Origin of the sequence: Bifidobacterium boum, assembly GCF_000741535.1 — a bacterium.
Taxonomy (GTDB): domain Bacteria; phylum Actinomycetota; class Actinomycetes; order Actinomycetales; family Bifidobacteriaceae; genus Bifidobacterium; species Bifidobacterium boum.
This window is the reverse complement of record NZ_JGYQ01000016.1, coordinates 1-115,343: the sequence shown is the minus strand read 5'-3', so window position 1 is coordinate 115,343 and position 115,343 is coordinate 1. Positions and strand designations below refer to the sequence as shown.

The 115,343-nt window shown below is 60.0% G+C and carries 89 protein-coding genes and 1 tRNA gene (1 of these 90 running past the window's edge); 61 read left to right on the top strand and 29 right to left on the bottom strand.

The features are described from left to right. Nucleotides 1-1,450: the 3' portion of an ABC transporter permease gene (locus BBOU_RS06355; protein ID WP_026502229.1), read on the top strand. The gene continues 20 nt to the left of window position 1, outside the view; only the last 1,450 of its 1,470 coding nucleotides appear in the window; its start codon lies off the left edge, out of view; its stop codon occupies nucleotides 1,448-1,450. Between the two features lie 54 nt (nucleotides 1,451-1,504). Here the strand turns inward: BBOU_RS06355 and BBOU_RS06350 are convergent, their stop codons facing one another. Continuing rightward, nucleotides 1,505-3,418 carry a 1-deoxy-D-xylulose-5-phosphate synthase gene (locus BBOU_RS06350; protein WP_026502228.1) on the bottom strand — a complete coding sequence of 638 codons (1,914 nt, stop codon included), beginning with the start codon at nucleotides 3,416-3,418 and terminating at the stop codon, nucleotides 1,505-1,507. 183 nt (nucleotides 3,419-3,601) lie between these two features. Here BBOU_RS06350 and purE point away from each other — a divergent pair, with 183 nt between their 5' ends. The 4 genes from purE to BBOU_RS06330 all read left to right on the top strand — a co-directional run bounded on the left by purE (nucleotide 3,602) and on the right by BBOU_RS06330 (nucleotide 7,008). Beyond that, entirely contained in the window at nucleotides 3,602-4,099 is a 498-nt protein-coding gene (gene purE / locus BBOU_RS06345; protein ID WP_026502227.1) for a 5-(carboxyamino)imidazole ribonucleotide mutase, read from the top strand. Next, on the top strand, nucleotides 4,083-5,252 hold the full coding sequence (purK, locus tag BBOU_RS06340; RefSeq protein ID WP_026502226.1) for a 5-(carboxyamino)imidazole ribonucleotide synthase: 1,170 nt from the start codon (nucleotides 4,083-4,085) through the stop codon (nucleotides 5,250-5,252). Before purE ends, purK begins: the two co-directional genes overlap by 17 nt. Before the next feature lie 188 nt (nucleotides 5,253-5,440). Further along, complete coding sequence (locus BBOU_RS06335) at nucleotides 5,441-5,878, top strand: Fur family transcriptional regulator (protein ID WP_026502225.1); 438 nt, start codon at nucleotides 5,441-5,443, stop codon at nucleotides 5,876-5,878. 215 nt (nucleotides 5,879-6,093) lie between these two features. Continuing rightward, on the top strand, nucleotides 6,094-7,008 hold the full coding sequence (locus BBOU_RS06330; RefSeq protein WP_033490313.1) for a metal ABC transporter solute-binding protein, Zn/Mn family: 915 nt from the start codon (nucleotides 6,094-6,096) through the stop codon (nucleotides 7,006-7,008). Between the two features lie 94 nt (nucleotides 7,009-7,102). On the opposite strand, the gene BBOU_RS06325 is transcribed toward BBOU_RS06330, so the two are convergent. Together BBOU_RS06325 and BBOU_RS06320 are read right to left on the bottom strand one after the other, a co-directional pair. Next, nucleotides 7,103-9,742 carry a DUF2156 domain-containing protein gene (locus BBOU_RS06325; protein ID WP_081815429.1) on the bottom strand — a complete coding sequence of 880 codons (2,640 nt, stop codon included), beginning with the start codon at nucleotides 9,740-9,742 and terminating at the stop codon, nucleotides 7,103-7,105. An 89-nt stretch (nucleotides 9,743-9,831) separates the two neighbouring features. Further along, nucleotides 9,832-11,214 carry an alpha/beta hydrolase-fold protein gene (locus tag BBOU_RS06320; protein ID WP_026502223.1) on the bottom strand — a complete coding sequence of 461 codons (1,383 nt, stop codon included), beginning with the start codon at nucleotides 11,212-11,214 and terminating at the stop codon, nucleotides 9,832-9,834. A gap of 387 nt (nucleotides 11,215-11,601) precedes the next feature. On the opposite strand from BBOU_RS06320, the gene BBOU_RS06315 reads away from it, so the two are divergent. Beyond that, complete coding sequence (locus tag BBOU_RS06315) at nucleotides 11,602-13,689, top strand: LTA synthase family protein (protein ID WP_051616604.1); 2,088 nt, start codon at nucleotides 11,602-11,604, stop codon at nucleotides 13,687-13,689. Nucleotides 13,690-13,777: 88 nt separating this feature from the next. Here the strand turns inward: BBOU_RS06315 and purD are convergent, their stop codons facing one another. The 3 genes from purD to purF form a co-directional block, all read right to left on the bottom strand. Next, nucleotides 13,778-15,052 carry a phosphoribosylamine--glycine ligase gene (gene purD / locus BBOU_RS06310; RefSeq protein WP_026502221.1) on the bottom strand — a complete coding sequence of 425 codons (1,275 nt, stop codon included), beginning with the start codon at nucleotides 15,050-15,052 and terminating at the stop codon, nucleotides 13,778-13,780. Between the two features lie 33 nt (nucleotides 15,053-15,085). After that, entirely contained in the window at nucleotides 15,086-16,120 is a 1,035-nt protein-coding gene (gene purM / locus BBOU_RS06305) for a phosphoribosylformylglycinamidine cyclo-ligase (protein WP_026502220.1), read from the bottom strand. Between the two features lie 140 nt (nucleotides 16,121-16,260). Beyond that, on the bottom strand, nucleotides 16,261-17,790 hold the full coding sequence (gene purF / locus BBOU_RS06300) for an amidophosphoribosyltransferase (protein WP_026502219.1): 1,530 nt from the start codon (nucleotides 17,788-17,790) through the stop codon (nucleotides 16,261-16,263). A 605-nt stretch (nucleotides 17,791-18,395) separates the two neighbouring features. On the opposite strand from purF, the gene galE reads away from it, so the two are divergent. Continuing rightward, entirely contained in the window at nucleotides 18,396-19,397 is a 1,002-nt protein-coding gene (gene galE / locus BBOU_RS06295; protein WP_026502218.1) for a UDP-glucose 4-epimerase GalE, read from the top strand. A gap of 183 nt (nucleotides 19,398-19,580) precedes the next feature. Here the strand turns inward: galE and BBOU_RS08910 are convergent, their stop codons facing one another. Continuing rightward, entirely contained in the window at nucleotides 19,581-20,078 is a 498-nt protein-coding gene (locus BBOU_RS08910; protein WP_051616577.1) for a GlsB/YeaQ/YmgE family stress response membrane protein, read from the bottom strand. 202 nt (nucleotides 20,079-20,280) lie between these two features. Here BBOU_RS08910 and BBOU_RS06285 point away from each other — a divergent pair, with 202 nt between their 5' ends. Together BBOU_RS06285 and BBOU_RS06280 are read left to right on the top strand one after the other, a co-directional pair. Beyond that, nucleotides 20,281-20,769 (top strand): hypothetical protein, encoded by a 489-nt coding sequence (locus BBOU_RS06285; protein WP_152595620.1) that lies wholly within the window; start codon nucleotides 20,281-20,283, stop codon nucleotides 20,767-20,769. 180 nt (nucleotides 20,770-20,949) lie between these two features. Then, nucleotides 20,950-22,026 (top strand): hypothetical protein, encoded by a 1,077-nt coding sequence (locus BBOU_RS06280; protein ID WP_152595619.1) that lies wholly within the window; start codon nucleotides 20,950-20,952, stop codon nucleotides 22,024-22,026. Between the two features lie 136 nt (nucleotides 22,027-22,162). On the opposite strand, the gene BBOU_RS06275 is transcribed toward BBOU_RS06280, so the two are convergent. Both BBOU_RS06275 and purC read right to left on the bottom strand, forming a co-directional pair. Beyond that, a complete protein-coding gene (locus BBOU_RS06275) occupies nucleotides 22,163-25,897 on the bottom strand; it encodes a phosphoribosylformylglycinamidine synthase (RefSeq protein WP_026502214.1) in 3,735 nt (1,244 codons plus the stop codon). Nucleotides 25,898-26,020: 123 nt separating this feature from the next. Next, complete coding sequence (gene purC, locus BBOU_RS06270; protein WP_026502213.1) at nucleotides 26,021-26,773, bottom strand: phosphoribosylaminoimidazolesuccinocarboxamide synthase; 753 nt, start codon at nucleotides 26,771-26,773, stop codon at nucleotides 26,021-26,023. Between the two features lie 185 nt (nucleotides 26,774-26,958). On the opposite strand from purC, the gene purT reads away from it, so the two are divergent. The 3 genes from purT (at nucleotide 26,959) to BBOU_RS06255 (ending at nucleotide 31,201) form a co-directional block, all read left to right on the top strand. Beyond that, nucleotides 26,959-28,287, top strand: a complete 1,329-nt coding sequence (purT, locus tag BBOU_RS06265) for a formate-dependent phosphoribosylglycinamide formyltransferase (protein ID WP_026502212.1) — start codon at nucleotides 26,959-26,961, stop codon at nucleotides 28,285-28,287. A 48-nt stretch (nucleotides 28,288-28,335) separates the two neighbouring features. Continuing rightward, on the top strand, nucleotides 28,336-29,532 hold the full coding sequence (locus tag BBOU_RS06260; RefSeq protein WP_033490312.1) for a glycosyltransferase: 1,197 nt from the start codon (nucleotides 28,336-28,338) through the stop codon (nucleotides 29,530-29,532). A 325-nt stretch (nucleotides 29,533-29,857) separates the two neighbouring features. After that, nucleotides 29,858-31,201, top strand: coding sequence for an NAD-dependent succinate-semialdehyde dehydrogenase (locus BBOU_RS06255; protein WP_026502211.1), 1,344 nt, complete (start codon nucleotides 29,858-29,860; stop codon nucleotides 31,199-31,201). Nucleotides 31,202-31,664: 463 nt separating this feature from the next. On the opposite strand, the gene BBOU_RS06250 is transcribed toward BBOU_RS06255, so the two are convergent. After that, nucleotides 31,665-32,201 carry an Lrp/AsnC family transcriptional regulator gene (locus BBOU_RS06250; RefSeq protein WP_238552107.1) on the bottom strand — a complete coding sequence of 179 codons (537 nt, stop codon included), beginning with the start codon at nucleotides 32,199-32,201 and terminating at the stop codon, nucleotides 31,665-31,667. Between the two features lie 250 nt (nucleotides 32,202-32,451). Here BBOU_RS06250 and BBOU_RS06245 point away from each other — a divergent pair, with 250 nt between their 5' ends. The 17 genes from BBOU_RS06245 (at nucleotide 32,452) to gmk (ending at nucleotide 54,091) form a co-directional block, all read left to right on the top strand. Continuing rightward, nucleotides 32,452-33,636: an ABC transporter ATP-binding protein gene (locus BBOU_RS06245; RefSeq protein WP_026502210.1), complete on the top strand. Its 1,185-nt coding sequence runs from the start codon at nucleotides 32,452-32,454 to the stop codon at nucleotides 33,634-33,636. Then, a complete protein-coding gene (locus tag BBOU_RS06240) occupies nucleotides 33,633-34,634 on the top strand; it encodes an ABC transporter permease (RefSeq protein WP_051616576.1) in 1,002 nt (333 codons plus the stop codon). Before BBOU_RS06245 ends, BBOU_RS06240 begins: the two co-directional genes overlap by 4 nt. 19 nt (nucleotides 34,635-34,653) lie before the next feature. Beyond that, nucleotides 34,654-35,640, top strand: a complete 987-nt coding sequence (locus BBOU_RS06235; protein ID WP_238552105.1) for an ABC transporter permease — start codon at nucleotides 34,654-34,656, stop codon at nucleotides 35,638-35,640. Nucleotides 35,641-35,692: 52 nt separating this feature from the next. Beyond that, on the top strand, nucleotides 35,693-36,874 hold the full coding sequence (locus tag BBOU_RS06230; RefSeq protein WP_051616574.1) for an ABC transporter substrate-binding protein: 1,182 nt from the start codon (nucleotides 35,693-35,695) through the stop codon (nucleotides 36,872-36,874). Nucleotides 36,875-37,172: 298 nt separating this feature from the next. Further along, entirely contained in the window at nucleotides 37,173-38,549 is a 1,377-nt protein-coding gene (locus BBOU_RS06225; protein ID WP_026502208.1) for an aspartate aminotransferase family protein, read from the top strand. 293 nt (nucleotides 38,550-38,842) lie between these two features. Next, nucleotides 38,843-38,918 (top strand) — tRNA-His (locus BBOU_RS06220). Between the two features lie 1,758 nt (nucleotides 38,919-40,676). Beyond that, nucleotides 40,677-41,048, top strand: coding sequence for a 30S ribosomal protein S12 (gene rpsL / locus BBOU_RS06215; protein ID WP_004269067.1), 372 nt, complete (start codon nucleotides 40,677-40,679; stop codon nucleotides 41,046-41,048). A gap of 5 nt (nucleotides 41,049-41,053) precedes the next feature. Further along, the gene (gene rpsG / locus BBOU_RS06210; protein WP_015450699.1) at nucleotides 41,054-41,524 is read left to right on the top strand and encodes a 30S ribosomal protein S7; all 471 of its coding nucleotides are present in this window, start codon (nucleotides 41,054-41,056) and stop codon (nucleotides 41,522-41,524) included. Between the two features lie 33 nt (nucleotides 41,525-41,557). Continuing rightward, nucleotides 41,558-43,687 carry an elongation factor G gene (gene fusA / locus BBOU_RS06205; RefSeq protein WP_026502207.1) on the top strand — a complete coding sequence of 710 codons (2,130 nt, stop codon included), beginning with the start codon at nucleotides 41,558-41,560 and terminating at the stop codon, nucleotides 43,685-43,687. A gap of 171 nt (nucleotides 43,688-43,858) precedes the next feature. Beyond that, nucleotides 43,859-45,058, top strand: coding sequence for an elongation factor Tu (tuf, locus tag BBOU_RS06200; protein ID WP_015450696.1), 1,200 nt, complete (start codon nucleotides 43,859-43,861; stop codon nucleotides 45,056-45,058). A 339-nt stretch (nucleotides 45,059-45,397) separates the two neighbouring features. Then, nucleotides 45,398-46,405 carry an alpha-hydroxy acid oxidase gene (locus tag BBOU_RS06195; RefSeq protein ID WP_238552103.1) on the top strand — a complete coding sequence of 336 codons (1,008 nt, stop codon included), beginning with the start codon at nucleotides 45,398-45,400 and terminating at the stop codon, nucleotides 46,403-46,405. A gap of 172 nt (nucleotides 46,406-46,577) precedes the next feature. Next, on the top strand, nucleotides 46,578-47,141 hold the full coding sequence (gene efp, locus BBOU_RS06190; protein WP_015450694.1) for an elongation factor P: 564 nt from the start codon (nucleotides 46,578-46,580) through the stop codon (nucleotides 47,139-47,141). Between the two features lie 20 nt (nucleotides 47,142-47,161). Continuing rightward, a complete protein-coding gene (gene nusB, locus BBOU_RS06185) occupies nucleotides 47,162-47,776 on the top strand; it encodes a transcription antitermination factor NusB (RefSeq protein ID WP_026502206.1) in 615 nt (204 codons plus the stop codon). A gap of 78 nt (nucleotides 47,777-47,854) precedes the next feature. Beyond that, complete coding sequence (gene carA, locus BBOU_RS06180) at nucleotides 47,855-49,075, top strand: glutamine-hydrolyzing carbamoyl-phosphate synthase small subunit (protein WP_026502205.1); 1,221 nt, start codon at nucleotides 47,855-47,857, stop codon at nucleotides 49,073-49,075. After that, nucleotides 49,068-52,454, top strand: a complete 3,387-nt coding sequence (gene carB, locus BBOU_RS06175) for a carbamoyl-phosphate synthase large subunit (RefSeq protein WP_026502204.1) — start codon at nucleotides 49,068-49,070, stop codon at nucleotides 52,452-52,454. The genes carA and carB overlap by 8 nt, the downstream gene beginning before the upstream one ends. Continuing rightward, a complete protein-coding gene (gene pyrF, locus BBOU_RS09450) occupies nucleotides 52,451-53,374 on the top strand; it encodes an orotidine-5'-phosphate decarboxylase (protein ID WP_026502203.1) in 924 nt (307 codons plus the stop codon). The genes carB and pyrF overlap by 4 nt, the downstream gene beginning before the upstream one ends. A gap of 96 nt (nucleotides 53,375-53,470) precedes the next feature. After that, complete coding sequence (gene gmk, locus BBOU_RS09445; protein WP_026502202.1) at nucleotides 53,471-54,091, top strand: guanylate kinase; 621 nt, start codon at nucleotides 53,471-53,473, stop codon at nucleotides 54,089-54,091. A gap of 308 nt (nucleotides 54,092-54,399) precedes the next feature. Here the strand turns inward: gmk and ilvD are convergent, their stop codons facing one another. Further along, nucleotides 54,400-56,262 carry a dihydroxy-acid dehydratase gene (ilvD, locus tag BBOU_RS06160; protein ID WP_015450688.1) on the bottom strand — a complete coding sequence of 621 codons (1,863 nt, stop codon included), beginning with the start codon at nucleotides 56,260-56,262 and terminating at the stop codon, nucleotides 54,400-54,402. A 235-nt stretch (nucleotides 56,263-56,497) separates the two neighbouring features. On the opposite strand from ilvD, the gene rpoZ reads away from it, so the two are divergent. From rpoZ to BBOU_RS06140, 4 genes are all read left to right on the top strand, one after another. Then, nucleotides 56,498-56,782, top strand: coding sequence for a DNA-directed RNA polymerase subunit omega (gene rpoZ, locus BBOU_RS06155; protein ID WP_015450687.1), 285 nt, complete (start codon nucleotides 56,498-56,500; stop codon nucleotides 56,780-56,782). A 175-nt stretch (nucleotides 56,783-56,957) separates the two neighbouring features. Continuing rightward, nucleotides 56,958-58,169 (top strand): methionine adenosyltransferase, encoded by a 1,212-nt coding sequence (gene metK, locus BBOU_RS06150; protein ID WP_026502200.1) that lies wholly within the window; start codon nucleotides 56,958-56,960, stop codon nucleotides 58,167-58,169. Between the two features lie 183 nt (nucleotides 58,170-58,352). Then, the gene (locus BBOU_RS06145; RefSeq protein WP_026502199.1) at nucleotides 58,353-59,639 is read left to right on the top strand and encodes a class I SAM-dependent methyltransferase; all 1,287 of its coding nucleotides are present in this window, start codon (nucleotides 58,353-58,355) and stop codon (nucleotides 59,637-59,639) included. 133 nt (nucleotides 59,640-59,772) lie between these two features. Further along, nucleotides 59,773-62,007 carry a primosomal protein N' gene (locus BBOU_RS06140; protein WP_026502198.1) on the top strand — a complete coding sequence of 745 codons (2,235 nt, stop codon included), beginning with the start codon at nucleotides 59,773-59,775 and terminating at the stop codon, nucleotides 62,005-62,007. A 45-nt stretch (nucleotides 62,008-62,052) separates the two neighbouring features. Here the strand turns inward: BBOU_RS06140 and BBOU_RS06135 are convergent, their stop codons facing one another. Then, nucleotides 62,053-62,352 carry a DUF1805 domain-containing protein gene (locus BBOU_RS06135; protein ID WP_051616572.1) on the bottom strand — a complete coding sequence of 100 codons (300 nt, stop codon included), beginning with the start codon at nucleotides 62,350-62,352 and terminating at the stop codon, nucleotides 62,053-62,055. A gap of 193 nt (nucleotides 62,353-62,545) precedes the next feature. Between BBOU_RS06135 and BBOU_RS06130 the strand changes: the two genes are divergently transcribed. Next, nucleotides 62,546-63,253 (top strand): HAD family hydrolase, encoded by a 708-nt coding sequence (locus tag BBOU_RS06130; RefSeq protein ID WP_026502197.1) that lies wholly within the window; start codon nucleotides 62,546-62,548, stop codon nucleotides 63,251-63,253. 113 nt (nucleotides 63,254-63,366) lie between these two features. Continuing rightward, complete coding sequence (fmt, locus tag BBOU_RS06125; protein ID WP_026502196.1) at nucleotides 63,367-64,335, top strand: methionyl-tRNA formyltransferase; 969 nt, start codon at nucleotides 63,367-63,369, stop codon at nucleotides 64,333-64,335. A 76-nt stretch (nucleotides 64,336-64,411) separates the two neighbouring features. Here fmt and serB read toward each other — a convergent pair whose 3' ends face one another. Continuing rightward, nucleotides 64,412-65,095: a phosphoserine phosphatase SerB gene (gene serB / locus BBOU_RS06120; RefSeq protein WP_081815426.1), complete on the bottom strand. Its 684-nt coding sequence runs from the start codon at nucleotides 65,093-65,095 to the stop codon at nucleotides 64,412-64,414. A 37-nt stretch (nucleotides 65,096-65,132) separates the two neighbouring features. Here serB and BBOU_RS06115 point away from each other — a divergent pair, with 37 nt between their 5' ends. From BBOU_RS06115 to BBOU_RS06090, 6 genes are all read left to right on the top strand, one after another. Beyond that, entirely contained in the window at nucleotides 65,133-65,858 is a 726-nt protein-coding gene (locus BBOU_RS06115) for a DedA family protein (protein WP_026502194.1), read from the top strand. 18 nt (nucleotides 65,859-65,876) lie between these two features. Continuing rightward, nucleotides 65,877-67,532, top strand: coding sequence for a proteasome ATPase (arc, locus tag BBOU_RS06110; RefSeq protein ID WP_420885356.1), 1,656 nt, complete (start codon nucleotides 65,877-65,879; stop codon nucleotides 67,530-67,532). Nucleotides 67,533-67,572: 40 nt separating this feature from the next. Beyond that, entirely contained in the window at nucleotides 67,573-69,180 is a 1,608-nt protein-coding gene (dop, locus tag BBOU_RS06105; RefSeq protein ID WP_026502193.1) for a depupylase/deamidase Dop, read from the top strand. A gap of 113 nt (nucleotides 69,181-69,293) precedes the next feature. Beyond that, nucleotides 69,294-70,130 carry an inositol monophosphatase family protein gene (locus BBOU_RS06100; protein ID WP_026502192.1) on the top strand — a complete coding sequence of 279 codons (837 nt, stop codon included), beginning with the start codon at nucleotides 69,294-69,296 and terminating at the stop codon, nucleotides 70,128-70,130. Between the two features lie 92 nt (nucleotides 70,131-70,222). Continuing rightward, complete coding sequence (locus tag BBOU_RS06095; RefSeq protein WP_026502191.1) at nucleotides 70,223-70,414, top strand: ubiquitin-like protein Pup; 192 nt, start codon at nucleotides 70,223-70,225, stop codon at nucleotides 70,412-70,414. Then, entirely contained in the window at nucleotides 70,414-71,943 is a 1,530-nt protein-coding gene (locus BBOU_RS06090; protein ID WP_026502190.1) for a proteasome accessory factor PafA2 family protein, read from the top strand. Before BBOU_RS06095 ends, BBOU_RS06090 begins: the two co-directional genes overlap by 1 nt. Before the next feature lie 91 nt (nucleotides 71,944-72,034). On the opposite strand, the gene BBOU_RS06085 is transcribed toward BBOU_RS06090, so the two are convergent. From BBOU_RS06085 to BBOU_RS06030, 12 genes are all read right to left on the bottom strand, one after another. Beyond that, on the bottom strand, nucleotides 72,035-72,316 hold the full coding sequence (locus BBOU_RS06085; RefSeq protein ID WP_015450672.1) for an HU family DNA-binding protein: 282 nt from the start codon (nucleotides 72,314-72,316) through the stop codon (nucleotides 72,035-72,037). A 129-nt stretch (nucleotides 72,317-72,445) separates the two neighbouring features. Then, a complete protein-coding gene (locus tag BBOU_RS06080; protein ID WP_338071803.1) occupies nucleotides 72,446-74,938 on the bottom strand; it encodes a lysylphosphatidylglycerol synthase transmembrane domain-containing protein in 2,493 nt (830 codons plus the stop codon). A 169-nt stretch (nucleotides 74,939-75,107) separates the two neighbouring features. Further along, the gene (gene purB, locus BBOU_RS06075) at nucleotides 75,108-76,553 is read right to left on the bottom strand and encodes an adenylosuccinate lyase (RefSeq protein WP_026502188.1); all 1,446 of its coding nucleotides are present in this window, start codon (nucleotides 76,551-76,553) and stop codon (nucleotides 75,108-75,110) included. Nucleotides 76,554-76,616: 63 nt separating this feature from the next. Further along, nucleotides 76,617-78,149, bottom strand: a complete 1,533-nt coding sequence (locus BBOU_RS09245) for an alpha/beta fold hydrolase (RefSeq protein WP_026502187.1) — start codon at nucleotides 78,147-78,149, stop codon at nucleotides 76,617-76,619. Then, nucleotides 78,149-78,424: a hypothetical protein gene (locus tag BBOU_RS09295; RefSeq protein WP_161788243.1), complete on the bottom strand. Its 276-nt coding sequence runs from the start codon at nucleotides 78,422-78,424 to the stop codon at nucleotides 78,149-78,151. The genes BBOU_RS09245 and BBOU_RS09295 overlap by 1 nt, the downstream gene beginning before the upstream one ends. Nucleotides 78,425-78,508: 84 nt before the next feature. Next, nucleotides 78,509-79,105: a DUF6466 family protein gene (locus tag BBOU_RS06060; RefSeq protein WP_051616571.1), complete on the bottom strand. Its 597-nt coding sequence runs from the start codon at nucleotides 79,103-79,105 to the stop codon at nucleotides 78,509-78,511. Further along, the gene (locus tag BBOU_RS06055; RefSeq protein ID WP_033490311.1) at nucleotides 79,102-80,112 is read right to left on the bottom strand and encodes a vWA domain-containing protein; all 1,011 of its coding nucleotides are present in this window, start codon (nucleotides 80,110-80,112) and stop codon (nucleotides 79,102-79,104) included. The genes BBOU_RS06060 and BBOU_RS06055 overlap by 4 nt, the downstream gene beginning before the upstream one ends. Then, nucleotides 80,109-81,197, bottom strand: coding sequence for a VWA domain-containing protein (locus tag BBOU_RS06050; RefSeq protein WP_026502184.1), 1,089 nt, complete (start codon nucleotides 81,195-81,197; stop codon nucleotides 80,109-80,111). Before BBOU_RS06050 ends, BBOU_RS06055 begins: the two co-directional genes overlap by 4 nt. Next, a complete protein-coding gene (locus tag BBOU_RS06045; RefSeq protein WP_051616570.1) occupies nucleotides 81,194-81,757 on the bottom strand; it encodes a hypothetical protein in 564 nt (187 codons plus the stop codon). The genes BBOU_RS06050 and BBOU_RS06045 overlap by 4 nt, the downstream gene beginning before the upstream one ends. Next, the gene (locus BBOU_RS06040; RefSeq protein WP_152595626.1) at nucleotides 81,754-82,698 is read right to left on the bottom strand and encodes a DUF58 domain-containing protein; all 945 of its coding nucleotides are present in this window, start codon (nucleotides 82,696-82,698) and stop codon (nucleotides 81,754-81,756) included. Before BBOU_RS06040 ends, BBOU_RS06045 begins: the two co-directional genes overlap by 4 nt. 11 nt (nucleotides 82,699-82,709) lie before the next feature. Beyond that, nucleotides 82,710-83,783 carry an AAA family ATPase gene (locus tag BBOU_RS06035; RefSeq protein WP_026502181.1) on the bottom strand — a complete coding sequence of 358 codons (1,074 nt, stop codon included), beginning with the start codon at nucleotides 83,781-83,783 and terminating at the stop codon, nucleotides 82,710-82,712. Nucleotides 83,784-83,891: 108 nt separating this feature from the next. Further along, nucleotides 83,892-84,662 carry a uracil-DNA glycosylase gene (locus tag BBOU_RS06030; protein WP_026502180.1) on the bottom strand — a complete coding sequence of 257 codons (771 nt, stop codon included), beginning with the start codon at nucleotides 84,660-84,662 and terminating at the stop codon, nucleotides 83,892-83,894. Between the two features lie 147 nt (nucleotides 84,663-84,809). On the opposite strand from BBOU_RS06030, the gene BBOU_RS06025 reads away from it, so the two are divergent. From BBOU_RS06025 to groL, 3 genes are all read left to right on the top strand, one after another. After that, entirely contained in the window at nucleotides 84,810-85,496 is a 687-nt protein-coding gene (locus BBOU_RS06025) for a LytR C-terminal domain-containing protein (protein WP_026502179.1), read from the top strand. A gap of 102 nt (nucleotides 85,497-85,598) precedes the next feature. Then, nucleotides 85,599-85,802, top strand: a complete 204-nt coding sequence (locus BBOU_RS06020; RefSeq protein ID WP_026502178.1) for a cold-shock protein — start codon at nucleotides 85,599-85,601, stop codon at nucleotides 85,800-85,802. 552 nt (nucleotides 85,803-86,354) lie between these two features. Continuing rightward, on the top strand, nucleotides 86,355-87,980 hold the full coding sequence (gene groL / locus BBOU_RS06015) for a chaperonin GroEL (RefSeq protein WP_026502177.1): 1,626 nt from the start codon (nucleotides 86,355-86,357) through the stop codon (nucleotides 87,978-87,980). A gap of 147 nt (nucleotides 87,981-88,127) precedes the next feature. Here the strand turns inward: groL and BBOU_RS06010 are convergent, their stop codons facing one another. Then, entirely contained in the window at nucleotides 88,128-88,421 is a 294-nt protein-coding gene (locus BBOU_RS06010; protein WP_026502176.1) for a WXG100 family type VII secretion target, read from the bottom strand. A gap of 212 nt (nucleotides 88,422-88,633) precedes the next feature. On the opposite strand from BBOU_RS06010, the gene BBOU_RS08905 reads away from it, so the two are divergent. The 5 genes from BBOU_RS08905 (at nucleotide 88,634) to BBOU_RS05985 (ending at nucleotide 94,108) form a co-directional block, all read left to right on the top strand. Then, the gene (locus BBOU_RS08905) at nucleotides 88,634-89,587 is read left to right on the top strand and encodes a TPM domain-containing protein (protein ID WP_051616569.1); all 954 of its coding nucleotides are present in this window, start codon (nucleotides 88,634-88,636) and stop codon (nucleotides 89,585-89,587) included. Next, nucleotides 89,571-90,320: a response regulator transcription factor gene (locus tag BBOU_RS06000; protein ID WP_026502175.1), complete on the top strand. Its 750-nt coding sequence runs from the start codon at nucleotides 89,571-89,573 to the stop codon at nucleotides 90,318-90,320. The genes BBOU_RS08905 and BBOU_RS06000 overlap by 17 nt, the downstream gene beginning before the upstream one ends. Continuing rightward, the gene (locus BBOU_RS05995) at nucleotides 90,320-92,284 is read left to right on the top strand and encodes a sensor histidine kinase (RefSeq protein WP_051616568.1); all 1,965 of its coding nucleotides are present in this window, start codon (nucleotides 90,320-90,322) and stop codon (nucleotides 92,282-92,284) included. Before BBOU_RS06000 ends, BBOU_RS05995 begins: the two co-directional genes overlap by 1 nt. A gap of 102 nt (nucleotides 92,285-92,386) precedes the next feature. Beyond that, on the top strand, nucleotides 92,387-92,776 hold the full coding sequence (locus BBOU_RS05990) for a cold-shock protein (RefSeq protein WP_026502174.1): 390 nt from the start codon (nucleotides 92,387-92,389) through the stop codon (nucleotides 92,774-92,776). A 3-nt stretch (nucleotides 92,777-92,779) separates the two neighbouring features. After that, nucleotides 92,780-94,108, top strand: coding sequence for a DUF3027 domain-containing protein (locus tag BBOU_RS05985; protein WP_051616567.1), 1,329 nt, complete (start codon nucleotides 92,780-92,782; stop codon nucleotides 94,106-94,108). Between the two features lie 94 nt (nucleotides 94,109-94,202). Here BBOU_RS05985 and BBOU_RS05980 read toward each other — a convergent pair whose 3' ends face one another. Further along, nucleotides 94,203-95,183 (bottom strand): universal stress protein, encoded by a 981-nt coding sequence (locus tag BBOU_RS05980; RefSeq protein WP_051616566.1) that lies wholly within the window; start codon nucleotides 95,181-95,183, stop codon nucleotides 94,203-94,205. A 138-nt stretch (nucleotides 95,184-95,321) separates the two neighbouring features. Between BBOU_RS05980 and BBOU_RS05975 the strand changes: the two genes are divergently transcribed. Further along, nucleotides 95,322-97,910, top strand: a complete 2,589-nt coding sequence (locus BBOU_RS05975; RefSeq protein ID WP_026502172.1) for an ATP-dependent Clp protease ATP-binding subunit — start codon at nucleotides 95,322-95,324, stop codon at nucleotides 97,908-97,910. 166 nt (nucleotides 97,911-98,076) lie between these two features. Here the strand turns inward: BBOU_RS05975 and BBOU_RS05970 are convergent, their stop codons facing one another. Further along, entirely contained in the window at nucleotides 98,077-99,528 is a 1,452-nt protein-coding gene (locus BBOU_RS05970; RefSeq protein ID WP_026502171.1) for a DUF349 domain-containing protein, read from the bottom strand. Between the two features lie 93 nt (nucleotides 99,529-99,621). On the opposite strand from BBOU_RS05970, the gene hisS reads away from it, so the two are divergent. The 10 genes from hisS to BBOU_RS05920 all read left to right on the top strand — a co-directional run bounded on the left by hisS (nucleotide 99,622) and on the right by BBOU_RS05920 (nucleotide 113,249). Then, nucleotides 99,622-101,013, top strand: coding sequence for a histidine--tRNA ligase (gene hisS / locus BBOU_RS05965; RefSeq protein ID WP_033490310.1), 1,392 nt, complete (start codon nucleotides 99,622-99,624; stop codon nucleotides 101,011-101,013). 69 nt (nucleotides 101,014-101,082) lie between these two features. After that, nucleotides 101,083-102,882: an aspartate--tRNA ligase gene (gene aspS, locus BBOU_RS05960; protein WP_026502169.1), complete on the top strand. Its 1,800-nt coding sequence runs from the start codon at nucleotides 101,083-101,085 to the stop codon at nucleotides 102,880-102,882. Between the two features lie 242 nt (nucleotides 102,883-103,124). Further along, nucleotides 103,125-103,919 (top strand): amino acid ABC transporter ATP-binding protein, encoded by a 795-nt coding sequence (locus BBOU_RS05955; protein ID WP_026502168.1) that lies wholly within the window; start codon nucleotides 103,125-103,127, stop codon nucleotides 103,917-103,919. Between the two features lie 81 nt (nucleotides 103,920-104,000). Beyond that, nucleotides 104,001-104,849, top strand: coding sequence for a glutamate ABC transporter substrate-binding protein (locus tag BBOU_RS05950; protein ID WP_026502167.1), 849 nt, complete (start codon nucleotides 104,001-104,003; stop codon nucleotides 104,847-104,849). Then, nucleotides 104,846-105,523, top strand: a complete 678-nt coding sequence (locus BBOU_RS05945) for an amino acid ABC transporter permease (protein ID WP_026502166.1) — start codon at nucleotides 104,846-104,848, stop codon at nucleotides 105,521-105,523. The genes BBOU_RS05950 and BBOU_RS05945 overlap by 4 nt, the downstream gene beginning before the upstream one ends. A 5-nt stretch (nucleotides 105,524-105,528) precedes the next feature. Then, complete coding sequence (locus tag BBOU_RS05940) at nucleotides 105,529-106,701, top strand: amino acid ABC transporter permease (protein WP_026502165.1); 1,173 nt, start codon at nucleotides 105,529-105,531, stop codon at nucleotides 106,699-106,701. 279 nt (nucleotides 106,702-106,980) lie between these two features. Beyond that, the gene (locus tag BBOU_RS05935) at nucleotides 106,981-107,409 is read left to right on the top strand and encodes a YbaK/EbsC family protein (protein ID WP_238552098.1); all 429 of its coding nucleotides are present in this window, start codon (nucleotides 106,981-106,983) and stop codon (nucleotides 107,407-107,409) included. Nucleotides 107,410-107,608: 199 nt separating this feature from the next. After that, nucleotides 107,609-108,643 (top strand): PPK2 family polyphosphate kinase, encoded by a 1,035-nt coding sequence (locus tag BBOU_RS05930; RefSeq protein WP_026502164.1) that lies wholly within the window; start codon nucleotides 107,609-107,611, stop codon nucleotides 108,641-108,643. Between the two features lie 442 nt (nucleotides 108,644-109,085). Further along, nucleotides 109,086-111,686: a DEAD/DEAH box helicase gene (locus BBOU_RS05925; RefSeq protein ID WP_033490309.1), complete on the top strand. Its 2,601-nt coding sequence runs from the start codon at nucleotides 109,086-109,088 to the stop codon at nucleotides 111,684-111,686. Nucleotides 111,687-111,737: 51 nt separating this feature from the next. Then, nucleotides 111,738-113,249, top strand: a complete 1,512-nt coding sequence (locus tag BBOU_RS05920) for a replication-associated recombination protein A (protein ID WP_026502163.1) — start codon at nucleotides 111,738-111,740, stop codon at nucleotides 113,247-113,249. 49 nt (nucleotides 113,250-113,298) lie between these two features. Here BBOU_RS05920 and BBOU_RS05915 read toward each other — a convergent pair whose 3' ends face one another. After that, nucleotides 113,299-113,604 (bottom strand): YhbY family RNA-binding protein, encoded by a 306-nt coding sequence (locus BBOU_RS05915; protein WP_026502162.1) that lies wholly within the window; start codon nucleotides 113,602-113,604, stop codon nucleotides 113,299-113,301. A gap of 282 nt (nucleotides 113,605-113,886) precedes the next feature. Here BBOU_RS05915 and BBOU_RS05910 point away from each other — a divergent pair, with 282 nt between their 5' ends. Then, nucleotides 113,887-115,023: a 4-hydroxybutyrate dehydrogenase gene (locus BBOU_RS05910; protein ID WP_026502161.1), complete on the top strand. Its 1,137-nt coding sequence runs from the start codon at nucleotides 113,887-113,889 to the stop codon at nucleotides 115,021-115,023. Nucleotides 115,024-115,343 lie beyond the last annotated feature (320 nt).

Genomic DNA, 115,343 nt, shown 5'->3' with positions numbered 1-115,343 from the left:
GCACCTGTGCCGGCAGAACCTGTTCCGCCGCAAATCACGCACCATACTTACCGTGCTCGGCGTGGTGGTGGGCTGCTGCTCCATCGTCACCATGGTTTCGCTCGGCAGCGGCATTGACGAGCAGAACAAGCAGATGCTCGCCTCGATGGGCGATCTGACCATCATCACCGTCACCGGCGCGAACAATACTGGCGGCATGGGTATGGCTGACGGTTCGGGCACGGCGACCGCGCGCATCGACGACAAGGCGGTCAAGGATTTCCGCTCGCTGCAGTACGTCGCCGGGGCGACCGGACACGTCACCTACTTAGATGCGATTCTTACCGCCGGTCCCGCGAATCGGTATGTCGATCAGAACGGTGTAATCGAGGCCATTGATATGACCCAGTTCGACGCCATGGATTACCAGTTGGATTCCGGGCGCAAACCGAATCGTCAGGGCGATGTACTCGCCGGGCAGTACACGGCATACGATTTCATCGACAGTCTGCGCCCGGAAAGCGACAATTTCCGCATGCGCCCGTCCTATCTTGCGGATTCTTGCACCCCCGAGCAGCGTGCCGAAGGCTGCGAAGACAAGTCGGACGCACAGGACCCGTTCTTCAACATCCTGACGACCAAGATCACTGTCGGCGCCGCGCAGACCGATGATTCCGGGAATGTGGCATCATCGTCTACCCCTACCGCCTCGAACGGACAGACGGCGGAGGGCTCAGGTTCCGGAACACAAATCCAGGTTTCCGGACTGCTCAAGGAAGACAACGGCAAGGGACAAGCCACATCGTCCGGTCTGCTTATGGACATAGCCGCGTTGAAGGACCTTGTCGCGAAAATCCATCCGGATGCGGCGGCGGGCACGCTGGCCTATGATTCGGCGCTCGTGCGCGTGCAGGACATCGACCATGTCGCCGATGTCGAATCCCAAATCAGGACGATGGGATTCACGACCTCCTCGAGCCGGGACATGCTGGACTCACTTAAAGAGCAAACCCGCTCGATTCAGCTGATTCTCGGCGGTATCGGTGCGGTCGCGCTGCTGGTCGCCGCCATCGGCATCGCCAACACCATGGTCATGTCAGTCACCGAACGGGTGCGGGAAATCGGTATCATGAAAGCGCTCGGCTGCACGGTCCATGACATCCGCGCGATGTTCCTCGTGGAAGCCGGCGCAATCGGCGTTATCGGCGGCGTTATCGGCTGTTTGGTGAGTGCGTTGATTTCGCTGGCGATCAATCTCATCCGTTATGGGGGCGTTAGCGCGGAACACCTGCAATGGGCGATCCTGGGCAACGGGACCGGCGATGAGGCGGCGCGGATCTCGGTGATCCCATGGTGGCTGTACGTGTTTGCCATCGCCTTCGCCACGCTGATTAGCCTGATTTCCGGGTTCGGACCGGCGAACAAGGCGGTGCGTGTGCCCGCTCTCGACGCCATCAAATCGAATCAGTAGACCGGCACAATCCGGGTTGTCATGGCAATCCGAAAGACACTACTCGCAAAGATGCTACCGCAACGCGGAGCGGATGGCTTGCTCGACCTGCGGTGCGGTCAGGCCGTACCGCTTGTACAGGTCCTGCGCGGGCACGCGGTCGGTGAATTCCTTAGCGGCCCCGAAGTTCAGCACCCGCATGTGCTTGTCGCCGTCCGCCGGCTGCAGGCCATCCTGATTCGCGTAATACACGGTCACCTGCTCGCCCCAGCCGCCGGACAGCTGTGCATCCTCAAGTGTGACGACCAGAGAATGACGCTTACGCAACGCCTCAAGGCACGCGGTGTCAAGGCTGGTGCACTGCTGCGGGTCGATGACGGTCGCGTCGATTGCCGACACCCCGCCATCGCCGGATTCTGCCAAATCCGCTGCGATACGTTCGGCGAGCGGATACATGTTGCCCAAACCGAGGATCGCGACATCCGTGCCCTGCCGGGTCACCCGATACCGGGCGAACGGCGTGTCGGCGTTTCCGGCATCGCCCTTCGCGTGCGTTTCGGCTGCGGTACCCCCGCGATACCGCGGATACGCGCCGCCATGAGTTGCCGCCGCGCGTTCAGCCGCAAGAATCGGCTCGCCCGGCACGCGGATCGCGACCGCCCCATGGTCGTGCGATGTCGTCGACCAGTCGAGCATGGCAAGGAACGCGTCCCCGCTCGTCGGCGTCAGATATGTCAGATTGGGGATATTCGCGAACATTGGGATATCGAAGGCTCCGGAATGCGTGTTATCGGCGCCGGAAATGCCCGCCCCGAACACGAGGAGCGTCACCGGCGTCCCGTTGAGCGACAGTTCCTGCTGCAACTGGTCGAAGGTACGCTGGAAGAAGGTCGCGCTGGTTGCGAGCACCGGTGTGCCGCCGGCTTTCGCGATACCCGAGGCGAACGCCACCGCATGCTCCTCGGTGATGCCGGTATCCACGTAATGGACGCCCGCCCGCTCACGGAACTCACGCGTGATGCCGTTCGACCCCGGGGTGGCGGGGGAGATGACCACAAGTCCCGGCTCGCTGGCGAACCGCGGTTCCAGCCGTGCCATCGCCAACTGCCCGTAATGCTTGCGCGCGCCAAGAGGATTGCCTTGGGCTGCGAGCGGGTCCTGCCAGTGATTGGCCTCACAGCGGCCTTCCTTGACGCCGGCGGCAGCGTCCTCGGCGTCAAGCCCCAGCCCTTTGGCGGTATGGATATGGATGACGATCGGGTGGTCGATATCCTTGACCTGGCTGAACGCCTCTACGAGCGCGGCCACATCGTTGCCGTCCTCGACATACCGGTAATCAAGGCCGAACGCGTTGAAAATATTGGGCTGCGAGGTGCCGCCAGATGCGCGCAGCCGGGCGAGCTGCCCGTACATGCCGCCGAAATCCTCGGCAATGGACATCTCGTTGTCGTTGACGACGATGATCATATTCGTGCCCTGCTCGGCCGCGTTGTTGAGCCCCTCGAACGCGATGGCGCTGCTCAGCGACCCGTCTCCGATGACGGCGATCACATTGCGCGTGCCGCTTGTGCCGTCAAGCCCGCCCATGAGGTCGCGGGTTTTCGCGAGCCCGCACGCCAGCGAAATCGAAGTTCCGGTGTGACCGAGCACGAACATGTCATGCTCGCTTTCCTCGGGGTTCGTGAACCCGGTCACCGTGCCGAACAGCCGTTCGTCCATATAGGCCGGCGCACGCCCGGTGAGCATCTTGTGCACGTAGCTTTGGTGGGAGACGTCGAAGACGATTTTGTCAAGCGGCGAATCGAACACGCGGTGCAAGGCCACGGTCGCCTCGACCATGCCGAGGTTCGAGCCGATATGCCCGCCGTGCAGCTTGCCGTAGCGCACCAGCGTCGTGCGGATCTCCTGGCACAGGGCCGGCAGATTCTTGGAATCAAGCGCTTTGACATCGGCGGGGCTCGAAATATGCTCCAGAAAACCGCCGACCATACGCTTGCTCCTTCCGTTTGTCCCAACTGTGAGATTGTAGACCACGCGGAGCGTGATGGTACAAGGCAGTGAAAATACCCTCAGTTTCTTCGTAAATGGTGTATGCCTCACACCGCTGTGCCTTTTCGAAGCCGTTGCGTAAAGTGGTGGGTTGCGTCCACTCTGTCCGATCTGGAGGTAGGAATGGCTGAAGAAACGCCGCAAGTTGCTGTGATTATGGGTTCGGCGAGCGATTGGGAGACCATGAAGCACGCCTGCGAGATGCTTGACCAGTTCAAGGTGCCGTACATGAAGCAGGTGATTTCCGCCCACCGTACGCCTGAACTCATGGCGGATTTCGCGCATTCCGCGCGTGACAAGGGCATCAAGGTCATCATCGCCGGCGCCGGCGGGGCCGCCCATCTGCCTGGCATGGTCGCCGCGCAAACCACGCTGCCGGTCATCGGCGTGCCGGTGCGCTCGCATGCGCTGTCCGGCTGGGATTCCCTGCTGTCCATCGTGCAGATGCCTGGCGGCATCCCTGTCGCTACGACGGCGGTCGGCAATTCCGGTGCCACGAACGCCGGCCTGCTTGCGGTGAGCATTCTGAGCATCACCGACGGGCGTCTGGCCGACGAACTCAAGGCGTATCGTGAGAGTCTCAAGGAGAAGGTGGCACAGTCCAATGCCGAGCTTGTCTGAGGAAACCAACGGGCGTATCGCTTATCTCGAGCCGGGTTCGACAATCGGCATCGTCGGTGGCGGCCAGCTGGGCCGCATGATGGCCCTGTCCGCACGCCAAATGGGCTTCCGTATCGGCGTGCTCGACCCGACGCCGAACTGCCCGACCGCCCAGGTGGCGGACTTCCAGGTGACCGCCGCATATGACGATGTCGCGGCGATCCACGAGCTCGCCGAACGCAGCGACGTGCTCACCTACGAGTTCGAGAACGTCGACGCGGATGCGCTGGATGATGTGCGTCACCTTGTGGCCATCCCGCAGGGTACGGATCTGCTGCGCGTGACCCAGGACCGTGTCCATGAGAAGACCTTCATCAACGAGCATGGTACGGCGACGGCCCCGTGGCGTCAGGTCGACAGCATCGACCAGCTCGGCTCGGCCCTTGATGAGATCGGTTACCCGTCGGTGCTCAAAACCCGTACCGGTGGCTATGACGGCCACGGCCAGACCGTGCTGCACGGTCCGGATGATTTCGCTGCGGTCCGCGAGCGGGCGCAGCATGAGGGCATGTTCCCGCCATCCATTTTGGAAGGCTTTGTCGATTTCGCGTTCGAGGCTTCGATTCTTGTCGCCGGCAATGGTCGTGATTTCGTGACGTTCCCGATGGTGCGCAATGAGCACCGCAACAACATCCTGCACATGACGATCGCCCCCGCCGCTGTGTCGCCGCAGGTCGAGCGTCAGGCACATGAGCTTGCCATCAGGCTGGCGAAGGGCTTTGAGCTCTCCGGCATCCTGGCGATTGAGCTGTTCGTGACGAAAGACGATCGTGTGATCGTCAACGAGCTGGCACCACGTCCGCATAATTCCGGGCATTACACCATTGAGGCGTGTTCGGAAAGCCAATTCAACGAGCATATTCGTGGGATTGCCGGCTGGCCGTTGCCTCAGCCGAAGCTGCTCAGCCCGGCGGTTATGGTCAACGTGCTCGGCCAGCATGTGGCGCCGACGCGCGCGCTTATCCCGGAGCATCCCGAATGGCATCTGCATGATTACGGGAAAGCTGAAGTGAGGCATGACCGCAAGATGGGGCATATCACCGTGCTGTGCGATGATACCCAGGCTGCGGTTGCGGCGCTTGAAGCGACGGGCTGCTGGGACGATTTGCGCTGATTGCGCTGATTGTGCTGTGATTGTTGCGGTTTGGGCTGCTTCGGGCGGTCTTGTTTGACGGCCGGCATACTGGAGACGGTATGCCGGCCGTCGGCGTACCGGGCTTGCCCCGGGTGCGGGTTGGTTGTACTATCGCGGTGCAGTTCGTTCGTGATGGTTGTGATGTCCGGTTATGAGAGGGCGTGGATATGAGTGAGCATGGTGTTGCGCGGCATACGCGGCAGAAGGACGCGTTATTGCAACAGTTGCGAGGGTGCGAGGGCTTCGTTTCGGCGCAGGAACTGCATCGCAGGCTCACTGATTCCGGGGCGTCCGTCGGGCTTGCCACGGTGTATCGGCAGCTCAATTCGCTTGCTGAATCCGGGGCGGTGGACACCGTGCGGCTGGATGGGCAGCAGATGTTCCGTATCTGCGACGACGATTCGCATCATCATCATTTGATTTGCAGCGGCTGCGGCAAGACCATCGAAATCGAACCACCGGATATGGAGTGGATGCGCCAGATCGCCCGCTCCCACGGTTTCAAGATCAATTCGCATACTTTGGAGATTTTCGGCCTGTGCTCCGACTGCCAGCATAAGCGTGCCGCACAGCCGACCCGGAACTCCACCCCCGAGCGTCGGTAAGTCCCATCTTTTTGTTTCTGCCGCCGCTGAGCATGCTGTGAGCGTCGGTAGAGGATTCCGTTCCTGTTTCTGCCGACGTTGAGTGTGCTGTCAGTGTCGGCAGTGGGTTTCGACACGCTGTAATTGATAATAATTATCATTAACGATAATCTGGTGTCGTCAGATGATGCGGCAATCCGTCGCATCGCATCACTAAGAGAGCATCAGGAGCAGATATGACGGGAATCAGGAAGTATCGACGTATTGCACAGGCGACGGTATGTATCGCAGCGGCGGGATTGATTGCCGCGATGGGGGCGTGTGGGTCGGCGAACACGACCGCGTCCAATACGTCAGGTTCGCTTCACGTGGTCGCCAGCATCAACCAGTGGGGTTCAGTCGCCAGTCAGATCGGCGGTTCGCGCGTCAACGTCACCAATATCATCAACAGCACCGCGGTCGAAGCGCACGATTACGAGCCGACCAGCGCCGACATCGCCGCTTTCTCCAAGGCAGACGTCATCATCGTCAACGGCGCCGGATACGACAGCTGGGCAACCAAAGCCGCAGCATCCACGAAAGCGCAGGTCGTGAACGCGGCCGAAAGCGGCGGCAAACACGACGGCGACAATCCGCACGTATGGTTCTCCGCAGCCGTTCGCACCGCGACGGCCAAAGCAATCGCCGAGGCATACGAGCAGCGTGACGCCGCCCACGCCAAGGAGTACGGCAAGCGGCTTGACGCGTGGCAAAACAAGGAGAACACGTTGGAAGCGTCCATCGCTGAAACCAAGCGTCGGCTCGACGGCAAGAAGTATGCAGCCACCGAGTCCGTGGCGGCTTATCTGGCGCAAGATTTGGGCTTGGTGGATGCCACCCCGTCCGGATATGCGCAGGCGGTCGCCAACGAAAGCGAACCCGCCTCCGGCGATGTCACCGCATTCAGCAAGCTACTCCAGGCAGGTTCGGTGGCGTTGCTGGTGGTCAACACCCAGGAATCCAACGCCACCACCAAGCAGCTGATCGCATCTGCACAGCACGGCGGAGTGCACCAGGTCAAGCTCACCGAGCAGATGCCCAAGCAAGACAGCACGCTGACCGATTGGATGACCGCGCTGGTCGCATCGTTCGCAACAGCCGGGAAGGCCTAAACCGGGCTGGATTCGCCTGAAACAGCAGGAAACCGTAACCTTCTGCCGACGCTGACGGGGACCTGAGTGTCGGCAGAAGCGGAAATTCCAAATCTCACTGGTGTCCATGTCCCTTGGCTTTCGGGGCGGGCCGTAGCGACTTGAGCATATCCGGGATCTGCGAGGGTTTGAGTCCCGGCAGATACGCGGATAGTACGGCAAGCCCGATGCGCGGCAGCGCGGCCGCATCCGGATAGCACACGTAGATCGGCGAAGGCGTCGGCTGGAACTTGCGCTTGAAGAAATACAAGGACTTGAACCCGTACGCAGGTTCAAGCGTATCGGCTACAATCTGCAGCACATGCTCGATTACCGCGATATCCTCCGGATCGGCGGTATTGTCGCCGATACCGGCAAGCGGAGCGGCCGACAGGCTCATGAACTGCGCCGCCTGATCAGGCTCCTCGACGCACTGCTCGTGCAAGCGTTCGGCCATACGGGCGATGAGAAACTCCATAATCCCATTCGGACTATCCGTGCGATGCCGCATGAAATCAAGCGTCCAACCGATGACTTTGCCGTCGCGGTAGGTCGGCAGCCAGCTGGTCGCGCCCTGCACCACGCCGTCGGCGTCGATCGCATACAGCAGCATGACCCGCGGATCGCGCAGCTCCTCGATACCGCCGAGCGTGAACTTCATTTCCGGCAGCGACTTGAGTTCAGCCCACTGCTCGGAAATGCCGATGATTTGCTCACGCACCTCCCACGGCGCCTCGTTGAACGTGGTGAGTACGTCAGTCAAGCCGCTGCGACGCGCCTTGTTGATGGCCGTGCGGATATCCTGCCACTTCTTGCCGCGTGTCTGCCAGGTACTGGGGATGACCAGCATCTCCGTACCCACCTGGATGGACGAGCATCCCAACGATTCCAAGGTTTCGCGAGCGTTGTCATGCACCGTGTAGAAGGCCGGGGACCACGAGTTACGCTCGCAGAAGCGCATGAACTCGCGCAGCGATGTATCGAATTCACCAGGGTCGCCGAACGGGCCGGTCACGGTCAGCGCCACACCATGGCTTACACGGTAGGCGATCGCCGAACGGCCGCTCGGGGAGAACCAATAATGATTGTCCTCCCATGTGGTCATGAAACTCATCGATTCGCCGCCACGCTCCACCAGCTCGCTGGCGCGCTCGCGGTCTGCAGCGTTCAACGCCACGGAGTCGCGGAACCATAGTAGGAACACCACGAGCACCACAATCCAGAACACCAGTCCGGGCAGCTGGTTGATGACCATCGATGCCACCGTAGTCGAATGCATATGCAACCGGCTTGATCCGATGAGCCCCATCGGCAGGTAGCGGTGCGGCAGGTCGCGCAACAGCATGCCGAAGGTGGCGCGCGGAGCGTATGCGTCGCGGTCCATCATGCCGAACGCAAGGAAGCTTCCGGCGGTGATCAGCAACGCTAGGCCGATTGCTCCCACGCCGCGGCGGATGCGTGAACGCGCGGTCAACACGGAAAAATGATCCATATTCATGCCGATGACTGCCATCAACACCAGCGACGGCACGGCTGTGGCAATCAGCGCTTGCACCAGCACCGCCCACAGGTCAGCCGCAATCGGCATGGTCATGCTATCCAGCAGGGGAAGGATCACGCAGTAAGTCACCGAAACCGCGACGGTAAAGCCATTGAGCACCATGCTGGCGTGTGCGGCGAGACGACGTCCACGGTACAGGCCCCACGCCAGAATCATCATGGCGACGACCAGCACCAGCGTACGCACCCATACGCCCGTCATCGCGAAATGATAATGCTTTGCCAGCGTCACGCAACTGTGGGCGCCGAGATTTGAGGCGCACGTGTCCGCCAAATCCTCATCGCCGACCAGACCGGACAAGAAGTATCCGAACACGGATAACGGACCGTCATGCGAGCTGGACACCAGTGCGAGTATCGGGCCGAACGCGAACACCAGTTGGATGGCGGCGATCAGCCGGCGCACTTCATAATCAGTGCCACGCCACCACTGCTCATGCTCGCGTTCGTGGTGTTGACGCCTGAACATGAGCACACCCACCCCATGACCGACCAGTGCGGCGGCCAGCGTGCAATAGTCTCCCGGATTGCCACTGAACAGCATGGCGGCGAGAATGAACGCGTAAGCGATAAGACGAATCCGGCGACGCCATAATATCGGCTCGAACGCGCTCGCCGCCATGAGCGCGGCGATGGACAGGGTGATCGGGGACAGTGAGAACGGCATGCGTTGCACTGCATGCCAAGTATATTCATCCCACAGGTTGGTCATGACCGCACATAATCCGAGTCCCAACGCCGAACCGGCGATTGCGCCCAACAGAGCGGTTGCCAGTGTGCGGGTGACACCGATCGCGGCCTGTGCCGCCGAGAATATCGCGAGGATCGCCACGGCGTACAGTACCAGCGAGAACGGCCCGCGGGCGAGCACCATGGACCACAGCAGTTTGAAGAATTGTCCGAGCACGTCAGGATGGCCGGAACGTGCATGGTGCCCGAAAATAGGCAGCATGGTCATATCTTGCGGGCGGTGGATGATGTGGTGGGTGAGCCGCCAAATCCACACCGTGATGTTGACCACGATGAAGATACCCGCCGCAACCGGTCCCATCCAGTGTGTTGTCCACCAGTCTCGGGCGTCCGTGGTGAGGGCTTTCCATCCGGTTGGGCGTGGTGTCGGCTGTGCGTGTGGTGGTTGTTGCGTTGTCTGAGTCATGATGATTCGCTCGGTTTGTCTGATTGGTGATACATCACCGGTGGTGTTGTTCGCTGTTTCACATGGGCGGCGTGATCGCCGCAGGCTACTCAGCCATCCACGTTGAGCATGACGAGATTCGGGTACGTGTTCAATTCCCGCCGGTCTGCCCCGATGCCGCTTTGTGCGCAGAAGCGGTCGATGACCGCGGCAAGCCCGGTGTTCACCGTGTGCCAGTCATGCCCGGAGCCTTTTGCCATCGCCAGATGGACGGTCATGCCGGATCGTTTCGCGGCTTTCGCGATGATGGCGGCATTGCGCTGTGATTTGGCGTCCCATTGCCCGGCGATGCTGAACAGTGTCTGGGTGGAAGGGGCGTGGCGCTTGATGATGTCGGTCGGTACATGCCGTTGGTAGAGTTTCGCATCACCGTTGAAATACCGGTTGATGGTGGTTTCGCGATCATGATCGGTCGGTGCGAGCTCGCCGCCAGCGGCATAGATATGCCCGTAGATGCCCGGATGAGCCGGGCCGAGCTGGGTGCTGCACGTGCCGCCTTGGGAGAACCCGCCGATCAGCCAATCCTTCGGCGCAGTGGATACCGGCAGTGTCGTTCGGATCCATTTGGTGACGTCCACCGTCAGGTAGGTTTCGGCTTTGCCGTACACCGGTGTGTCCGCACATAGGGAATTCTGTGTTGCAGCACCGTTTTGGTCGGGGGAGACAACAATCGGCGCGAGTCCATGATGCTTCGCCGCATACGCGTTGAGTGTTCCTGCAATGCCGCTCGCGTTGAAGAACCGGTCGGGGCTGCCCGGCTGTCCGGCAAGCATCACCATCACCGGCAGTGCTGGCGGCTTGTCACTCAACGCGGCAGGAGGAAGGTACACGTCGGCGCTGCGTGCCTTGAATTGCGAGGCAGTCGCCGGAATATCCACGGTTCTGATTTCACCGGTTTCCGGCATGGTCGGCAAATCATGACGGCTGGCGCGCTGTTTCCATTGTTCGATGGTCATCGTGGCTTTGCCGCTGATCTGCGACTGGGACATGTCCGGGAACGCTTTGACGCCGAACAGTGAGCCGAGCGTTGTATATTCGCCGTACACCATGTCAACGCGCAAGGCTCCGCTGAGCAGCGATAGCACTACGAGTATGACGGCGGCGATGCGCCGGATGCCATGCGAATCCACGATTGCGGCGACCGCGAACGCCATCAGCGCGCACGTGACAGCGATGACGGTCATCACCATCCATCCCAAGCTCACCCCGAACACGAGGAACACGTCGGACAGCAGCCAGACGACCAATCCGCTGACACCGAATCCGATGAAACCGGCCAGCAGTTCACGCCAAAGGCTTGAACGGCGCCGGTGGGGAGTATGTCGCCGTGCGTCAGGCAGCACCACTACCAGCAGCATGCTAATTGCCGTTACCCCGAACAGGGTAGGGGGAAGCCAGCCATTGAGCAGATGGATATTGGCCGGAAATGTCACCGCAACCGCTTCCTTTCCGGGTTGTTTTGCTTGAACACCGCCACGATAATCATGCTCGTCGCGAAGGTCAATCATTCGCGAGGATGACCATCGAAACCATACTCACGGAAATCTGAACGGATGCTGATAATGATCGCGTTTTGTCGCTTACGCCGTGGACAATGTCGTAGGTTGGTCCAACGGGACCGTCGTTTGCGATACGGACGGCGCCTCCACGCGTGACGCGTGTTCGGGGGCGAGATAAGGAAAGGCCACATGACTCGTACCAACGATGACCATGATTTCGCCAAAGGCAAAACGATGCACACAACGCCCGACAAGGCGGGCAATACCACAGAACATAATACCGAGCATGCGGCCGCATCATCCCAGTCGGCCTCATGCTCTATGACGTCTCCGATTGAGGAGCTTTCCATCGCGACCACCAGCCATGCCGACATGCTGTCCGGCGACTCGCGCGACAAGAACGGCAAGCCTTGCAAGCCGTTCGCCAACTGGCTGTATGCCGTCGTATTCATCGTGGTCGATATTGCCGCGGTACTCATCATGCAGATAGGCATCACTTCAACCGGCACGCGTGTCAAGCTCTCCAGCCCGGTGACAGGAGCATGGAGCATTATCGGCAAGATGTTCACCCAATGGAATTTCGTGTTTATCCTCAACCTCATTCTGGTGGGCATGTTCTATCTCATTGTGCTTATGCTCACCAACCGGCTGTGGGTGGCATCACCGATTGTCCTGGCACTCGCCTCGATTATTGCCGTGGCTGACTATTTCAAGGTGGAATCCCGCTATGAGGCGATTCTGCCTTCCGACTTGAACTTCCTGCAATCGAATACCGGCAATATTGTCAGTTTTATTCCCACAGGTTCAGCTGGTCTGATTGTCGGCGTGATTGTCGGCGTCATCGCGTTCATCGCGCTGTTCGTGTTCCTCAGCCATATCGATGGGCGTCATGGCAGTATGATTCGCGGCGGATCACAACGCAACAGCGTTGCAATCGGTGCGGTGACCCGTATCCTGCTGATTGTTCTGCCGGCGTTGTTCTTGGGCCTGTTCACCGCGCAAGTCGGCACGGTCGGGTCGTGGGCGAGGACTCTCTCTTCGTGGCTCGGCGACACCCCGTCCATGTGGGATTCGGTCTATGACGCGCAGCGCAATGGTGTGGTCCCTTCCTTCCTGCGCCAGATGAACCCGCATGTCATGGAAGAGCCGGAAGGGTATAGCGAGGCGACCATGAAACAAGTCGCCGCGCGGTATGCCGCAGAAGCGAAAACCATCAACGCGACCCGCTCCAACAAGCTCACCGATAGCACAGTCGTGTATATTCTATCGGAATCCTTCGCCGATCCTTCGCGTGTTCCCGGTATCACGCTCAACGAAGACACCATGCCGAATATCCGCTCCATCAAGCAGCACACCACAAGCGGTCTTATGCTGTCCAGCGGCTACGGCGGCGGTACCGCGAACCTTGAATACATGGGGTTGACCGGCTTGAGCATGGCGAATTTCAGCTCATCGCTGACCAGCCCATACCAGCAGTTGGTGCCGCGGGAGGCTTGGACGCCGACCATCAACCAGCTGTGGGGTTCGTCCGCGAACTCCATCGCCTTCCACCCCTATGAGCCGTCCATGTATTCACGGGCGACGAACTACAAGAAGTTCGGCTTCTCGCATTTCTATGCGCTTGAAGGCTCCGACATCATCAAGTACCAAAGCAAGCTCGGCAAATCGCCGTATGTGAGCGACGAATCCACGTACAAGAGCGCACTTGAGAAAATCGCGGGTACGGACAGCAACCAGTTCGTGCAGATCATCACCATGCAGAATCACATGCCGTACAAGAACTGGTATGCGAACAACCAGTTCAAGGTCAAGGCGACGGACCCGGATGACCGGCTCGGCAAAACCGAGACCGAATCCATCCAGACCTACGCCAAGGGTGTGAACCTGACCGACAAGGCGACCAAGGAGTTCCTAGACAAGCTCGATAAGCTGGACAAGCCGGTGACGGTTGTGTTCTACGGCGACCACCTGCCCGGTATCTACAAGACCGCCAGCAAGGATACCGACAATTCGGTCGTCCTGCACGAGACCGACTATTTCATCTGGTCGAACAAGGCGTCCGGCACGCAAGGTACCAAGGTGAGCAACAGCGAGTATTCTTCACCGAACTTCTTCGTGGCGCAGACAGCTGAGCATATGGATGCGAAAGTTTCGCCGTATATCGCGTTCCTCACGCGCATGCACGAGAAGATTTCGGCTATGGAGCCGCCGGTAGCCAACAAGATCCAAGGTTGGGATCGTATTCCGGAAGGCCAGGACATCTATTTGGATTCCGATGGCAACCCGATGGCCGAATCCGATTTCGACAGCCAAACCAAGCAATTGATGCGGGATTACCGGCTCATCCAGTACGACATCACCGCAGGCAACGGCTACCTCAAATCCCTTGGCTTCATGACTCTTCAGTAGCGGGGATAATCCGCAGGCCACAGCGAAGGCCCTCATACCGGAACGCTCCGGTATGAGGGCCTTCGCTGTGGCCTGCGTGTTCAGCAGTTCACGCGTTCAGCGCTTTGGCACCGATATCGTGGCGGTAGAACATGCCGGTCGTGTCGAGTTTGTCGAGTACGGCGTAAATCTTGTCCTGTGCGGCGCGGATATCGTCAGCCGTGGTTTCCAGCAGCAGCACGCGCCCGGAATCGGCGACCAGCTTGCCGTCGGCGTCCGTGGCGACACCCGCATAATATACGTGGCTGGAATCGTCCACCGGAATCTGGGGGATTGCGGCACCCTTGATCACGTTGGTCGGGTAGCCGTTCGAAGCGAGCACCACGCCAAGTGTCGTCTTGTTGTCGTCCTCCCACGTGAAAGTCGGGGTCTCGTTGTTGAGGATCGCGTTGATGCCTTCACCGAAATCGGAAGTCAGACGGGGAAGTACCACTTCGGTTTCCGGATCGCCGAAGCGGGCGTTGAACTCGATGACTTTCGGGCCGTCCGCGGTGGCGATCAGGCCGGCGTACAGAATGCCGGTGAACGGCGTCCCTTCATCAGCCATAGCCTGAACGGTCGGGCGCACAATCGTCTCGATCGCTGTATCAACCACATCCTGGCTGATTTGCGGCACCGGGCTGTATGCGCCCATGCCGCCCGTATTCGGGCCCTTGTCGCCGTCGAAGGCGCGCTTATGATCCTGCGAGATCGGCATCGGCCAGAACTCGGTGCCGTTCACGAAGCTCATCAGCGAGAATTCCTGCCCCTCGAGATAATCCTCGATGACGACCTTCGCGCCGGCCGCGCCGAAACGGTGGTCGACGAAAATATCCTCGAGCGCCTTGAGTGCGGTATCCACATCCATGGCGACCGTCACGCCCTTGCCGGCGGCGAGGCCGTCAGCCTTGACCACAATCGGTGCGCCGTGGTCGCGCACGTACGCTTCAGCGCTGTCGAGATCATCGAAAGTGCGGTATTTCGCGGTCGGGATGCCGTGACGTTCCATAAGCTGCTTGGCGAAGTCCTTGGACCCCTCGATTTGGGCGGCGGCCTTGTTCGGGCCGAACGCCTTGATGCCGTTCGCTTCGAAATCGTCGACGATGCCTTGGATCAGCGGCACTTCCGGGCCGACAAACACCCAATCCACCTGATTGTCTTTGACAAAGTCGATGAGCGCGGCGTGATTGGACGGGTCCAGCTGTGTGGTGTTGATGCCGTCCAATCGCATGCCCGGATTACCGGGGGCGACCGTCACTTCGCTGACGCTATTGCTTTTCAGCAGCGCGTGCGCGATGGCGTGCTCGCGCGCGCCTGAACCGATGACCAGAACCTTCATTCCCATGGCTACTTGTTCCTTTCGTTCTGACGCTTGGTTTCAGTGCAGTTCGACATCGCTGCCGCTCTTGGCGACAATGGAGCCGATCTCATATGCCGTCTCACCGTTGGCTTTGAGCAGGTCGAGCGTGGTTTGGGCTTTCGAAGCGTCCACGGCGAGCACCATGCCGATACCCATGTTGAAAATGTTGAACATTTCCGTATGATCCACACCGCCGGCGTGTTCGATGACGTCGAAAATCGGCGGCACGGGGAACGCGTCAAGATTGATGCTTGCCGCGAGGCCGTCAGGGATCATGCGTGGGATGTTCTCGATGAACCCGCCGCCGGTGATGTGGGCGACACCCTTGATCAGGTGCTCGGCGAACAGCGGCTTGAGCGCCTTGACATAGATTTTGGTCGGGGTGAGCAGGACTTCGCCCACGGTTTTGCCGTCCAATTCGTCAAGCGTGGTGTCGACCGTGTAACCGGCTTGTTCGAACAGGGCCTTGCGTACCAGCGAGAACCCGTTGGAGTGCACGCCGGTGGACGGCAGGCCGATGAGCGTGTCGCCCTCGGTGATGGTCGAGCCGTCGACGATATCGGACTTTTCGGCGACACCCACGGCGAAACCGGCCAAGTCGTACTCGTCGGGGTCGTACATGCCGGGCATTTCAGCGGTTTCCCCGCCGATCAGCGCGCACTCGGACTGCACGCAACCGTCAGCCACGCCGGAAACGACCTGCTCGAGCAGGGCCGGATCGTTCTTGCCGCACGCAATATAGTCGAGGAAGAACAGCGGTTCAGCGCCTTGGGCGGCAATATCGTTGACGCACATGGCCACACAGTCGATGCCGATCTTATCGTGCTTGTTCGCCATCTTGGCGACCATGAGTTTGGTGCCCACGCCGTCGGTACCGGAAATGAGCACCGGTTCGCGGTAACCGAGCGAGGCGAGGTCGAACAGGCCGCCGAAACCGCCGATACCGCCGACCACACCGGGACGATTGGTGCGGGCGACATGCGATTTGATGCGCTTGACTACCTCGTAGCCGGCTTCGACACTGACTCCTGCCTTCTCATACGCTTCTGGCATGACTGACCTTTCTTGATTTGTCTGACGTTTGGTTTGTAGACGAGTTGGATTGATGAAATTGATACTTTTCGTCCGGGGCATCTGACCGCGGCAGGCATGACGATGCCGCTGCACCCGTATACGGTTGCAGCGGCATTATCTCAGGCCTTCGCCAGTTGAGCCTGGAGCGTTTTGACATCCGTGGAGAACTCGTTGCCTTCATATCGGCTCTTGTCGTGCGCGAATTTGGCGATTCTCACACGGTCCTCGGGGGTCAGCGACTTGAGGAACGGCTCCTCGTAATCGTCGAGCGCGGTCGGATAATCACCGTTGAAATAGGCGACGCACAGGCCGCCGTACGGGGCATCCGCATGCAGGCCGATAGCTTCGACCAAGCCGTCCAGAGACAGGAACGCCAAGGAGTCGGCGCCGATATACTCGCGGATTTCCTCGACGGATTTCTTCGCGGCGATCAGCTCTTTGGTCGTCTGGATGTCGATGCCGTAGAAGCACGGGTATTTCAGCGGCGGCGAAGAGATGCGCATATGCACTTCGCGTGCGCCGGCTTCACGCAACAGCTGCACGATGCGACGCGACGTGGTGCCGCGGACGATGGAATCGTCGATCACCGCCACGCTCTTGCCTTTGACAACGCCACGTACGGCGGACAATTTCATGCGCACGCCCTGCTCGCGCAGCTCCTGCGTCGGCTGGATGAAGGTGCGTGCCACATACTGGTTCTTGATCAAACCCATTTCGTTCGGCAGACCGCTGGTTTCGGAGAAGCCGGATGCTGCGGACAGTGAAGAGTTCGGTACGGCGATGACCATGTCGGCGGGGGCGGGAGCCTCTTTGGCGAGGATCGCACCCATGCGTTTGCGTGCCGAATGCACGTTGACACCGTAGATGTTGGAATCCGGGCGCGCGAAGTAGATGTACTCCATGGAGCAGATGGCCAGCTGCGTGTTGGTCGTGTAGCGGTCCATGTGATAGCCTTCGTCGTCCACGACGATGATTTCACCGGGGCCGATGTCGCGCACGAACTCCGCGCCGACGATGTCCAGCGCGCAGGTTTCGGATGCCAACACGTACGCGCCGTTCTTCATGCGTCCCAAGGACAGCGGGCGGAAGCCATTCGGGTCGAGTGCGCCGATCATCGCATGCTCGGTCATGAGCAGATAGGCGAAACCGCCGTGCACCTTGTTGAGCGCCTCCTTGAGCTTGTCCATGAAGGTGGGGACGTTCGAACGGCGGATCAGGTGCATGAGCACTTCGGTGTCGGAATTGGAGTGGAAAATCGCACCTTCATCTTCCAGCTGCCGGCGCAGGCTCACGCAGTTGGTGAGGTTGCCGTTGTGGCCGAGCGCGACGTCGCCATCGTGGAAGCGGAACAGGAATGGCTGGATGTTGTCCACCGATCCGGAGCCGGACGTCGCGTAACGCACGTGACCGATGGCTTTGTCGCCTTTGAGCCGTTCGATTTCGTGCTCGTCGGAGAATACTTGGGTGAGCAGGCCGAGTCCACGATGCCCGATCAGGTGGCCGTTGTCGTTCGAGACGATACCGGCGCCTTCCTGGCCGCGGTGCTGCAACGCATGCAAACCGAAATAGGTGAGGCGGGCGGCATCAGGGTGTCCCCAGACGCCGAAAATGCCGCACTCTTCATGAATGTCTTCGAGTTCAGCTGACAAGCCAAAGCTCCTTCCAAAACCGTGGAAACGGGGGATTCGCTAGTAACCAACATATCAACCGCCGGCTACATCGCGCAGGTTGGGTTGTCGTTCGGCTGAAGGTCGTTTAGTTGCGTGTGATGCCGCAGTGATCAGGGGACGCGCTCACCGTATGCCAGAGCGGTTCCATGTCGGTCTGGCCGGGCGTTGACGGGTGGCGGAATGTGCGATTCGGTCTGTGATGTGACCGCCCGGTTACACAGCGGAGAGATAGCGGATGGGCCGGCGGCACAACGTCCGGGTATCCGTCTGTCATGTGATGAACCGGTTACACGACGCGACGGTAGCTTCCTGTCACGGTCAGCCCGCCGGGCTATCGTCCTGCCGTGTGACTGACCGGTCGCACCATGCGGCGGTAACATCCGGTCATGCCTGATTTGGCTTGGTATCCGCCCGCAATGTGACCGACCAGTCGCATGATGGCCCGATAGTGACAATCCTGATGTGCGATACTGTCCGGATCGCAACATCGGTCGTGTGCGCCGCCCCGGAGTAGGGCTTGCGGCGTACACTGGTCATTGGCTCCCGCGTGTGCGGGAACCGGCACAGACATGCAAGGAGCAGTTATGGCAGTATTGGTCCTCGGCGGAGCCGGCTACATCGGCTCGCACATGGTCGACCGCCTGGTCAACACCACGGATGAGAAGGTCGTGGTCGTTGACAGCCTGGTCACCGGTCATCGCGCTGCGGTCAACCCGGCGGCGAAGTTCTATCAGGGCGACATCGCCGACCAGGATTTCATGCGCACCGTGTTCAAGGAAAACCCGGATGTTGACGCGGTCATCCATTTCGCAGCCTACTCGCTGGTCGCCGAATCGATGAAGAAGCCGCTCAAATACTTCGACAACAACACCGCAGGCATGGTCAAGCTGCTCGAAGTGATGAACGAAGTGGGTGTCAAGAACATCGTCTTCTCTTCGACCGCAGCCACCTATGGTATCCCCGAGAAGATGCCGATCCGTGAGACCGACCCGCAGAAGCCGATCAACCCGTACGGCGAGAGCAAGCTCATGATGGAGAAGATCATGCACTGGTCCGACCTCGCCTACGGCATCAAGTTCGTCGCACTGCGCTATTTCAACGTCGCCGGTGCCAAGCCGGACGGTTCGATCGGTGAAGATCACAATCCGGAAACCCATTTGCTTCCGATCGTGCTGCAGGTGGCGCAGGGCAAGCGTGACGTGCTCAAGATCTTCGGCAATGATTACAACACGCCTGACGGTACGAACGTGCGTGATTATGTGCATCCGTACGATTTGGCGGACGCGCATATTCTCGCGGTCAAGTACCTGCGTGAAGGCAACGAATCCTCGGCGTTCAACCTCGGTTCGTCCACCGGCTTCTCGAACCTGCAGATTCTTGAAGCCGCGCGTCGCGTGACCGGCAAGGAGATCCCCGCCGAGATGGCTCCGCGTCGCCCTGGTGACCCGGATACGCTGATTGCCGCTTCCGATAAGGCCCGCAGTGTGCTCGGCTGGAAGCCGCAGTTCGACAATATCGACAAGATCATCGCCTCCGCGTGGGCTTGGCATTCAAGCCATCCGGAAGGCTACGGCGACCGCAAGTAACAGGTGACGGCGGGGCGCGCCATGTTTCATGGTCGCGTCGAGCCGCGCTGATTCGCGGTACTGTCCAAGACACTAGACCATGAGGGGCGCCACGCTGTGTATGCGTGGCGCCCCTCATATCGTTATCGCCGGTTGTCGCTGCGATTACCGGATTCACAGGTGTCAGCGGGATGCTCTCCGGTGTCAGCTTTCGTTGAGCAGCTCGCTGAACGAGAAACCGGTTGCGGCAAAGATGATGATGAGCAGGACGGTGCCCACAACGCTGATGATGATTTGCGCGAGCGCCCAATTACGGCGGTCCTGATGCTGTTCCCCGCCGAGACCGGCGGCCCAGCAGATCAGCAGAATGAAGCCGACGATGGGGATAGCGGACAAAATCAGCGTGACAATCCATCCGCCAAGATCGGTAGTGCCGCTTGGTTGCATGGGTGCCGGCTGATACTGCGGATATCCCTGATATGCCGGGGCATACGGCTGCTGGGCCGGGTTCGGCACTTGGTTAGCGTACGGGGCTTGATTCGTATATGCGTCTTGGCTCTGGTATGTCGGCTGGTTGGGCAGCGGCGGCAGATCGGGGGCCGGCTGGCTCGCGTACGCGGACTGGTCTTGATAGGCCGGCTGGTTGTCACCCGGCTGGCTCGGGTATGGCGGCAGGTCGGGATTTGGTTGGTTGGTGGACATGTGACGCTCCTTGCGATCAGACACGTGTGGGCAGGTGGTGTGTCGCGTCTGTGCTTCGGACGCGGCTTCCCGTTGTCGTCGTTCATGATAATCGCACTGTCGGATGGCTGGTGTGCAATGGCGTTACCATGGAGGAAGGCTCGAAGCTGAGCGTCGGTGGAATGGTATGCCGCATGGCTGCAAAAACTGGATGGAGCATGGTATGGAACCGTGGCAACAGGGGGCGTCCCCGTATGGGCGAGACGGTGAGACGGAAGACCCTCGACAACGTGAGATTCGCCGTCGTAACGAACGGCATATGAGACGGTTGACCATCCAACGATGGTGTATCGCGTTTCTGTATGTGCTTGACGCGGCGGTGGCGGTTGCCGTGGTAGTCGCGTTTGTCAAAGGCATGATGAGCCAGGTCGATTTGGCGCAATCGCTGCTTCGTGTCATAGGGTTCGCGATTCTCATCGATTGGGCGCATTTGCGTGATGAGCGTCGTGCGGAGCACGGCAGGAAGGTGATCCGTTACGCGGTTGCGGCGCCGCGATGTGATTCCATCGGCCGGTCAGTGACGTGGATTTGCCCATGGTGCCAGGGGGACAATACGATTCCTCTGATCAAGGAGAGTGAACCGTGGCCGTTGATGCAACGCTGCTGCGTGTGCTGCACCACGGTTGTCGTCCCTGACGTGCGGCGTACATGAAATCCTGCCGTGCTCTCAACTAATGCCTTGAAGGTGCCGGCTATCCGGTCAGTGGGGAGGCGGACGCCCGTGTTCGTCGTCCTGCGTTGCTAGCGTGGCGGTAACGCATGGTTGCGTGTTGTCATGTCAAGGAAGAGAACATGACGGCGAATAATGCGACAAAGCATGGAAGGGGCTGCGATGCGTCCGGAGACGATGGGATGGCATGATGCCGCCGGTATAGCGGATTTCCCAGGTGACATTGATGGCACCGATGAGACTACGGCAGCGCCGGGTATGGTGTTTACCCCCCAGCCGGCAGCCGATACGAATCAAGACCGGCGCACCGACCATGATGATGGCAGCCGGCAGACAGCTGCACAATATGATTCTTCGGCACCTGAGAGCACGGTGAACCAGCCCCATACCTCCGGGGTTTCTGTGGCTGCGTTTGCCGATCCCCAATCCGATGAAGCACTGCTGGCTGCGTTTGACCCGCATAACATGCTGGCGCAGGACACGTATGTGCCGATTCAGTTTGACGACAACATGTCCCGTGAGCCCGCCTCTGGATCATCTGCTACGTTCGGTGTCTCACCGGCAGGCCGTCCCGATGTCGATGCTCTTGCGATATCCGGCGTCGGCACCGTGCCGGACACCGCGTTATCAGTGCTTTCCAACGGTGATGTCCACGCGGGCCCTCGCACATCGCAGCGGCATGAAACCCCGGTAGCGGTCATCGTTCTCGCCTGTTGTGCGCCGATATTGTTGGCCGCTGCAATCGCGGCGCAATTCGTTGACCACATGCTCATCCACTATGTGGGGTGGCTGCTCTTCGTCGACGGTATCGGCATTCCGGCGGCAATATTGGCGATGGTGACGATCGTCAGGCAGCGTAGGGAGGCACGGTATCACCGTGCTGCCGCCTCGGTCATGACCCGCGCAGTGGTGGTGCTGGTGGTCGCGCTGGTGGCTGTGGGGCTTGTCTCCCGAGACGTTCCGCCACTGCTCACCCGACATGAGGTGCAGTTCGTGCCCACCCAGTTGACCAGCGGACAGCGCGGATTGTTCTCATCACGCCAGTATGAGGTGAAAGGCTATGATCCGGTCACTGGTGCCGGCGTGGTGCTGCGGATTACCAAAGACCAGTTCGCCGCATGCCATGCCGCGATTCCGCCGTCAAGCGACGCGGGGACATGGCGTGCCACGGCGCATACCCTGCCGCATTCCGGTGCGGCATTGGATTTGACATGCTCAATCCAGAATGCCGCGGCATGACATGGTGTGAGCCGTGCCACGTGAATCGCTGATGATGCGTGACTTACCTGGTTTCGCGGCATCGTGCCAATCGCATACGAAAAGAGCCTCCAGCCGTATAACACGGCTGGAGGCTCTTCCCCCTATACGTCGCGGCTCAGGCGGTGAAGTACTTCACACCGCTGGCGAACAGCGGCTGGAACTTATCGCCGGGCACGTTGATGAAGGTGCCGTCCGTGTAGCGTTCGGAATGACCCATCTTTCCGAACACGCGGCCGTCCGGGCTGGTGATACCCTCGATGGCGAGCATCGACCCGTTCGGGTTGACATCTAGGTCCATGCCGGGCACGCCGTCGGCGTCCACATACTGCGTGGCGATCTGGCCGTTGGCCTTGAGCTTGGCGAGCACGTCGTCAGAGGCCACGAATCGGCCCTCACCGTGCGAGATGGCGATGGTGTGCACGTCGCCGACCGCGCTTTGCGCCAGCCAGGGGGACAGATCAGAAGCCACGCGTGTACGCACCAGACGGCTCTGGTGACGTCCGATCGTGTTGAAGGTTAGCGTCGGGCAGGCGTCGGTCATCGGCACGATATCGCCGTACGGCACGAGGCCGAGCTTGATAAGCGCCTGGAAGCCGTTGCAGATGCCGAGCATCAGGCCGTCGCGGTTCTTGAGCAGATCGCGCACGGCGTCGGTGACGGCCGGGGCGCGGAAGAACGCGGTGATGAACTTCGCCGACCCGTCGGGCTCGTCGCCGCCGGAGAAACCGCCTGGGATCATGACAATCTGGCTGCGGCGAATCTCGTCGACCAGCGCCTGCGTGGATTCGGCGACCGCCTGCGGGGTGAGGTTATTCACGATGAGCGTGCTCACATCGGCGCCCGCGCGCTCGAACGCGGCCGCGGAATCGTACTCGCAGTTGTTGCCCGGGAACACCGGAATCACCACATGCGGCTTGGCGACAGGGGAACCCGTGTACACGGTCTTCTTCGGGGCGTGGAATTCCTCGGTTTCGGTGACGCTGCCGCGTTCTTCGCCTTTGGAGCGGTACGGGAAGACGCCTTCCATCGCGGATTCCCAGTCTTCCTGCACTTGGTCGAGGTCGAGGCGCTCGCCGCCGGCGACGAATTCATAGGCGTCGGTGGTCTCGCCGATCACGCCGATTTCGACACGGTTGGAGACCGCGGGAAGTTTCGCATTGTCGTCAAGCTCGACGAGGAACGAACCATAGGCCGGGGTGAACAGGTCGTCCACGGCGATGGTGTCGGCGAGCTTGACGCCGATACGGTTGCCGAGCGTCATCTTGAACAGGGCTTCGGCGCTGGCGCCATAACCCGGGGTGGACACGGCGAGTGCATCATGGAATTCGGTGAGCGATTCGACCACGTCCATCGCCTCGAGCAGGCCATCCTTGTCAGGGGTCAGGCCGTCTGCCGCATACCGCGGGGCGATGCGCACAATACGATGTCCGGTTTTCTTGAATTCGGGGGAGGTGGCGCGATGCATGTTGCCGACTGCCACGGCGAAGGAGATGAGTGTCGGCGGCACGTCGAGATCTTCGAAGCTACCACTCATCGAATCCTTGCCGCCGATGGCGCCGACACCAAGGTCGACCTGCGCCATCAACGCGCCCAACACCGCCGCCGCCGGCTTGCCCCAGCGTTCCGGTACGTCGCGCAGTTTGCCGAAATATTCTTGGAAGCTCAGGTAGGCGTCCTCGTGGCGGAAGCCGGCGGACACGAGCTTGGCAAGGGACTCGACCACGGACAGGTAGGCGCCGGTGAACTGGTTCTTCTCCATGATGTACGGGTTGAAGCCCCATGCCATCGCGGAGGCGGTGGTGGTTTCGCCGAACACGGGCAGCTTGGCGACCATGGCCATGCTTGGGGTCAGCTGGCGCTTGCCGCCGAACGGCATGAGTACGGTGGCGGCGCCGATGGTGGAGTCGAAGCGTTCGGACAGGCCCTTGTTGGACGCCACGTTGATATCGGTGACCAGCGCATGCATCCGGTCCTTGAACGAGCCGTCACGCCACGGGGTAGTGTACGAGCCGCCTTGTTCGACATGGACGGTCTGATGCTTGGGCGCACCATTGGAAGCGAGGAAGGCACGGCTCAGATTCACAATCGTGTCGCCCTGCCAGGTCATGCGCATGACCTTCTCCTCGGTGACCGTCGCGATGACGGTGGCTTCGAGGTTCTCTTCACGCGCGTAGCCGAGGAACTCGTCCACGTCATCGGCTGCCACATCGACGGCCATGCGTTCCTGGGATTCGGAGATCGCCAGTTCCGTGCCGTCGAGGCCCTCGTACTTCTTGGGTACCAGATCAAGGTTGATGGTCAGGCCGTCAGCAATCTCGCCGGTCGCCACGGACACGCCGCCAGCGCCGAAATCGTTGCAACGCTTGATCAGACGGCAGGCGTCCTTGCGGCGGAACAGACGCTGGAGCTTGCGTTCGACCGGAGCGTTGCCCTTCTGGACTTCAGCGCCGTCCTTTTCGAGGCTTTCCTCGTCATGCGCTTTCGAAGCGCCGGTCGCGCCGCCGATGCCATCACGGCCGGTACGCCCGCCCAGCAGGATGATCTTGTCACCGGGGGTCGGGGTTTCACGGCGGACATGGTCGGCAGGGGTCGCGCCTACGACGGCGCCGACTTCCATGCGCTTGGCCACATAGCCCGGATGGTAGATTTCATCGACCTGACCGGTCGCCAGACCGATCTGATTGCCGTACGAGGAGTATCCGGCTGCTGCGGTGGTGACGATCTTGCGCTGGGGGAGCTTGCCCTTGAGCGTTTCGGACACGGGGACGCGCGGGTCGCCGGCGCCGGTCACGCGCATCGCCTGATACACGTAGGAGCGGCCCGACAGCGGGTCGCGGATGCATCCGCCGATGCAGGTGGCTGCGCCGCCGAACGGTTCGATTTCGGTCGGATGGTTGTGGGTTTCGTTCTTGAACAGGAACAGCCAGTCCTGGTCTTCGCCGTCCACATCGACCTTCACTTTGACGGTGCAGGCGTTGATTTCCTCGGATTCGTCCAGGTTCTTGAGAATGCCGTTCTTCTTAAGCCACTTGGCGCCGATCGTGCCCATATCCATGAGGCATACCGGCTTGCCGTCGCGCCCGAGCTCATGGCGCATGGCCAGATACTTGTCGAACGCGGCCTTGACCACGGCGTCATCGATATCGACTTCGTCAAGCTGCGTGCCGAAGGTGGTGTGACGGCAGTGGTCGGACCAGTAGGTGTCGATCACCTTAATCTCGGTGATGGTCGGTTCGCGGTGTTCACCGTGGAAATACTCCTGGCATACTTTCGCATCCGCCAGATCCATCGCGAGACCGCGCTCGTCGATGAACCGCTGGAGGCCTTCGTCGTCCAGCTCGTCGAACCCGGCGATGACTTCGACCTTCGCCGGCTTGGCGACCTGCACTTTGAGTGTGTTCTTCGGTTCCAGGGAGGCTTCGCGGGCTTCGACCGGGTTAATCACATATTGTTTGATCTGCTCGACGGCCTGATTGTCCAAGTCGCCTTCAAGCGCGTAGATTTTGGCGCTGCGTACAATCGGGCGTTCGCCCTGGCTGATCAGCTGGATGCATTCACTCGCCGAATCGGCGCGCTGGTCGAACTGTCCGGGCAGGAATTCGACAGCGAACACGGTACTACCGCCGAAATCAGGCATATCCACGCTGGCGTTGTCCACCTGCGGTTCGCTGAACACGGTTGTGATGGCCTGATCGAACAGGTTCTGGCTGATGTCTTCGACATCGTACCGGTTGACGATACGCAGACCGGTCAACCCCGTGATGCCAAGGATCGTTTTCAGTTCGTTCTCCAGTTGTCTGGCCTCGACGTCAAAGCCCTGCTTCTTCTCGACATAAACGCGAAAAACCACGGTATTCCTTCTGTTGTTGGTATATCGGTTGTCTGGTGGTTCTGGTTGCCGCGGGCGTGTTGGCCTGACGCGGCTTGTACGAAACAAAACGGCCCGCATCGGAAAACCGGTGCGGGCCCGGACTCACTGGGCGTCCTTGACGCCTTCAGCTTCGGCCAGCTGCGTCAAACGGCTGTAAATCTCCTCATAAGCGGGGATGATGTTGCCCAGATCGCGGCGGAACAGATCCTTGTCAAGATGCTCGATTTTGCCGCTATGATCCTTCAGATCCCACAGACGGCAGGTGTCGGGCGTAATCTCGTCGGCCAGCAGAATCGTGCCGTCGGAGGTCTTGCCTTCCTCGATCTTGAAATCGACGAGCTGCACGTCGATCTTGGAGAAGATGTCCTTGAGCGCCTCGTTGACGGCACGCGCCTGACGGGAGATTTCCGCGAGCTCCTCCTCAGAAGCGAGCCCGAGTGCGACGATGCCGTCATCGTTGATGAACGGGTCGCCCAGATCATCGGACTTCAAGCAGAATTCGAGGATCGGCTTCTTCAGCGGCGTGCCTTCCTTGACGCCATACCGTTTGGCGAAGGAGCCGGCGGCGGTGTTGCGCATGATGATTTCCAACGGGTACATGGTCATCTTGCGCACCAGCTGTTCGGTGTCAGACAGACGCTTGATGAAGTGGCTGTCGATACCGCGAGCCTTGAGCAGTTCGAAAATCACGGAGGTGATGCGGTTGTTCAGGCTACCCTTGCCGGCGATCTGCGCCTTCTTCGCGCCGTTGCCGGCCGTCGCCTGGTTCATGTATTCGACCCACAGGACGTCGGGATCGTCGGTCGCATACATTTTTTTGGCCTTGCCCTCATAGAGCTTTTCCAGTTTCTGCATGACTCGCCTTCCTCGTAAGCACGAGATGGATTGGGGGTGTTACGGAGCACAGGATACCAAGCGCCGGCTACATCAGGCGGCACGGCGTGCGTCTTGCAACAGCACGGCGCCGAACGGGTTCGACTCCATGTGATGCAACGCCGCCAGCGAAGCTTCTGACAACCCCCGATGGCAAGATGACGGGTATGAGTGATAACGCCGAAGCCACAGTCAACGTCAGCCCATCCAGTGCATCACAATCCGCTCCCGCCACGCAAGCCAACCCGCGGCTCGGCACCCCGCTCGACCGGTCCGCCACAGCCGCACGCACCAAAGTCCTGCTGCTCGGCTCCGGTGAGCTCGGCCGCGAAATCGCCATCGAACTCATGCGCTTGGGCGCGTGGGTGTGCGCCGCCGACAGCTACGAAGGCGCCCCCGCCCAACAAGTCGCCCACGAATACCGTGTGCTCGACATGGCGGACCCCACCCAACTGGACGCCCTATTCGCTGAAATCCAGCCGGACATCGTTGTCCCCGAAGTCGAGGCGATCGCCACATCGGAACTTGACGCCATTGCCGCGCAAGGCGTGCAAGTCGTGCCAAGCGCCGGTATCGCAGCGATCTGCATGGACCGTGAACGTCTGCGTGTCATCGCCCACGAGCAGCTCGGCCTGCCGACCACACCCTACCGCTTCGCAGGGTCGCTTGAGGAACTGCGTGCAGGGGCCGAAGCGGTCGGCTACCCGTGTGTGGTCAAGCCGATTATGAGCTCTTCCGGACACGGTCAATCCGTCGTACGCACGCGCGATGCCATCGACGCCGCTTGGCATGAAGCGCAGGTCGGCCGCCGTGCGGCGGGTGAAGGCGGTATTTCCCGCGTCATCGTCGAAGCGCTCGCACCACTTGATTATGAGCTGACCGTACTGACCGTCAGCTCGTCCGCGGGTGTCGTCACCTGCACGCCGATCGGGCAGCGTCAGGAAAGCGGCGACTACCGCGAATCCTGGCAACCGGCTGCCGTCAACCCGGACACCTTGCAGATTGCGAAAGATCTAGCGCGCCGTTGCGTTGAAGGCTTGGTCGCCGAAGCCCATGCACACGGTGAACGCGGCTGGGGCGTGTTCGGTGTCGAACTGTTCGTCCTCACCGACGGCTCGGTGCTGTTCAACGAGGTCTCCCCGCGCCCACACGACACCGGCATGGTGACCATGATTTCCCAGCGTCTGAGCGAATTCGCCCTGCACGCGCGTGCCATTCTCGGTATTCCGGTCAGTGAAAGCCATGTCGATCTGGCCATCGGCAGCGGACAGGTCGGCGCGAGCCACGCCATCGTCGTCGAAGGCGACGGACGTGCGGTCTTCTCAAACGTGCCGCAAGCGCTTGCCGAAGCCGACACCAACCTGCGAATCTTCAACAAGCCGGAAGTCCACGGACATCGCCGTATGGCCGTGGCGCTCGCCATCGGAAACAATGCCGACGACGCCCGCGCCAAAGCGGGTCGGGTCGCTGACGCGCTCGACATCACGGTGCGTTAGCAGGCGTGCCCTACCGGATTTCGCCGGCTGTTGGCTTACGATATCGGTATGAGTCAAAGTAGTAAGTTCACGCGGGCGACCGGCGTCAATGGCGATGCCGACCGCCCTCTGACCATCGCGCTGGTGGTCGACACCGCGGGCAACGAGGGCAACGGCACGTCGAATTCGGCGTTGCAGTATGCGCGGGAGCTGCGCCGGCAAGGACATACGGTTCGTTTGGTCGGTATCGGTTCGCCTGAGTATCCGATTCGCGTGCATCATATCCCACTGGTCTCTTGGATCGCCGCGAAGCAGCAGATGCAGTTCGCGCAGCCGGATCGGGCGGTGTTCCGCAAGGCGTTTGTAGGTGTTGATGTGGTGCATGTCTACCTGCCGTTCAAATACGGTCGTGTGGCGGTGCAGACCGCACACGAGATGGGTATCCCCGCCACGGCAGGATTCCATTTACAACCCGAGAACGTCCTGTATTCGGCGGGGCCGCTGCGGTATATCCCCGGGGCGTCGGCCTTCATCTACTGGCTGTTCGACCGCATGCTGTACCGGCATATCCGGCATATCCACACGCCGTCGCATATGATCGCCGCGCAGTTGCGGGCGCATGGCTACAGGCAGCGACTGCATGTGATTTCCAACGGCTATTCGCCAAGATTCACCCCCAAACGGCAGCGTGAACCTGGCTCGCCGTCGCCAAGGCCGTTCAGGATTGTCGCGTCGGGCCGTTTGGCCAGCGAGAAGGATCATGTGACGCTGATCCGGGCGGTTGCGTTGAGCCGGCATGCCGAGGATATCGAGTTGGTGATCTGCGGCACCGGGCCGTTGCAGCATGAGCTGCGGCGGATGGCAGGGAAGTTGCTGCCGGGCCGTTGGTCGATCGGATTCCATGACAACGCACAGATGCCGGAACTGCTGCGTTCATGCGATCTGCTGGTTCACCCCTCTATCGTGGATATTGAATCGTTGAGCGTGCTTGAAGGGATGGCTTCCGGCTTGGTTCCGGTGATTGCGCGGTCCACGCAGAGCGCCGCCGGACAGTTCGCGCTCAATGACCATTCGCTGTTCGAAGCCCAAGACTCGGCCATGCTCGCCCAACGTATCGACTGGTGGATCGACCATCCTGATGAGTTGAGCCGTTGGGGTGCCGTCTATGCCGAGCACACGCGTGAGGAGTATTCGATTGCATCATGCGTGCGTAAGTTCGTCGCGATGGAACGCGAAGCGATCGCCGACTTCGATGGCAGGTTGTGAACGATGAATCCGCCGTAGCCGGCGCATTGCCGGTTCGGACGGTTTCATGCGGTCGGGGCGTGGGAGCGTTGCGCCCGCCACACCCTGACCGCTTCTGCTAGACGCGCTACGGGAGCGCGGGTATGACATCATGCTCGGAATCGTGTCATTCAGTCCGCTGATTGCATTTCGCAATGTTGCGGTAACGCCGATGATACGAAAATCGCATACCATGCCGCCAAACGTAAAGAAAAACGCAGCTGAACCGTTGATATTCAACGTATATCGCACGGATGTCATCAATCGGCTGCGCATGGCGTGAGTTGCGACAACGAAAGGCGACACGATGAGTAGATATGCAGTGACCAATCCGGCGACCGGGCAGGTTGAGGAACGTTTTGAAACCTTCACCGACGAGCAGGTCGCCGCGGCGGTGGACGCCGCCGACGAAGCCTACCGCACGTGGGGGAGGGCCACGACCATCGAACAGCGCGCGACGCTTATGCGCAAGGCGGTGGCCTCCTATCGCGACCAGCGGCAGGAACTCGCCACCATCATCAACCATGAGATGGGCAAGACCATGGATGAGGCGCTTGTGGAAGTGGAATTCTCGGCGGAAATCCTCGAATACTATGCCGATCATGCCGCCGAATTCCTCGCTGACGAGCCGATTGACCGCGCTGCGGCGGGCACGGCGTTCATCCGGCACCTGCCGATCGGCCCGCTGGTCGGCGTCATGCCGTGGAATTACCCGTATTATCAGGTCGCCCGGTTCGCCGGCCCGAATCTGATGCTGGGCAACACCATCATTCTCAAGCATGCCTCCCTATGCCCCAAGTCGTCGGCGGCGATGGAGCGGATCTTCCTCGAGGCGGGCTTCCCCAAGGGCGCGTTCGTCAACGTGTACGCCACCAACGAGCAGATCGCCAAGGTCATCGCCGACCCGCGCGTCCGTGGCGTATCCCTGACCGGTTCCGAGCGTGCCGGCAAGGCGATCGCCCAAGAGGCCGGCGCCGCGTTGAAGAAGGTGGTGTGCGAACTGGGCGGCAATGATGCGTTCATCGTTATGAGTACCGACGATTTGGATGCCGCGGTCGAGGCGGGTGCGAACGCCAGGTACGAGAACAGCGGCCAGATCTGCAACGGCGCCAAGCGGTTCATCATCATCGATTCGCTGTACGACGAATTCTTGAAGCGATTCATCAAGGTGTCCAAGGAACGCAAGCTCGCGCCCCTGTGCTCCGCTTCGGCCGCCGACGGGCTTGCAGCCCAGGTGCAGGCCGCGATTGATGACGGGGCGAAGGCGGTGCTGGGCGGCACCGAGCATGATGGCGCCTACTATCCGGCGACCATCCTGACCGATATCCCTGCGGGTTCCGCTGCTCGTCGCACGGAGTTCTTCGGGCCGGTCGCCCAGTTCTACCGGGTGTCCAGCGAGGATGAAGCCATCGCGGTCGCCAACGATTCGCCGTACGGTCTCGGCTCCTACGTGTTCACCACCGACAGCGAGCAGGGCTTGCGCTTCGCGGATCGTCTGGAATCCGGCATGACCTATATCAACGAATCCGGCGCCGATTCCGCGGAACTGCCGTTCGGCGGCGTGAAGAACTCCGGGTTCGGCCGCGAGATGGGTCCGCTCGGCATCCGCGAGTTCACGAACTACAAGCTCGTCACCGAAGCCGCACGCTGATTGCGGGCGTATCGGGAAGATCGATGGCCGGTTGCCGCGTACGACAGCCGGCCATCTGCTGTGCCGGGGTTTCTGGTTGTTGGCGATTGCCTATCGGCAAACGCAACAAGCCACGGTAATTCCGCTTCGCTGATTGGTATCCGATCGCAGATGACATGGTCAGGGCGGAATCAATCGGTGATGTTCCACGATATGGTCATATGTCTCATATGATGGACATCATATTGGATGCCGCAATGACGGCTGCCCCGGCGTCTGCCGGATGTGTGAACAACTCGGGGTTGCCGGGCAATGACGACGTCATGAACCCGCATAATCGCCGGCAACACTGCCAAGTTGCGCGGGTTGCGGCGCTATCGGGCACGTTGTGGACGGGGCTGGATGCGGGGACTTTGAGAAGGGGCGATATCTTGCGATTCCTGCCTTGTTCATCCCGCTGTTGCCCGCCAGCCGGGCGTGCGGCTCACCGCACGCCGAAATCGTACCGTTGCTCAATAAGCCGCAAATAGGTAAACACCTCGGTATGATCCACGCCTGGAATCTTGCGGATGCGCATCACCAAATCAAGCAGCTCGTCGTCATCGGCGGTAAACACCTCGAGCAGCATATCAAAGCGTCCCGCGGCGGCGACAATATAGTCGATCCCGTCGGTTTCACGCAGCCGGGCGGCGATCGCGTCCAAATCACCGGTCGTGTTCACGCCGATCAGCGCCTGCCGACGATACCCCAGCTGTATGGGGTCGGTGACAGCCACAATCTGGATGATTCCCGCCTCGACCAGCCGTTGCACGCGCCCGCGCACCGCGGCCTCAGACAGGCCGACCACCTTGCCGATGGCGCCGTACGGTTTGCGTCCGCTTTTCTGCAGTTCGCGGATAATCGCCTTGTTGGTGTCGTCAAGCAGCGACGACTTGTGTGACTCCAGGGGAGCCGTATTGGCGTCCACCGCGCTGAAACCATTGGCTGCGAACGATTCGTGAATATCATGTTGCACTCTCATACCGACCATATCAGCAGGTGATTGTTCACGATGCAAGACCGTGGGGAAAATTTCGCGTTACACCGCATTTTTAGTCGCAATATTACGTTTACGCAACGGAAATCATCGCAATCTTTGATAAATCACAACGAAAACAGCAGAGGTACGGCACGCATGCTATCGGACTCGAAGTTCTCGCAAGCCACGCACCATCGTGACGCGTTCCGCAGGACCGCACCTGGGAACGACCGGATGACCATAAGGAGGAGCGATGACCACGACACAATCACCTGTCCATGATGCGATCCCGTCATCATCCGCGGCGGAATCGCACCAGCCGGATGATAACGGCGTACATATCAGCCGCGACAGGAACGTCGAACGCAGAGAAAACGGATTGACCATCAACCGTGCGCGTAAGACGTTCCGTTCAGCGGAAGGCAAGCTGGTCCACGCCATCGACGACGTGAGCCTCAATATCGAAGCCGGTGAGTTCTTCGTCCTGCTCGGACCGTCCGGATGCGGTAAAACCACGTTGCTGCGTTCCATCGGCGGTCTTGAAACCCTGGATGCGGGCGAAATCTACCTTGGCGATCAGCGCATTGACGAAATGCCGCCCTATGAGCGTCCGGTCAACACCGTATTCCAAAGCTATGCGCTGTTCCCCAATATGACTGTCGAACAGAATATCGCCTTCGGTTTGGAAATGGAGAAAAAACCGAAGGATTACATCAAGCGCAAGACGCAGGAAATGCTCGATCTGGTGCATCTGAGCGATATCGGCAAGCGTCTTCCCAGCCAGTTGTCCGGCGGCCAGCAGCAGCGCGTCGCGCTTGCCCGGTCGCTCGCGAAAAGCCCGAAAGTCCTGTTGCTGGATGAGTCCCTGTCCGCACTTGATTTCAAGCTGCGACGCCAGATGCAGGTGGAGTTGAAGCGTCTGCAGCGCGAGACAGGCATCATCTTCATTTTCGTCACGCACGATCAGGAGGAGGCGCTGTCGATGGCCGACCATATCGCCGTCTTCTCCAAAGGCAAGCCCGAACAGGTCGGCACACCTGAAGAGATTTACGACAAGCCGGCCAACCGTTTCGTCGCCGACTTCATCGGTGATATCAACTTCCTTGACGCCATCGTGCATGATGCCGGATCGGTCGAGGTCGAAGGCAAGATTCTCCCGGTAGCACAGGATTTGAGCAGTTATGGCAAGGGGGCAGCCGTGAGCGCCGCCGTGCGCCCTGAACGCATCGCCCTCACCGCCGCGGGAGAGGATGCGCTGCAAGGCACGGTTGAGACCGTCACATACATGGGTTCGGACGTGCGCTGCCATGTCCGTCTCACTGACGGCACGCTCGTGCAGATCCGCGTCAACCCGCCGTTCGATGCCGAGCTGCTTGCAGTCGGCTCGAAGGTCGGTGTGACCGTCACCCCCGACCATATGAGGGTGGTGGAACGATGAGCGAGCATACGGCAACCTTGGACGGCGAAAAACCGCCGATCACCGACACCTCACACCACACGACGCCAACCAACCGCCGTCGCCACACGTTGTTCGCAGCGGCGAACCGCATCAAGCCGGGCATGCTCTCGCACTGGTATGCAATCCCCGCCATCATCGTCGGCTTGCTGTTCACCCTCGGGCCGATCTGCGTCATCGTTGCGTTCTCCTTCATGAGCCAGCCGGAAGTCGGCGGCGGCGTGGTCTACAAGTTCTCCACCAACGCGTACAAGAAACTGCTGTTCACCACGGACTTCCTGGGGCGCACCTCCTTCGACCCGCGGTATCTCAAAGTGTTCGGCACCTCATTATGGCAGGCGCTCATCACCACCTTCGTGTGCATCGTACTGTCCTTCTTCATCGCCCTGTGGATGTCGTTGCGCAAACCATCAACCCAGCGTCTGCTGGTGCTGCTGATCAACATCCCGTTCTGGACGAACCTCATCGTACGCACGTATGCGTGGATGCTCATTCTCAACGAAAACGGCCCGATCAACGGCTTCTTGAAATTCATCGGCGTCGGCAGCAAGCAACTGCTGTACACGTCGGGTGCGTCACTGATCGGCCTGATCTTCACCTTCCTGCCATTCGCCATCATGCCGATGTACTCGGCACTGTCCGGATTCGACTTCCGCTTGGTGGAAGCCGCATACGACCTGGGCGCTCGCAAACTTACGGTGATGCGCAGAATCATCCTTCGTGCCGCCAAGCCTGGTGTGACTTCAGCTATCGCACTGTGCTTCATTCCTGCGTTCGGCTCCTACGTGCAGCCGGTTCTGTTGGGTGGCGGCCGCGTTCTCATGGTCGGCAATCTGATCGCCTCCCAGTTCTCCGATGCCCGTAACTGGCCGTTCGGTGCGGCATTGTCCACGGTCATCTTGCTGGTCACCTTGTTGTGCGGTGTGGCGGCGAGCATCGGCGGCGGCAAAGCGGCGCGAGATGCCGGCATGGCGGTATGAGTAAGTGAGGTGAATGACGATGAGTGACAAGCAAGACAATGTGACAAGTTCCAGCGAGGCAAGCGAACCGCAAATCATCCACATGGATTACGGCACGGCCACGGAATTCGGCGCAATCGTCGAACGCACTATTGATGAGCGTGGTGGAAACGCCGCAGTGCAAATGCCGCAATGGCTTGAAGACAAACAGCCTGACCGTGCGCTGAGCACCAGACGTTCGGGACGTAACCGGCTCAAAACTTTCCCGGGCGTCGCGTTCATCAGCGTGCTGGTCATCCTGTTCCTGTATCTGCCGATGCTCATGGTTGTAGGGTTCTCCTTCAACGGTGGCCGTCAAGCGTTGCTGTGGAAAGGGTTCTCCTTCTCGTGGTACGGCAAGGTGTTCCATGATCCGGCGATTATTTCGGCTACGCTGACGTCCCTTGAAATCGCGGTTATCGCCATGGTATTGTCCACGGTCATCGGCGTGATGTTCGTGCTTGCCGCCGATCAGATGTCGCATGCAGGCTCGGCTGTTGCCAGTTGGCTGATCAATGCTTCGCTGATTATCCCCGAGGTTGTGCTTGGCGTCGCCACCATGGGCTTCATCCGCATGATTGGACTGAAACCGGGCATGCTGCCGCTGATTCTCGCCCACACGACGTTCTGCGTTCCGTTCGTTGTCATGCCGTTGCGGGCACGGTTGCAGACTATTGACACGTCCTGCTTCGAAGCGGCTGTCGACTTGGGGGCATCCCCGCTGGTCACGGTTCGTCGCGTCACCCTGCCGCTGCTGACGCCGGCCATCGTTTCCGGCGCGTTGATGGCATTCGTGATTTCGATGGACGACTTCATGATTTCGAACTTCCTGACGTCCGCCGGCACAACGACCTTGCCGATTTACATCTTCTCGCTCATCCGCAAGGGCGTGAACCCGAGTATCAACGTGGTCGCCACGTTGTTGCTGCTGCTCGCTGTCATCGTGACCGTCGTCTCCTCGGTCCTGACCAACCGCAAAGACGACTGAACACCGGGCGGGGCCGCGTCGCTCCGCCGGCATGTCAAAGAAAGGGGCTGAAATGCACACTTCACCAGCTTTCGCATCCTCCCACTCATCCCCATCCGTTGCTTTCGGGCGTCGCACTGTCGGCAAAGTATTGCGTCGCACGGCGTGCATGGTACTCGCGGTCGCCGGCCTACTGTCCAGCGCGGCATGCTCCGGAGGCATTTCGGATTCCGCCCGCACGACGGATGTCGTGGCCGACGGCGCGTACCATGCGGCGCATGGCGGCGAACTGCACGTCTACACGTGGGCCGGCTACATGCCCGATGACGTGATCAAGAAATTCGAAAAGGACACTGGCATCAAACTTACGGTGGATACCTTCGAAAGCAATGAGGCACTGGAAGCCAAATTGCAGTCCACCGGCGGGTCGGGGTATGACATCGTCATGCCGAGCGATTATATGGTCTACCAGCTGATCAAGGAGCATATGCTCGTCAAATTCGACGTGTCGAAACTGCCCAACGGCAAGAATGTCGCCAAAGAATTCTCCAAGCCGTATTACGATCCGAAGCTCCAGTATTCAGCACCGTATGTTGTCGGATACACCGGTTTCATGGTCAACACCAAGAAGGTGCCCAAGTCCGCGGCGCCGACCAGCTGGAAGGAATTCTTCGCGCTGTCATCCAAGTATGGCAAGTCGCAGCTACTCAACGATTCCATCGAAGTGACCAACGCCGCGTTGCGTGCCGTCGGCTCCGAGCAGTGCACCACCGATGCGCACGCCTACCAGAACGCGAACGATTTGCTGCAGTCCTATCGTTCGAAAGTCGGGGTTGTCAGTTCGGAAGGCGTGGCGGACCGCCTCGCTTCCGGTGAACAGGTGGTCGGCATGATCTGGAGCTATGACGCCTACCAGGCGCAGCAGTCGAATAAGGACCTCGAGTTCGTCTACCCGTCTGACGGCGCCACCCAGTTCGTGGATAATATGGCGATTGCTGCGGGCGCGCAGAACATCGACCAGGCGAAAACCTTCATCAACTACATGCTCGATCCGAAGAACAAGGAGGCGATTGATGAATCGGCGGGCGCCGGATCCGTGCTCAAGGGCGGCGATGCGCTGTTGCCAACCGAAATGCGCTCATCCAACACCATTGTGCCCAGCGCGCAGGAGCTGAAGCACGCGGTAGCGGAGAAAGCCTGTTCGAACGCCATCAACGACAACTACACGCAGCTGTTCGAGAACTTCAAGCAGTAATGCGGCTGCGGTGTGGGTATTCCGCGCCGCGTAACGTAACGGGCCATCCGGTTTGCGCCGGATGGCCCGTCGTTGTATTCCACGGAGGTTTTCCTTGGAATCGCGGCCTTCCGGCAGTGCGGTTTTATGAAAGCGAACGGCAATATTGACATTATGTTACGACCGGAAAAACTCACACAGAATCAGTAATCGCAACGAAATAATGAGGGTTTTATCTAGAGATGTACGAAATTCGTAGTCAGGATGATGGAACACAACGAAAAACGCATCATCGGTCTACCGCAGGAAAGGATTCAGCATGACGGCCAGCATCAGTGAAAGCAGAATCAAGGAACTCACCGCCAAGGAAGGTGAGAAGCTCAATGCCAAGCTTGGCAAGTCCCGCGAGATGTACAACGAAGCCCGCAAGCATCTGTGCAACGGCGTCGCATCCTCCTACCAGCTGCGCGACCCGTGGCCGATTTACGTCGATCACGGCAGCGGCTCCAAGCTGTGGGATGTGGACGGCAACGAATACTACGATTTCCACAACGGCTACGGCGCCATGGTGCAGGGCCACGGCAATCCGGAGATCGGCAAAGCCATTGCCGAACGCTTCCCGAAGGGTACACATTTCGCGCTTCCTGATGAAGATGATTTCGTCGTCGCTGACGAACTGACCCAGCGCTTCGGCCTGCCGAAGTGGCGTTTCACCAACTCCGGTTCCGAAGCGACGATGGACGCAATCCGCATCGCCCGCGCCTACACGCACCGCGACCATATCATGAAGATCTTCGGTTCCTACCACGGCCATCATGATGCGGTGATGATCTCCATCGTCGGTGATTACGAGAACATCGGCGACAAGAACCACTTGAAGAAGATCCCGTACGGCGCCGGTATCCCGAAGTCCCTGATTCCGCTGACCGTGCCGGTCCCGTTCAACGACGCCGACGCGCTCGAAGCCCGCATCCGTGAGATGGAAACCGATGACGAGGCTCCCGCCTGCCTCATCATGGAAGCCTGTCTGATGAACATGTCCATCGTGCCGCCGGAACCGGGCTATCTCGAGAAGGTGCGCGAAATCACCAAGCGCCACGGTATCGTGCTCATCTTCGATGAGGTCAAGACCGGTTTGACCATCGGGCCTGGCGGCGCAACCAAGCTGTTCGGCGTGACTCCGGACATGGTCACGATGGCCAAGGCGATTTCCGGCGGCCTGCCGATGGGCGCCATCGGTGGCACCGACGAGGTGATGAGCGTCGTTGAATCCGGCGAGGTCTACCAGGTCGGCACCTACTCCGGCAACCCGTTGTGCGTGGCGGCCGCTCGCGCCAATCTTGAGAAGGTGCTCACCCCGGAAGCTTACAAGCTGTTCGATCATCTGAACAACCGGCTGATGGAAGGCTGCACCGAAGTCATCAAGAAGTATGACTTCCCGGGATATTCCATCGGTTTCGGCGCCAAGGGCTGCGTTACCTTCTCCCCGCACAAGATCATCGACTACGTGACCTTCAAGCAAGGCCAGCGCACCGACCTCAACCAGCTGTGCTGGCTGTATGCAGCCAACCGCGGCGTGTTCATGACGCCGGGCCGTGAGGAAGAGTGGACGCTGTCGGTGGCTCATGACGACGCCGCATGCGACGCGTACATCAACGCTTTCGCCGAGATGGCCCACGACGTGACCGCTGAGTGATCACACCTGAAACCTGCCCGGAGCCGACTGTTCCAACACGCTCGCTCCTCTCTGTCGACTCAGGGCGCCTATTCGCGACCGTGGTCGAATGACACTGCGTATGCGGTGCTGTTCGGCCACGGTCGTTCCACACGTGACGGTGCAGGGGCGGACCGGCTTGATGATGCCGATATGGCATTGCGGGGGAGTGTCTGCCGAAAAAACGACTCGCCGAGAAGCGGTCGTCCTTGATATCGTGTATAGTCTTTCACTGTTGTGCGAAACCGAGAGTTTCTCGGATTCCACACCACATGGTGGATATAGCTCAGCCGGTAGAGCATCTGATTGTGGTTCAGAAGGTCGCGCGTTCGAGCCGCGTTATCCACCCCATCAACCCCGGGTTCGCCCGGGGTTTGTTGTTCTTCCGGCCTTGTGCCCGCGATGCGACAGCGCGCGTCGTGTCGTCGTCCCTTTTGCAAACTGGTTGCGCATATAGGAACCAAAGTCATTGCTTGAGATGTTCCGTCTGGTTGCGTATGTGGCGACATACACAACCGTATGGAAGGCTCAGGGGAACCCCACGATCGCCTGACATCCGCCAGCTCGCGTATGTCTGGGCATACGCGGCGCCGCGTTATGGACATATCAGGCTGCCTAGCGCTTGCTTCCGTCGCACAGTGCGTGTCCCGGCATACGCGCGATTGTAACCCTGCGGTCGGCGAAGACATGGGATGCAAGCCCAATGCCCCGACACGCCTACGGCCACAATCCTGTCGGGATAATAAGCAATAACTTTGGTTCCTATACGCCACTGGTTGCGCCGGGGCCGCCGTCAGTGTAACCAGTCTGTGAGGGGGATTGACCGAGTTGCGCGTCAAGCGGCGATGGGATCCAGCACGTGCCGTGCGTACCCTGCTGCTGGTGTCTGCGGAAGCAAGGCAACCACGGTTGCTGGCGGAAGGTGGGTTCGCGGAGGTTGCTCGGGATTCGTGCCGGCGACACCGGTGCGCCCGGACAAAGTCTGGAATCTTAATCTCTCGCTGATGTGGCCTCAATCGGAGAGTTGTCTAGAATAATCTCGCGAAAACCCTCGTCCGAGGCGATTTTCGCGAGATATTGAGATTCTTATTCCTTCCGGTGGCTTCGAGTTACCATCGAAAACCGCGGAATATCGACGATTTGCTGAGTCTGGCCGGGATTGGAGGCGGGGGTGGAATCCCAAAAAATCGCACAATCGCGCTTGAAAGGTGAGATGTTGAGGCATTGTTCTGAATATCTCGGAGATTTCTGCATCGTCATGGAGAAATTCGGAATCGGGGGAGCGCAAGCCAGGTGGATATTGCGGACATTGCGGTCGGATTCCCGCAGTGAATGCGTTCTGTGCGGTTCCGCCCGGCTGTGATCAATGCTCTCGGATTGCTCAATCCCTTGTCGTACAAGGCTTTGCACAGAGTAAGTGGCTGTGGCTGACATGCACTGATTGCAAAGAAACCCCCGGTGTTTCGTTTCTGCCCAGACCGGGGGAATCGGGTATAATTAGGAGTGAAGGCCGGAGTTGGATTCAGTCGAGCAGTCGGCGGGATCCAACGAGGCACAGGCTCGCGAGGGCCGGGTGCAACGCCTTCGATAATTGAATGCAGGTTAAGGAAATGGTCATGTGCGGCACAGAAGTACGGCAATGGTAAGCCGGGCCGCTGAAGCCAGCTGGCGTAACAGGCGTGCAGGGCACGCTCGATATGTTGTGCTGGAAGATGGCACAAGGTTTAGGTTGCCGCGCAGGGTGGCGCGGCGTTGAGCATGACGATTCCTCCTTCCACTCGGGTGGCCCCGGCGGTGTTGATTACAGTCCGCCGGGGCCACCCTCGTTTTGCGCCGGTACCGTTGACGTTCGTCATATTGGCGTGTCGAGTAGCGGCGAATGATATAGTAGAAATTCGTGTGTGCCAGCGGCATGCCTTATGTAACAGGCGTGGGCGCTGGGATATCCCGGAATCCGCTAGATTGCGCGCGGTAACGTGGCGGCAGGAGGAAGACGGGCCATCGGGCCGGTGGACTGTGGCTGTTTCTTGTCTCCGATCAACGGATGCATGGGGCTGCAGCGCGGCGGCTTCACCTGAACAACAGTATCAATGAATCGGAGAACTGAAGTTGCCTACGATTGAACAACTTGTCCGCAAGGGACGTAAGGCCAAGCCGAAGAAGTCCAAGACTTTGGCCCTGAAGGGAAGCCCGCTGCGCCGTGGCGTGTGCACCCGTGTGTATACCACCACCCCGAAGAAGCCGAATTCGGCTCTGCGTAAGGTCGCTCGTGTGCGTCTGAGCTCGGGCATCGAAGTCACCGCTTACATCCCCGGCGAAGGCCACAACCTGCAGGAGCACTCCATCGTGCTCGTGCGCGGCGGCCGTGTGAAGGATCTGCCGGGCGTGCGTTACCACATCGTGCGTGGTGCGCTTGATACCCAGGGCGTCAAGGACCGCAAGCAGGGTCGTTCCCTGTACGGAGCAAAGAAGGCGAAGTAAGAGATATGTCACGTAAAGGACCCGCTAAGAAGCATCAGGTGCTGCCCGATCCGATCTACGGTTCGACCGTTGTGGCGCAGCTCATCAACAAGATCCTGCTCGACGGCAAGAAGTCGATCGCTGAGGACATCGTGTATTCCGCTCTTGATATGGTCAAGGAGAAGACCGATCAGGAGCCGGTGGCTGTGCTCAAGCGCGCTCTCGACAACATTCGCCCGAGCCTCGAGGTCCGTTCCCGCCGTGTCGGCGGCGCGACCTACCAGGTCCCGGTCGAGGTGAAGCCCGCACGTGCGAACACGCTGTCGCTGCGCTGGCTGACCGACTTCTCCCGCGCTCGTCGCGAGAAGACCATGGCCGAGCGCCTCGCCAACGAAATTCTCGACGCGTCCAACGGTCTCGGTGCTTCAGTGAAGCGTCGCGAGGACACCCACAAGATGGCGGAAGCCAACAAGGCGTTCGCTCATTACCGCTGGTAATTGACTGAAGAGAACAAGAGCTAAGGAACACTTATGGCACTGGACGTGCTTTCCGACCTGCATAAGGTCCGCAACATCGGCATCATGGCTCACATCGATGCCGGTAAGACTACCACCACCGAACGCATCCTGTACTACACCGGCAAGAACTACAAGATCGGTGAGACGCACGATGGCGCTTCGACGATGGACTTCATGGCTCAGGAGCAGGAACGCGGCATCACCATTCAGTCCGCTGCAACCACCTGCTTCTGGCATCGCCAGACCCACGACGTGGACGATGAGTTCCAGATCAACATCATCGACACCCCTGGCCACGTGGACTTCACCGCTGAGGTGGAGCGCTCCCTGCGCGTGCTCGATGGCGCCATCGCCGTCTTCGACGGCAAGGAAGGCGTGGAACCGCAGTCCGAAACCGTGTGGCGTCAGGCTGACAAGTACTCGGTTCCGCGTATCTGCTTCATCAACAAGATGGATAAGCTCGGCGCAGATTTCTACTACTCCGTGCAGACCATCAAGGACAAGCTCGGCGTCAAGCCGCTCGTCATCCAGCTGCCGATCGGTGCTGAGAATGACTTCGCCGGCGTCGTCGACCTGGTCCGTATGAAGGCATACGTCTGGAACGACGTCAAGGACGATCTCGGTGCCCACTACGACACCGTCGACATCCCGGATGACCTCAAGGACAAGGCGGAACAGTACCGCGCCGAGCTGCTCGACGCGTGCGCAGAAACCGACGAGGACCTGCTTGAGAAGTACCTCGAATCCGGTGAAATGTCCGAAGATGAGATCCGTACCGCGATCCGCAAGCTCACCATCGCCCGTGAGGCGTTCCCGGTGACCTGCGGCTCCGCGTTCAAGGACAAGGGCGTGCAGCCGATGCTCGATGCAGTCGTCGACTACCTGCCGAGCCCTGAGGACATCCCGGCCATCAAGGGCTTCAAGCCTGGTGACGAGTCCGTGGAAATCGACCGCAAGCCGACGATGGAAGATCCGTTCTCCGCGCTGGTCTTCAAGATCTCGACCCACCCGTTCTACGGCAAGCTCGTGTTCGTTCGCGTCTACTCCGGTTCCGTCAAGCCCGGCGATACTGTGCTCGACTCCACCAAGGGCAAGAAGGAACGCGTCGGCAAGATCTTCCAGATGCACGCCGACAAGGAGAACCCGGTTGACGCTGCAGAAGCCGGCAACATCTACACCTTCGTGGGCCTCAAGAACGTGACGACCGGCGATACGCTGTGCGATGAGAAGAACCCGATCTCCCTGACCTCCATGACCTTCCCCGATCCGGTGATCGAGGTTGCTGTGGAGCCGAAGACCAAGGCTGATCAGGAGAAGATGAGCATCGCTCTGGCGAAGCTCTCCGACGAGGATCCGACCTTCCGCGTCAAGACCGACGAAGAATCCGGCCAGACGCTGATCTCCGGCATGGGTGAGCTTCAGCTCGACATCATCGTCGACCGTATGCGTCGCGAGTTCAAGGTCGAGGCGAATGTCGGCAAGCCGCAGGTCGCGTATCGCGAGACCATCCGCAAGGCCGTCATGAACCAGGAGTACACGCACAAGAAGCAGACTGGTGGTTCCGGCCAGTTCGCAAAGGTGCTCATGAACTTCGAGCCGATCGATCCGGCTTCCGGCAAGACCTACGAGTTCGTCAACGAGGTCACCGGCGGCCACATCACCAAGGAGTTCATCCCGGCAATCGATGCTGGTGTTCAGGAAGCCATGCAGTCCGGCGTACTCGCCGGCTTCCCGGTGGTCGGCGTCAAGGCGACCGTCACCGATGGCCAGACCCACGATGTCGATTCCTCGGAAATGGCGTTCAAGATCGCAGGCTCCATGTGCTTCAAGGAAGCCGCTCCGAAGGCCAAGCCGGTCATCCTCGAGCCGATCATGGCCGTGGAAGTCCGTACGCCGGAAGAGTACATGGGCGACGTGATGGGCGACCTGAACTCCCGCCGCGGCTCCATCCAGTCGATGACCGACGCCACCGGTGTCAAGGTCATCGACGCGAAGGTCCCGCTGTCCGAGATGTTCGGTTACATCGGCGATCTGCGCTCCAAGACGCAGGGTCGCGCCATGTTCACCATGCAGATGGACTCGTACGCAGAGGTCCCGAAGGCCGTCTCCGACGAGATCATCAAGGCCCAGCGCGGCGAGTGACACACTGAGCCACATTGGACTTGCCCTGTCCCCAGTCAGCGCTAGAATAGACTAGCGTTGACTGGGTTCGGGCTCTGATGTGGCACACAACCCAGAAACCCAGTAAATATGTAGCGAGTGCTTAGCGCGAAGATCGCGCTGGCAAACTACGAGACGTCCAGGAGGACACACATGGCAAAGGAAAAGTACGAGCGTACTAAGCCGCACGTTAACATCGGCACCATCGGCCACGTCGATCACGGCAAGACGACCCTGACCGCCGCCATCTCCAAGGTGCTGCACGAGGAGTATCCGGATCTCAACCCGGAATATGACTTCGACCAGATCGACGCCGCTCCTGAAGAGAAGCAGCGTGGTATCACCATCAACATCGCCCACATCGAGTACCAGACCGCGAAGCGCCACTACGCTCACGTGGACTGCCCTGGCCACGCCGACTTCGTGAAGAACATGATCACCGGCGCTGCTCAGATGGATGGCGCCATCCTCGTTGTGGCCGCCACCGACGGCCCGATGGCTCAGACCCGCGAGCACGTGCTGCTCGCTCGTCAGGTCGGCGTGCCGCGCATCCTGGTCGCTCTGAACAAGTGCGATATGGTTGACGACGAAGAGCTGATCGACCTCGTCGAAGAAGAGGTCCGCGACCTCCTCGACGAGAACGGCTTCGACCGTGACTGCCCGGTCATCCGTACCTCCGCGTACGGCGCCCTGCACGACGACGCTCCGGATCACGAGAAGTGGGTCCAGACCATCAAGGATCTTATGGATGCCGTCGACGAGTACATCCCGACCCCGGTCCACGATCTCGACAAGCCGTTCCTGATGCCGATCGAAGATGTCTTCACCATCTCCGGCCGTGGCACCGTGGTGACCGGTCGTGTTGAGCGCGGTAAGCTCCCGGTGAACTCCAACGTGGAGATCGTCGGTCTTCGCGACACCCAGGCGACCACCGTCACCTCCATCGAGACCTTCCACAAGCAGATGGACGAGGCCGAGGCTGGCGACAACACCGGTCTGCTGCTCCGTGGCATCAACCGTGACCAGGTCGAGCGTGGCCAGGTCGTGGCTGCTCCGGGCACCGTGACCCCGCACCACAAGTTCGAAGGCGAAGTCTACGTCCTGACCAAGGACGAAGGCGGCCGTCACTCGCCGTTCTTCTCGAACTACCGTCCGCAGTTCTACTTCCGCACCACCGACGTCACCGGCGTGATCACTCTGCCGGAAGGCGTTGAGATGGTCCAGCCTGGCGATCACGCGACCTTCACGGTCGAGCTGATCCAGCCGGTCGCCATGGAAGAGGGCCTCACCTTCGCAGTCCGCGAAGGCGGCCACACCGTCGGCTCCGGTCGTGTGACCAAGATCATCGAGTAGTCTGCGCATCGCAGGTACTTCCTGATACGCTAACCTAGCGTGAACGCCCCTGAGGTTATCCTCGGGGGCGTTTCTCATTACCATGTCCATGTCTGCTTGTGCTGGTCACCATTCCATCTTTCAAGCGCATCAACGCCTCGAATACCCGCTATCGAAAACAGCGATAACGCATGCCGGCCGTATCCCGGAACGTCCCGCCGACACTTCATCCCCAGCATCTAAGGTTCCCATTACACAACCATAGAAGACGGCAGGATTCCGCACCGTCGGCATAACGAATCAACCGGAGAGGACAACGACATGGATTGGAACGCCATACACGCACAAGCAACGGCACATATGACCGCAGCCGGCCTGCAATACGAAGACGGCAACGCCGACATCGACGGCGGTCAGCATGATATTGATACGTTGGCATGGCGCCGATACGGCATCCTGCCGAGAATGTTCCATAACGTCGCCGACATCGACACATCTGTCACGGTAGGCGGACGCACCATCGCCACCCCGGTGTTCGGCGCCCCGACCGCATACCATCGTCTTGCCAGCAAGAATGGTGAAATCACGTCACAAAACGGCATGCATCGTGCCGGCACGTTCATCGTCTACCCGACCAATGCGTCAGAGCCCGTAGAGCATTTCGCAGCTGAGGCGCAAGGCGATTGGTGGCAGCAGGTCTACTTGTTCGACAATCGTAAGGTGTCGGAAGGTTTCGTGGAACGGTCCGTGGCATCCGGCGCCAAAGCGCTGATGCTGACACTGGACTGTCCGGGATATCGTCGCGACTTCGGATTCCGTAACGGCATCGACGGCACATGGGAAGGAGCCAGCGGCAATTTCCCGAAGATGCATATGACCGATTGGACGCTCAACCTCGCGACATCCATCACGCCGAAGGACATCCAGTGGCTCAAGGAGATTTCGGGACTTCCCGTATATGTCAAAGGCGTGATGCGACCCGAGGATGCCGTGACCGCCATGAACGCAGGCGCAGCCGGCGTGATGGTGTCCAATCACGGGCGACGCCAGGTTGACGGCGTCGTGCCAGTGGCATACGCTCTGCCGCGTATCCGCCGCGCACTCGGACCTGATGTTGAGATTTTCGCCGACACAGGCATCCGCACCGGCGGCGATGTGTTCCGCGCCTTGGCGCTTGGCGCGAATGCGGTCGGTTTGGGACGGCCGATTCAGTGGGCGGCGGCCGCTGGGGGAGAAGACGGCATTGCGAACATGATTGAGCGCATCACCGATGAACTCGCTCACACCATGAACTCGGCTGGCGTGTCCCGAATCGCGGATATCGACGAATCCTTCCTCGTCGCAGGGCAAGGCCCGTCCGCCTTCTAAAACACAACCGACACAAGACACGCGTCAGCTCCCATGACGATACTTGTGGCAGGACACGGCGCCAACCAGTCAGCAAGATGAATCGCGCCGGTTTCCCGGTCAACTCGTTGTGGCATAATAGGCAAGGCATTTTTTGTATTGCCTCAAGTAACTGAAGAATAGGTGAATACACGTGGCACAAACTACCAATGACATCAAGAACGGCTCTGTTCTGAATCTCGACGGCCAGCTGTGGCAGGTCATTAAGTTCCAGCACGTCAAGCCGGGCAAGGGACCCGCTTTCGTGCGCACCACCATCAAGAACGTCCTGTCGGGCAAGATCGTTGACAAGACCTTCAACGCCGGCATGAAGATGGAATTCGAGACCGTAGACAACCGCACCCTCCAGTATTCCTACGAGGACGGCGACAATTACGTGTTCATGGATATGACCACGTACGATCAGATCATGATTCCGAAGGAACTCATCGGTGAGCAGAGCAAGTATCTGCTCGAAGGTACCGACTGCATCGTGAGCTTCCATGACGGCACCCCGCTGAGCGTCGAACTGCCGGCTTCCGTCATTCTGACCATCACGCACACCGAGCCGGGCCTGCAGGGCAACCGCTCCAACGCTGGCACCAAGCCTGCGACCGTCGAGACCGGTGCAGAGATCCAGGTTCCGCTGTTCATCAACGAAGGCGAGAAGGTCAAGGTCGACACGCGCGACGGCTCCTACCTCGGTCGTGAGAACTGAGAGCGAGGATTTGAGGCTTCATGGCACGTTCCACCGCCCGCAAGAGGGCTCTGAACACGTTGTACGAAGCGGACGAGAAGGGACAGGATATCCTGTCCCTTCTTGCTGAGCGCATCGCCAATCCGGGCACCCAGACGCCGCTTCCTGATTACGCTATCGACATTGTCCGTGGCGTCGCCGAGCATCGCGGTGAAATCGACCATCTGCTCGACGAACATTCCACCGGCTGGAAAGTCAAACGTATGGCAGTGGTCGATCGCAACGTACTGCGCATCGCCGCATGGGAGATCCTGTACAACGACGACGTGCCGGACAAAGTCGCCATCGACGAGGCTATCAGTCTTGCCAAAACGTTGAGCGATGAAAGCTCGACATCCTTCATCCACGGTCTGCTCAGCGCTATCTGCTCCGTCAAGGATGAGCATTTGGCCCATCAAGCCGAACTCGCCAAGCAGCGTGAAAATGAGCAGGCACAAGCATTGGCGGCATCGACAGACCAAGCCGGCGATCCGCCTGCCGAATCGGACGGGGCTGACGATACTTCCGGGGATGGCGTTCCGGAAGTTCCCGATCGGCCGGACGGACCGGTCGATTCGCAGCAAGAATCGCCACAAGACCAGCACACGACGAACTGACATCGGACATCGGCCGGTGTGAGAGTCCCAGCCGGCCGGTATCCTTGGTACGAATACCCATAGAATAAGGGGGTTTTGGTGAACCAGAACGATTCCGAAGCCGTGGATTTCTCACTTGAAGACGCAGTCCTTGTCCTTGAAGACGGGCAAGTGTATGTCGGTGAGCCTTACGGCGCAATCGGTACGACCCACGGGGAAATCGTCTTCACAACCGGCATGACCGGATATCAGGAGACGTTGACAGACCCCAGCTACGATCGCCAGATTGTGGTACAGACGTTCCCGCATATCGGAAACACCGGAATCAACAAGGAGGACCCGGAATCCTCCCGTATCTGGGTCGCCGGATACGTCGTGCGCGACCCCAGTCCGAACGTGAGCAACTGGCGCGCAACAGGCAGTCTTGACGACGATTTGTCCGACAACGGTATCGTCGGCATCAGCCACATCGACACCCGCAAGTTGGTACGCCATTTGCGTTCCGCGGGTGTCATGCGCGCTGGCATCTTCTCAGGCGAAGGCCTGGTTGATACCGGGACGGGTAAAACACGCACCGTGTCGTCAATGCTTGACGAAGTGCGTGGGATCCCGCAGATGAAAGGCATGAGCCTGTACGACGAGGTCAGCACCGAACATACCTACACGATTGAGCCGTGCGGGGAGTATGAGGGCAAAGAACCACTGTTCACCGTCGCCGCCGTTGATCTGGGTATCAAAGGCATGACACCACATCGTATGGCCGAGCGCGGCTGCCGCGTGCATGTCGTGCCGTCAACCATCACGTTTGAGCAGCTCAAGGCGCTCAATCCTGATGGCGTGTTCTTCTCCAACGGTCCGGGCGATCCGGAACAAGCCGACCCCGAAGTCAATCTGCTCCGTCAAGTGTTGGACGCGGGCTACCCGTTCTTCGGCATATGCTTCGGCAACCAGCTGCTCGGCAGGGCGCTCGGATTCGGCACATACAAACTCAAGTTCGGTCATCGCGGCGTGAACCAGCCGGTCAAGGATGTGACGACAGGCAAAGTCGAAATCACCGCGCACAACCATGGTTTTGCGGTTGATGCGCCGATCGGCGAGCGCGTGGATGCGCCATTCGACAACGGCAAGTACGGCAAGGTGTTCGTCTCCCACGTCGATTTGAACGATAACGTTGTTGAAGGCCTGCAATGCGTGGACATTCCGGCGTTCTCGGTGCAGTACCATCCCGAGGCCGCGGCCGGCCCGCATGATGCCGCCTACCTCTTCGACCGTTTTGTTGAGCTCATGCGTTCCGCCAAGGAGGAAAACGCCCATGCCTAAGCGCACCGATATCAAATCCGTCATGGTTATCGGCTCCGGCCCGATCGTCATCGGGCAGGCCGCCGAATTCGACTACTCCGGCACTCAGGCGTGCCGCGTGCTGCGCGAAGAAGGTATTCGCGTCATCCTCGTCAACTCCAACCCGGCGACCATCATGACCGATCCGGAGATGGCGGATGCCACGTATATCGAGCCGATCGCCACTCCGATTCTCGAGAAGATCATTGCCAAGGAACGTCCTGACGCACTGCTGCCGACCCTCGGCGGCCAGACCGCGTTGAACGCGGCTGTCGCGCTCGGTGAGGCGGGAATCCTCGACAAGTACCATGTCGAGCTTATCGGTGCGTCCCTCGAAGCCATCGACCGTGGTGAGGATCGTGAACTGTTCAAGAAAGTCGTCGACAGTTGCGGCGCTGAATCGGCTCGCTCCGCCATCGCCCATTCCATGAAGGAAGTCGATGATATCGTCGCCGAACTCGGATACCCGATTGTTGTCCGACCGTCCTTCACCATGGGCGGTTTGGGCTCAGGCATCGCCCATAACGAGGAAGAGCTGCACCGTATCGCCGGTGCCGGTCTGCATTATTCCCCGACCGACGAGGTGCTGCTCGAGGAAGGCATCGAAGGCTGGAAGGAATTCGAGCTCGAACTGATGCGCGACCGGAAAGACAACGTGGTGGTCGTCTGCCCGATCGAGAATGTCGATCCGGTCGGCGTGCACACCGGCGATTCCATCACTGTGGCGCCATCCTTCACGCTCACCGACCGTGAATACCAGAAGCTGCGTGACATCGGTATCGCCATCATCCGTGGTGTGGGCGTTGACACGGGCGGCTGCAACATCCAGTTCGCCATCCACCCCAAGACTGGCCGCATCATCGTCATCGAAATGAATCCGCGTGTCTCCCGTTCTTCCGCGCTCGCGTCGAAAGCCACGGGCTTCCCGATCGCTAAAATCGCCACGAAGCTTGCCCTGGGGTATACGCTTGACGAAATCCAGAACGATATCACGAAGTCTACGCCGGCCTCTTTTGAACCGACTATCGACTACGTGGTCACCAAGGTGCCGCGTTTCGCGTTCGAGAAGTTCCCGGGTGCCGATACCACGCTGACCACGTCCATGAAATCCGTGGGTGAAGCCATGGCTTTGGGCGGCAACTTCCAAGAGTCCCTTGGCAAGGCGATGCGTTCCATCGACAAGCGCCACACCGGCTTCAACTGGGATGGCGACAAGCCTGACAGCCAGGAGGTCGAGCAGCTGCTCGAGCAAGCGAAGATTCCGACCGAACAGCGCTACCTGCAGATTATGCGGGCGCTGTGGGGCGGAGCCAGTGTCGAGCAGCTGTATGAGGCCACCAAGATCGACCCGTGGTTCCTTGAACAGTTCGCCCTGATCAACCGCACCGCCATGGACATCAAGCATGCCGAAACCTTGTCCGCACGCATGCTGCGCAAGGCGAAGCAGACCGGTTTCTCCGACGTGCAGATCGCGCATCTGCGCGGGCTTGGGGATGAAGGTGAGAACACCATCCGCGAATTGCGTTGGAGCTACGGTATCCGTCCGGTGTACAAGACTGTGGACACGTGCGCCGCGGAATTCGATGCGGCGACACCGTACTATTACTCCTGCTACGCCGATGAGTCCGAACTGCGTACACGCGATCGTGAAGCCGTGATCATTCTCGGCTCTGGTCCGAACCGCATCGGTCAGGGCATTGAGTTCGATTACACTTGCGTGCATGCTGTCCAGGAGCTGGGCAAAGACTATGACACCATCATGGTCAACTGCAACCCGGAAACCGTGTCCACCGATTACGACATGTCCGACCGGCTGTATTTCGAGCCGCTGACCTTCGAAGATGTGCTCGAGATCTACGAGGCCGAGAAGAAGATGGGGCCGGTCAAGGGTGTGATCGTCCAGCTCGGCGGCCAGACCCCGCTGTCCTTGGCGGCGCGACTCAAGGCTGCGGGCGTCCCGATTCTGGGTACATCGCCGGAATCCATCGATCTGGCTGAAAACCGTGAGCTGTTCGGTGAAGTGTTGCGCAAGGAGCATATGAACGCGCCGCGCTATGGAACCGCCCTGAGTTTGGACGAGGCACGTGAAGCCGCGCACAACATCGGCTACCCGGTGCTGGTCCGTCCGAGCTATGTGCTCGGCGGTCGCGGCATGGAAATCGTGTACGACGACGACCAGCTGGAGAAGTATGTCAGCCGAGCGCTCAACGAGGCGAAAGCCGACATGGTCGTCTCTGGGCGTCTTCCCTCCCCGCTGCTCATCGATAAGTTCCTGCAAGACGCCATTGAAATCGACGTGGACGCTTTGTTCGACGGCGAAGAACTGTATATCGGCGGCATCATGGAGCATATCGAGGAGGCCGGTGTGCATTCAGGTGACGCGGCATGCACTCTGCCGCCGAGCACGCTGAGCGATGATCAGATCCGTCGCCTGCGTGAAGGCACGTATGCCATCGCCAAGGGCTGCGGTGTGCGCGGCCTGATCAACGTGCAGTACGCGTTCATGGCCAACACGCTGTACGTTATCGAAGCGAACCCACGCGCCTCGCGTACCGTCCCGTTCGCGTCCAAAGCTACGGGTGTGTCCCTCGCCAAGGCTGCGGCCCGCATCATGGTTGGCGAAACCATCGCCCAACAGCGTGCCAACGGGCTGCTGCTGCCGAAGGGTGACGGTGGTGACATTCATCCCGGACAGCAGGTGGCGGTCAAGGAATCCGTCCTGCCGTTCAAGCGGTTCCGCACACCTGTAGGCCGCACGGTTGACATTCTGCTCGGTCCGGAAATGCGTTCGACCGGTGAAGTCATGGGCTTCGACCGTGACTTCCCGCACGCGTTCGCCAAGAGCCAGCTTGCGGCGTACGACGGCGGCCTGCCCACCGGCGGTAACGTGTTCATCTCGGTCAACGATATGGACAAGCGTCAGCTGCCCCTGTTCGCCAGCCGTCTGGTCGAACTCGGCTTCAAGATCTGGGCGACCGAAGGCACGGCATCCGTGTTGCGCCGGTACGGCATCGAATCCAAGATCGTTGACAAACTGTCCACCCGTCTCGACGGGGACGGCAACGCGCAAACCCATGTCGTCCACGCCCCGGGCAGTGTCGGCAAGAATGTTGTCGAACTCATCGAAGACGGCACCATCGATATGGTGCTGAACACGCCGAATTCCCGCGGCTCACGAGCTGACGGCTATTCGATTCGCGCCGCTGCCATTGCGGCGGACCTGCCCCAGTTCACCACCATGACGGAGTTCTCGGCAGTGCTCATGGCTATCGAGGCTGTCAAGAAGAACGACTATCAGGTGATGAGCATCCAGGAGCATGCCCAGCAACTGTTCGCCATCGAGAAGCGTGACAACCAATGAGTACCAGCCCCAGCCCAAATGAAATCGCCGCGATGCGGTCGGACTTCGGTCTGCGTCTACGCATTTCCATGGACAATTACGGTCCACTATGCATAGGCATCGATCCTCATCGCAAACTTTTGACCGACTGGGGCTACAATGTTGACGCCAGCGGCGCGGAAATGTTCTCCATGCGCATGCTGCAAGCCGCGAATGGACGCGCCGCTGCCGTCAAATTCCAATCATCCATGTTCGAACGCTACGGTTCGAAAGGCATCGCCGCGCTGGAACGCGTACTGTTCGCTGCGAGGCAGATGGGCATCATCACCATCGTGGATTGCCTGCACGGAGGGCTGCCGACCACCATTTCCGCGCTGGCCGACGCGTATTTCAAACCGGGGGCTCCATTGCTCGCTGACGCAATCACCCTGCTGCCATACTATGGGGCGCGTTCACTGAGCGGATTGATTGATGAAGCGCTTGACAACGGGCGTGGCGTGTTCGTGGCTTCGCTGACTTCGAATCCCGAAGGGGCGAGTTTGCAGACCGCCATCCGTCAGAAGGGCGAGTATCAAGGCAAAACCGTTGCCTACGGTATCGCCAGTACCGCTCAGAAGTTCAATGACAAGTCCGCTGGCATGGGATCGGTCGGTTTGATCATCGGCGCGACCATCGGCCAGTGGATTGATGAAAGCGGTATCGATCCCGCACAGTTCACCGGTCCGATCCTGTCTCCAGGATACGGGTGGCAAGGTGCGGAAGCGCACGATTTACGAACCGTGTTCAAAGGTACGAAAGGTAACGTGCTCGTGACCGTATCGCGATTCATCGCGAAAAACGGCCCTGATATTTCCAGTCTGAGCGCGGCGACGGAATCCATCGCCCTTGACATTCGACAGGCGCTGATGGATGCGACGTTTGAAGTCGATGCCGACGCGTGAATACCCAATCCACGGCATCGATTGAGAATCTGCCGCACACAGACGGTTATGCGGTGGACGGGACGGAATACACACCAGGAGAAAGGCGGCATAGGGATGACAATCGCGGGTCACAACAGCTCAGCATCGAGCACAGGCGGACGTCTTATCGTGCTGACCGGCCCGACGGCGGTCGGCAAAGGAACGGTGGAGGCAGCCCTCCTTGCCAAACATCCTGAAGTCTGGGTGTCCGTATCGGCGACCACCCGTGACCCGCGTCCCGGTGAAGTCAATGGCGTGAATTATTGGTTCATGAGCGAGTCTGAATTCCTGCGCAAAGAGCAGGCAGGCGAGTTCCTTGAAACGGCGGTCGTCCACGGCATGGCGCATTATGGCACGCCGCTCCAGCCGGTGTTGGATCATCTTGCGGCGAAGATCCCCACCATTCTCGAAATCGATTTGCAGGGCGCTCGTCGTGTCAAACAGCAAGCTGCCGCCATGGGGCTTGAGGTCGTCTATGTCTTCATCGCCCCACCCAGTTATGACGAGTTGGTGCGGCGTCTGGTCGGACGCGGCACGGAGACCGAAGAACAGCGCAAGAAACGGCTCGAGACCGCCAAAGTCGAGCTTGCCGCGGAGCCGGAGTTCGATGTGACCATCGTCAACAATACGGTCGAGCAGGCGGCGGATGATCTGTGGCAGGTCATCGCGCAGGAGTATGGCATCGACGCGGATTGACGCTTCCGCACGCGTCACAAGGCTGGTGGAATGTGCGCGGTGGGGGTGTCCCCTGCACTTGGTGACCGGTGATGCTGAGCGTTGACATCAGCATCCCCGGTTTTGCATATGATGACGACATGCGTGGGAATGGGGAATGCCATCGCTGCGAGTGAAGCGATGACATCGTCGGGCGTGTTCCCGGGTACGTCCTGCTCGGATGTACATACCGTTGCGCCGGACGCCGTCCGGGAAAACGTGTGGGCCCTGCAGCAATCACTGCAGGGCCCACACACGTCTCAAGAGGCGTTTGGCGCTTCAGCCGACCATCACTTCAGGCCGCTGAGCTTGTTGATCAGGTCAGGATCGCGGGTGGCGCCCTTATCCGCGGAGCGGGCGAAGGCTGCGTATGCCTTCAGCGCCTGGCTGACGTGACGGTCGCGATGAGCGACGTATCCGTCGCCCGCCTCGAGTTCGGCACGACGCTGCGCGAGCTGCTCGTCGGTCAGTTCGACATTGATCGAACGGTTCGGGATATCGATATCGATCATGTCGCCGTTCTTGATCAGTGCGATCGGGCCCTTGTTCGCGGCTTCAGGAGCCACATGGCCGATGGCGAGACCGGAGGAACCACCGGAGTAGCGGCCGTCGGTGATCAATGCGACATCCTTGCCGATGCCCTTGCCTTTGACGAAGGATGTCGGGTACAGCATCTCCTGCATACCCGGGCCGCCCTTCGGGCCTTCGTAACGGATGACCAGCGCTTGGCCGGGCTTCAGCGTGTCGTTGAGGATGACCTTGATGGCTTCTTCTTGGGATTCCACCACCAGTGCCGGACCGTGGAACTTCCAGATGCTTTCGGGCACGCCCGCCGTTTTGACAACACAGCCGTCAGGGGCCAGGTTGCCGCGCAGCACGGCAAGACCGCCTTCTGCGATTTCCGGGTGGTTGATGTCGTGGATGGCGCCATGCACGCGGTCGGTGTCGAGCGTATCGAACAGGGTCTCATGCGTCCACGGTTCGGGGGAGACGATGTGACCGGGGGCCGCATGGAACAGCTGCTTGGCTTCAGGCTTGCAGGTGTCGCGCATGATGTCCCAGTCGTTGAGTTTGGACTCGAGGTCGGGGTAATCGACGGAATGGGTGTCGCGATGCAGTTTGCCTGCACGGTCGAGCTCGCCCAGGATGCCGCAGATGCCGCCTGCGCGGTGCACGTCCGAAATCTCCCATTCGCCGGAAGGCGCGGCCTTGCAGATGCAGGGCACGGTGTGGGAGATGCGCTCGATGTCGTCAAGCGTGAAATCGACGTCGGCGCTTTGCGCTGCGGCGAGGATGTGCAGCACGGTGTTCGTGGAGCCGCCCATGGCCACATCCATGGTCATGGCGTTTTCGAAGGCGTGCTTGGTGGCGATGGAACGCGGCAGCACGGAGTCGTCGTCCTCGTCGTAATAGCGGTGGGCGAGCTTGACAATCATCTCGCCGGCGCGCTCGAAGAGCTTCTTGCGGTAGACGTGGGAGGCGAGCGTGGTGCCGTTGCCCGGCAGGGCCAGGCCGATCGCCTCGGTCAGGCAGTTCATCGAGTTGGCGGTGAACATGCCGGCGCAGGAGCCGCATGTGGGGCAGACAGTCTTCTCATAGGCGAGCAGGTCCTCGTCGGAGCAGTTGTCGTCTGCTGTCGCGTACATCACGTCGATGAGGTCGGTGTGCTCTTTGACCGTGCCGTCGGAGAGCACCGTGGTGCCGGCTTCCATCGGGCCGCCGGAGACGAAGATTGTCGGAATGTTCAGCCGCAGCGCGGCCATCAGCATGCCTGGGGTGATCTTGTCGCAGTTGGAGATGCAGATCAGGGCGTCGGCGCAATGCGCGTTGACGGAATATTCAACGGCGTCGGCGATGATGTCACGGCTTGGCAGCGAATACAGCATGCCGGTGTGTCCCATGGCGATGCCGTCGTCGACGGCGATGGTGTTGAACTCGCGGGGGATGCCGCCGGCCTTCTTCACGGCTTCGGACACCAGCCGGCCGACCTTGTTCAGATGGACATGGCCGGGGACGAATTCATCGAAGGAATTGGCGATGGCCACAATCGGCTTGCCGAAGTCCTTGCCATCGACGCCAGCGGCGCGGTACAGAGCACGAGCGCCCGCGAACACTCGCCCGTTCATCAATTTTGCGGATCTCATTTCTGCCATGGTTCCATTCAAGTGGTTTGGTGGGACAGGCGACTGTCAAGGGTCGAATAATGAAATTACGCTGAGAGAGTAGAGCTTCGCCCGGCATCGTCTCGTGAGGTGGAGCGTGCAACGTGGCGTCTGATGCCGAGTGTGAGGCGGGATCGGGATATCGTGGCCTCAGATTATACTAATGATTTTGAAGTACCACGCCCGCAATGGGTGTGGCCATGCGCATGATGGGAGATTGACACCTATGGCACTTGGCACTGAGCCGCATCCGCAGGGACTCGCGGATCCGCCTATCGACGACCTGATGCAGCACGCTGATTCCAAGTACGCGCTGGCGATTTTCGCCGCGAAGCGCGCCCGTCAGATCAATTCGTATTTCACACAGCTCAATGAGGGTCTTCTGCAGAATGTCGGCCCGCTGGTTGAATACGAAAACCAGGAGAAGCCGCTGTCTATCGCTTTCCGCGAAATCAACAGCGGTCTGTTGGAGGAGACGCTGGGTGAAGACGATTTGAGCGAAGGCAACTGATCGCTCGCCACGTCGACATATGCCCCTGATGCCGGATTCGCCTGCCATATAGGTATGGTGGAATTCGGCCGGGGGCATTATTCTTACTAACCAGTTGCATATTGTGTTGTGATACCTGCCTCGGTTTCCGTCGCCGTCGTAGGGCGGATAACGGCGGAAAGACAGTGAGGGGAATATGGAGCGTCGCCTGATTTCGGCGGAATCCGTCACCGAAGGACATCCTGACAAAATCTGTGACCAGATTTCGGACGCAATCCTCGATGACATGCTGCGGCAGGATCCACATTCGCACGTCGCCGTGGAAACGTCTGCCACCAAAGGCCAGTTCTTCGTCTTCGGCGAGGTGACCAGCGAAGGGTACAGCGATATCCAGCGCATTGTGCGAGATGTGGTGCGCAACATCGGCTACACCAGCTCTGATATCGGACTTGACGCCGATTCCTGCGGCGTGGTGGTGTCACTCAGCGAGCAGAGCAAGGAAATCAACCAGGGTGTCGCCCGGCTCAACCGCGAACAGGAGTCCGCGGCGTCCCGTGAGGAACGCTATGAGGCGCAGGGTGCTGGCGACCAAGGCGTGATGTTCGGCTACGCGACCGACGAGACCGAGGCGCTGATGCCGCTGCCGATTTATCTGGCGCATCGGCTGGCCTTCCGTCTGGCTCAAGTGCGCAAGGACGGCATCGTCCCGCATCTGCGTCCGGACGGCAAGACCCAGGTGACCATCGAATACGACCAGGAAGATAAGCCGGTTCGTCTGGATACCGTGCTGGTATCCACCCAGCATGACCCTGAAGTCGATCATGATTGGCTGCTCGCCCAGTTGCGCGAGCATGTGATCGAGCCGGTGCTCGCCGAAGTGCTTGGCACCGACGTCCGCCACAACGACTATCGCATCTTGGTCAACCCGACCGGATCATTCGTGCTGGGCGGGCCGGCGGCTGACGCGGGCTTGACCGGACGTAAAATCATCGTCGACACCTATGGCGGTGCGGCCCACCACGGCGGCGGCGCGTTCTCCGGCAAGGACCCGAGCAAGGTCGACCGTTCCGCGGCGTACGCGGCCCGTTGGGTGGCGAAGAACATCGTCGCCGCCGGTCTCGCGCACAAAGTCGAGGTCCAGATCGCCTACGCGATCGGTGTCGCCGATCCGGTCAGCGTCAATGTCGAAACCTTCGGCACTGAAATCGGCGGTGTAACCCGCGACCAGATCCAGGCGGCCGTCCGCAAGGTCTTCGATTTGCGGCCTGCGGCGATCATCGATGAGCTCGACCTGCTGCGCCCGATCTACTCCAAGACCGCGGCTTACGGCCATTTCGGCCGAAACGACCCGGACTTCACATGGGAACAGACCGACAAGGTCGACGAGTTGAAAGCTGCCATCAAATGAGCGATGACACCATGATGACGCTGCTGTATCGGCCGCAGAGCCGATGTCGACTGTCATGACCGAAACGTGCCGGGCGCACCATGCTGCCCGGCACGTTTCCATAGGTTCGCCGGAATGAGGTTCGCCGGCGATTGGCATGGGAAGCACGTTGGAACATCGCGATCCTTAGAAGGAGAAGGACACATGGCAGGTATGACCGTTGCACAGATGATAGGGCTTTTCATCGAACCGAATGCGCCGTTGCGCGTCGAGGCGTTCGACGGATCGGTATTCGGCAGGGCGGATGCACCCATATGCATCAAGGTCAACAATTCAAGGGCGGTGTACTACATGGTCGACCACCCCAATGAGCTGGGGCTGGCTCGCGCATATCTGCAAGGTGACATTTCCTCGCCGCAAATGATTCCGGGCGACCCGTACGAGGTCTTCAAAGACTTGGTCAACGTCAAGCCTTATTTCCATAAGCCCGATCCGGTCGCAGTGGCCAAAGCGCTCGCCTCGGTGGCTTCGCATGGCATCCGGCATCCGAAGGCGCCAAGCATCGAAGGGCCGAGCCGTCTGCGCCGAGCCGCCGAAGGACTGCTTCCGCACAGCAAAGCAGGGGATGCGGCCACCGTCAGCTACCATTACGACCAGTCCAACGACTTCTACCGGCTTATTCTCGGACCGACCATGACGTACACATGCGCTGTGTTCAACAAGCCGACCGACACCTTGGAAGCCGCGCAGGAAGCCAAGCTGAACCTGGTGCTCGACAAGCTCGGTCTGAAGGCAGGCGACCGGCTGCTTGACATCGGCTGCGGCTGGGGGTCTATGGAGGTCGTCGCCGCCCGTCGCGGCATCCACGTCATCGGCGTGACCCTTGCGGACGAACAGGTCGCTTGGGGCAAGGAATGGATCAAACGCGAGGGGCTTGAAGACCTCGCCGAAATCCGTTTGATGGACTATCGCGACGTGCCGGAAGCCGGATTCGACGGCATCTGCTCCCTGGGCATGATGGAGCATGTCGGCGTCAAGAACTATCCGTCCTACTTCCGTGAGATTTTCGACAAGCTCAAGCCCAACGGCATGCTGCTCAACCATCAGATCACCCGCATCAACTCGCATGCCGGGCATGCGGCAGGGGAGTTCATCGACCGGTATATCTTCCCCGACGGCCAGCTCGCGTCCCCGGGTGAGATCGAGATGAATATCCAGGATACCGGCTTCGAAGTGATCCACGAGGAGAACCTGCGCCAGCATTACGCGCTGACCTTGCATCATTGGAACCGCAATCTCGTGGACCACTGGAACGAGGCCGTCAAACTGGTCGGAGAGCCGAAAGCACGCTTGTGGGGTCTGTACATGGCCGGATGCGCATACAACTTCGAAATGGACAACATCCAAATCCACCAGTACCTGTGCGTCAAGCCGAATGAGGAAGGCACGGATACCTATCCGCTCCGGCCGTGGTGGGTAGGTCGGAACTGACCGAATCTGACGTGATCATAGGCTGGCACCGGTGGCGTGAGGCACGGCATACCTGTCGTGTCCCACGCCACCGGCCGTATGCGTTGGTTCGCACGTATAGGACACGCCGCCAGAGTGGTGATATGGTAACACCATGACCATCCCGGACGCTGAACAGCCCGCATTCGACGGGCTTGAACCGAAGCGCAAACGCAAACGCGCCCCGGCGAAGCGACAGCGTGCCGCCCACCTGCCGATCGCGCGCGTCGTACTGGACGTACAGGCCACACATCTGGGACAGACCTTCGATTATCTGGTACAAGACAATCAAGATGCGCAAGCGGTTCCCGGCACTCTTGTACGTGTACGATTCGGCAATCGACGTGTCAACGGCATCATCTGGGAGCGTGCCCAGCACAGTGACACCCCGGACTCATCGCTACGATATCTTGAACGAGTGCTTGGCGGGGAAATCCTGGTTCCGGCGCGGCTGCGGGACGATATCACATTGATTGCGCAAGCGTACGGTGGCACGCGAGCCAATATCGTGCGTCTCGCCGTACCGCCACGCGTCGCCTGGGTTGAAAAACAGCAGCGTCATGCCGCCGTATCCGACGACGATGCTGTGATACGACAAGCATGGTTCGCAAGCCGACGCGACGAATTGGGTACCGAAGTCTTACAGGATTATGAGAATCTGCATCTGCTCGGTCATGCCCTGACATCGGGGGGCAAAGGGGCGTTCGTCGTGGACGCGATGCCGGGGGCCGGTCATTGGGCCGCACTGTTCGCATGGATGACCGTGTGCGCGCTCGCCGCCGGACGTGGGGTTGTCGCAGTCATGCCGTCGATGCGTGCCGTCGATGACGCCGTCCGGCAATTACAGTCGCAAGGCTTGCGCGTATTCGGCCCACACGACCCGCAACATGACGGGTATACCGGGGATATCGCGGTGCTTGGCGCGTCGATGGCGCCGGCGGAACGGTACCGCGCTTATCTCGCCGTAGCCGGCGGACAAGTGCGTTGCGTCATCGGCACACGCGCCGCCATGTACGCTCCGATGGATGGCGACGCGTTATTCGTCATTGTCGACGATACCGCGTATCAGCAGGCTGACGGCATGATGCCGTACGCGAATGCGCGCGGCGTGCTCAGACTGCGGGCACAAGCGCATGCAGGCGTATTCGTCGCGTTAGGTAATGCGAGAAGCCCGCTGAGCCAGTGGGAAACGGACGGCCGTCACACCGGGCAATCCCCGGTAAGCGGATACAGTACTTCCATTCAACCGTTGCCGGTCGCCGTGAAAAATCAGTTGCCGTGGGTCAGATGGCTCAACCGGCAAGAGCTCGCACGGCTCGCTGACCCGAGTATCGGCACCCGTGTACCGCACACGGCGGTAACGGTATTATCCCGCGCTTTGAAAACCGGTCCGGTCCTGTTATCTATTCCTCAGGATGGTATCGCTCAGACGCTCAGTTGTGCGGCATGCCACAGGCAGGCGAGGTGCGCCCGGTGTACCGGGCCGTTGGAAATGGCGCAAGGGGTGTCCCAGCCGCGCTGTCGGTGGTGTGCGGCGGCGGCGGTGAACTGGGTGTGTCCACACTGTCATGGTGATCGGATGCGTGTGGTTCGGGTCGGAGCTGCGGGAACCGTACAGGAACTGCATGGCTTGTTCAGGAATGTTCCCATGGTGGTGTCTTCGCCGCATCAGCCGCAAGGCGTAGTCACCGATATCGCCAATGCGCCGATGCTCGTCATCGCAACCCCGGGCGCTGAGCCGCGGGTGCGTGCTCGTGGTGATGGGGTCGGGCAGTATCAGGCCGTCGCGATTCTGGACGCGTGGACCAGTCTGTATGCCCCGGGCGTTGACGCCCGCGTGGATGCGCTTGATTCGTGGATGCGCGTCGTCCAATGGTGTGCGCCACGATCCGCCGGTGGACAAGCACTGCTCATCGGGGAAGCGGACCCACAGGTCGCTCAATCGTTGATGACATGGAATGCGCGGCTGCTGGCCGTCAAGGAACTTGAAGAGCGTGCGCAAACCGGCTTGCCGCCTGTTGTCACCGCCGCATGCGTATGGGGAGCACGTCCGGCGGTCCGCGCCATGCTGCAGGGAGCTGGATTACTTGCCGGGGGAGACTGGGCGTTACTTGATACGGCGTTCGGGCCAATGCCGGCGGTATTGGGGCCTGTACCGATCCCGCCGCCACGGACGGTGGACGCACGTGAGCTTGAAACCATGGCGGACCGGGTCAAAGCGGTGGTGCGCGTACCCCCATCGAGACGCGCTGAACTCGCCGAGCGTCTGCACCGGGAAAGCGCCCGGCATGTCGCTTCACGCGAACCCGGCGAGCTGCGCTTCCAACTCGATCCGAAGGACCTCATCTGAGTTGGGATTGGACCCGTCACGGCCAATCCCGACTAGGCTGTCGTCTCAGGCGAGTACCGCTGCGGCTTCGGCGCCGGTCATACCGTCTTTGACGCCGGCCTGGCGAGCGGCTTGCGTCATGCCCTTGATCGGGTTGGCAAGCACCGCGGCGAAATCCGCGCCGCCCACGAGTACCGCGGCGTCGCCGAATTTCTCGGCGGCGGCAAGATTGAGATACCCGCACATCAGGTAGCCCTTGCTGCCTTGTACCAGAATCATATTCGGGTGACCTTCGCCGCCCGGTGCGACGACCATCGTGCCCTGTACTGTGGTGCCGTTGGCGTCAAGCTGTTCGATGTTCAGCATGGTTCCTCCATACGTCGGGGCGTCTCAACCGATGAGACGCAGAATTGATGCCATCACTTCAGTCTTAGCACGAGCATGTCACGCGCCATGCGCTTTGTCTTGCACGCTTGCCGTCCGGCTATGCTTGGAGTGTCGGGAACGAGGAGCATCGCGCCGACCGGCGTTGCACGATGATGAACAAAGCGAGGTGGATATGAAAGGCTGGCCTGGAGAACCGCAGATGGCATATGACGAGCTGATGGCGCAGGATGCCGCTGCGGCTGCCGACGGGGCCCCGATCACCCAAGTGATCTTCGATTTCGGCAATGTGCTGCTGTATTGGGATCCCGAAGCGGTGATGATCCCGCGTTACAGCCAGCGGCTCGTCGACGGGTTCCTCGACAACGATGTCTCGTCCTTCTACGATGCGAACGACCTGATGGATGCGGGCGCCTCGCTTGAGGAGGGCGTCGCGTACGTCCGTGAGCACAGAGGCGAACCGTGGGCGTCGATGATGCGGTATTACGTGGACAATTTCCGCGATTCGCTGACCGGTGTCGTAACCGGCGCTCGCGTGCTGATCGAGGATCTTCATGCCGCCGGAATCGGAGTATGGGGGCTGTCGAACTGGCAGCAGGACCTGTATCGGATTGCTGAAGAAGGCTGCGACCTGCTCGGCATGCTCGACGGCAAAGTCGTGTCCGGGCAGGTGAAGATGCGCAAACCGCATCGCGATATTTACGAGTACTCGTTGCGCACATTCGGCATCAACGCCCATGATACGGTGTTCATCGATGATAAGGCGATGAATATCGTCGGAGCTAACCAAGCGGGGATTCGCGGCATCAGGTTCCATGATCCCCGGAACTTGCGTGCATGCCTGATTGCGGCGGGCGTGCCGATTGCACCGGTCCAAGACTGACCGACGTCTCTGGAGTCATGTCGGTGCCGGGCGTTTGCTAAGGTGCTGTTGGTATCGTGCGCATTGCGGGAATCCGAGGGGTGCGTGCGAATGGAATTCGAGAATCGAGGATCATGCTCAAAGTCTTGTTCGCAGGAACCCCTGACGTGGCGGTGCCTTCGCTGAAACTGCTGGCCGCCGATACCGAGCATTTTGAGGTCGTGGCGGTGCTGACCCGGCCTGATGCGCCGCAAGGCCGGGGGCGTAAACTGACTCCCAGTCCGGTCAAGCAGGCGGCATTGGAACTGGGACTGCCGGTGATTGAATCCGATCCATCGGAGGAATGCTTCGTCGCCGAGCTTGCCGCCACCGGCGCTGAGGCGGCGGCGGTCGTCGCTTACGGTAAAATCCTCAAACAACGGGTGCTTGACGTTTTGCCGTTGGGCTGGTACAACCTTCATTTCTCATTGTTGCCGCAGTGGCGTGGCGCTGCCCCTGTGCAGCGGGCGATTTGGGCGGGGGATACGATCACCGGTGCTACGGTGTTCCGCATCACCCGCGGCATGGATGAGGGGCCGGTGCTGGCTCAGTCCACTGTCGAAATCGGCCCTCATGAGACGGCGGGGGAGCTGCTTGGGCGTCTTGCCGAGGATGGTGCGCACTTGCTGTCCGCATCGCTTGAAGCGATGGCGCAGGGGCGTATCAGTCCGGTTGAACAGCCTCAGGGGGCGTATGAGGTCGCCGACAAGATCCGTACTGATGATGCGCATATTCGTTTTGATGTGCCGGTGTTCGCCGCCGACCGTCAGATTCGGGCATGCACGCCGCATCCGGGCGCATGGTGCCGGTTGCATGCCGAGGGGGAGCAAGCGCAGGCGCAGACCTTGCATGTGCTTCAAGCCGCTCCCGCTGACATGACCGACCCGAATCTTCCGGGAGCTTTGGCACCCGGACGGCTCGCCGCCGGCAAGAAGCATGTGTGGGTTGGTACGAAAAGCCAGCCGTTGGAGTTGATTGAGGTCAAAGCCCAAGGCAAGAAAGCGATGCGCGCCGCCGATTGGGCGCGTGGTGCCCGCCTCAGCGCTGAGGCGTATTGCGATTAGGTGCGGGCGACTGTTCCAATCGTCTGCTTCTGCCGACGCCGACAGCACATTCAGCGTCGGCAGAAGCAGACGGGCGTCAGTCACGGGACAACAATTCGAGTACGTGACGCAGGTCGCGCTCATTGATGGCGACTTGCGCGGCAAGCTGGACTTTCGGTTTCGCGCAGAATGCGACCCCCAGCCCGGCTGCTTGGATCATCGGAATATCATTGGCACCGTCGCCGACCGCAACCGTCTGATCGTTGGGAATACCGTCACGTTTCGCCCACGCCTGCAGCGCGTGAAGCTTCGTGGTTTTGCATACGATGTCACCGAGCACCCGGCCTGTCAGCCGCCCGTCAACCACTTCAAGCCGGTTCGCCAGCGCATGATCGATATGTACGTCGGCGACCAGACGGTCAACCACTTCGTGGAATCCACCGCTGACTACACCGACCTTCCACCCGTGGGCATGCAACGCGTCAATCAGATCTACAGCGCCGTCAGTAAACGTCACCCGGCGGTACACTTCATCGAACACGCTGACCGGAAGGCCAGCAAGCAGTTTGACCCGTTCACGCAGCGCTTCACAGAACTCCAGTTCACCGGCCATCGCGCGCGCGGTCACTGCGGCGATCTGTTCGCCGACTCCTGCGGCGACACCCAGCTCGTCAATGACCTCTTGATTGATGAGCGTGGAATCCACGTCCATCACCAGGATGCCCGGACGGGCGAGCGTAGGAGTGGATTCGTTCGGAGCTTGCAAAGGTTCATCGGTCATGCCTTCGATTGTCGGAAAATACTGGGACAATGCCGACATGCGTGTTTATGCTCTTGCGACCACTGCCCCCATGTGCGACACATCCGACGGCGGCCTCATCGGCACCCTCACCGCATGGCTGGTGAGCCTGATGGAATCCATCGGCGGTATCGGCGTCATGCTCGCCATCGCACTTGAATCAATCTTTCCGCCTATTCCCAGTGAAATCATTCTCCCGCTCGCCGGCTTCACCGCTTCACGCGGTACCATGCCCCTTTTCGCCGCCATCATATGGGCGACCATCGGCTCATTGCTCGGAGCGCTCACCCTGTACGGTGTGTCGCGGCTTGTCGGATTGCATCGTATCCACCGTGCCGCCGATGTGATTCCAGGAGTGAACCGCGAGGATGTCAACCGTGCCAGCGGCTGGTTCGAACGGTACGGCACATGGTCGGTACTGATTGGCCGGGTCATTCCCGTCGTGCGCTCGCTGATTTCCATTCCCGCCGGCTTCAACCGGATGAATCTCGTGCAGTTCAGCGGGTGGACACTTGCCGGTTCAGCTGTCTGGAACACGATTCTCGTTACTGCCGGCTACGTTCTTGGCGACAACTGGTGCTCCATTCTTGGCGTACTCAACGTGTTTGAAGATATCGTCATCGGTGTCGTCATTGCGATCATCCTTGTATGCATCGTTGTGCGGGCGCGTAAGCTGGTTGCCGGCAGGCGTGCCCGCCGGTCCGGCAATGAAAGCGTGATACCGGAAGAACGGCGGGAACAGTGACATCGCCGCAGAAAGGCAATTGGTATGAGTGATGATGAAGCGGCAGCGCCGCGCACCACGGTATCGCACAGTGACTCCGCGGACGCGTTGGCAGCCCGGGATCGGGCGCTTGATGAGCTCGCCCAAGCCAATGATCAGCTCATGGCGAAAAACCATGCGCTTGCCGCGGCGCTCACACGTGCAAGCAAGGAATTGACCAAAGCGAAATCGCAGATTGGCCAGTTCGCCCAACCGCCTTTGAGCTTTGCCACCATGGTCGAGGTGGAATCCTGTTCGACGGACGAGTTCGGGGTTCAGCATGCCAGCGTTGAAGTCGTATCCGGCGCCCGTCGCTTGATTGTCCCGGTCGCTACAACGCTGAATGCGTCCCGCTTGAATCCCGGGGATACGGTGTTGCTCAACGAGAATATGGTGGTGGTGCACCGGCGCGATGCCGATCGGCTTGGCACTGTACTACAGGTCAAGCAGGTGTTTGCAGATGGCCGCGTGCTGGTCGCTGACGCGGGCGGCGCCTCGCAGGTTGTCCGCCAGGCTGGGGCGTCACTGGGAACGGCTGTCCAGGCGGGGGACCGTGTCCTGGTTGATCCTGCCGGCCGGTTTGTACTTGATGTGCTGCCGCCCGAGGAGCAAGCCGATTTGGTGTTGGAGGAGACTCCGGAGGTCACGTTCGCGGATATCGGCGGTTTGGATGGGCAGATTGAGCGGATCCGCGACGCGGTCGAAATGCCGTTCTTGCATCGCCGGTTGTATCACCGGTATCATCTCAGCGCTCCGAAAGGCATCCTGCTGTATGGTCCTCCCGGCAACGGCAAGACGATGATCGCCAAAGCGGTCGCACATGCGCTTGCAGAAGGGTCGGGTGTCGCCTCTGGCGTGTTCCTGTCGGTCAAGGGACCGGAGCTGCTCAATAAGTATGTGGGTGAGTCGGAGCGGCTGATCCGTTTGATTTTCCGACGTGCACGCGAGCGTGCCGCCGACGGCAGGCCGGTGATCGTGTTCATCGATGAGATGGATTCGCTGTTGCGTACGCGTGGTTCCGGCGTTTCCAGTGATATGGAGACGACGATTGTCCCGCAGTTCCTGTCTGAGCTTGACGGGGTGGAACGGCTTGACAATGTGATGGTCATCGGTGCTTCGAATCGTGTGGATATGATTGATCCAGCGGTGCTGCGGCCCGGACGGTTGGATGTGAAAATCCGTGTCGACCGGCCCGGTGAGGCTCAAGCATGCCAGATTGTGCGACATTATCTGACCGATGATCTGCCATTTGAACCCGGTGTTGACGTGTCCGCGCTGGTCGCGGTGTTGGTCCATGACCTGTATGCGCATGGCGAGCATCGGCATATGGCGGATATCCTTGATGATTCCGGAGTATGGTCACCGCTGTATTTGGGTGATGTCGCCTCCGGGGCGATGCTGAAGAATATCGTCGACCGTGCCAAGACCATGGCGATCAAAGCCTCAATCGACTCGGGCGAGGATGTCGCGTTGACGGTCGAGCTGCTTGCCGCGGCGGTGAATGATGAATGCCGTGAGACCCGTGACGCCGTCCTGGATGCCGATCCGGTGCAATGGTCGCGGATCAACGGGATCGCAGGCGGTCGAGTAGTACGGATTCGTCCCGCCGCCGGGTATGTCGTGGACACTGACGGAATCACTGCGGACCGTGTATGAACGACGGTTGCGGATGAGGTAACGGTATCGAGGAGAAATAATGAGCGTTCGCAGAGTGATGGGCACCGAAACCGAGTATGCGGTGAGCAGGCCGGGAGACAGGTACGCGAATCCGGTCCGGTTGAGTTTCGACGTGGTCGCTGCCGCCGATGATGGCACGCGTGGCGATATCCGCTGGGATTATCGGCAGGAAGACCCGGTCAACGATGCGCGTGGCCATCGGTTGGATCGTGCCGCCGCACGTCCGGATATGCTCACTGATGCGCCCCAACTGCATATCACCAATATCATCGCACCCAATGGTGGCAGAATCTATGTCGACCACGCCCACCCTGAGTATTCGGCGCCTGAGACCACCGACCCGTTCGAAGCGGTCCGGTATGATCATGCCGGCGACCTGCTGATGCAACACGCCGCCCGGGAAGCGTCCCGGCGCACCGGCAAGCCGATTGTGCTGCACCGCAACAACGTTGACGGCAAAGGGGCGAGCTGGGGTACGCATGAGAATTACATGATGCTGCGTGCTGTGCCGTTCGACCAGGTAACCGCTTTGATGACCGCGCATCTGGTCACCCGTCAACTGTTCACGGGTTCGGGGCGCGTAGGGTTGGGGGAGCGGTGCGAACACGCCGGCTTCCAGTTGAGCCAGCGAGCGGATTATATTCATGCACGTGTCGGCTTGCAGACCACATTCGACCGTCCGATCATCAACACGCGTGATGAATCGCATAGTACGGACGAATACCGGCGACTGCATGTCATTGTCGGCGACGCCAACCGTATGGATGTGCCACAGGCGCTGAAACTCGGCACGACAAGCATGCTGCTGTGGCTGTTGGAAACCGCTGCGAACGAGTCCTACGACGTGAACGCCTTACTGGCATCGGTTGCGCTGTCCGATCCGGTCACCGCCATGCATGAAGTCTCGCACGACCTGACTTTGGCGAGACCGCTGCCGCTCGCCGATGGCGGCACCATGACCGCGTGGCAGATACAGACGAGACTGCTCACCGCGGTATGTGAGGTTGCCGCCATGCGTTACGGTACGGACAGCCACGGCACGCCGCTATGGCCGGATACGCAAACCCGCCGGATCATGGAGATGTGGCGTCGCGCCTTGGTCGATGTCGCGGCGGTCAGGCATGCCGACAATGACACGCGGCTGACTATGACGCAGGAGGGCGCACGCTTGGAATGGCTGCTCAAATGGCAGGTATTGGAACGCATGCGTCGTCGTCTGGCATCATCGGGCCATGACGCCGCATGGTCCGACCCACGCATCGTGGCGCTTGACCTACGGTGGGCGGCGCTCGATCCGGAAACCTCCCTGTTCGACGCGGTGAAGCCGCACACTGAACGGCTCGACGGATCCGACGCGGACACGCTCATACGACACGCGAGTTCACAGGCGCCGGACTCGACCCGAGCTTGGCTCAGAGCGTATATCGTAAGGGAATATGCGCCGCAGGTTGTCGCAGCCTCTTGGTCGCGGCTTACCGTGCGTGAAACGGATGGTTCACTATTCGGATTCGATATGTCCAACCCGCTCCAGTGGACACGCGAACGTTGCGAACACGCCGTATGTGACGGCTTGGCTGCGGGCGAACCCGTGGCGGATATTCTGCGCGACATCATCGACGGACGGTAAGATACCACCAGAACGTCTCCGTCGTGCACCGGTACGCCGGTATGACCGGCATCGGCCGACGACGGGTATGACACATGACCGCAAACCCCTTAACAGACAGGTGAAACAAGGACATGGATCTGCAACAGCTGGCGCTCGAAGCCGCACGCGTCGCCCAAGACGTGGGCAAGCATGCCTTCCAAGCGCAGGCAAGCCCCACGACAATGGTTGAATCCCATATCCCCGACGTTGCGGGGGAACCTCCCACACTCCCGATCAACGACCGGCTCGTACCGTTCATTGAGAACCGTCTGACCTATCTTGACCGGTTCAACGGATTCTGGCATGATCATCCGCAACAATGCCAGCCAGGAGAACGCTATTGGTGCGTCGGACGAATCGACGGCGCCATCAATTTCGTACGCGACATGTCCGAATGGACGGTGACGATCTCACTGTTCGAAATCGACGAACATGGCGGGGCGAACCCGATTCTGGGCGTAGTACACGCTCCTGCGCTTGAATTGACGTATCTTGCCGCACGCGGCAAGGGCGCGATCCGCATCTGGAACACCCCGTTCGGCAACAAACGCCAGAAAATCATCCCCACCACGCGTGCCAGCCTCGACGGTTCGGTCATCAGCTACGGAATGTCCTACGTGCCTTCAGAATCCGAGCGCGCCTTGCACGTGGTGGCTGCGCTCGCCGGAAAACCCGCGGACATCAAGCGTGTCGGACCGGTGTCGTTGGATATGTGCAAGGTCGCGGACGGCACGTATGACGCGTATTTCGAACCGCATCTGCACTCATGGGATATCCCTGCCGTGTCCGCGGGCACCGTGGTTGTCCGCGAAGCGCAAGGACAAGTGTCACGTTGGGATGGACAAGACATTCGTTGGCGTGAAGAAAATGATGTCGTCGCCAGCAACGGCCTGCTCATCGACCAGTTGCGCCCGTACTTGCACGACTGACCAGGCAGACGGAATGTGACCATATCATGTCACGTACCAAGCAAAACGGTAGTGTTGTCCACAACACAACAATCGGATAGGAGGAACGGAACATGCCACAGCAGTACACACAGCACGGCAGCCAAGCCCGACAACAGCATGAGGACACACACGCCGACCTCCAGCAGGCGCAGGCTGAAACGCACGTTGATGCGCTTGACGCGGTGCTTGATGATATCGCCGGTACGCTGGAAACCAATGCGCAGGATTATGTGAACAGTTTCGTGCAGCAAGGCGGTGAGTGATGCCGCAACTGCGCGACAGCGCCACCCGCGCAGACAGCGGATCACACGGCGCCGACACGGTGCATTCGCCGCAATTCGGCACCGGTGCACGCATTTTCGGCATCGAAACAGAATATGGTGTCGCCATCACCGGTGTCGATCGTCACGTGGACGCCCGGCAAGTCGCCGCGATGATATTCCAGCCGGTCGTCACCCAAACGCGATCGACCAACACGTATTTGTGTAACGGGGCACGGCTGTACCTCGATGTCGGTTCACATCCCGAATATGCGACCGCCGAAACGAGAGATCCCCTCGACACATTAACGCAGGATCTTGCCGGCGAATGGGCGATCCGCCAGCTGGCCAATCAGGCTCAGCAGCGTATCCGGGAGCGTGTCGGACGGGACGCGACAGTCCACGTGTTCAAAAACAACGTCGATTCCGCGGGGCATGCGTTCGGATGCCATGAGAACTATCTGGTGCGCCGATACGTGCCCCTGACCGTCATCGAACGCGAACTCCTGCCATTCTTGATCACCCGGCAACTGTTCACCGGCGCTGGCAGAGCAACAGGACATGGTTTTGAACTTTCCCAGCGTGCCGACTATCTCGACGAGGCGGTCTCATCGGCAACCACGCGCGCCCGCCCTATGGTCAACACGCGGGACGAGCCGCACGCCGATCCTGAAGAATTCCGCCGCCTGCATGTCATCATCGGCGATTCCAACCGTTCCCAGTTCGCCACGTTCATGAAACTCGCCACCACGCATCTGGTCCTTGGCGTGATCGAAGCCAGCATACGTGCGGGACGTCCGTCAGGATTCGGCTCCTGTACGCTCGCCGACCCGAATGCCGCGAATCGGGCCATCAGCCGTGATATCACCGGTGCGTTCACCGTGCAACTTGCGGCGGACCGTGATGAAACCGATGCGGCATGGCATCGCCACGGTGTTGCGAGCGCACTGGATATCCAGCAGCGGTATCTCGACATCGTCAAGCAGAAGGTACGTGCAGACAGAGACACCATCGCTCGGTCACTGCCGCGTACTGATATCGACCAGGTGCTTGCCGACTGGCAGGACCTGCTCGATCTGGTCGCCGCACAGGACGTGGATGCGCTCGCCGATCGACTGGACTGGGCGGCCAAATACCGGTTGTTCGAGGCGATGCGCCGGCATGACCCGCATGTTGATACGTGGCGTATCCAACAGGTGGATATGGATTATCACGATATCGTCAACGGGAACGTATACCCGTCGCTGATTCGCCGTGGCATGATGCGGACCCTGGTCAGCCAACGCGATGTCAACGGCGCGGTGGACACCCCTCCGCGGGATACCAGGGCGGCGTTGCGCGGGCGGTTCGTCCAGACGGCATTGCGATACGGGTTGCAGTTCTCATGCGATTGGACCCGTTTGACGTTGACGGAGCCGGTTCATGGCGAGGTTGTACTGCTTGACCCGTTTGACGCGTGCCCGACCCCCCGATTCGAAGCGCTGATCGCTCAAATGAAGCAAGCGGATACGGTATCCGCGCCGCTCGCATAACGCACAAGCGGGTGAAAATGTGAGCGCCCCCGGCCGTAAACGACCGGGGGCGCTCACATTCCTGTGTCACAGGGTGATGCTGTCAGTCAGCTCACTCAGCGACGGCCTTCTTCAGCAGGGAGCCTGCGGAGATACGCACGCCGTAGGAAGCCGGAATCTTGATGGTCTCGCCGGTACGCGGGTTGCGACCGGTGCGGGCAGCACGCTTTACACGCTCAGCAGAGAACAGGCCAGTGAGCTTCAGGCCTTCGCCGGACTTCATTGCCTCGACGAACACATCCTGGAACGCATTCACGGCGGCTTCGGCCTGAGCCTTGGTCAGGTTGGACTTCTGAGCGATCTTCGAGACGAGATCAGACTTGTTGTATGCCATAAAGCATCCTTCTTGATCGGGGGCCTCCATATTCCTAGAGACCATGTCAACTGTAGATAATAGCGCACGTTGAAGAGAAACACGGCTATTTTCTGCGGTTTTCCGCCACTTTTTCGCAAATCGGCACATTCAGATGAGATTATGACGGTCAAGCCAGTGCATGGCAAGCGCGCCGATGGGGATACGCAGCCAGTAGAAGCAGACACGATACAGCAGTGTCGCCGACAGCGCTACTGCCGCGGGAACTCCGACGGATGAGAACGCAAAAGTCAGCGCGGCTTCCACCGCACCCAAACCGCCCGGAGTCGGCACCGCTGATCCGAGTGTATTAGCGAGCATGAATATGAACATCGTTTCGATGGGATTCGTCCGATAGCCGAAGGCAAGCAGCGCAGCCCAGAATCCCAGACCGATGGCCACATTCAAGACAACCGCTCCGGCAATCGCGATGGCGAACTCCTTGGGCTTGATGAGCATTTCCACAAGTTGACGGGCATACGAGCGGATGATCGGCAGGTACGTGGTGATAATCTTCTTGCGGATCGGCGGAATGAGCATGGCAAGTGACATCACCAAAGCGGCAACAGCGATGGCGATGATCAGCGTATTGGTCGGCACCATGCCGGATAGCGTATTGCGGCCGGAGAAAATACCGATACCGAGCAGGAGAACGACCGTGGTCAACGCTTGGGATACCACAACGGCGCTCATGATGGCGGTCGCAGCCGTGTTCTTATAGCCGCTCTTGCGTAGGAACTGCAAGTTCACAAAAGCGGGGCCGACACCTGCCGGCATGGATACCGCGGTGAACCCTGAGGCCGCTTGCGAACAGAAGATACCGAACCAGCGTCGTCGTCCGTGATCCATGAACGCGGCAAGTGTCAACCCGGTTCCCAGCCATGCGACGAAACTGAACAGCATGCACAGCAGCGCCCACCACGGGTTCGCGTTGCGTACTGCGCGGATCATCGCATCAGGGCGCATTTGGGTGAACACCACGGCGATGGCGACAATAGTCAATGTCAACGCGATGAAGGAGCGTAGATTAAACCGGGAGAGCGCAACCGTCTCCATCGGCTCATCCGCATCCTGCGGCAACAGGGTTTTGAGCGTGCTGCGCAGCATACCCAGCAAATGCTTATCCCATCCGTCCAATGCGCGGGTCGCGGCCGGAACGGCGGCTTTCTGCACGAACGGGGCAATATCGATAAGCGTGTCATCACCCCAGATCTCACGAGCGGCGGCGACCGACCGGTCAATACCGATGACGGCGCACAGCAAGGCGAGCAATTGCACTTTGTCCAAAGCGATGTTGGCTTGGCTGCTGGCGCAATCACCATTCTGCCAGCCGGCGACAATCGGATCCGACCCGCTGATGGTGACGATGCAATCCGGCGTGATACGGCGATGCGTGTACCCGCGACGATGAGCCGTATCCACGTATGCGAGCAATGCGCGCGCCTGAGCATCATCAAGCTGGCTCAGGTCGAACGGGTGGGGGGCGGTTTGCGCGTCAAAAACCAGAATGGAGGATTCACCCGAATCCGTAACCCCATAGACGTTCGGGGTCTGCAAATCGATATTGTGCAAGCCGAGAATCATGGACAAGTGGTGGTGCATGGCATCTTGGGCGGAACGGTCGCGCCGCACTACGACACCATTGAGCCTGATCCACTGCCATAGCTGGTTGAGATATCCTGCACTGCGTCGCTGATTATCCAACACTGAAACGACGTAATGCGAGCCATCGCGGTCAATCGCGTCGTATATACGTGAGTTTTCGATGAGATCATCCTGTGCGCTGGTTCGCAGGACCGTATGCTCGGTATCGGTATGGTCACGCCGCTCCAGCATGGTGACGTGGATGCCGATATCGTTGAGCGCCTGCGCGAGATGCTTCCCCCAAACCCCCTTGTTCTCGCTGCCGGAAGCGAAACGGATAAGCATACCGATAAACCGTGCGAGTGCGAACGACACCAGCACGCCGGGCAGTGAATGCCATGAGACAATCACCATGATCGTCGCGACCACGTAGAGCGTGTTCCAACCCCATTTCACTGTGGTATGCATGCGACGGGGGCCGGCGACGGTCAGGAATGCGCCGAGCCCCGCATACATGTCCGGCAGCAGGGAAGCAGGTGAGGCTCCGGTTCCGTTGGACACCAGCGCCGAAATAAGATTAAGATTGCCGGTGGCGTGCAGTCCCGCGCTCAGTAGCGCGCATCCGGCGTAGCCGCTGAGCAGTGCGAGAATGGATATGACCGAATGCAGCCATTCACGGTTCACCAGAATCTGGATGAGTACGCTGACAACAATGAAAACCGCGGTCAACTGTTGCACCAGAGTGGTGGGAACATCCATCAGCCAGTTGAGCGTCTGCCCTGCGTTACGCGCGTCGGTTTCCACGCCTTTGGTCATGCCGTTGAGATTGGCGGCGATCAGAAGAATAAGGGCCAACAGAAGCAGGGCGCTCGCCGCGTGAAGGAGATCGGTGAAATCGCGGGTCCGTTGCGGCGGGGTGTCGTGTATGCGAGGGGCTTGTGTTTGACTGTCCGCCAACGGGTCCTGCGTCGTGTGACGGTTGTCCTCGGAGCTGTTCGATGATGCTGGGCTATGTTGCACGGCTGGTCTTTCCGAATAGAAACGTGATGGTTACGCGTGTGTGGGGGTGTGACGGAGGCGGGTGAAACGTCATGAAGGCGCGTCACCGACGAATACGGTGACGCGCCTTCGCGCGTGGGCCGGCGCGGCTGCACGGCGATGCTAACCGTGAATCCGCACCGGCGACATATCACTGCTGATCGTAGTCGACCAAGCGGGATGCCGCACCCGTATAGGTGGCAGGGGCGAGCGCCTTGAGACGGGCGGCGGTGTCGGGGTCGAAGGACTGCTCGTCGATGAACCGCTCGACATCATCCTTGCCGATGCTGTGCCCGCGCATAAGCTCCTTGACTTTCTCATACGGATGATCCATACCGGGCTCGCCCGCCAGTTCGCCGGCACGCATGGCGGTCTGGATCGGCTCGCCCAGCACCTCCCAGTTGTCATCCAGCTCACGGCGGATAACAATCTCATTGGGGTGGATGGACTTGAGTCCGCCGAGCAGGTTCGTCAGTGCGAGCACCGAGTATCCGAGCGCAGAACCGATATTGCGCTGGGTTGTTGAATCCGTCAAATCACGCTGCCAACGGCTTTCCACCAGCGTGGCGGACAGCGTATCCAGCAGTGAGCAGGAAATCTCAAGATTCGCTTCAGCATTTTCGAAACGAATCGGATTGACCTTATGCGGCATGGTGGACGATCCGGTGGCGCCCTTGACCGGTTCCTGGGCGAACACGCCGCGGGAAATATACATCCACACGTCCACCGCAAGATTGTGCAGGATACGGTTGGTGTGGCTGATGGTGCCGTACAATTCAGCCTGCCAGTCATGGCTTTCAATCTGCGTGGTCAGCGGATTCCACGTCAAACCCATACGGTTGGTGACGAACTCCTTGGACACGGCGATCCAGTCGACGTCCGGCAGCGCCGCCAGATGCGCACCGAACGTGCCGGTCGCACCGTTGATCTTGCCCAGATACTCCTGCTCGCGCACATGCTTGAGCTGACGGTTCAGACGGTGGACGAACACGGCGAGCTCCTTGCCGAGCGTCGTCGGGGTCGCCGGCTGGCCATGGGTCAGGGCGAGCAATGCCATATCACGATACTGGTCCGCCTTTTCGGCCAACAGGTCGACAATCGCCTGCGCGTCAGGCAGCCACACCTGCTCGACCGCCTGCTTGACACAACGGGCGATGGACAGATTGTTGATATCCTCGCTCGTGCACGCGAAATGTACGAGGGTTTTCAACTGGGTCAGCTGCGTATCGGCGCCAAGCGTGTCAGCAGCCTTGTCAAGCTCATCGTCGATATAGTATTCGACGGCTTTCACATCATGATGGGTGACCGCTTCATGAGCCGCATGACGGGCGATGCCTTCCGCGCCGAACTGCTCGGGAATAGCGCGCAAATACGCCTGCTCGGCTTCGCTCAACGGCTTGACGCCCGGAACGATCGGCTGGTTGCCGTTGCCGGCGAACCCGTTGGCCAGCAGAATCATCCACTCGACTTCCACGCGCATGCGTTCACGGTTGAGCGCCGGCTCGCTCATATATTCGACCAGTGGGGCAGTCTGATGATGATAACGCCCGTCAAGCGGGGTCAATGCGATTGCTGGGGTGATGTCAGTAAGCTTCATACTGCTCAGGATACTTCCAACCGTGAACCGGGGCGGCTTTACGCGAGCACACCCCCGGTTGCCTCAGCGCATCATCCGCCCTTGCCAATAACTGGTTTCCTCCAATTCGCCTGCGATAACCTGCCGGAAATGCCGGTCGTGTGAAGTGACCGCACCGGAACCGAGCGCCGCGGCGTTCGCATATGCCGCCTGATGGAATTTGAGATGATGAGACATTTGCCGTGCGTCTGCCGTCTCGGGCACCGGTTCGGCGAGCACCGGTCCCGTGCCGTTGCCGTGCACTGTCTCGGCGACCGAACCGTGAATGGTCAGCCAGCGCTCGCCTACCGGGTTGGCTGCCCCGTCAAGTGCCGGCACCAGTTCATCATCCATTTCGATGCTGGTGGTCCACGCGTCCCCGCTGATGGGATGGTTCGCTACAGGCGAGCCTGCGGTGACGATATGCCGGATATTGTACTTGCTGTCCGAAGCGAGTGTCGCGGCGACAATACCGCCTTGAGAATGTCCGATGATGGCGACGGGATCGTCTTGTCCGATGCCGCTGCGCTCCATCGCTTCGAGAACCATACGAGCGCTGTCCGCCTGCATTCGTGTCCGGGCTTGCGAACTCATGAGTTCAACATTCTGCGGCCAACCGAATGGGGAATCGGCATGCCCGTCGGTTCCCGGAATGATAACCAGCCACGCTGCGCTGCCGTCCATGCGACGATACCGCTGGATGGCGATGGTCGCATACGACAATCCGTTGTCTTCGTTGGTGCCGTATTGGTTCTCCGCAAGGGAACGAAGCTGCACAATCGCGCCGGCAACGCCGTCAGCCTGCCGGGTGACCTGCCATGCCGGGTATCGTCTGCTCAACTCGATGCGGTTGCCTTGCCGCCGGTCGTTGAGCTGCATGCTGATCGATGCGAGGTGTTCGGCGGCGACGTTGACACTGTTGCGTGAAAGCATGCCGTGCAGCGGGTCGATCGCCGTCATGCCGGAACCCGGTCGTATGGCGCGTGACCGGGCGATACCGGCGAGCACGGCTATGCTGAATCCGCGCATCAAGGCTTGATGATACGGCGATGTGGTGTGCAGGATGTCCAGCAGGGGCTGTGACTTGTCGTCACTGGTGGCGACCACGCCAATGGACCGTAGGATGTCGCTCGCCATGCCTCTGAGCACGGATGAGGCGGTGGACAGTGGGTCGGTGGGGATGCCGGCGGATGCATGTGCCGCTTTGGTTTCAGCATCCAGGTACAATCCTTGTGCCCGCGCCACTAATTGGGTCAAGGCATCCATGTGTTGCGCGATTGCCGAGCACACGCGTATCTGTGCTTCGCATGCCCGTGAGAGTTCGACGATGAATGACAGTCTCGGCATCGCCGCGGCGGTCAATGAACCGCCCGGCCAGGAGTCACGGTGGACGGGACATGATGAGACATGCAAACGGGTGCGGGTGAGTTGGTCGGATAGCGTGGCCCATGCCGCCGATTGGGCGGCGAATTGCCGTGACGTGTCGGTGAGTGTGGCAATCAACGCGTGGAATTGTTGTGCATCGGCGACACTGAGCGGTACGCCGCCTCTGACCCGCGAAGTGACTTCCCAAGACATCAGGCTACCTCCTGGCGTATGGCCAGCAGGGCGTGCGCACGTTGCCGGACATCCTCGTTCATACGAATGGCGGTCGTCACCTTGTCTCGCATGAGTGCGGCCGCCTGGCCGTGCCAGTCGATGGATGCGGCGAGCGCGGCCGTGTCGGTGAGCGAGGTGACACATCGTTCTGTGCTCGCGCACGCGGTGTCGAGATGATTGAGAGTGCCGGTGGTTGCTGTTTGGCAGGTGCATGCGGCCGCCAAACCGGGGTGATTGATGATATGTTGGTTCATGTCTTCCATCGAATCGTATGCACGCTCGTGATGCACGCCTGTCGGGGCAATGTGGTCAGAGGATGGATACATGAACGGCACGCGTCACCAAGGTTTGACCGTGGCACCGGTGGATGGTGTGCTGCCGTGTGTTGTTGGGCTTCCTGAAGGGGATGGGGAGGCTGATGCGTTGGATTCGAGCAGGTCTTGCACTTTCCGGCGTTGCTTGTCGTCCAATCCGTCTGGGGTTGATGGGCTCGGGGTATTCGTCGGATCTGACGATGAAGTGTTGCTTGAATCCTGCGCAGACGAGGATCCGGCCTGCTGGTTGTTGAGTTCGGCTTGGATCCGTTCGGTCAGTGTGCGTGACATGGCGCTGTTCGTTTCGATACGCGTGTTGAGATTCGGGGCAAGGATCGCATGCCATGATTGCGCTTCCTTGAATTGCGCGTCGGTCTGCTCTTGACGGGCTGCCAGCGTGGACCAGTCGGCGGTGGGGGAGGCGCTGGCTTTGAGATCGGCGTTGAGACTGCGGGTCGCCTGATTGTAGGAGTGTTGCGCTTGGATATTCGCAATCGCGATGACGGCTCCGGCGAGTGCCAGAACCGCGAGAACAGCTAGAATGATGCGCACGGCGAGCGGGGCTCGCGCATGATTCCGGGCGGACTGTTGATGTTCGGAACGCTGTGGTGTAATGCTCATAGCAGTCTCCTTGACAGGCCGATCCATGCGCCGAGTTCCCATGCGAGCAGCACACACAGCGCGATGGCGATAGGCCAGACCACGGGGGTGACGCGTTGTCTGGTTTTCGCAGTGATGCTGGTGCGCCACTGTTTCGAAGCGGCGGGTAGTGAGTTGGTCACCGTGTGCGTGGCGTCAAGCATGATGGCTTTGCCGCTTAACTCGTCGGCGATGGTGTTGAGCGTGTCCGGGCTGAGTTTTGATACGCCCGGCTGGCCGGTAGCGGGGTCGGTCACCCATGTTTCGTTGGCGCTGTCAACCAATCCGTCGGCTGGAATATTGCCGCCCGCGGTCGATCCTGCTCCTACGACGAGGGCGTCGGTCACGTAGCGTCGCAGCGAGGAGTATGTGCGACGCGTGGTGGTCGCGGTCTGCTCCCCATCGCTGATCAGCACCAGGACGATGGTGTCATCCGCGTGATGTTGGCGAATGTCCTTCAGCGTCAGCAGCAGCTTGTCAAGTGGTGTATCAAGCGAGGACCCGGATGATGCTGTCGTGGATTCGACATTCAGGGAATCCGCCCAATTGTCGATGGCGAGCGTGTCCGGGGTCAGCGGCACGTCCAGTGAGGCGCTCGCCCCGAAGCGTACTGCGGAGAAACTTGCCGCCGGGTAGGCGTCGGTCAAGTCGTGGACGGCATGTTTGGCGGCTGCGAGCCGGCTTATCGTCTCGCTGCTGCCGTATGTCGCGTCGTTGACGGCCATGGAACTGGTCGTATCGATTGCGATGACGATGTCCGTGGCGTTGACCGCTTTGCTGGTGGTGCTGGACACCGTGCTGGGGGTGAGTGCGGCGAGCGCGACCAGCAGGCAGATCAGCGTGCGCCGGACGCATGCGCTGACACTCTGATCGGTTGCGCCACGGGTGCGGACACGGATGACGATGCCGCCGATCGCGCAGACGAGCATAATGATGGCTATGGCGCATCCTACAGGCCAGCCGAGTGCGGGGGAGAGTGTCCAAGTCATCGTCTGAGCCTCCAAGCGAATACCAGCCATACGAGTACGCATACGGCGAGGGCGAGAGTCCACCAGCCGGGATCGTCATCAACGGCGGATTGGGCGTCCCTCTCGTTGCGGGCCGCGCTACGCTGCTCGATCTGCCTGACCAGGGATTCGATCGATGAACCGTCGGCTTGGGACATGAATGTGCCGCCATGCGATTCGACGGCGGTTTTCATGGCGGTGGTCGTCTGATCGGATAGGCTTTCTTTCGCTCCCGCATAAATGGCATCCACGCTGATGGACGCTTGGGACGTCAAGTCGAGTGCTTGACTGAGCGTGTAGGTTTCCTTACCGGAGACGACGTTGTCGGTGGCGAGCACGATGGAAGCGGATCGCCGTCGCGCCTTGTTGGCGGCGGTGTCGCCCGCCGCCGCTGCAGTGCTGCCGTACGCGAATCCGGGTAGCATGGCCGCGCAGCTGACCAGCCCGTCGCCGATGAGGGATGTGGCGTTGGTTTTGTTTTGGGTGCCGTCCAACCAATCGGACACGTTCTGGTAGTCGTGGTCGCTCATCTTGTCGATGTCATCTTGGGTTTGCACGCCTTTGAGGATCGATGCCGCGGACTTGAGCTGGCTGGTGACCAGCGTGTAGTCGTCGGTCAGAGGGAAGACGGTTCGCGATGTCGAATTGAAAATACTCATGCCGATGCGTTCGCCTTGGAAGGTGGAAGCGAGCTTGAGATACGTGTCGATGATCTGCCGGTCGTACGGCAGGGTTGATCCAGAAACGTCGAGGCACAGGACGATGTCGCGGCTTGCCGAACGTTCCGTGCCCTCGTCGATGTGGGACGGGCGGGCGATCAGGATGACGGACAGGACCAGTGCGATAGCGAGCGCCGATGCGGCGATCCGGCTGAGCAAACGCCACTGGTGGAACAATTCGGAAGCGTATTCGGTGTTGAGGTCATCGTCCAGACTGTACGATTTGAGATCCGGCGTACGCTTGGCTGTCCGGCGTTCATGCCACGCAGTCAAAGCGGCTGCCGTGGCGGTGATAGCGAGTGCCGCCACGATGGCGATCAGTGCGGCCCACGGCCATTGCCATCTCATCGGCGCCACCTTTCCACCAGAGCGGACACCCATTCGGCGCCTTGCTCGACGCTGGTCGTCCGTGCGGCGTCATTGTACCGTTCGTCGGCGAATTGGGGTGGGTAGAGTGCCGCAATGGTTTGCCTGAGCAAGGTGAACCCCTCTTTACCGCTTGTCGGCGGTGTCGCACGATTGAGATCGGACAAGGTTTGCGTAGCCATGACGGTTCCTGAAACCCCTGACGCGTATTCGCGTGCGATGGCTGCGAGTTCGGTGAACGCTTGGTCGCGAGTGATGTCTTGCGCATGATACCGTTGCACGACCGCGTCGATGCGTTGATGCCATACACGGGTGCCGCCGGTCGGATGATGGGCGCCTTTCGGACGTGGTGCGCGGGGCGGTGTGGTGCGTGGGCGGGAGAGCACGATAATCAGGACGATGAGCAGACACGCGATGGCAACACAGCCGGCGAGCATCGCCGTCAGCATGCCGGACTGGTCCAGTTCGCCGACGGGGCTGAGGTCGTCGAGTTTGATCGCCATGGTGATATCCGCGGTGGTGGTGATGGGAATGCGGTTCATGCGCGCCTTCCGTGGGTGGATGGGGAAACGTGCCGTGCGGCGGGTAGGGTGGTGCGTCCGGCCCCGGCAAGCGACAGGGAAATGGTGCGGACGAACGTATCGAACATCGCTCGGCTTGACGAGGCGCGCATCAGCGTCGACCCGTTCGTACGCAGTTCGGATTCCAGTTGCGCGGCAAGATACTGCCGATGGGTGTCCACTTCGCCGCTGCTTCTGCTATTGAGGAGGAACGCCGGCAGTCTCCGTCCGGTATCCGCGTCAGCCACATGACGGTGCCGTGCGATGAAGGGGTTGATGGTCGAAACGTCGATAAGCACCAGGGGGTGTGTGCGAGTGATGGCGCGAATCGCGTCGAAGTGACGAGCGCCGATGGCATGCTCGTCGGTCGCCAGCACGATCAGCGCATCGCGATCATTGATACGCTGCGCATAATCGAGGAGCGCGTCCATATTGCGTGGATGTTTCCGCGCCTGTTCCAACGCGCGGTCAAGCATGCTTTCGAACTGGGCGAACCCCCCGTGGAATGGCACTCTAGTAATGCTGGATGAGTCCGCGCACACCAGTGAAATATCGTCGGAGCGTCTCAAACTGAGCGCGGCGAACATGCGTAAACCATTGGCTGCGACCTGCCAGGCCTGCTCGCCGCCTTCGCACGCGCCGGACATTTCTTTACCGGTATCCAGCAGCATCCACACCCGGGAGGTGACTTGACGCTGTCGTTGCACCACCATCGGCCTTCCTGAACGTGCGCTGGTACGCCAGTCGATGCGGCGTGCCTCATCCCCGGCTTCATAAGGGCGGATATCCATGATGTCGTCGCTTCCGAACCGTCGATGTGACGGATGCTCGCCCTCAATGACGCCGAGCGCGCGACGAACCGTCGGCAATGTCAGTGTAGTGGCGAGAGCTTCGATTTTCCGGCGGATCGCATCCTCGCCCATCGTCCGGTCGATCATGGCACCGGTACCGTGGCTACGACGGAGTCCACGATTTGATCGCTGGTCATGCCGTCGGCAAGTGCTTCGAACGTGAGCAGGATACGGTGGCGCAGGATTTCATGCGCGAACATCCTGATATCTTCGGGGATGACATAATCGCGTCCTGCAAGAAGAGCGGCCGCCTGCCCTACTCTGATCAGGGCGATGGACGCACGGGGGCTGGCACCGAGCCGGACGTTCGCGGACAGTCCGGAAATCGGGTGGCTTCCCGCTCCACGTGAGGTCGCTGCGATATCAACTGCATAGCCCATAATCGCGTCCGAAACGTGGACACGGCGGGCGGCTGCGCGCAGGAATTCGACATCAGCCAGAGATAACGTGTCGCCTTGCAGCAACGAGGGATTGACTGTATCGCTGCCCCGCCGGGTGAGCATAGCCAGCATTTGACGTTCCTCGTCGGCGGTCGGATAGGTCATAACCGCTTTCATGGTGAACCGGTCCATCTGCGCTTCAGGAAGGTTGAATGTGCCTTCTTCTTCGATTGGGTTTTCCGTGGCGATCACCATGAAAGGCTTGGGTAGCTCGATGCGTTCTCCGCCGATGGTGGTAGCACCTTCCGCCATGGCTTCCAGCATGGCGGACTGTGTTTTCGCGTTGGACCGGTTGATTTCATCCAGCAGCACGAAATTGGCGTGGATGGGGCCGATTTGGGTGCTGAATCGTTGGGTGGAGAAATCGAAGACCTGGGTGCCTACCAGATCGGACGGCATGAGATCCGGAGTGCACTGGACGCGTTTGAAACTGCCGGACACAGAGGTTGCCAGTGTTTGTGCGGCGGTGGTTTTCGCCAGACCCGGCACCGATTCGATAAGCATATGCCCGCCGGCGACCATGGTGACGATAAGCGCTTCACGCAGATTATCCTGGCCGACGAGCGTCTGGGCGAAACGTGCGCGGATCCGGTCGGCGAGTTGCCTCGCCTTGTTCAGGTCCTCCGGAGCCAATCCGGCTGACGCTGATGCCACCGGCTGTTGCGGTATGGGCGGTATCGGTTGCGCGATACTGGGTTGTGGTGGGAATAATGCCATGATGTGCGCTCCAACGATTGATTGATGGTCGGGTGTGCGACCCGCGTGGCCGCGAACTGGTATTCCAGCATAGTAGCGTAAGCGGCTGGGCGTCTTATGCCAGTGGCGTCATCGATGCTGGCCTGCTGTTGGGCCGGCTGGTGCCGCGACGGGTCCGTATGCCGGTGATGCGGCAGGCGGTAGCGCCCAATCCACGGGTTTGGCTCCCATGGCTTCGAGCGCTTGATTGGCGCGTGAGAAGGGGCGTGAACCGAAGAATCCGCGGGAAGCCGACAAGGGGCTGGGGTGTGGGGATTCGATGATGACAGCGTTGGTGAGCAGCGGTTTGAGTGTCTGCGCGTTGCGTCCCCACAGGATTGCGACGAGCGGCTTGGGATTGCCGTGCTCGTCGGTGCGTGCGTTGAGTGCGGCGATTGCGGCGTCGGTGATATGCTCCCATCCTTTGCCTTGATGACTGTTGGGGCGTCCGACCCCCACGGTCAGGCATCTGTTGAGTAGCATGACTCCGCGGTGCGTCCACGGGGTCAAGTCACCGTTGACCGGCGTCGGCACGCCCAGATCGTCGGACATTTCCCTGTAAATATTGATGAGGCTTTTGGGCAGCGGGTGCACATCGGGAGCGACGCAGAAACTCAAGCCCACCGGGTGCCCCGGTGTCGGATAGGGGTCCTGCCCGACGATGAGGACCTTGATGCTGTCGAATGGAATGGTGAACGCGCGCAGAATATTGTGTCCTGCCGGAAGATAGTGCCGTCCTGCGGCGATTTCCCCACGCAGGAAGTCGCCCATGCGGTGGATGTCCGGTTCCACGTCGGCCAGTGCGCGCGCCCACCCCGGGTCAACGAGTTCGGACAACGCTTTGACATGAGGGTTGTTCATGCTTCTACTGTATGGCGCATTTGGACGTTTGCCGTGCCGATGACGTGACGAAGCTGTGGATATCCGACACAGTGCACGCGATTGCGACCCCTACAGCCCAGCCGACCATGTACACTCGATGATGAATCCATTGGGAAGGAACTGCATATGGCACGCAAAGACCGGAACACTGATGAGTCGTACGCGGAAGACGTGTTCGACAACCCGCCGCAGGGGCCTGTCGGTGTACATCGCGGCAATCGCTCTGTCGCCGCGCGTTTGGTGCCGTTCCTTATCGTGATTGTTGTCGCTGCGGTCGCAGGGCTGACGGTGTGGGCGGTGATGTCGGGCGAAGGCGCCAAGGTCATGCCGTGGAAGAGCGCGGCGACTTCCTCGCAGACAGCGCCCGCGTCCAAGTCGGCCAAGTCATCCAAGTCATCCAAGTCGTCTGCATCCGAATCGCCTTCCGCGTCTGCGTCGCAATCGGCTTCGGCGTCTGCCAGCGAGTCCGAGTCGGCATCCGCGTCCCCGTCGGACTCGCAGTCCCCCTCGGCTTCCCCGTCGCAATCGCAGACGCCGGCTGCCGCCGCGAATCTGACCACCCAGGTGCGTGTCGTCAACGGTACAAAGAAAACCGGGTATGCGGCCACTCAGGCGTCCGTGCTCCAGAAGGCCGGGTACACCAATGTTGTCGCCGCCAACCCGTCCGGCAGCCTGCCGGCCGGATCGGTGGTGTGGTATCAGAACGAGGCTGATGTGGCGACGGCGCAGGATGTCGCAGCCAAACTCGGTATCTCCAATGTCCGTCAGGTATCCAACTTGTCTGCGCCGGTTGTGGTTGTGCTCATGAACTAGCGTTCGGCGTTTCTTTGCTTGCCGTCGCTACAATAGGGCACCAGATGGGCAGTGCCGGCGTGTATGGGGCGTCGGACTGGTCCCATGCAAGGGATGATCGATATGGCACAAGGCACAGTAAAGTTTTTCAATGCCGGCAAGGGGTATGGCTTCATCGCTCCTGACGAGGGAGGGGAAGATGTGTTCGTGCATTATTCCGTAATCCAACAGGAGGGCTTCAAAAAGCTTGATGAAGGCGACCGTGTTGAATATGAGGTTGAGCATGGTCCGAAAGGCTTCCAAGCCACTACGGTGACCAAGCTGTGAATCTCTCCTGTCTGGTATGCAGGCGTCCCGAATGGGGCGCCTGTTTTGGTCTTCCGAGGCCGGTCGATGCCGGTTTCGGGGGAATCGTCGTTCCCGCGACATCGTCCGGTATACCGTTCATGGATTCATGACAGGGGACGCCCGTCATGCGTGTCCGATGACGCGATGCCACGCATTCGCGATCCTGTCCCATGCGCATGCCCAAACCGTCTGCCGACGCTGAGCCCGTCGTCAGTCTCGGCAGAGGCGTTGACCGATGCTGACGCGCCGCTCAGCGTCGGCAGAAGCGGGGAGTCGTTCCGTCGATGGCTTGCGCGATGGTGCGCAACGGCCGGATGGTTCCCATGCGCGTGCGCTCTCCCGCTGGTTGTAATCGACACGCTTTTCATGCCAACAGCGCAATACCGTGGACGATGTTGGCACTCGAGGGCTGAGAGTGCTAATCTCCCAATTAGCACTCGGAAGCCGAGAGTGATAACCGGCAGCTGACGGTCGGCGTACTTTTGGGCATCGGGTGGAAGACCATACCGTGTAGCCATATGTGGAGGAACAATGGCAAAGATCATTGCATACGACGAGGAAGCTCGCCAGGGAATGCTCGCGGGTCTCGACAAGCTCGCTAACACCGTCAAGGTCACGCTCGGTCCGAAGGGCCGCAATGTCGTGCTCGACAAGACCTATGGCGCTCCGACCATCACCAACGATGGCGTCTCCATCGCCAAGGAAATCGATCTTGAGGAGCCGTATGAGCGTATCGGCGCCGAACTGGTCAAGGAAGTCGCGAAGAAGACCGACGACGTCGCAGGCGATGGCACCACGACCGCTACCGTGCTCGCCCAGTCCCTGGTGCATGAAGGTCTGAAGAACGTGGTCGCCGGTTCCAACCCGATCGCCCTGCGTCGCGGCATCGAAAAAGCCGCCGATGAGATCGTCAAGGAATTGGTTGCCTCCGCCAAGGATGTGGAAACCAAGGACCAGATCGCCGCCACCGCAACGATTTCCGCTGCTGATCCTGAAGTCGGCGAGAAGATCGCCGAGGCACTCGACAAGGTCGGCCAGGATGGCGTCGTGACCGTCGAGGACAACAACCGCTTCGGTCTGGACCTCGAGTTCACCGAGGGCATGCGTTTCGACAAGGGCTATATCGCCCCGTACTTCGTCACCAACGCCGACGACCAGACTGCAGTGCTGGAGAACCCGTACATCCTGCTCACCTCGGGCAAGGTGTCCAGCCAGCAGGACATCGTTCACCTGGCCGACCTGGTCATGAAGAGCGGCCGTCCGCTGCTGATCGTGGCTGAGGACGTCGACGGTGAAGCGCTGCCGACCCTGATCCTCAACAAGATTCGTGGCACCTTCAACACGTGCGCAGTCAAGGCTCCTGGCTTCGGCGATCGCCGCAAGGCCATGCTGCAGGATATGGCTATCCTCACCGGTGGCCAGGTCGTCTCCGATGAGCTGGGCCTGAAGCTTGATTCCATTGACATGGACGTGTTCGGCACTGCTCAGAAGGTTATCGTTTCCAAGGATGAGACCACCATCGTCTCCGGCGGCGGTTCGAAGGAAGACGTGGCTGCCCGCGTCGCCCAGATCCGTTCCGAGATCGAGAACACCGATTCCGACTACGATCGCGAGAAGCTCCAGGAGCGTCTGGCCAAGCTCGCCGGCGGCGTGGCTGTCATCAAGGTCGGCGCTGCTACCGAGGTTGAAGCCAAGGAACGCAAGCATCGCATCGAAGACGCCGTGCGCAACGCGAAGGCCGCTGTCGAAGAGGGCCTCGTGCCCGGCGGCGGTGTGGCGCTCGTGCAGGCTGCCAAGAAGGCCGAGAAGAGCGAGGCTCTGGCTTCGCTGACCGGCGAAGAGGCCACTGGCGCCGCTATCGTCTTCCGTGCCGTCGAAGCTCCGATCAAGCAGATCGCCGAGAACTCCGGTGTCTCCGGTGACGTGGTCTTCAACAAGGTGCGTGAGCTGCCGGAAGGCCAAGGCTTCAACGCCGCCACCAACACCTTCGAAGACCTGATGGCCGCAGGCGTCACCGACCCGGTCAAGGTCACCCGCTCCGCACTGCAGAACGCCGCTTCCATCGCCGGTCTGTTCTTGACCACCGAAGCCGTCGTGGCCAACAAGCCGGAACCGAAGACCGCGGCTCCGGCCCAGGGCGCTGACATGGGCTACTGATCGCTGGTATCGGTAGACTGCTTGTCTCGCCTCATGCACGAGGGGTGTCAACGGTATTGCCGTTGGCACCCCTCGTTTGTTGTGCTCCGCGGATGCCGACGTGTGCGATTGCCGCATTCCACGCGCGCCGGGAGCGTCAGGCGAGCGTCAGGAGAGTGTGAACAGTCTCGACGCTTGCGCTTCGGCGTCCGCATAGACGGCTGATGCCTGGGTCAGGGATTGGCCGATCGCTTCAAGCGAAGCGTCCATCTGTTGTTGAGCTGCCCGCCACTGCTGGATGACTCCGGCGAACTGACTTGATGCGGAGCCGCTCCACACACTTTGCAACCCTTCAAGATTCGCGTACATGCCTTGCACGGCTTGTCGGATTTGCTCGATGGATGAGCGCACCGCTGCGCTCGATGACTGGATTTGTTCACTGTCAACGCGGTATTGTGGCATGATTGTCCTTTCTGTCGCCGTCATAGGACGGTTCTGGCATGGTTGGTGCAGACCGGAGGCTTCTGCCGCTTTTGGCGAAACCGGCCGCTACAGTGGAGCCTATGCGGTTGTTGAATAGGTCTCACGTTCACACGGGAAATGTGGTCAGAAGATGGGAACGCTTGCGCGTCCGGGCAACAGGCGTGGTGTTACCGGCACTCCGACGGTTCATTATGGTGCCGCTGCTTGTGGCATGCGTTGCCACCATCGCGTATCCTACGTTCGTATGGGCCGATGACGCGTCCAACGCGAGCCCGTCGGTTTCGGCGTCGGCATCGTCATCAGACGCGGATTCCTCATTAGGGGCCACACTGAGTACGGATATCACCGATCCGAACAACCTGCTCGGCGACAACGTGACCGCTGTCACTGACGCCATCGCGAAAACCAAGAAGAAGTACGGTGTTGCCGTACGTCTGCTCTATCTGAATACGTTCACCACCGCCAGCACCAAAGACGATCCGACCACGTGGGCGAGCAAACTGTTGCAATCGACGGATCCCTCGCCCAACACTGTCATGCTTGCGGTCGCCAGCCAGGATGGCAATCTCGTGGTGGCTGTATCCAACAATTCAGAACGATGGCTGGCCAGTCAGGCGACCGTCGACGAACTGTCCGCCGCTGCCCAGGAGCCGCTCGCCAAGAAAGGTACTCCTGACTGGTCCGGATCCGCGATCGCGATGATGAACAAAATCGGGGAAATCAAGGAAACCTCGACATCGCGCAGCGCGAAGGTGGCGTCGACACTCATTTTTGTGGGCGTGGCCGTGCTGATGGCGGCATTGATCATCGTCATCGTCGTTCTCGCCCGGAACGCTCGCGGCGCCCACAGCCGTGGTGGCAAACAACATCGCGCGCGACAGGCCAGGAGCAGACGGATGGCGAGAACCTCCGCAGCGCGTCATGATGGGCAGGAGATTGACGAATATCACCAGTACGCACAGAATGACGGGTCCGCTGATTCTTCTTACAGTGAAGCATCGAACGATGGCGGTGCGGTAGGTGAGACGACGCAAGTCATTGATGTCGAAGCGTATCTGAAACGATTTGCCCAGCAAGACACAGGACATTCTCAGGAAACTCGAAGAGAAAAGAGGAATGCTGGACGACATGAGCAAAACAATTGAAGCATCCATCGTAGTTGTCGATGACGAGCCGTCCATTCGCGACCTGCTAGTCGCCTCGTTGCATTTCGCTGGATTCGAAGTGAACACCGCCGCCTCGGGCTCGGAGGCGATTGAAGTCATTGAGAAGGTGCACCCCGATCTGATCGTCCTTGATGTCATGCTCCCGGATATCGACGGATTCACCGTGACCCGCCGCATCCGTCAGGAAGGCATTGACGCGCCGGTACTGTTCCTCACTGCGCGCGACGACACCCAAGACAAGGTTATGGGATTGACCGTCGGCGGTGACGATTACGTGACCAAACCGTTCAGCCTGGAGGAGGTGGTGGCACGGATTCGCGCGATTCTGCGCCGCACCAGCCATCAGGAGGCCGAAGACCCGATCATCCGCGTCGGCGACCTCGAAATCAACGAGGACTCCCACGATGTGACGCGTGCCGGCGTGCAAGTCGATTTAAGCCCCACCGAATACAAGCTGTTGCGCTACCTGATGGACAACGAAGGCCGTGTACTGTCCAAAACGCAGATTCTCGACCATGTCTGGCAGTACGACTGGGGCGGGGACGCGGCGATTGTCGAATCGTATATCTCCTATCTGCGCAAGAAAGTCGACGGCGTCATGGTTGAAGACGAAAACGGCAATAAGCATAAGGTAACCCCGCTTATCGAAACCAAGCGTGGTATCGGCTACATGATTCGTGCGCCGAAGGCCCCATCGAAGAAAGACGCCTGATGCGAGTCGAACAAGACACGCACCGGCCCGAATCCCCGCAAAGCGCCCAGACCGCAAGCGGGGATTCCGCGTCGACGCCGCAGCCAGCGCCGCCTGATGCTACGGCGGATACCGGCAGGCGTCTGCCCAAACCGCTTGCCGCGGTGGTGCGCGGATGCAGCGGCATGCACACCATGGTTGCCCGACGTCTGGATGCCGTTCCGCTCAGCACGAAACTGCTCGCGTGCATGATGGTGTTGCTGACGGTTTGCGCCGCGGGTATCACGTTCTCCATCCGTGAGCTCGTCGGTTCATATCTGCTGCAGAAGACCGACACCCAGCTTGCCGAACAAGCGCAGCTCGTCTACGACAATATCGATGTCCTGCGCAGCAAAGACAGCAGTGAACAAGGCAGTGTGGGCCCCAACGATTATTTCATGCAGATCCGCGACACGGATAACCGCATCCTCAATACGCCGTTGGTGCCGGTGATGCGTGAAGACGTGATATCCGTGCCTCGTCTGCCGGCTAACGGATCGATGGGGAACGTGAACATCGGCGAACCGTTCACCACATCCGCTGAAGTGCGTACCGCCAACAATTCTTCGGTCAGCCGCAGCACCCTGCAGGCGGCGAACGCGCCATGGCGTGTGCTCGCGCTGTCATGGGGGAAGAAAACCGCTGACGGCGGGGCGCAGATCCAAGGGGTCATCTATATCGGCTTGTCGCTGAGCGACCAGATCGATACAGTGAACACGCTGACCAAATACTGCACGTTGGTGAGTATCGCCATTGTACTGATTGGCGCTGTTATCGCCATGATTGTCATCCAAAGCACGCTTGCCCCGCTCAAACGGATCGAGAAGACCGCCGCCAAAATCGCCGCGGGTGATTTGAGCCAGCGTGTTCCGAGCGCCCCAGAGAATACGGAAGTCGGTTCTCTCGCGGCTTCACTGAACACGATGCTTGCTCGTATTGAGCGCAGTTTCCATGAGCAGCAGGAGACGACGGAGAAAATGAAGCGTTTCGTCTCCGACGCCAGCCACGAGTTGCGTACTCCGCTCGCCGCAATCCACGGGTATGCGGAACTGTACACATTGCAGCGTGATATGCCGGGGGCTTTGGAGCGTGCCGACGAATCCATCAGTCATATTGAGGCGTCAAGTGCGCGAATGACGGTCCTCGTGGAGGATTTGCTCTCGCTGGCCCGTCTTGATGAGGGGCGCGGCATCGACGTCACCCAACAGGTGCTGATCACGTCACAGCTCAATGATGCATGCGATGATCTGCACGCCTTGGATCCTGAACGCGGTATCACCAAGGGGGTGTTGCAGCTGCGTCATGGCGGCGAACAGCAGGGGACATGGCTTGCGTTCGACGAACAGGATCTTCCGCATATCACATTGACCGGTGACGCGTCGAGACTTCGACAGGTGATTACCAATATCGTGGGCAATATTCACCGGTATACTCCCTCGGATTCGCCGGTGGAAGTCGGGGTGAGCGTGCTGCCGGCGTCGATGACCCCCAAGCAGCTTGCCTCGCTGGCTTCGAATGGCAAAGGGCTGACATCCTTCTTGGAAGCGGCAGAAGTCGGACAGAGTCTGGGCACTGGCGTGCCGTACGCGGTGATTCGTTTCATCGATCACGGGCCGGGTGTGCCGGAAGCGTCACAATCGCAGATTTTCGAACGCTTCTATACGGCAGACCCGTCGCGGGCGCGGCAGAAAGGCGGTACTGGCCTTGGCATGGCAATCGCCCAGTCCGTAGTCAAAGCGCACTGCGGTCTGATCAGCGCCACTACGACCCCGGGAGGCGGATTGACGCTTACGGTCGTACTGCCGTTGGACCCCAAGCAGACCACCATCCCGCCTGCGCCAGAATGCGCTGCCGCAGCATCCGGGACGGCGACAAACGGTCGGGGCAGGAAACCGAAAAATGACCGACGGCGCAAAGACAACCAACGCCAAGTCAGGAAGAAGTGACATTGCGCACAGCTGATACGCCTTGTCATGCGGTACACTGATAAGCTGGTTTACATGCGGCGGGCGCAGCCTGCCTTGGTATGGAGTTTGAGAGGTGCGGATATGCCCACGGGACGGGTACGTTGGTTTGATGCGAACAAGGGGTATGGTTTCATTATCGCCGATCAGGGCAAGGATGTGTTCCTGCCGGCGACCGCCCTGCCGCAGGGGGTCACCACGTTGCGTAAAGGCGCGAAGGTGGAGTTCTCCGTTGTGGACGGCCATAAGGGACCACAGGCGATGGGGGTTAAGCCCATCGCCTCGGCGCCGTCTTTGGTCAAAGCGACCCGGCCGAAGCCGGACGATATGGCCGCCATTGTTGAAGATCTCATCAAACTGCTTGACAAAGCGGGCAACGACCTGCGCCGCCACCATTACCCGTCGCCGACGGACAGCAGGAAGCTGGCTACGGTCATGCGCGCGGTCGCCGATGATTTCGACGTACAGGATTGATGAATGACTATGGACTTGGAAACATCGCAGCAGGACGACAGCCAGCGTATACAGGTCACGCCGCAGGCGTTGGCGCGTTCCATCGCCCAGACCGTGGCTGACGAGCCTGATCAGGTTGGGAATCTGACCAGGACCATCGACCTTGACGATCAGGTTACCGACTTCCGTTTCGCGTCGAACAAACGCGGCTATGAAGGTTGGGAATGGTCCGTGACCTTGTACCATGATGTCGAGCTAGACGAGTGGACGGTCAACGAGTCATCCCTCGTGCCGACGGATAAGGCGCTGGTACCCCCGGCTTGGGTGCCGTGGAAGGACCGCCTGCTGCCGACCGACCTGTCAGTCACCGATTCCATCGGCACCGAGCCGGACGATCCGCGGCTCGAAGATGGATTCCGTCCGACACAGCCTGCCGGCGAATCGAAAACCGAGGCGCACCAGATTGAACCTGACGCGGTGCAATCGGTGGACAGGCAGGACGACGAGTCCGTCGAAACCAGTGCGGATAGCCAGAATACGGCTGGTGAGGTTCCGCAAGCCGACGATTCTGCGGAGCCATCCGAAACGCAGACCGCGGACACGGATAATGATGGCACCGCACAGCAGGATATCGAGGATAGCGTCGAAGCGTTCATGCTGTCCAGACGGCATGTGCTCAGCCCGCTCGGCCGTGACCAGACCGCCAAACGCTGGTATGAGGGCCCGCACGGTCCCAAGGCCTTGTCCACGAAAACCGCTGGCGGCAACGTGTGCTCGACCTGCGGATTCTTTGTACCGCTCAAGGGGGATTTCGACCGCATGTTCGGCGTGTGTGCGAACAAGTGGAGTCCCGACGACGGTCGCGTGGTCTCTCTCGACCATGGTTGCGGCGAACATTCGGAAATCGACCCGCCTGAGCCGTCCCACTTGTGGGTGCAATCCAAACCCGCCTACGATGACATGCATATCGATGTCATCGCCCAGGCACCGCGTGAGGAACGCGGTCAGGTCGAGCTGCTTGAAGAAGCCAGCGAGGACGATATCATCGCCAATACGGTCGTCGACGACGAGCCGGAGACCGATGACGAGCGTCAAGCCGATCAAGGCCCAGCCGTCGAATCCATCATCACGATGGGGGATCTCGATGCAGCTGGATTCCCTGAACCTGACATGGACACGGATACCGACACTGATTCGGATACCCGGGACGATACGTCCGACAGTCATCCCCAAGACCGGCATGCGCAGGCACCGGATGACGCAACCGCCGGCAGCGGCGATCCTGACCATGCACCAGCGCATGACGCCGCCTCTGAAAACCTGTCACCAGAGAGCGATTCCTCGGCGGAATAATTGATACCGTCGGCCGGCATGCCATCGCTGCTATGCTGTGGGCCACGACGCAAAGCCTTTGCGTCGTGGCCCACAGCATAGCAGCGAATTTCGCTTAATGCACAACCGTCACCGTGCACTCAGCGAAATTCACCAATTGACGCGACACCGAACCCAGGAAATGCGCATCCAAACCGCTTAAACCGCGTGAACCGACAATAAGATGGCTCGCATACCGCGACGCGCTGATCAGCCCCTTCGCCGCAGGAATATGGAACGCGTTCGCCTGAACCTCAAGATCGTCACCGAGATCGGCTTGGCTGACCACTTCGTCAAGCAGATGTTGCGCCCGCTGCTCAGCAACGTGCAGGGGAGCGACCGCGTTCTCATATCCGGGGATCGCATCCAGATCTTTGATCTGCCAGCAGAACAGCACATGCAACGGGGCATGATGAAGCCTCGCCTCATCAGCGGCGTACGCAAGCGCGCGCTTCGAAATCTCCGACCCATCAATGCCGGCCACAATCGGCTTATGGCGGTCAAGCCCGACAATCGGCGGCTGCGCGTAATGCACCGTTGCATCACCGGGGGTCAACGAGTTGGCTATCTCATCCTGCACACTCGCCTCCTCATCACTGGCAAACCGCACCACGGTGACCGGCACCTTCGCTTCTTCGGCAAGCGACGCTGACAACGAACCCAGGAACCAGCGCGCCACGCGGTTAAGCGAACGCCGTCCCACAACAATCTGCTGGGCGTTGGATCCCAATTCGAGCAGCGCATGCGTACCGGTGGCTTTCACCGAAGTGAGTTTGAGATACGACGCGTCGAAATCAATATCCGAACACGCTTCATTGACCCAGTCGCGCAGACGCCGCGTCATATGTTCGCGCGCCTGACTCCACGCGTCATCATCCTGAGGTTGCGAGCCCATATCCCACGAATGCGTCCAACCGAATACCGCATTGACATGCTGTCCGGTCACGGTCGCCTCGCGTATCGCCCAACGCAATGCCGCGAATGATTCGTCCGAACCGTCCACACCGACCACGATGTCCGCCGTACGGTCGACGACCTGTACAAGATTGTCCGTCATGTCTTCCTCCTTGAGGCAGCTTTCTCTTCCAAGCATATCCTCTTGTTTGCGTTGATAGCGCAATTCGAGCCTGCAAAGGAAGAAACGTCACCGCGAATCGGTAGAGTGAAGTGGACAAACAACAGTGGAAGGACAAGCATGTTCGAACGGTTTACCGACCGTGCGCGGCGCGTGATCGTATTGGCGCAGGAGGAAGCTCGCTCCCTTCAGCACAATTACATCGGCACCGAACATCTGCTGCTCGGCCTGATTCGCGAAGGTGAAGGCGTGGCCGCCAAGGCGCTCGCCGCCAAAGGCGTGAATCTGCAGGATACCCGCAAGCAGGTCGAAGAGATGATCGGCAAGGGCAATGCGTCGCCCAATGGTCATATCCCCTTCACGCCGCATGCCAAGCAGGTGCTTGAGCTGAGTCTGCGTGAAGCATTGCAGCTGGGGCACAGCTATATCGGTACCGAGCATATTCTGCTCGGCCTGATTCGCGAAGGTGAAGGCGTGGGCACGCAGGTGCTCATCAAGATGGATGTCGATCTGGGAGAGCTGCGCAGCACGGTCATTGATATGATCCGCGGCAATTCAACCGGCCCGGATACCGACAATAAGGGAGAGCTGGCCAATGCCGGGGGAGTCCAGGACAAGCGCGGACAGACCGGTTCAGCGATTCTTGACCAGTTCGGCCGCAATTTGACCGCTGAAGCCGCCGCCGGCAAGCTTGACCCGGTGATCGGGCGTTCCGAGGAAATCGAACGCGTCATGGTCGTGTTGTCCCGCCGCACCAAGAACAATCCGGTGCTGATCGGTGAGCCCGGCGTCGGTAAGACCGCCGTCGTCGAAGGCCTCGCCCAGAAGATCGTCGCGGGCGATGTTCCGGAAACCCTCAAAGACAAGCAGGTGTATTCTTTGGATCTCGGATCCATGGTCGCCGGCTCCCGGTATCGCGGTGATTTCGAGGAGCGCCTGAAGAAAGTGCTCAAGGAAATCAAGACGCGTGGCGATATCGTCCTGTTCATCGACGAAATCCACACCATTGTCGGCGCTGGCAGCGCGGATGGCGCGTTGGGTGCGTCCGACATGCTCAAGCCGATGCTTGCGCGAGGCGAACTGCAGACCATCGGCGCGACCACAACCGAGGAGTATCGCAAGTACATCGAGAAGGACGCGGCGCTGGAGCGCCGTTTCCAGCCGATTCAGGTCCATGAGCCGTCGATCGCCGAAACGATTGAGATTCTCAAGGGTCTGCGTTCACGTTACGAGAACCATCATCATGTGACCATCACAGATGGCGCGTTGCAGTCCGCTGCCGAATTGTCGGCACGGTATATCCAGGATCGTCATCTTCCGGATAAGGCCATCGACCTGATTGATGAGGCTGGCGCTCGGTTGCGTATCAAGCGTTTGACCGCCCCGCCGGAGCTGAAGGATCTGGATGCGCAGGTCGCCAAAGTGTCGGCGCAGAAAGATGAAGCCATCAAGAAGCAGGACTTCGAGAAGGCCGCCGAATTGCGTGACAGCCAAGAGAAACTCGAGGCCGAGCGCAAGGAGAAGGAATCCTCGTGGCGTCAGGGTGAATCCAACGTCAAGATGGAAGTGAACGAGGATGTCATCGCCGAAGTGGTTTCCAGCACGACCGGCATCCCTGTGTTCAAACTCACCCAAGCGGAGTCGAAGAAGCTGCTCAACATGGAAACCGAGCTGCATAAGCGCATCATCGGCCAGGATGAGGCGGTTTCCGCGCTCGCCCGTTCCATCCGGCGTACGCGTGTGGGGCTCAAGGATCCGAAGCGTCCTGCCGGTTCCTTCATTTTCGCCGGTCCCACGGGCGTCGGCAAGACGGAGCTTGCAAAAACCTTGGCGCAATTCCTGTTCGATGATGAGGACGCGCTCATTCGCGTGGATATGTCCGAGTTCTCTGAGAAGTACGCCGCGTCGCGTCTGTTCGGCGCGCCTCCGGGGTATGTCGGCTACGAGGAGGGTGGCGAGCTCACTGAGAAGGTGCGTCGCAAGCCGTTCTCCGTCGTCCTGTTCGATGAGATCGAGAAAGCACACCCGGACATCTTCAACACGCTGTTGCAAGTGCTTGACGATGGCCATCTGACCGACGGCCAGGGTCGCAAGGTGGACTTCAAGAACACGATTATCATCCTGACCACCAATCTCGGTACCCGCAATATCGCCAAAACCGCGAACACGGGCTTCAACCTTGGTTCGGATACGGAGACGAGCTATGACCGCATGAAGGAGCAGGTCTACAGCGAGTTGAAGGAGCAGTTCCGTCCGGAGTTCCTCAATCGTCTGGATGACATCATCGTGTTCCGTCAGCTCACCGAGCCGCAGGTGCGTCAGATCGTCGACCTGGATGTCAAGCAGCTCAACGACCGTCTGTTCGACCGTCATATGTCGCTCGAACTCACCGATAAGGCCAAGGATCTGCTCGCCGAGAAGGGCTTCGACCCGCTGCTCGGTGCGCGTCCGCTGCGTCGTGTGATCCAGCGTGATATCGAGGACGCCATCTCTGAGAAGATTCTCATGGGTGACCTCCATGATGGTGAGCGCGTGGTCGTGGATGCTGAGGGTGAAGGTATTCTCGGTGAATTCACGTTCGCCGGAGAGGATTTCGCCGAACACGGTGATGGTGAGCGGTCAGGGGATGACAAGCTGGTCGGCGCCGCAACGCCGGCGGATGCATCCGCTGATACCGCTGACGGCGGCGATATGCCGTCACTGGCGTAAAACTCTCACTAATACCGCCACTGTTTGCGACGAGGGGTGGTCCTGCATTACGCGGGACCACCCCTCTTGCATACTGTTGCACCGGACAAGCCGCACATATGAATCGCCGGAACCCCGACAGGTACGGGGTTCCGGCGATTTCGTGCTCTGGGGCAGTGGAACGCGGTTACTTGATGGCGTTCAGCCACTGCTCCTTGGTGGCCTTCTCAGCTTCGAGCTTGGCCTTCTTTTTCGGATCGGATTCGGCGGCGATCTTCTCGTCAAGCTCTTTGAGCTGCGCGTTGAGCTGCTCTTCGAAGCTGGACTTGCGGGCGTCGGCTTCCGGATCGCTCTTCTTCCACGCGGCATCTTCGACAGCCTTGATTTGACGGTCAACCGCGTCGAGACGATCTTCAATACGACGCATATCGTCACGCGGTACGTAGCCGATCTGATCCCACTCGTCTTGGATTTCGGCGAGCTTCTGGCGTGCCTGCTTCGCGGCTTTCTCATCGGCGACCGGTACCAGAGCCTCGGCCTGTTTCAGCAGTTCTTCCTTCTTGGCGAGGTTCTCTTTCTCAGACGAGTTGACCTGCTCGCGGTCGGCTTGACGGGCGTTGAAGAACGTGTCCGCGGCTTCACGGAACTTGGCCCACAGGGCATCGTCATCGCTGCGTCCGGCGCGGCCGGCACGCTTCCAACGGTCCATGAGCTCATTGAACTTGTGTGAGGTCTCGCCCCAGTCGGTGGAGTTCTTGATGTCATTCGCCTCGGCGATGATGGCTTCCTTCTCGGCCTTGGCTTGTGCACGCTCGTTGTCACGAGCCTGCGCCCACTTGCGACGCTGCTGGTTGAAGGTTGTGCGTGCTGCGGAGAAACGCTTCCACAACGCGTCAGCGTCAGCGCGATCGATTCGGACCGAATTACGCTGATGAGCCTGCCACTCGTCGAACAGGGCGCGGAACTTGTCTGCGGTGGAACGCCAGTTGGTGTTGTCTCCGAGTTCAGCGGCCAGCGTTTCGGCCTTTTCCACAATCGCGGTACGCTCCTGGACCGCCTTGGCGACCGCCTCCTTGCGGCGGTTGGCCAGTTCTTCCTTCTTAGCGGCGCCTTGCGCCTTGAGCTGCTCGAATTGCGTCTTCAATGCCGCTACGTCGCCGACAACGGCAGGCTCCTTGGTTTCTTCGCCCAGCAGCTTGATGGATTCGTCAATCTCACGGGGCTTGATTGTGCCGGAGTTCAAACGGTTTGCGAACACATCCAGCTTTTCTTTGAGGTCAAGGAATCTGCGGGCGTACAGTGCCAGCGCTTCCTCTTTCGAAGCGTCGGGGAATTGTCCGACTTCGCGTTCGCTGTCACCATCCTTGACATACACCGTGCCATTGTCGTCGACACGGCCGAACGCTTCGGCCTGCTTGACGCTTTCGTCGGAATAGGAGACGTGCGCGGCCGGCGCTGCAGGGGTGTGTGCGGGCTTCCTCTTGGCGAACGCGGCGGGTGACGGCGCGTGATGTTTGATGTTCGCGGGGGAAGGAACCGCGGCAGGTGTGGCGCCAGCTTGCTGCTTCGCGCCAGGCTCCGTCGTCTGCGCGGTAGGTTCGGTGGTGTTCTTTGGTTCGGTGACGTTCTCGTCGGCCATGGCCAGCTCCTTAAGCTCATGTAGTGAGGCTGTTACGGAAGCCATGAGACTTGGGTCGCATGTTTTCCGCAACTTCACTTATTATAGGGAATCGTGGCTAAAGGCGCATCAATTTCAGGATTTCCAGAGTGGCTCCCCTCTGAACGTGTTGTGGAGCAGCGTGTTATTGACACGCTCCGTAGGGTTTTCGAGCTCAATGGCTTCATCGGTATCGAGACGCGTGCCGTTGAAACTGGCGCGAGTCTGCTGAAAAAAGGCGAGACCAGCAAGGAGATCTACCTGCTGTCGCGTCTGCAGGAAGTCGGCCATGAATCCGACACGCCGATTGAAGATCGTCTCGGGTTGCATTTCGATTTGACGGTTCCGCTGAGCCGGTATGTCGTCGAGCATTCCGGCACGTTGGCCTTCCCGTTCAAACGTTGGCAGATCCAGAAGGTCTGGCGCGGCGAACGTCCTCAGGAGGGCCGGTTCCGCGAGTTCGTGCAGGCCGATATCGACGTGGTCGGCAACGGTGACCTGCCTGAGCATTATGAGGTCGAACTGCCGCTGGTCATGGTCAGCGCATTGGAACAGCTGCGCGAATTCGGTTTGCCGAAGGCGACTGTCCACGCGAATAATCGTAAGCTGTCCGAAGGTTTCTACCGCGGACTTGGCTTGACGGATATCGAAGGCGTGCTGCGCGAAATCGACAAGCTCGACAAGATTGGCGCCGATGAGGTCGCTCGTCTTCTGGTTGAAGGCTGCGGCGCGAATGAGACACAGGCGCGTGCCTGCCTTGAGCTTGCCGAACTGACGGCGGCGGACGGCAAGGAACTTGCCGAGAAGTTCGACGCCCTGTGCACTAAGCATGGCATCAGCACTGACAGCGAGGCGTACGCTCTGGCTCGCCAGGGGCTCGATACGCTGGCGATGATCGTCGACGAGGCGGCACGCATCCGCCCTGGCTCGGTGATCGCCGACCTCAAAATCGCCCGCGGTCTGGATTATTACACCGGTTCCGTGTACGAGACCTTCCTTGACGGCGCCGATTCGCTCGGTTCCATCTGCTCGGGCGGCCGGTACGACAATCTCGCATCGCAGGGCAGCAAACGTTACCCGGGCGTCGGCCTGTCCATCGGCCTGTCCCGTCTGGTGTCCTACATGCTGCATACCGCTGGCGCGCACGCCTCGCGGATTTCCCCGGCTGCGGTCATGGTCGCCGTATGGAATGAGGATGATCGCCCGGCCGCCAACGCAATCGCCAACCAGCTGCGTTCCCGCGGCATTGCGGCCGACGTTGCGCCGACCGCCGCGAAACTCGGCAAGCAGATCAAGTACGCCGACAAGCTGGGCATCCCGTACGTGTGGTTCCCGGCAGCGGCGAGCGAGGACGGCGAAGCCAAGGGCGACGAGGTCAAGAACATCATCACCGGCGATCAATGCCCGGCTGATGCCAAGTCGTGGGAGCCGGATACTGTATATGCCCGGCAAACTGTCAACCTGTAAACAAACTGAAATGCTTGGAAAACCCGGTTTTCCGCCGATTTCTGAGGACTTGACAAGAATAGAGGAAGCATGAGCCAGACGGCTTACAGAACACATCACGCCACGGAAGTGACCGAGGCGCTCGTCGGGCAGAAGGTCACGCTCGCCGGTTGGGTCGACCGTCGTCGCGACCACGGCGGTGTGGCGTTCATCGATTTGCGTGACAACACAGGTCTCGTGCAGATCGTCATCTATGACGAGGAGATCGCCCGCCCGCTACGCAGCGAGTTCGTCATCCAGGTCACCGGCGAGGTGCGCCTGCGCCCGGAGGGCAACGAGAACACGCATCTGGCCACCGGCAAGATCGAGGTCGTCGTCGAGGATCTCAAGGTGCTCGCCAAGGCCGACGCCCTGCCGTTCCAAGTGTCCACTGCGCTCGAGAACGAGTCCGAGAACAAGCTGCCGGGCGAGGACGTGCGCCTGAAATACCGGTATCTTGATCTGCGTCGTCCGCAGATGCAGCGCAACCTGAAGCTGCGTTCCGACATGACGAAGGCTGCGCGCCACGCGCTGGAAGACATGGACTTCACCGAGGTGGAGACCCCGACCTTCATCAAGTCCACCCCTGAAGGCGCTCGCGACTTCCTTGTGCCGGCCCGTCTGGTGCCGGGTTCTTGGTATGCGCTGCCGCAAAGCCCCCAGCTGCTCAAGCAGCTGCTCATGGTCGGCGGTGTCGAACGGTACTATCAGCTCGCACGTTGCTATCGCGATGAGGACTTCCGCGCTGACCGCCAGCCTGAGTTCACGCAGCTCGATATGGAAATGAGCTATGTCGACCAGGAGGATGTCATCGCGATGGCCGAGAAGGTCATCCAGGCGATCTGGAAGACCCGCGGTTATGACATCAAGCTTCCGCTGCCTCGCATCTCCTGGAAGGATGCGATGGACAAGTACGGTTCCGACAAGCCTGATCTGCGATTCGGCAACCAGCTCATCGAGCTGACCGACTATTTCAAGGACACGCCGTTCCGCGTGTTCCAAGCGCCGTATGTCGGTGCCGTCCTGTTCAAGGGTGGTGCCTCGACACCTCGCCGCCAGTTCGATGCATGGCAGGAGTGGGCACGCCAGCGTGGCGCGAAGGGCCTGGCCTATGTGCAGTTCACCGAAGACGGCGAGTTGAAGGGCCCGGTCGCCAAGAACCTGTCTGAGCAGGAGCGCAACGGCCTCAAGGAGGCTGTCGGCGCTGAGGACGGCGACGCGGTGTTCTTCGCCGCTGGCGCTCGCGAATCCTCTCAGCTGCTGCTGGGCGCGGTGCGTGTCGAACTCGCCCGTCGCGCGGGTCTGCTGCACCCTGACGAGTTCGCGTTCACATGGGTTGTCGACTTCCCGCTGTTCAAGCCCACGGACGACCCGGATGACGATGATGTGGCTGTCGGCCACTCCAAGTGGACTTCCATGCACCACCCGTTCACCATGCCGAGCGCCGACTGGATCGACAACTTCGACAAGGATCCTGAGCACGCGATGAGCGATTCCTATGACATCGTGTGCAACGGTGAAGAGATGGGCGGCGGTTCCGTGCGTATCCACCGTGTGGATATCCAGGACCGTGTGCTCAACGTGCTGGGCATCGGCAAGGAGGAAGCCGAAGAGAAGTTCGGCTTCCTGCTCGAAGCGTTCAAGTACGGCGCTCCGCCGCACGCGGGTATCGCGCTCGGCTGGGATCGTACCGTCTCGCTGCTTGCCGGCGCCGATTCCATCCGTGACGTCATCGCCTTCCCGAAGGCCGGTGGCGGCCGCGACCCGCTGACCGGCGCCCCGGCCCCGATTTCGGATGAACAGCGCGCCGAAACCGGTGTCGACTATGATCCCGAAGAAGACGAGGACTGAACCGCATCCAGGTGATTGCCCACGGGGCTGAGGATTTGAATGTCTGCAGGTCCCCGAGATGTGATCGGCACGGTGCCGTGAACACGAAAAATTAACCTCCAAGAAATATGATGCCCTGTTACGCAATGTACTGCGTGGCAGGGCATCTGCATATTGCCGCATAATACCGCCGTTTCCGTGCGAGTGCGCGCATGATGGGATAGGTTGGCCATTGTCGGTTCAAACCGGTTAGACTGTCATGCATGTCTGAACAACAAGAACAACAAGCCGCGAAGATCGCCGACCCGCAAGGACAGGACACACATCCGCTGGTCGAGCTGACCCATGTCGAGAAACATTTCGGTCATTTGCACGTGCTCAAGGACATCAATCTCGCCGTCAACAAGGGGGAGGTGCTGGTCGTCGTCGGCCCGTCAGGCTCGGGCAAATCCACGATGTGCCGCACCATCAACCGTCTCGAGACCATCGATTCGGGCGATATCCGCATCGACGGCAAACCGTTGCCACAAGAGGGCAAGGAGCTCGCTGCGCTTCGCGCCGAAGTCGGCATGGTGTTCCAATCCTTCAACCTGTTCGCCAATAAAACGATTCTTGAGAATGTGACTCTCGCACCGATCAAAGTGCGCCATATGCCCAAGGATGAGGCGGAGAATCTGGCCATGGATCTGCTTGCGCGTGTCGGCGTGGATTCACAGGCGGAGAAGATGCCGGCGCAGCTGTCCGGCGGCCAGCAGCAGCGTGTTGCCATCGCCCGCGCTCTCGCGATGAAACCGAAAGTCATGCTCTTCGATGAGCCGACATCGGCGCTCGACCCGGAGATGGTCAACGAGGTGCTTGATGTGATGACCGAACTCGCCCACGAGGGCATGACCATGATCTGCGTGACCCACGAGATGGGATTCGCACGTAACGTAGCTGACCGCGTCGTGTTCATGGCGGACGGCAAGATCCTCGAATCGGGTACGCCGGACGAATTCTTCGAACACCCCAAGACTGACCGTGCCAAGGACTTCCTGTCGAAGATCCTCACCCACTGACCGTCAGCATCGTCCATTGGTGCCTCCCGCGTCTCAGACGAAGGTCGAATCGGCACCTGGGTTTGATCAGAAAAGAGCGTTATGAACAAGAGATTGAGCAGTACTGCTGGGCGTCTCATACGCACTGCTTGCGCGGCGGTGTGCGCGCTTGCGTGCGTATTGTCCGTCAGCGCCTGCGGGGCTGACGACGAAGCGGGCAAGATCCGCATCGGCATAAAATTCGACCAGCCTGGTTTGGGCTTCAAGAAGTCCGGCACGTATGTCGGCTTCGATGTCGATGTCGCCAAATACATCGCCAAGAGTTTGGGATATTCCGAAGACCAGATCATCTGGAAGGAAGCCCCGTCCAAACAGCGTGAAGCGATGCTGCAGAATGGCGATGTCGACATGATTCTCGCCACGTATTCCATCACCGATGACCGCAAGCGTGTGGTCTCCTTCGCCGGCCCGTATTTCGTCGCCGGGCAGGATCTGATGGTGCGCAAAGGCGAAACGGGCATCAACGGTCCGCAGGATCTCAACGGCAAGCGGTTGTGCTCGGTGACCGGCTCGACATCCGCGGTCACGGTCAAGGAGCAGTTCGCCAGCAAGGTGCAGCTCATGGAGCAGCCCGGGTACGCCGAATGCGCGACCGCGTTGCTGTCCGGTATCGTCGATGCGGTCACCACCGATGACATCATTTTGGCGGGTCTGGCTTCGGCTTCTCGCGGTAGGCTGCGGGTTGTGGGCAAGCCTTTCACGGTTGAGCGTTATGGCGTTGGCATTAAGAAGGGCGATACGAAACTCGCGTCGCAAATCAACAATGCCATCACGGAAATGATCCAGGACGGTTCCTGGAAGCGCGCGATCGACGACAATACGAAGGGCGTCGCGTACACACCGAATGCGAAATACAATCCGCCGACGCCAACGGAAGGGGAGAAGAAATGAACGCTTTCGCTCAGCTGTTCAGCCAATATGACATTCCGGGGGCTTTCCTGGTGAACATCGAGCTGACCCTGTGGTCGGCGTTGTTCTCCACGATTCTCGGTGTGATGTTGCTGCTCATGCGGATTTCACCGATTTCATCGTTGCGCCGAATCGCCAGAGGATATGTGGAGTTGTTCAAGAACATGCCATTGACCATCATTATGGTGTTCATGGTGCTTGGTGTGTATGCCCAGCTCAAGCTCAGCTTCTCCACGACCTTCGCAACGAACTTCTTCTGGCTCGCCATCACCGGTCTGTCCCTGTATACAGCGGCATTCGTGTGCGAGTCATTGCGTTCGGGCATCAACACCGTGCCGATCGGGCAAGCCGAAGCCGCGCGCGCGTTGGGTTTGAACTTCTGGCAGGCCGCCACGCAGGTCATCCTGCCGCAGGCCATTCGCGGATCGGTTGCGCCACTGGGCAACACGTTCATCGCGCTGCTGAAGAACTCCACCGTCGCTGCGGCGGCATCGGTGGCGACCGAAACGTCGACCATGATGAGCGAAATGATCGAATATCATGCGGATCTGATCGTGCCGATCTTCCTGACCTTTGCATTCGGCTATGTGATCCTGATTATTCCGTTCGGCGCGCTGACCACGTATCTGTCCAACAAGCTTGCGGTGCGGAGGTGACCGTCATGGCGAACGCAACAACCAATAACGACACTGACACTTCGGTACTGTTCGACGCGCCCGGCCCGCGAGGCCGCCAACGCATCCGCATCGCCAACGTGGTGGCGATCGTCATCTTCGCCATTATCCTCGTTCTCATCTTCATGCGGCTGCACAACCCGCCCGAGGGTGAAAACCAGCTCGCATGGGATTTGTGGAAACCTGCGTTGGACGCAGAAGCCTGGACCGACTTCTATCTGCCGGGTTTGTGGATGACCGTTAAGGCGGCGTTCGTTGCGGTGATCGGTTCCGTGGCATTCGGCATCCTCTTCGGTGTCGGGCGTTTGCTGCCGGCGGCACCCGTGCGTTGGGTCTCCGCGGTGATTGTCGAATTCTGCCGCGCTGTGCCGGTGCTCATGATGATGATCTTCTTCTGGCGTCTGTTCGCCTTCATGGGAATGGAGGATCCGGCGTACTGGTCTGTCGTTCTCGGCCTGGTACTGTACAACGGTTCCGTGGTCGCCGAACTTGTGCGCTCCGGCGTCGGCAACCTGCCGAATGGGCAGCATGAGGCGGCGCTTGCCCTCGGTCTGACCCGCACGCAGTCCCTGATGCAAGTGGAAGTCCCGCAAGCCATTTACGCGATGTTGCCTGCGGCGGTCACTCAGCTGGTCGTCGTCCTGAAGGACACCGCGCTCGGCTCGATTATCATGTACACGGATTTGCTTCAGGAATCCCGTCGTCTCGGTTCTATGTACTTCAATATCCTGCAGACGCTTGTGGTCGCCGCGGTCATCTACTTCGTGCTGTGCTGGCTGTTGTCCCGACTCGCCGAATGGCTGCCGTCGCGTATGCAGCGCCATACCGCGGCGCCTGCCGAGCCGGAAGTGGTCGCCCCGATTGCCATCATGGACCCGTCCAATGTCAATCAGATCGCGGTGGCGAAGGAATCGGGCGAGCTGCCGCGAGGAGGCGCGCCGCGGACCTATCATGAGCATCACCGCGGATCGAATGCGTCCATCCATGAATGGCAGAAGACTCGATACATGCAGGGGTATGACGAGAAGCACCCGGATGTTGCCCGGCAACGTCATCGTCTCGATGTCCCGTTGCCGGGTGTCCCTGGCGCGCGTAAGAACCGTGACGAAGACGAGAGCCACGATGATGAGCGTCCGGACGGGCAGGAGCGCAAAGCCTGACGTTCGGCACGCAGACTTGCAGATGTGACGACACACGAACATCGGCCCGGTTGACGCGGGGAGTATCCCGCCACCGGGCCGATGCCGTCCGGCTGCCGTCCAGTTGTCGCGCATCGCCCCAAGACTGGTGCCCCCCCGCGGTTTTCCCGGCCATGAACACCGGTCATAACCAACGCGTATACGTCGAGCGTCCGGACGGGCGTTTTCCTCCACATTTCGGCGCTATGCTCGCAACCAAATCGTCCCGGATCCGGGCGCAGATATGGAGGCGAGGATTCAATGGCGGATTTCACGACAGCAATCGGTGATGTGGAACTCAACGACTGGCATGGCAGCAAGCTGCTCGCCCAACCCGTGTTGGACGCGTTGACACGGTTCACTTTGGAAGGCATCATCAATCCCGCCCAGATTCTCGGCGTCAGCGAGAATCTCGACGAGGAATCGGACACGGATATCTTCTGCCCGCGGCATGGTCTCGATCTCGCACAGGCGGGCAATGTCGTCATCGTCCACACTCACAAGACGCGCAAAGCACCCCCGCAATTCGCCGCGGCACTGGTCAATGGCGACGCCCGGGTGAATCTCAACGGTCTGGTCAAACACACACTGCAAGTCAGCAAAGTCTCATTCGCTCCGGTCGCCGATGCCACAGCCGCGACCGGCATGGAATCCGGAGGCATGTCGCCGATCGGTTTGTCGCCGGCATGACCCGTGTTGGTCGATGCGCGCATCTTGGAAACGTCTACACTGTTCATAGGAAGTGGCATTCGGCCTTCGAAGCTCGTCGTCAATGGCGCACTGTTCGCATATCTTCCCGGTGTGCGCGTCATCGAAGGGCTCGGCAAGCCGCGCGGATAAGCGCAGACGCTCATCCCATGCCGGCTTCCGCACACACCAGGAGGCAAATATGACCGACATGACGCCGCATGCGGATGAGCATAAGAAAAGCGACCATAACGACAAGAAGAAGGCTGACACGAAGCAGGTCGGCAAAGCGTTGCGTAAAGCGGAGCATCATATCGAAATTCTCGACAAACGGCATGACGACGATATCGAGCATCGTTTGGAGCGTGCCGACGCATCATCCAAGCTGCTGAGCTCAGTGTGGGACGAGCCGCCTGCTGAACTTCTGCGATTCCGCCTAGGGGACCGGCTGACGGATGTCGATGGCGGTTCCACCCCGGGATTTCCCGGTAACAAGGCGCAAGGTGAGCGCTTCATCGCCATCAGCTCCAGCGAGGTTGCGCGCTATCAGCAACTGCTGTATGCGAACGGGACGAAGGGCTCGCCCAGACGCATGCTCATCGTGCTGCAAGGCATGGATGCGTCTGGTAAAGGCGGCATCGTACGGCATGTGTTCAGTCAAACCGACCCGATGGGTATCCACTATCATGGTTTCGGCGCCCCGACGAAAGAAGAGCTGGCGCATGACTATCTGTGGCGGGTCCGCCGCGAACTGCCGAAACCCGGCTGGATTTCGCTGTTCGACCGGTCCCATTACGAAGATATCGTCATGCCGCATATCTACGGCACGTTCCCTGAGGATGTGTGGCGCGCTCGGTACGACCAGGTCAACGAGTTCGAGCATGAGCTTGTGGACAGTGGCTGCACGGTCATCAAGATTTTCCTCGTGGTCACCAAGGACAAGCAGAAAGAGCACTTCCTTACGCGTCTGAGCGACCCGACCAAGCACTGGAAGTTCGATGTGAGCGACTTGGATGCCCGCGCCCGGTGGGATGATTACATGGCCGCATGGCAGGAGGTGTTCGAGAAGACCAGCACCCCTGAGGCGCCGTGGTATCTGGTCCCTGCGGACAATCGTTGGTATTCCAGGGCTGTCGTCAGCGAGCTGCTGCGCACATCGCTGCGCGACATGGGTTTGAGCTGGCCGCCGCTGAACTGCGACGCGGACGCAATGCGCCGCCGTCTCGACGAGGAGTAGTGGCCGGGGAACGGCTCGGTGCTCGGGTAACTCCGTCGTCATGCGATGCCCTGGTCGCATGACGGGCCGATGCCTTCAGTTTGGTTGCTGAAGCTCCCAGATTCTTGGCGCTGTGCAACTGTCTGGCCTCATGACGGCTCAGTACCGGCTGTCCCGCCTCCGTTTCCGTCTCAACTGGCTCGTCCTGCGACTCACCTGTTGCATAGCAACCAGATATCATTCCATCGATCCGTCAATGTCTGCGATATCTGGCCAGCGTGCGACTACCTGGTAGCACGGCTGGTGAGTACTATCATCCCAATCGCAGAATAAGCTCGTATCCGTTTATCATGCGATGATTCCGTCGCATGACGCCAAGATACTGAGGACATATGGCACCTGCACGCCGAGCTTCCGCTGGCCCCGTCGCTCGCAAGGCACGGTACGCGTTAGACTCGGGAGTATGACGCAGGACGAGCAACAGCTGGAAGCCGACGGAACGGACAGATACGGATCGCTTGGGGCGCTTGCCCCGCATGACGGCGAACGCCGCAATCTTGACGCCGACGCGATTTTTGACCGCTTCTTCGGCTGGGTGGAGGACACCAGGGGCATCACTCCGTGGCCGCATCAGGAAGAGGCCATCATGGATCTGCTTTCGGGCGATCACGTGATTCTCAACACTCCGACCGGCTCCGGCAAGTCGCTGGTGGCGCTCGGCATGCACTTCGCCGCGTTATGCACTGGGCGCCGTTCCTACTACACCGCGCCGATCAAGGCGCTGGTGTCCGAGAAGTTCTTCGACCTGGTCAACGTGTTTGGCCGTGACAATGTCGGCATGATCACCGGGGACACCCACATTAACGCCGACGCGCCGATTATCTGCTGCACGGCGGAAATCCTCGCGAACCAGGCGCTCAGGGAAGGCGACCAGGCGGATATTGGCTGTGTGGCGATGGACGAATTCCACTATTACGGCGATGCTGAGCGTGGATGGGCGTGGCAGGTTCCGCTGATCACACTGCCGAACACGCAATTCCTGCTTATGAGCGCAACGCTCGGCAACGTCGATGCGATTGCCGATCGGCTTGAAGACGCCACCGACACGGATGTCGACATCATCGCCGACGCCCCGCGTCCGGTCCCGTTGACCTACGAATACACCGACAAGCCGCTGCCGGCGACTATCGAGCTGCTGGTTGGCAAAGGCGACACCCCGATTTACATCGTCCACTTCTCGCAGGATGCCGCACTGACTACCGCCCAGGCGCTCGCCAACAGTAATGTCTCCACCAAGGAGCAGCGTCAGGCCATCGTCGAGGCGATGAAGGGCACGAAGTTCACCACCGCTTTCGGCAAGATCCTGCAGCGCTTGCTGCGCACCGGTGTCGGCGTGCATCATGCTGGCATGCTCCCGCGCTATCGCCGTCTGGTCGAGCAGCTCGCCCAGCAGGGCCTGCTTCCCGTGATTTGCGGTACCGATACCTTGGGCGTCGGCATCAACGTGCCAATCCACTCTGTGGTACTCACCGCGTTGACGAAGTTCGACGGAGTCAAGACCCGCCGCCTGCGTGCCCGTGAATTCCACCAGATTGCCGGTCGTGCCGGCCGCATGGGCTTCGACACGGAAGGTCTGGTGGTCGCCGAGGCTCCGGAATATGAGATCGAGAACGCGCACCAGCTGGCCAAAGCCGGCAACGACCCGAAGAAACTCAAGAAAGTCAAACGCAAGAAGCCGCCGGAGGGGTTCGTCACCTGGAATGAGCATACCTTCGACAAACTGATCGAAGCGGCCCCGGAAACCATGGTCCCGCATCTGAAAATCACGCATTCGATGGTGCTCAACGAGGTCGCCCAAGGTGGGGATGCCCGCGCCCGTGTCGACAAGCTCATCGACGACTCTGCACAGACCGATGAGCAGAAGGCACATCTGCATCAGTTGGCGGACGATATTTTCCGCACGATGCTTGACGAGCATTTCATCGAGGCCATCGCGCGTGATGACGACACCACGGATTACGTGCTTGACGTTGACATGCCTGACGATTTCGCGCTCGACCAGCCGCTGTCCCCGTTCCTTGTCGCAGCGCTCGACCTGCTCGACCCGGATTCGCCCACCTACGCGCTCGACGTCATTTCCATGGTCGAGGCGACCCTTGACGACCCGATGCCGGTGCTCAAAGCCCAGCAACGGCAAGCTCGAGACAAGGCGATGGAAGACATGAAAGCCGACGGCGTCGACTATGACGAGCGTATGGAACGCCTTCAGGAGATCACGTATCCTAAGCCGCTTGAAGAACTGCTGGACCAGGCGTTCGACACGTATCGCCAGTCGGTGCCGTGGGCCAGCGATTACATGCTTAGCCCCAAATCGGTGTTGCGTGACATGGTCGAAACCGCTTCTGATTTCAACGGATATATCGCCCGATACAACATCGCCCGCTGTGAGGGCACGCTGTTGCGTTACCTGTCGGACGCCTACCGTTCGCTCGCACGCACAGTTCCGCAGGACATGCTTGACGACCAGTTGCGTGACGTCATCTCTTGGTTGCGGCTTGTCGTCCGATCTGTTGATTCCAGTCTCGTGGACGAATGGGAGCACGCCGGAACGGATGCCGAATCAGCGCTTGGCGCGACCGCGCCCACAAGCCGTGACGCTGTGGTCGCCGACCGTCGTGGGCTCACTGTGCTTATCCGTAACGCGATGTTCCGCCGCATCCAGCTCATGGATCTCGACCGTCCTGAGGATCTCGGCGACCTCGACCATGATTGGGGCTACGGCGTGCACGAATGGGAGGATGCACTCGAAGACTACTACGACGAGCACGAGTATGTCGGTATCGACGCGGCCGCACGCTCGCCTGAACTGTTCATCATCGATGACGCGAACGAACGTAAGGAGCATACGTGGCGTGTCCGGCAGATCATCGACGATTCCGACGGCGACCATGACTGGGCTATCGGCGGCACGGTCGATCTTGATGCCACACAGGAAACCGGTGAAACCGTGTTTGTCGACTATCATGTCGGCCCGATCGGCGCCGACGGCCAGATAGAGGACTGACCGCGCATCACCGATGTCGAACGTCTGTTCGAATTGGAGTAGGGTGGAAGCATGACCGATGATTTGTTCGCCGCTGCGGCTGCGCCTGATGATGTGCTACGCCCGCTCGCCGTGCGCATGCGTCCCGAAACCCTCGATGAGGTGGTGGGCCAGCAGCATGTGCTGGGGGATGGCTCGCCGCTGCGTCGGCTTGCCGACCCGCAATCGCAAGGCTCATTGACCGCCCCGAGCTCGATCATCCTGTTTGGCCCCCCGGGAGTGGGCAAAACCACGCTCGCCTACATCGTCGCCAAACAATCCGGGCGTGCCTTTGAGGAGCTTTCCGCCGTGACATCGGGCGTCAAGGATGTGCGTGCGGTCCTTGAACGTGCCCACGAACGGCTGGTCACCTCACACAAGGAAACCGTCCTGTTCATCGACGAGGTCCACCGTTTCTCGAAATCCCAGCAGGACGCCCTCCTGCCCAGCGTCGAGAACCGTGATGTCACTTTCATCGGTGCCACGACGGAAAATCCGAGCTTCTCGGTCATCAAACCGTTGCTCAGCCGCTCAGTCGTCGTCAAACTCGAATCGCTCGACGACGCCGACCTCGGTACGCTCATCGACCGTGCCATCGCCAGTCCACGCGGGTTGGAAGGCACCGTCACCATCGACGATGACGCCCGCGACGAGATCATCCGCATGGGCGGGGGAGACGGGCGCAAAACCCTGACCATCCTCGAAGCGGCAGCAGGGGCGGTCACCGGCGGCAAGCACGCGAACGATACAGGCAAGCCTCCGGTAATCACCCCGGACATCGTGGGCAGTGTCATGGACGTGGCCACCGTGCGTTATGACAAGCATGGCGACGACCACTATGATGTCATCTCCGCATTCATCAAATCCATGCGCGGCTCCGACCCGGACGCGGCCATCCACTACCTCGCCCAAATGCTCAGGGCCGGGGAAGACCCGCGATTCATCGCCCGACGCATCATGATTGCCGCCGCTGAAGAAGTCGGCATGGCCGCCCCGCAAATCCTCCAGGTCACGGTCGCCGCCGCCCAAGCGGTCGCCATGATCGGCATGCCGGAAGCGCGCATCATCCTCGCCGAAGCGACCATCGCCGTGGCTACCGCCCCGAAATCCAATGCCAGCTATACGGCAATCAACGAGGCGCTCGCCGACATTGACGCCGGTCATATCGGCCAGGTTCCGCTGTATTTGCGTAACGCCCCGACCAAGCTCATGAAAAGCTGGGGCAATCATGAGGGATACAAGTACGCCCATGATTACCCGGGTGCGGTAGCACCACAGCAATACATGCCCGACGAACTGGTCGGGCGCGAATATTACCGTCCCAACGATCGTGGCTATGAGCGTCAGGTGAAGGAGAGCATGGCCCGTATCAAGCCGATTCTGCATGGAACCGGAACTACCGGAACCGGTGTCCAACCGGCATCATCGGAACCTGGACATGCTGCGCAATCCAAGCCGCCGGCATCACCGGGGCGGAATGCTCAGCCACAAGCCGGATCCGGGGCATCGCATACGTCGTCGGATGCAACGCCTCAGACCGATTGACGGATTGACTGTTTTTCGATTTGTTTACCTGACGTGTATCGCGGAGCGTTTACTCGCGCACCAGCATAATCTTCTTCACGTCGTCCCGGCGTGATTCGCGATACAGCACGAACCGGTTGCCGATCACCTGCACGACGTCAGCTCCGAGCTGTTGGGCGAGCTGGTCGGCAGCTTCACGTGCGGTCATACCGGAACCATCCTGAACAACGCATTTGATGAGCTCATGCTTGTCGATGGTCTCGTCAGCCTGCTTGACAGCCGCATCGGTCACATCGTTCTTGCCGATCCACAGCAACGGGTTGAGCTGGTTGGCCATCGCCCTCAGCTGCTTGGTTTGTTTCTTGGTCAGTGCCATGACTTCCTCCGTATTGGTCGCGGGCCTCGATATATCTCCCGCATGGTGCGAACCAACCTTACCGCATGCCGCGGTCCGTGTCGGGAAGGTGATGTCGGGCGATGCATCCGGATTGCGATTGCCGAACGTACCAGTGCGGCTACGCATGTCTGAACGACTTCCGGCTCCTGTCACATGCAGGAAACATGCCGGACATATCCGGTGAAATGTTCGGTTCGATAATGCGCGTATTGCCCCCCCGCATACCGCAGTGTGTGTGCGGACCGTTGAAAGAAGGTTTGTATGAAGCAGCTCACCGTTGGCCCCGTGATCCACAAGTTCCCCACGGTCGCGGAATTTGCGAAGGAATTCAATCTCGGGTCTGACGACCTGCTGGTCACCATGGACGTGATGCATGATACGTTCTTCGCCGGCATCACCAATGGCGCCCATGTAATCACTGTCGATAAGTACGGTAGCCAGGAACCGACCGATGAGATGATTGATGCGCTGATCGCCGACGCCTCCAAGTTCAAGTATTCCCGCATCATCGCCGTCGGCGGCGGTGCCGTCATGGATATGTCGAAGATCGTCGCTGTCGCCGGCGGTGATGGTATCGATGACGTCATCGACCATCTGGCGGACCACCACCGCAAGGTGCGTTTGGTGCTCGTGCCGACCACTTGCGGTACAGGCAGCGAAGTCACGGAAATCGCCGCGGTGAACCGCACGCGTCTGGGCTGCAAGGCTGGTATCGCCGGGCCGGAGATGTTCGCCGATGATGCCGTACTGATTCCGGAACTGCTCACCGGCCTGCCTGATCACGTGTTTGCGACGAGCTCCATGGATGCGCTTGTGCATTCCGTTGAATCCGCGTTGTCGCCGAACGCCACCCCATACACGAAGATATTCAGCTACAAGGCGATCGAGATGATTGTCGGCGGATACCAGAAAGTGACCGAGGCCGGCGAGGCGGGATCGGCTGAACGCCGAGCGAAACGCAACGAGTTGATGGATGACTTCCTCATCGCTTCCGATTTCGCCGGCATCGCCTTCGACACCGCCGGATGCGCGGCCGTGCACGCCTTGAGCTATCAGCTTGGCGGCAAATACCATGTGCCGCACGGTGAATCGAACTATGCGATGTTCACTGGGGTGCTGCGCAACTACATGGAGATCAAGTCGGATGGTGAGATCGCCACGCTTAACGCTTTCCTCGCGAACATCCTCGGCTGCGATACCGATGTGGTCTATGACCGTCTTGAAGAGCTGATCAACAAGCTCCTGCCGAAGAAGGCGCTGCATGAGTATGGTGTGACCCGCGAGGATCTACCTGAATTCGCCGAACGTGTGATGACCACCCAGGAGCGGCTGATGCGCAACAACTTTGTTCCACTCGATTACGACCGTGTGCTCAAGATTTTCACCGAGTTGTACTGATCGGCGATGTGCAGTGCAGTGACGTAGCATCATTGCCGGTGTCACCCCGCCAACAGGGCGGACACGACGCCGAAGCGTGGTGCGTAGGAACGCCACTGTGTTGCGCGTGTGGCTGTGGCGTTGTAACGGGACAGTATCTGGTGTCGATGAGACTGAGAGCGCTCATCGGCACCAGATATGGGTATACGTGACGGGGATGCGTTTCAGACTGGGTTGCGGATAACAAATATGGATCGCAGGCACCCGACATGCCGTGGTGTGTTGGTGTTGGTGTTGGTTGTGTTGTGTTGGTGTGTGTTGGGTGTTGTTGGGTGTGTTTT

Bases quoted from the DNA above. Each gene is read 5' to 3' on its own strand.
- BBOU_RS06250 (WP_238552107.1), bottom strand. From the start codon at position 32,201: ATGAGAGTGCAACATGATATTCACGAATCGTTCGCAGCCAATGGTTTC.
- ilvD (WP_015450688.1), bottom strand. From the start codon at position 56,262: ATGGCAGAAATGAGATCCGCAAAATTGATGAACGGGCGAGTGTTCGCG.
- BBOU_RS06140 (WP_026502198.1), top strand. From the start codon at position 59,773: ATGACCATCCCGGACGCTGAACAGCCCGCATTCGACGGGCTTGAACCG.
- BBOU_RS05920 (WP_026502163.1), top strand. From the start codon at position 111,738: ATGACCGATGATTTGTTCGCCGCTGCGGCTGCGCCTGATGATGTGCTA.
- BBOU_RS06145 (WP_026502199.1), top strand. From the start codon at position 58,353: ATGGCAGGTATGACCGTTGCACAGATGATAGGGCTTTTCATCGAACCG.
- purB (WP_026502188.1), bottom strand. From the start codon at position 76,553: ATGAAGCTTACTGACATCACCCCAGCAATCGCATTGACCCCGCTTGAC.
- purE (WP_026502227.1), top strand. From the start codon at position 3,602: ATGGCTGAAGAAACGCCGCAAGTTGCTGTGATTATGGGTTCGGCGAGC.
- gmk (WP_026502202.1), top strand. From the start codon at position 53,471: ATGACAATCGCGGGTCACAACAGCTCAGCATCGAGCACAGGCGGACGT.
- fusA (WP_026502207.1), top strand. From the start codon at position 41,558: ATGGCACTGGACGTGCTTTCCGACCTGCATAAGGTCCGCAACATCGGC.
- tuf (WP_015450696.1), top strand. From the start codon at position 43,859: ATGGCAAAGGAAAAGTACGAGCGTACTAAGCCGCACGTTAACATCGGC.
- BBOU_RS06030 (WP_026502180.1), bottom strand. From the start codon at position 84,662: ATGAACAACCCTCATGTCAAAGCGTTGTCCGAACTCGTTGACCCGGGG.
- nusB (WP_026502206.1), top strand. From the start codon at position 47,162: ATGGCACGTTCCACCGCCCGCAAGAGGGCTCTGAACACGTTGTACGAA.
- BBOU_RS08910 (WP_051616577.1), bottom strand. From the start codon at position 20,078: ATGTCCACCAACCAACCAAATCCCGACCTGCCGCCATACCCGAGCCAG.
- purC (WP_026502213.1), bottom strand. From the start codon at position 26,773: ATGCAGAAACTGGAAAAGCTCTATGAGGGCAAGGCCAAAAAAATGTAT.
- BBOU_RS06090 (WP_026502190.1), top strand. From the start codon at position 70,414: ATGCCGCAACTGCGCGACAGCGCCACCCGCGCAGACAGCGGATCACAC.
- BBOU_RS05910 (WP_026502161.1), top strand. From the start codon at position 113,887: ATGAAGCAGCTCACCGTTGGCCCCGTGATCCACAAGTTCCCCACGGTC.
- BBOU_RS05935 (WP_238552098.1), top strand. From the start codon at position 106,981: ATGGCGGATTTCACGACAGCAATCGGTGATGTGGAACTCAACGACTGG.
- BBOU_RS06000 (WP_026502175.1), top strand. From the start codon at position 89,571: ATGAGCAAAACAATTGAAGCATCCATCGTAGTTGTCGATGACGAGCCG.
- BBOU_RS06040 (WP_152595626.1), bottom strand. From the start codon at position 82,698: ATGGGCGAGGATGCGATCCGCCGGAAAATCGAAGCTCTCGCCACTACA.
- BBOU_RS06135 (WP_051616572.1), bottom strand. From the start codon at position 62,352: ATGCTGAACATCGAACAGCTTGACGCCAACGGCACCACAGTACAGGGC.
- fmt (WP_026502196.1), top strand. From the start codon at position 63,367: ATGCTCAAAGTCTTGTTCGCAGGAACCCCTGACGTGGCGGTGCCTTCG.
- groL (WP_026502177.1), top strand. From the start codon at position 86,355: ATGGCAAAGATCATTGCATACGACGAGGAAGCTCGCCAGGGAATGCTC.
- BBOU_RS08905 (WP_051616569.1), top strand. From the start codon at position 88,634: ATGGTGCCGCTGCTTGTGGCATGCGTTGCCACCATCGCGTATCCTACG.
- BBOU_RS05970 (WP_026502171.1), bottom strand. From the start codon at position 99,528: ATGGCCGACGAGAACGTCACCGAACCAAAGAACACCACCGAACCTACC.
- BBOU_RS06235 (WP_238552105.1), top strand. From the start codon at position 34,654: ATGAGTGACAAGCAAGACAATGTGACAAGTTCCAGCGAGGCAAGCGAA.
- BBOU_RS06115 (WP_026502194.1), top strand. From the start codon at position 65,133: ATGCGTGTTTATGCTCTTGCGACCACTGCCCCCATGTGCGACACATCC.
- BBOU_RS06245 (WP_026502210.1), top strand. From the start codon at position 32,452: ATGACCACGACACAATCACCTGTCCATGATGCGATCCCGTCATCATCC.
- BBOU_RS05980 (WP_051616566.1), bottom strand. From the start codon at position 95,183: ATGACGGACAATCTTGTACAGGTCGTCGACCGTACGGCGGACATCGTG.
- BBOU_RS05950 (WP_026502167.1), top strand. From the start codon at position 104,001: ATGAACAAGAGATTGAGCAGTACTGCTGGGCGTCTCATACGCACTGCT.
- BBOU_RS06060 (WP_051616571.1), bottom strand. From the start codon at position 79,105: ATGAGCATTACACCACAGCGTTCCGAACATCAACAGTCCGCCCGGAAT.
- pyrF (WP_026502203.1), top strand. From the start codon at position 52,451: ATGAGTACCAGCCCCAGCCCAAATGAAATCGCCGCGATGCGGTCGGAC.
- BBOU_RS05975 (WP_026502172.1), top strand. From the start codon at position 95,322: ATGTTCGAACGGTTTACCGACCGTGCGCGGCGCGTGATCGTATTGGCG.
- BBOU_RS05995 (WP_051616568.1), top strand. From the start codon at position 90,320: ATGCGAGTCGAACAAGACACGCACCGGCCCGAATCCCCGCAAAGCGCC.
- BBOU_RS06010 (WP_026502176.1), bottom strand. From the start codon at position 88,421: ATGCCACAATACCGCGTTGACAGTGAACAAATCCAGTCATCGAGCGCA.
- BBOU_RS06240 (WP_051616576.1), top strand. From the start codon at position 33,633: ATGAGCGAGCATACGGCAACCTTGGACGGCGAAAAACCGCCGATCACC.
- BBOU_RS05915 (WP_026502162.1), bottom strand. From the start codon at position 113,604: ATGGCACTGACCAAGAAACAAACCAAGCAGCTGAGGGCGATGGCCAAC.
- purK (WP_026502226.1), top strand. From the start codon at position 4,083: ATGCCGAGCTTGTCTGAGGAAACCAACGGGCGTATCGCTTATCTCGAG.
- BBOU_RS05990 (WP_026502174.1), top strand. From the start codon at position 92,387: ATGCCCACGGGACGGGTACGTTGGTTTGATGCGAACAAGGGGTATGGT.
- aspS (WP_026502169.1), top strand. From the start codon at position 101,083: ATGAGCCAGACGGCTTACAGAACACATCACGCCACGGAAGTGACCGAG.
- BBOU_RS06085 (WP_015450672.1), bottom strand. From the start codon at position 72,316: ATGGCATACAACAAGTCTGATCTCGTCTCGAAGATCGCTCAGAAGTCC.
- BBOU_RS06260 (WP_033490312.1), top strand. From the start codon at position 28,336: ATGAGTCAAAGTAGTAAGTTCACGCGGGCGACCGGCGTCAATGGCGAT.
- BBOU_RS06100 (WP_026502192.1), top strand. From the start codon at position 69,294: ATGGATCTGCAACAGCTGGCGCTCGAAGCCGCACGCGTCGCCCAAGAC.
- purM (WP_026502220.1), bottom strand. From the start codon at position 16,120: ATGCCAGAAGCGTATGAGAAGGCAGGAGTCAGTGTCGAAGCCGGCTAC.
- BBOU_RS06045 (WP_051616570.1), bottom strand. From the start codon at position 81,757: ATGAACCGCATTCCCATCACCACCACCGCGGATATCACCATGGCGATC.
- BBOU_RS06315 (WP_051616604.1), top strand. From the start codon at position 11,602: ATGACGTCTCCGATTGAGGAGCTTTCCATCGCGACCACCAGCCATGCC.
- BBOU_RS05940 (WP_026502165.1), top strand. From the start codon at position 105,529: ATGGCGAACGCAACAACCAATAACGACACTGACACTTCGGTACTGTTC.
- BBOU_RS05925 (WP_033490309.1), top strand. From the start codon at position 109,086: ATGACGCAGGACGAGCAACAGCTGGAAGCCGACGGAACGGACAGATAC.
- BBOU_RS05945 (WP_026502166.1), top strand. From the start codon at position 104,846: ATGAACGCTTTCGCTCAGCTGTTCAGCCAATATGACATTCCGGGGGCT.
- BBOU_RS05955 (WP_026502168.1), top strand. From the start codon at position 103,125: ATGTCTGAACAACAAGAACAACAAGCCGCGAAGATCGCCGACCCGCAA.
- BBOU_RS06055 (WP_033490311.1), bottom strand. From the start codon at position 80,112: ATGACTTGGACACTCTCCCCCGCACTCGGCTGGCCTGTAGGATGCGCC.
- carB (WP_026502204.1), top strand. From the start codon at position 49,068: ATGCCTAAGCGCACCGATATCAAATCCGTCATGGTTATCGGCTCCGGC.
- purT (WP_026502212.1), top strand. From the start codon at position 26,959: ATGAGTGATAACGCCGAAGCCACAGTCAACGTCAGCCCATCCAGTGCA.
- purD (WP_026502221.1), bottom strand. From the start codon at position 15,052: ATGGGAATGAAGGTTCTGGTCATCGGTTCAGGCGCGCGCGAGCACGCC.
- BBOU_RS05985 (WP_051616567.1), top strand. From the start codon at position 92,780: ATGACTATGGACTTGGAAACATCGCAGCAGGACGACAGCCAGCGTATA.
- serB (WP_081815426.1), bottom strand. From the start codon at position 65,095: ATGACCGATGAACCTTTGCAAGCTCCGAACGAATCCACTCCTACGCTC.
- BBOU_RS06025 (WP_026502179.1), top strand. From the start codon at position 84,810: ATGGCACGCAAAGACCGGAACACTGATGAGTCGTACGCGGAAGACGTG.
- dop (WP_026502193.1), top strand. From the start codon at position 67,573: ATGAGCGTTCGCAGAGTGATGGGCACCGAAACCGAGTATGCGGTGAGC.
- galE (WP_026502218.1), top strand. From the start codon at position 18,396: ATGGCAGTATTGGTCCTCGGCGGAGCCGGCTACATCGGCTCGCACATG.
- BBOU_RS06350 (WP_026502228.1), bottom strand. From the start codon at position 3,418: ATGGTCGGCGGTTTTCTGGAGCATATTTCGAGCCCCGCCGATGTCAAA.
- BBOU_RS06280 (WP_152595619.1), top strand. From the start codon at position 20,950: ATGCGTCCGGAGACGATGGGATGGCATGATGCCGCCGGTATAGCGGAT.
- BBOU_RS06230 (WP_051616574.1), top strand. From the start codon at position 35,693: ATGCACACTTCACCAGCTTTCGCATCCTCCCACTCATCCCCATCCGTT.
- BBOU_RS06050 (WP_026502184.1), bottom strand. From the start codon at position 81,197: ATGAGATGGCAATGGCCGTGGGCCGCACTGATCGCCATCGTGGCGGCA.
- BBOU_RS06285 (WP_152595620.1), top strand. From the start codon at position 20,281: ATGGAACCGTGGCAACAGGGGGCGTCCCCGTATGGGCGAGACGGTGAG.
- BBOU_RS06195 (WP_238552103.1), top strand. From the start codon at position 45,398: ATGACCGCAGCCGGCCTGCAATACGAAGACGGCAACGCCGACATCGAC.
- BBOU_RS06225 (WP_026502208.1), top strand. From the start codon at position 37,173: ATGACGGCCAGCATCAGTGAAAGCAGAATCAAGGAACTCACCGCCAAG.
- BBOU_RS06035 (WP_026502181.1), bottom strand. From the start codon at position 83,783: ATGGCATTATTCCCACCACAACCCAGTATCGCGCAACCGATACCGCCC.
- rpsG (WP_015450699.1), top strand. From the start codon at position 41,054: ATGTCACGTAAAGGACCCGCTAAGAAGCATCAGGTGCTGCCCGATCCG.
- BBOU_RS06330 (WP_033490313.1), top strand. From the start codon at position 6,094: ATGACGGGAATCAGGAAGTATCGACGTATTGCACAGGCGACGGTATGT.
- BBOU_RS05930 (WP_026502164.1), top strand. From the start codon at position 107,609: ATGACCGACATGACGCCGCATGCGGATGAGCATAAGAAAAGCGACCAT.
- BBOU_RS06095 (WP_026502191.1), top strand. From the start codon at position 70,223: ATGCCACAGCAGTACACACAGCACGGCAGCCAAGCCCGACAACAGCAT.
- BBOU_RS06255 (WP_026502211.1), top strand. From the start codon at position 29,858: ATGAGTAGATATGCAGTGACCAATCCGGCGACCGGGCAGGTTGAGGAA.
- BBOU_RS09245 (WP_026502187.1), bottom strand. From the start codon at position 78,149: ATGTCTTGGGAAGTCACTTCGCGGGTCAGAGGCGGCGTACCGCTCAGT.
- rpoZ (WP_015450687.1), top strand. From the start codon at position 56,498: ATGGCACTTGGCACTGAGCCGCATCCGCAGGGACTCGCGGATCCGCCT.
- BBOU_RS09295 (WP_161788243.1), bottom strand. From the start codon at position 78,424: ATGAACCAACATATCATCAATCACCCCGGTTTGGCGGCCGCATGCACC.
- metK (WP_026502200.1), top strand. From the start codon at position 56,958: ATGGAGCGTCGCCTGATTTCGGCGGAATCCGTCACCGAAGGACATCCT.
- BBOU_RS06130 (WP_026502197.1), top strand. From the start codon at position 62,546: ATGAAAGGCTGGCCTGGAGAACCGCAGATGGCATATGACGAGCTGATG.
- BBOU_RS06325 (WP_081815429.1), bottom strand. From the start codon at position 9,742: ATGACTCAGACAACGCAACAACCACCACACGCACAGCCGACACCACGC.
- BBOU_RS06020 (WP_026502178.1), top strand. From the start codon at position 85,599: ATGGCACAAGGCACAGTAAAGTTTTTCAATGCCGGCAAGGGGTATGGC.
- BBOU_RS06335 (WP_026502225.1), top strand. From the start codon at position 5,441: ATGAGTGAGCATGGTGTTGCGCGGCATACGCGGCAGAAGGACGCGTTA.